This is a genomic window from Micromonospora sp. NPDC053740 (assembly GCF_040677775.1).
In the GTDB taxonomy this organism is placed as follows: Bacteria; Actinomycetota; Actinomycetes; order Mycobacteriales; family Micromonosporaceae; genus Micromonospora; species Micromonospora alfalfae.
This window is the reverse complement of the sequence record NZ_JBFASO010000005.1, coordinates 174,648-287,830: the sequence shown is the minus strand read 5'-3', so window position 1 is coordinate 287,830 and position 113,183 is coordinate 174,648. Positions and strand designations below refer to the sequence as shown.

At 72.5% G+C, this 113,183-nt stretch carries 101 protein-coding genes, 5 tRNA genes and 1 pseudogene (2 of these 107 cut by a window edge); 52 read left to right on the top strand and 55 right to left on the bottom strand.

Features of this window, described 5'->3' with window-relative positions; all coding sequences use genetic code 11:
* From AB0K35_RS16490 to AB0K35_RS16475, 4 genes are all read right to left on the bottom strand, one after another.
* Positions 1-1,940 carry the 5' portion of a 3-hydroxyacyl-CoA dehydrogenase NAD-binding domain-containing protein gene (locus tag AB0K35_RS16490; RefSeq protein WP_363885988.1) on the bottom strand. The gene continues 121 nt to the left of window position 1, outside the view, so the window shows 1,940 of its 2,061 coding nt (coding positions 1-1,940); the start codon lies at positions 1,938-1,940; the stop codon falls past the left edge of the window.
* Positions 1,937-3,133: a thiolase family protein gene (locus tag AB0K35_RS16485; protein WP_357367536.1), complete on the bottom strand. Its 1,197-nt coding sequence runs from the start codon at positions 3,131-3,133 to the stop codon at positions 1,937-1,939. The genes AB0K35_RS16490 and AB0K35_RS16485 overlap by 4 nt, the downstream gene beginning before the upstream one ends.
* Before the next feature lie 287 nt (positions 3,134-3,420).
* On the bottom strand, positions 3,421-4,749 hold the full coding sequence (locus AB0K35_RS16480; protein WP_363885985.1) for a ribonuclease D: 1,329 nt from the start codon (positions 4,747-4,749) through the stop codon (positions 3,421-3,423).
* A gap of 95 nt (positions 4,750-4,844) precedes the next feature.
* Complete coding sequence (locus tag AB0K35_RS16475) at positions 4,845-5,417, bottom strand: DUF3000 domain-containing protein (RefSeq protein WP_357367539.1); 573 nt, start codon at positions 5,415-5,417, stop codon at positions 4,845-4,847.
* A gap of 149 nt (positions 5,418-5,566) precedes the next feature.
* On the opposite strand from AB0K35_RS16475, the gene hemE reads away from it, so the two are divergent.
* From hemE to hemQ, 3 genes are read left to right on the top strand one after another with little or no spacing between them, the layout of a single operon-like run.
* Positions 5,567-6,718, top strand: coding sequence for a uroporphyrinogen decarboxylase (hemE, locus tag AB0K35_RS16470; RefSeq protein WP_363885982.1), 1,152 nt, complete (start codon positions 5,567-5,569; stop codon positions 6,716-6,718).
* Positions 6,719-6,724: 6 nt separating this feature from the next.
* Positions 6,725-8,134, top strand: a complete 1,410-nt coding sequence (gene hemG, locus AB0K35_RS16465; protein WP_363885979.1) for a protoporphyrinogen oxidase — start codon at positions 6,725-6,727, stop codon at positions 8,132-8,134.
* Positions 8,131-8,832, top strand: a complete 702-nt coding sequence (gene hemQ, locus AB0K35_RS16460) for a hydrogen peroxide-dependent heme synthase (protein ID WP_363885976.1) — start codon at positions 8,131-8,133, stop codon at positions 8,830-8,832. Before hemG ends, hemQ begins: the two co-directional genes overlap by 4 nt.
* Before the next feature lie 170 nt (positions 8,833-9,002).
* Here hemQ and AB0K35_RS16455 read toward each other — a convergent pair whose 3' ends face one another.
* The 4 genes from AB0K35_RS16455 to AB0K35_RS16440 form a co-directional block, all read right to left on the bottom strand.
* A complete protein-coding gene (locus tag AB0K35_RS16455; RefSeq protein ID WP_363885974.1) occupies positions 9,003-9,482 on the bottom strand; it encodes a GNAT family N-acetyltransferase in 480 nt (159 codons plus the stop codon).
* Between the two features lie 91 nt (positions 9,483-9,573).
* The gene (locus AB0K35_RS16450; protein ID WP_363885971.1) at positions 9,574-10,674 is read right to left on the bottom strand and encodes a lytic polysaccharide monooxygenase; all 1,101 of its coding nucleotides are present in this window, start codon (positions 10,672-10,674) and stop codon (positions 9,574-9,576) included.
* Between the two features lie 118 nt (positions 10,675-10,792).
* Positions 10,793-11,248: a GNAT family N-acetyltransferase gene (locus AB0K35_RS16445; RefSeq protein ID WP_238671879.1), complete on the bottom strand. Its 456-nt coding sequence runs from the start codon at positions 11,246-11,248 to the stop codon at positions 10,793-10,795.
* Between the two features lie 75 nt (positions 11,249-11,323).
* Positions 11,324-11,584: a Prokaryotic metallothionein gene (locus AB0K35_RS16440; protein WP_091400670.1), complete on the bottom strand. Its 261-nt coding sequence runs from the start codon at positions 11,582-11,584 to the stop codon at positions 11,324-11,326.
* Positions 11,585-11,741: 157 nt separating this feature from the next.
* Here AB0K35_RS16440 and AB0K35_RS16435 point away from each other — a divergent pair, with 157 nt between their 5' ends.
* From AB0K35_RS16435 to AB0K35_RS16425, 3 genes are all read left to right on the top strand, one after another.
* On the top strand, positions 11,742-12,020 hold the full coding sequence (locus AB0K35_RS16435) for an isoamylase early set domain-containing protein (RefSeq protein ID WP_238671880.1): 279 nt from the start codon (positions 11,742-11,744) through the stop codon (positions 12,018-12,020).
* Between the two features lie 106 nt (positions 12,021-12,126).
* A complete protein-coding gene (locus AB0K35_RS16430) occupies positions 12,127-12,867 on the top strand; it encodes a lytic polysaccharide monooxygenase (protein ID WP_238671881.1) in 741 nt (246 codons plus the stop codon).
* Between the two features lie 63 nt (positions 12,868-12,930).
* Positions 12,931-13,554: a DUF305 domain-containing protein gene (locus AB0K35_RS16425; protein ID WP_238671882.1), complete on the top strand. Its 624-nt coding sequence runs from the start codon at positions 12,931-12,933 to the stop codon at positions 13,552-13,554.
* A gap of 29 nt (positions 13,555-13,583) precedes the next feature.
* Here the strand turns inward: AB0K35_RS16425 and msrB are convergent, their stop codons facing one another.
* Positions 13,584-13,988, bottom strand: coding sequence for a peptide-methionine (R)-S-oxide reductase MsrB (msrB, locus tag AB0K35_RS16420; protein WP_030336225.1), 405 nt, complete (start codon positions 13,986-13,988; stop codon positions 13,584-13,586).
* A 47-nt stretch (positions 13,989-14,035) separates the two neighbouring features.
* Between msrB and ligD the strand changes: the two genes are divergently transcribed.
* The 10 genes from ligD (at position 14,036) to AB0K35_RS16370 (ending at position 26,094) form a co-directional block, all read left to right on the top strand.
* The gene (ligD, locus tag AB0K35_RS16415) at positions 14,036-15,073 is read left to right on the top strand and encodes a non-homologous end-joining DNA ligase (RefSeq protein WP_357365210.1); all 1,038 of its coding nucleotides are present in this window, start codon (positions 14,036-14,038) and stop codon (positions 15,071-15,073) included.
* Between the two features lie 292 nt (positions 15,074-15,365).
* Entirely contained in the window at positions 15,366-16,616 is a 1,251-nt protein-coding gene (locus AB0K35_RS16410) for a DUF222 domain-containing protein (RefSeq protein ID WP_363885965.1), read from the top strand.
* Positions 16,617-16,824: 208 nt separating this feature from the next.
* Positions 16,825-17,427, top strand: a complete 603-nt coding sequence (locus AB0K35_RS16405) for a YdeI/OmpD-associated family protein (RefSeq protein WP_357365215.1) — start codon at positions 16,825-16,827, stop codon at positions 17,425-17,427.
* A gap of 98 nt (positions 17,428-17,525) precedes the next feature.
* The gene (locus AB0K35_RS16400; protein WP_238671886.1) at positions 17,526-17,960 is read left to right on the top strand and encodes a DUF2975 domain-containing protein; all 435 of its coding nucleotides are present in this window, start codon (positions 17,526-17,528) and stop codon (positions 17,958-17,960) included.
* A complete protein-coding gene (locus AB0K35_RS16395) occupies positions 17,960-18,175 on the top strand; it encodes a helix-turn-helix transcriptional regulator (RefSeq protein WP_238671887.1) in 216 nt (71 codons plus the stop codon). The genes AB0K35_RS16400 and AB0K35_RS16395 overlap by 1 nt, the downstream gene beginning before the upstream one ends.
* Positions 18,172-18,336 carry a hypothetical protein gene (locus tag AB0K35_RS16390; protein WP_238671888.1) on the top strand — a complete coding sequence of 55 codons (165 nt, stop codon included), beginning with the start codon at positions 18,172-18,174 and terminating at the stop codon, positions 18,334-18,336. The genes AB0K35_RS16395 and AB0K35_RS16390 overlap by 4 nt, the downstream gene beginning before the upstream one ends.
* A 130-nt stretch (positions 18,337-18,466) precedes the next feature.
* A complete protein-coding gene (locus tag AB0K35_RS16385; RefSeq protein ID WP_363885962.1) occupies positions 18,467-21,655 on the top strand; it encodes an ABC transporter permease in 3,189 nt (1,062 codons plus the stop codon).
* Positions 21,652-24,360, top strand: a complete 2,709-nt coding sequence (locus tag AB0K35_RS16380; RefSeq protein ID WP_363885959.1) for an FtsX-like permease family protein — start codon at positions 21,652-21,654, stop codon at positions 24,358-24,360. Before AB0K35_RS16385 ends, AB0K35_RS16380 begins: the two co-directional genes overlap by 4 nt.
* Before the next feature lies 1 nt (position 24,361).
* Complete coding sequence (locus AB0K35_RS16375) at positions 24,362-25,357, top strand: ABC transporter ATP-binding protein (RefSeq protein ID WP_238671891.1); 996 nt, start codon at positions 24,362-24,364, stop codon at positions 25,355-25,357.
* Between the two features lie 11 nt (positions 25,358-25,368).
* Positions 25,369-26,094: an ABC transporter ATP-binding protein gene (locus tag AB0K35_RS16370; RefSeq protein ID WP_357365429.1), complete on the top strand. Its 726-nt coding sequence runs from the start codon at positions 25,369-25,371 to the stop codon at positions 26,092-26,094.
* Positions 26,095-26,296: 202 nt separating this feature from the next.
* Here the strand turns inward: AB0K35_RS16370 and AB0K35_RS16365 are convergent, their stop codons facing one another.
* The 4 genes from AB0K35_RS16365 to AB0K35_RS16350 form a co-directional block, all read right to left on the bottom strand.
* Entirely contained in the window at positions 26,297-26,644 is a 348-nt protein-coding gene (locus AB0K35_RS16365; protein ID WP_363885957.1) for a hypothetical protein, read from the bottom strand.
* Between the two features lie 90 nt (positions 26,645-26,734).
* Positions 26,735-27,187: a GNAT family N-acetyltransferase gene (locus AB0K35_RS16360; RefSeq protein ID WP_238671893.1), complete on the bottom strand. Its 453-nt coding sequence runs from the start codon at positions 27,185-27,187 to the stop codon at positions 26,735-26,737.
* 38 nt (positions 27,188-27,225) lie between these two features.
* A complete protein-coding gene (locus AB0K35_RS16355) occupies positions 27,226-28,797 on the bottom strand; it encodes an alpha/beta hydrolase (RefSeq protein ID WP_363886149.1) in 1,572 nt (523 codons plus the stop codon).
* Positions 28,798-28,855: 58 nt separating this feature from the next.
* On the bottom strand, positions 28,856-29,971 hold the full coding sequence (locus AB0K35_RS16350; protein WP_357365224.1) for an ATP-dependent DNA ligase: 1,116 nt from the start codon (positions 29,969-29,971) through the stop codon (positions 28,856-28,858).
* A 135-nt stretch (positions 29,972-30,106) separates the two neighbouring features.
* On the opposite strand from AB0K35_RS16350, the gene AB0K35_RS16345 reads away from it, so the two are divergent.
* Both AB0K35_RS16345 and AB0K35_RS16340 read left to right on the top strand, forming a co-directional pair.
* Positions 30,107-30,319, top strand: coding sequence for a hypothetical protein (locus AB0K35_RS16345; protein ID WP_030488637.1), 213 nt, complete (start codon positions 30,107-30,109; stop codon positions 30,317-30,319).
* Between the two features lie 155 nt (positions 30,320-30,474).
* Entirely contained in the window at positions 30,475-30,897 is a 423-nt protein-coding gene (locus tag AB0K35_RS16340) for an SRPBCC family protein (RefSeq protein WP_238671895.1), read from the top strand.
* Here AB0K35_RS16340 and AB0K35_RS16335 read toward each other — a convergent pair.
* The gene (locus tag AB0K35_RS16335; protein WP_363885954.1) at positions 30,872-31,366 is read right to left on the bottom strand and encodes a GNAT family N-acetyltransferase; all 495 of its coding nucleotides are present in this window, start codon (positions 31,364-31,366) and stop codon (positions 30,872-30,874) included. The genes AB0K35_RS16340 and AB0K35_RS16335 overlap by 26 nt on opposite strands.
* Before the next feature lie 97 nt (positions 31,367-31,463).
* Here AB0K35_RS16335 and AB0K35_RS16330 point away from each other — a divergent pair, with 97 nt between their 5' ends.
* Positions 31,464-31,967 (top strand): DUF1990 domain-containing protein, encoded by a 504-nt coding sequence (locus AB0K35_RS16330; protein ID WP_363885952.1) that lies wholly within the window; start codon positions 31,464-31,466, stop codon positions 31,965-31,967.
* A 21-nt stretch (positions 31,968-31,988) separates the two neighbouring features.
* Here AB0K35_RS16330 and AB0K35_RS16325 read toward each other — a convergent pair whose 3' ends face one another.
* The 9 genes from AB0K35_RS16325 to AB0K35_RS16285 form a co-directional block, all read right to left on the bottom strand.
* A complete protein-coding gene (locus tag AB0K35_RS16325) occupies positions 31,989-32,909 on the bottom strand; it encodes a DNA-3-methyladenine glycosylase 2 family protein (RefSeq protein ID WP_363885950.1) in 921 nt (306 codons plus the stop codon).
* Positions 32,910-33,048: 139 nt separating this feature from the next.
* Positions 33,049-33,696, bottom strand: a complete 648-nt coding sequence (locus tag AB0K35_RS16320; RefSeq protein ID WP_238671899.1) for a hypothetical protein — start codon at positions 33,694-33,696, stop codon at positions 33,049-33,051.
* 203 nt (positions 33,697-33,899) lie between these two features.
* Positions 33,900-34,682 carry a zf-HC2 domain-containing protein gene (locus AB0K35_RS16315; RefSeq protein ID WP_238671900.1) on the bottom strand — a complete coding sequence of 261 codons (783 nt, stop codon included), beginning with the start codon at positions 34,680-34,682 and terminating at the stop codon, positions 33,900-33,902.
* Entirely contained in the window at positions 34,679-35,371 is a 693-nt protein-coding gene (locus AB0K35_RS16310) for a sigma-70 family RNA polymerase sigma factor (RefSeq protein ID WP_091400696.1), read from the bottom strand. The genes AB0K35_RS16315 and AB0K35_RS16310 overlap by 4 nt, the downstream gene beginning before the upstream one ends.
* A 125-nt stretch (positions 35,372-35,496) precedes the next feature.
* A complete protein-coding gene (locus AB0K35_RS16305; RefSeq protein ID WP_363885948.1) occupies positions 35,497-36,354 on the bottom strand; it encodes a fused MFS/spermidine synthase in 858 nt (285 codons plus the stop codon).
* 18 nt (positions 36,355-36,372) lie between these two features.
* Complete coding sequence (locus AB0K35_RS16300) at positions 36,373-37,332, bottom strand: hypothetical protein (RefSeq protein ID WP_238671902.1); 960 nt, start codon at positions 37,330-37,332, stop codon at positions 36,373-36,375.
* Positions 37,329-39,803, bottom strand: a complete 2,475-nt coding sequence (locus AB0K35_RS16295; RefSeq protein WP_238671903.1) for an SMC family ATPase — start codon at positions 39,801-39,803, stop codon at positions 37,329-37,331. The genes AB0K35_RS16300 and AB0K35_RS16295 overlap by 4 nt, the downstream gene beginning before the upstream one ends.
* Positions 39,803-40,951, bottom strand: a complete 1,149-nt coding sequence (locus tag AB0K35_RS16290; protein WP_238671904.1) for an exonuclease SbcCD subunit D — start codon at positions 40,949-40,951, stop codon at positions 39,803-39,805. The genes AB0K35_RS16295 and AB0K35_RS16290 overlap by 1 nt, the downstream gene beginning before the upstream one ends.
* Before the next feature lie 18 nt (positions 40,952-40,969).
* On the bottom strand, positions 40,970-42,721 hold the full coding sequence (locus AB0K35_RS16285; protein WP_363885945.1) for an ATP-binding protein: 1,752 nt from the start codon (positions 42,719-42,721) through the stop codon (positions 40,970-40,972).
* A 233-nt stretch (positions 42,722-42,954) separates the two neighbouring features.
* On the opposite strand from AB0K35_RS16285, the gene AB0K35_RS16280 reads away from it, so the two are divergent.
* Complete coding sequence (locus tag AB0K35_RS16280; protein WP_238671906.1) at positions 42,955-43,473, top strand: SigE family RNA polymerase sigma factor; 519 nt, start codon at positions 42,955-42,957, stop codon at positions 43,471-43,473.
* The gene (locus AB0K35_RS16275; RefSeq protein WP_363885943.1) at positions 43,466-44,212 is read left to right on the top strand and encodes a hypothetical protein; all 747 of its coding nucleotides are present in this window, start codon (positions 43,466-43,468) and stop codon (positions 44,210-44,212) included. Before AB0K35_RS16280 ends, AB0K35_RS16275 begins: the two co-directional genes overlap by 8 nt.
* Before the next feature lie 32 nt (positions 44,213-44,244).
* Here the strand turns inward: AB0K35_RS16275 and AB0K35_RS16270 are convergent, their stop codons facing one another.
* Positions 44,245-44,991: a pyrimidine reductase family protein gene (locus tag AB0K35_RS16270; RefSeq protein WP_363885941.1), complete on the bottom strand. Its 747-nt coding sequence runs from the start codon at positions 44,989-44,991 to the stop codon at positions 44,245-44,247.
* A 150-nt stretch (positions 44,992-45,141) separates the two neighbouring features.
* On the opposite strand from AB0K35_RS16270, the gene AB0K35_RS16265 reads away from it, so the two are divergent.
* The 6 genes from AB0K35_RS16265 to AB0K35_RS16240 all read left to right on the top strand — a co-directional run bounded on the left by AB0K35_RS16265 (position 45,142) and on the right by AB0K35_RS16240 (position 51,719).
* On the top strand, positions 45,142-45,705 hold the full coding sequence (locus AB0K35_RS16265; RefSeq protein ID WP_357365251.1) for a plasmid pRiA4b ORF-3 family protein: 564 nt from the start codon (positions 45,142-45,144) through the stop codon (positions 45,703-45,705).
* Between the two features lie 243 nt (positions 45,706-45,948).
* The gene (locus AB0K35_RS16260) at positions 45,949-47,238 is read left to right on the top strand and encodes an extracellular solute-binding protein (protein WP_238671910.1); all 1,290 of its coding nucleotides are present in this window, start codon (positions 45,949-45,951) and stop codon (positions 47,236-47,238) included.
* A 109-nt stretch (positions 47,239-47,347) separates the two neighbouring features.
* Entirely contained in the window at positions 47,348-48,319 is a 972-nt protein-coding gene (locus AB0K35_RS16255) for a sugar ABC transporter permease (protein WP_238671911.1), read from the top strand.
* Between the two features lie 10 nt (positions 48,320-48,329).
* Positions 48,330-49,172, top strand: coding sequence for a carbohydrate ABC transporter permease (locus AB0K35_RS16250; protein WP_124853396.1), 843 nt, complete (start codon positions 48,330-48,332; stop codon positions 49,170-49,172).
* A complete protein-coding gene (locus AB0K35_RS16245; RefSeq protein WP_363885938.1) occupies positions 49,169-50,590 on the top strand; it encodes a GH1 family beta-glucosidase in 1,422 nt (473 codons plus the stop codon). The genes AB0K35_RS16250 and AB0K35_RS16245 overlap by 4 nt, the downstream gene beginning before the upstream one ends.
* Before the next feature lie 82 nt (positions 50,591-50,672).
* On the top strand, positions 50,673-51,719 hold the full coding sequence (locus tag AB0K35_RS16240) for a LacI family DNA-binding transcriptional regulator (RefSeq protein WP_238671913.1): 1,047 nt from the start codon (positions 50,673-50,675) through the stop codon (positions 51,717-51,719).
* A 508-nt stretch (positions 51,720-52,227) separates the two neighbouring features.
* Here the strand turns inward: AB0K35_RS16240 and AB0K35_RS16235 are convergent.
* Complete coding sequence (locus tag AB0K35_RS16235; protein ID WP_357365256.1) at positions 52,228-53,439, bottom strand: acyl-CoA dehydrogenase family protein; 1,212 nt, start codon at positions 53,437-53,439, stop codon at positions 52,228-52,230.
* Entirely contained in the window at positions 53,439-54,518 is a 1,080-nt protein-coding gene (locus tag AB0K35_RS16230) for a phosphotransferase family protein (RefSeq protein ID WP_363885935.1), read from the bottom strand. Before AB0K35_RS16230 ends, AB0K35_RS16235 begins: the two co-directional genes overlap by 1 nt.
* A 204-nt stretch (positions 54,519-54,722) precedes the next feature.
* On the opposite strand from AB0K35_RS16230, the gene AB0K35_RS16225 reads away from it, so the two are divergent.
* The 4 genes from AB0K35_RS16225 to AB0K35_RS16210 all read left to right on the top strand — a co-directional run bounded on the left by AB0K35_RS16225 (position 54,723) and on the right by AB0K35_RS16210 (position 59,609).
* Positions 54,723-56,444: a thiamine pyrophosphate-binding protein gene (locus AB0K35_RS16225; protein WP_363885933.1), complete on the top strand. Its 1,722-nt coding sequence runs from the start codon at positions 54,723-54,725 to the stop codon at positions 56,442-56,444.
* 161 nt (positions 56,445-56,605) lie between these two features.
* A complete protein-coding gene (locus AB0K35_RS16220; protein WP_238671917.1) occupies positions 56,606-57,307 on the top strand; it encodes an amino acid-binding protein in 702 nt (233 codons plus the stop codon).
* Between the two features lie 61 nt (positions 57,308-57,368).
* Positions 57,369-58,427: a hypothetical protein gene (locus AB0K35_RS16215; RefSeq protein WP_363885931.1), complete on the top strand. Its 1,059-nt coding sequence runs from the start codon at positions 57,369-57,371 to the stop codon at positions 58,425-58,427.
* A gap of 117 nt (positions 58,428-58,544) precedes the next feature.
* Complete coding sequence (locus AB0K35_RS16210) at positions 58,545-59,609, top strand: GNAT family N-acetyltransferase (RefSeq protein ID WP_238671919.1); 1,065 nt, start codon at positions 58,545-58,547, stop codon at positions 59,607-59,609.
* Positions 59,610-59,626: 17 nt separating this feature from the next.
* On the opposite strand, the gene AB0K35_RS16205 is transcribed toward AB0K35_RS16210, so the two are convergent.
* Positions 59,627-61,192, bottom strand: coding sequence for an aldehyde dehydrogenase family protein (locus tag AB0K35_RS16205; RefSeq protein WP_363885929.1), 1,566 nt, complete (start codon positions 61,190-61,192; stop codon positions 59,627-59,629).
* A gap of 433 nt (positions 61,193-61,625) precedes the next feature.
* On the opposite strand from AB0K35_RS16205, the gene AB0K35_RS16200 reads away from it, so the two are divergent.
* Together AB0K35_RS16200 and AB0K35_RS16195 are read left to right on the top strand one after the other, a co-directional pair.
* Positions 61,626-64,529 carry a glycoside hydrolase family 9 protein gene (locus tag AB0K35_RS16200; protein WP_238671921.1) on the top strand — a complete coding sequence of 968 codons (2,904 nt, stop codon included), beginning with the start codon at positions 61,626-61,628 and terminating at the stop codon, positions 64,527-64,529.
* Between the two features lie 130 nt (positions 64,530-64,659).
* Complete coding sequence (locus AB0K35_RS16195) at positions 64,660-65,187, top strand: DUF488 domain-containing protein (protein WP_238671922.1); 528 nt, start codon at positions 64,660-64,662, stop codon at positions 65,185-65,187.
* A 1-nt stretch (position 65,188) separates the two neighbouring features.
* Here the strand turns inward: AB0K35_RS16195 and AB0K35_RS16190 are convergent, their stop codons facing one another.
* Genes AB0K35_RS16190 through bioB form a run of 3 tightly spaced genes read right to left on the bottom strand, consistent with a single transcriptional unit; the run spans position 65,189 to position 66,892 of the window.
* Positions 65,189-65,695: a GNAT family protein gene (locus AB0K35_RS16190; RefSeq protein WP_238671923.1), complete on the bottom strand. Its 507-nt coding sequence runs from the start codon at positions 65,693-65,695 to the stop codon at positions 65,189-65,191.
* A gap of 4 nt (positions 65,696-65,699) precedes the next feature.
* The gene (locus tag AB0K35_RS16185) at positions 65,700-65,891 is read right to left on the bottom strand and encodes a DUF2321 domain-containing protein (protein ID WP_238671924.1); all 192 of its coding nucleotides are present in this window, start codon (positions 65,889-65,891) and stop codon (positions 65,700-65,702) included.
* 5 nt (positions 65,892-65,896) lie between these two features.
* Entirely contained in the window at positions 65,897-66,892 is a 996-nt protein-coding gene (gene bioB / locus AB0K35_RS16180; protein WP_124819840.1) for a biotin synthase BioB, read from the bottom strand.
* Between the two features lie 204 nt (positions 66,893-67,096).
* Between bioB and AB0K35_RS16175 the strand changes: the two genes are divergently transcribed.
* From AB0K35_RS16175 to AB0K35_RS16160, 4 genes are read left to right on the top strand one after another with little or no spacing between them, the layout of a single operon-like run.
* The gene (locus AB0K35_RS16175; protein ID WP_238671925.1) at positions 67,097-68,233 is read left to right on the top strand and encodes an 8-amino-7-oxononanoate synthase; all 1,137 of its coding nucleotides are present in this window, start codon (positions 67,097-67,099) and stop codon (positions 68,231-68,233) included.
* A gap of 55 nt (positions 68,234-68,288) precedes the next feature.
* Complete coding sequence (gene bioD, locus AB0K35_RS16170; protein ID WP_238671926.1) at positions 68,289-69,014, top strand: dethiobiotin synthase; 726 nt, start codon at positions 68,289-68,291, stop codon at positions 69,012-69,014.
* A 54-nt stretch (positions 69,015-69,068) separates the two neighbouring features.
* Positions 69,069-70,640 carry a histidine kinase gene (locus tag AB0K35_RS16165; protein ID WP_238671927.1) on the top strand — a complete coding sequence of 524 codons (1,572 nt, stop codon included), beginning with the start codon at positions 69,069-69,071 and terminating at the stop codon, positions 70,638-70,640.
* Positions 70,640-71,317 (top strand): response regulator transcription factor, encoded by a 678-nt coding sequence (locus AB0K35_RS16160; RefSeq protein ID WP_308193579.1) that lies wholly within the window; start codon positions 70,640-70,642, stop codon positions 71,315-71,317. The genes AB0K35_RS16165 and AB0K35_RS16160 overlap by 1 nt, the downstream gene beginning before the upstream one ends.
* Positions 71,318-71,353: 36 nt before the next feature.
* On the opposite strand, the gene AB0K35_RS16155 is transcribed toward AB0K35_RS16160, so the two are convergent.
* From AB0K35_RS16155 to AB0K35_RS16135, 5 genes are all read right to left on the bottom strand, one after another.
* Complete coding sequence (locus AB0K35_RS16155; protein WP_238671928.1) at positions 71,354-72,175, bottom strand: ABC transporter permease; 822 nt, start codon at positions 72,173-72,175, stop codon at positions 71,354-71,356.
* Positions 72,172-73,104: an ATP-binding cassette domain-containing protein gene (locus AB0K35_RS16150; RefSeq protein ID WP_363885924.1), complete on the bottom strand. Its 933-nt coding sequence runs from the start codon at positions 73,102-73,104 to the stop codon at positions 72,172-72,174. The genes AB0K35_RS16155 and AB0K35_RS16150 overlap by 4 nt, the downstream gene beginning before the upstream one ends.
* Before the next feature lie 89 nt (positions 73,105-73,193).
* The gene (locus tag AB0K35_RS16145) at positions 73,194-74,042 is read right to left on the bottom strand and encodes a polysaccharide deacetylase family protein (RefSeq protein ID WP_363885922.1); all 849 of its coding nucleotides are present in this window, start codon (positions 74,040-74,042) and stop codon (positions 73,194-73,196) included.
* Between the two features lie 24 nt (positions 74,043-74,066).
* The gene (locus AB0K35_RS16140; protein WP_238671931.1) at positions 74,067-75,257 is read right to left on the bottom strand and encodes a cytochrome P450; all 1,191 of its coding nucleotides are present in this window, start codon (positions 75,255-75,257) and stop codon (positions 74,067-74,069) included.
* 9 nt (positions 75,258-75,266) lie between these two features.
* Positions 75,267-75,935 carry a 50S ribosomal protein L11 methyltransferase gene (locus tag AB0K35_RS16135; RefSeq protein WP_238671932.1) on the bottom strand — a complete coding sequence of 223 codons (669 nt, stop codon included), beginning with the start codon at positions 75,933-75,935 and terminating at the stop codon, positions 75,267-75,269.
* A gap of 150 nt (positions 75,936-76,085) precedes the next feature.
* On the opposite strand from AB0K35_RS16135, the gene AB0K35_RS16130 reads away from it, so the two are divergent.
* Positions 76,086-76,979 (top strand): hypothetical protein, encoded by an 894-nt coding sequence (locus tag AB0K35_RS16130; RefSeq protein WP_363885920.1) that lies wholly within the window; start codon positions 76,086-76,088, stop codon positions 76,977-76,979.
* Between the two features lie 43 nt (positions 76,980-77,022).
* Here the strand turns inward: AB0K35_RS16130 and AB0K35_RS16125 are convergent, their stop codons facing one another.
* The 3 genes from AB0K35_RS16125 to AB0K35_RS16115 all read right to left on the bottom strand — a co-directional run bounded on the left by AB0K35_RS16125 (position 77,023) and on the right by AB0K35_RS16115 (position 81,357).
* On the bottom strand, positions 77,023-79,953 hold the full coding sequence (locus AB0K35_RS16125) for a M36 family metallopeptidase (protein ID WP_363885918.1): 2,931 nt from the start codon (positions 79,951-79,953) through the stop codon (positions 77,023-77,025).
* A 140-nt stretch (positions 79,954-80,093) separates the two neighbouring features.
* Complete coding sequence (locus AB0K35_RS16120; RefSeq protein ID WP_238671935.1) at positions 80,094-80,675, bottom strand: TIGR03086 family metal-binding protein; 582 nt, start codon at positions 80,673-80,675, stop codon at positions 80,094-80,096.
* A gap of 79 nt (positions 80,676-80,754) precedes the next feature.
* Complete coding sequence (locus tag AB0K35_RS16115) at positions 80,755-81,357, bottom strand: TetR/AcrR family transcriptional regulator (protein ID WP_238671936.1); 603 nt, start codon at positions 81,355-81,357, stop codon at positions 80,755-80,757.
* Between the two features lie 387 nt (positions 81,358-81,744).
* Here AB0K35_RS16115 and AB0K35_RS16110 point away from each other — a divergent pair.
* From AB0K35_RS16110 to AB0K35_RS16100, 3 genes are all read left to right on the top strand, one after another.
* Positions 81,745-81,817, top strand: a tRNA-Gly gene (locus tag AB0K35_RS16110).
* A gap of 34 nt (positions 81,818-81,851) precedes the next feature.
* Positions 81,852-81,922, top strand: a tRNA-Cys gene (locus AB0K35_RS16105).
* A 13-nt stretch (positions 81,923-81,935) separates the two neighbouring features.
* Positions 81,936-82,010, top strand: a tRNA-Val gene (locus AB0K35_RS16100).
* A gap of 13 nt (positions 82,011-82,023) precedes the next feature.
* Here the strand turns inward: AB0K35_RS16100 and AB0K35_RS16095 are convergent.
* A pseudogene (locus tag AB0K35_RS16095) lies at positions 82,024-82,543 on the bottom strand (winged helix-turn-helix domain-containing protein).
* A gap of 159 nt (positions 82,544-82,702) precedes the next feature.
* Positions 82,703-83,437: a GNAT family N-acetyltransferase gene (locus AB0K35_RS16090; protein ID WP_363885916.1), complete on the bottom strand. Its 735-nt coding sequence runs from the start codon at positions 83,435-83,437 to the stop codon at positions 82,703-82,705.
* 115 nt (positions 83,438-83,552) lie between these two features.
* Between AB0K35_RS16090 and AB0K35_RS16085 the strand changes: the two genes are divergently transcribed.
* Complete coding sequence (locus AB0K35_RS16085; RefSeq protein WP_238671938.1) at positions 83,553-84,134, top strand: TetR/AcrR family transcriptional regulator; 582 nt, start codon at positions 83,553-83,555, stop codon at positions 84,132-84,134.
* Between the two features lie 48 nt (positions 84,135-84,182).
* A complete protein-coding gene (locus AB0K35_RS16080; RefSeq protein ID WP_238671939.1) occupies positions 84,183-85,139 on the top strand; it encodes an NADP-dependent oxidoreductase in 957 nt (318 codons plus the stop codon).
* Between the two features lie 118 nt (positions 85,140-85,257).
* Here AB0K35_RS16080 and AB0K35_RS16075 read toward each other — a convergent pair whose 3' ends face one another.
* Positions 85,258-85,500, bottom strand: coding sequence for a DUF6458 family protein (locus AB0K35_RS16075; RefSeq protein WP_091400768.1), 243 nt, complete (start codon positions 85,498-85,500; stop codon positions 85,258-85,260).
* A 147-nt stretch (positions 85,501-85,647) separates the two neighbouring features.
* Here AB0K35_RS16075 and AB0K35_RS16070 point away from each other — a divergent pair.
* A tRNA-Gly gene (locus AB0K35_RS16070) sits at positions 85,648-85,720 on the top strand.
* A gap of 48 nt (positions 85,721-85,768) precedes the next feature.
* Positions 85,769-85,843: transfer RNA gene (locus AB0K35_RS16065), tRNA-Val, on the top strand.
* Positions 85,844-85,947: 104 nt separating this feature from the next.
* On the opposite strand, the gene AB0K35_RS16060 is transcribed toward AB0K35_RS16065, so the two are convergent.
* From AB0K35_RS16060 to AB0K35_RS16040, 5 genes are all read right to left on the bottom strand, one after another.
* Complete coding sequence (locus AB0K35_RS16060; protein ID WP_363885914.1) at positions 85,948-86,760, bottom strand: hypothetical protein; 813 nt, start codon at positions 86,758-86,760, stop codon at positions 85,948-85,950.
* 129 nt (positions 86,761-86,889) lie between these two features.
* Positions 86,890-89,649, bottom strand: a complete 2,760-nt coding sequence (locus AB0K35_RS16055) for an FtsX-like permease family protein (RefSeq protein ID WP_363885912.1) — start codon at positions 89,647-89,649, stop codon at positions 86,890-86,892.
* The gene (locus AB0K35_RS16050) at positions 89,646-92,810 is read right to left on the bottom strand and encodes a permease (RefSeq protein WP_363885910.1); all 3,165 of its coding nucleotides are present in this window, start codon (positions 92,808-92,810) and stop codon (positions 89,646-89,648) included. Before AB0K35_RS16050 ends, AB0K35_RS16055 begins: the two co-directional genes overlap by 4 nt.
* 7 nt (positions 92,811-92,817) lie before the next feature.
* On the bottom strand, positions 92,818-93,540 hold the full coding sequence (locus AB0K35_RS16045) for an ABC transporter ATP-binding protein (RefSeq protein WP_238671943.1): 723 nt from the start codon (positions 93,538-93,540) through the stop codon (positions 92,818-92,820).
* Complete coding sequence (locus AB0K35_RS16040; protein WP_363885908.1) at positions 93,537-94,469, bottom strand: ABC transporter ATP-binding protein; 933 nt, start codon at positions 94,467-94,469, stop codon at positions 93,537-93,539. Before AB0K35_RS16040 ends, AB0K35_RS16045 begins: the two co-directional genes overlap by 4 nt.
* 330 nt (positions 94,470-94,799) lie before the next feature.
* On the opposite strand from AB0K35_RS16040, the gene AB0K35_RS16035 reads away from it, so the two are divergent.
* Entirely contained in the window at positions 94,800-95,792 is a 993-nt protein-coding gene (locus tag AB0K35_RS16035; protein WP_363885906.1) for a reductase, read from the top strand.
* A gap of 15 nt (positions 95,793-95,807) precedes the next feature.
* Here the strand turns inward: AB0K35_RS16035 and AB0K35_RS16030 are convergent, their stop codons facing one another.
* Positions 95,808-96,782 (bottom strand): nitroreductase, encoded by a 975-nt coding sequence (locus AB0K35_RS16030; RefSeq protein WP_363885904.1) that lies wholly within the window; start codon positions 96,780-96,782, stop codon positions 95,808-95,810.
* A 194-nt stretch (positions 96,783-96,976) separates the two neighbouring features.
* Between AB0K35_RS16030 and AB0K35_RS16025 the strand changes: the two genes are divergently transcribed.
* On the top strand, positions 96,977-97,615 hold the full coding sequence (locus AB0K35_RS16025; protein WP_238671947.1) for a response regulator transcription factor: 639 nt from the start codon (positions 96,977-96,979) through the stop codon (positions 97,613-97,615).
* A gap of 16 nt (positions 97,616-97,631) precedes the next feature.
* Here the strand turns inward: AB0K35_RS16025 and AB0K35_RS16020 are convergent, their stop codons facing one another.
* A complete protein-coding gene (locus AB0K35_RS16020; protein WP_238671984.1) occupies positions 97,632-99,305 on the bottom strand; it encodes a GAF domain-containing protein in 1,674 nt (557 codons plus the stop codon).
* A gap of 97 nt (positions 99,306-99,402) precedes the next feature.
* Positions 99,403-100,413, bottom strand: coding sequence for a nitroreductase (locus AB0K35_RS16015; RefSeq protein ID WP_363885902.1), 1,011 nt, complete (start codon positions 100,411-100,413; stop codon positions 99,403-99,405).
* Between the two features lie 204 nt (positions 100,414-100,617).
* Between AB0K35_RS16015 and AB0K35_RS16010 the strand changes: the two genes are divergently transcribed.
* Entirely contained in the window at positions 100,618-102,963 is a 2,346-nt protein-coding gene (locus tag AB0K35_RS16010; RefSeq protein WP_308193581.1) for a heavy metal translocating P-type ATPase, read from the top strand.
* A 25-nt stretch (positions 102,964-102,988) separates the two neighbouring features.
* On the opposite strand, the gene AB0K35_RS16005 is transcribed toward AB0K35_RS16010, so the two are convergent.
* The 6 genes from AB0K35_RS16005 to AB0K35_RS15980 form a co-directional block, all read right to left on the bottom strand.
* Positions 102,989-103,837, bottom strand: a complete 849-nt coding sequence (locus tag AB0K35_RS16005) for a universal stress protein (protein WP_363885900.1) — start codon at positions 103,835-103,837, stop codon at positions 102,989-102,991.
* 11 nt (positions 103,838-103,848) lie between these two features.
* Complete coding sequence (locus AB0K35_RS16000) at positions 103,849-106,242, bottom strand: phosphoketolase family protein (RefSeq protein ID WP_363886146.1); 2,394 nt, start codon at positions 106,240-106,242, stop codon at positions 103,849-103,851.
* A gap of 67 nt (positions 106,243-106,309) precedes the next feature.
* Entirely contained in the window at positions 106,310-107,170 is an 861-nt protein-coding gene (locus AB0K35_RS15995; RefSeq protein WP_363885898.1) for a universal stress protein, read from the bottom strand.
* 102 nt (positions 107,171-107,272) lie between these two features.
* Positions 107,273-109,036, bottom strand: a complete 1,764-nt coding sequence (locus AB0K35_RS15990) for an FtsX-like permease family protein (RefSeq protein ID WP_238671951.1) — start codon at positions 109,034-109,036, stop codon at positions 107,273-107,275.
* 1 nt (position 109,037) lies between these two features.
* Positions 109,038-109,760, bottom strand: a complete 723-nt coding sequence (locus AB0K35_RS15985; protein ID WP_238671952.1) for an ABC transporter ATP-binding protein — start codon at positions 109,758-109,760, stop codon at positions 109,038-109,040.
* Positions 109,757-110,296 (bottom strand): PadR family transcriptional regulator, encoded by a 540-nt coding sequence (locus AB0K35_RS15980; RefSeq protein ID WP_238671953.1) that lies wholly within the window; start codon positions 110,294-110,296, stop codon positions 109,757-109,759. Before AB0K35_RS15980 ends, AB0K35_RS15985 begins: the two co-directional genes overlap by 4 nt.
* 143 nt (positions 110,297-110,439) lie before the next feature.
* Between AB0K35_RS15980 and AB0K35_RS15975 the strand changes: the two genes are divergently transcribed.
* The 4 genes from AB0K35_RS15975 to AB0K35_RS15960 form a co-directional block, all read left to right on the top strand.
* Positions 110,440-110,676 (top strand): HTH domain-containing protein, encoded by a 237-nt coding sequence (locus AB0K35_RS15975; RefSeq protein ID WP_007457155.1) that lies wholly within the window; start codon positions 110,440-110,442, stop codon positions 110,674-110,676.
* Entirely contained in the window at positions 110,676-111,254 is a 579-nt protein-coding gene (locus tag AB0K35_RS15970) for a Clp protease N-terminal domain-containing protein (RefSeq protein ID WP_238671987.1), read from the top strand. The genes AB0K35_RS15975 and AB0K35_RS15970 overlap by 1 nt, the downstream gene beginning before the upstream one ends.
* 93 nt (positions 111,255-111,347) lie before the next feature.
* Positions 111,348-112,352 (top strand): diacylglycerol kinase family protein, encoded by a 1,005-nt coding sequence (locus AB0K35_RS15965; RefSeq protein ID WP_238671954.1) that lies wholly within the window; start codon positions 111,348-111,350, stop codon positions 112,350-112,352.
* Positions 112,345-113,183: the 5' portion of a YihY/virulence factor BrkB family protein gene (locus tag AB0K35_RS15960; protein ID WP_363885895.1), read on the top strand. Its footprint extends 163 nt past the window's final position; only the first 839 of its 1,002 coding nucleotides appear in the window; the start codon lies at positions 112,345-112,347; its stop codon lies off the right edge, out of view. The genes AB0K35_RS15965 and AB0K35_RS15960 overlap by 8 nt, the downstream gene beginning before the upstream one ends.

Sequence of the window (113,183 nt, the reverse complement as noted above, 5' to 3'; positions counted from 1 at the left end):
AGGATCATGCACAGGTCGATGTCCTGCGCCTCGGCGACCACGCCCTCGTCCAGCATCAGCCGGATCTCCTGCGCGAGCGCGTCGAGGGCGTTCTGGCGTACCTGCTCGGCGGTCAGCGGCTGGTCACCGACCACGAGCAGCTTGGCGACCTCCTCGTTGACCTGGTCGTCGACCACGATCGGCTGCCCGGAGTCGGCGATCCGCTTGAGGTTCTCGCTGACCCCGAACCGGTCCGGATACGCGGCGTGCAGGGTGCCGCCCACGTGGTACGCAACGGCCGGCCCGACCAACTGGAGCAGGGCCAGCGGGCGCATCGGCAGGCCCAGCGGGTCCAGTGCGCTGTTCGCCACGTCCAGCGGAGTGCCCGCGTCGACGGCGGCGAAGACGGTGCCCAGGAAGCGGGTGAGCAGCCGGTTCACCACGAACGCCGGAGCGTCCTTGACCAGCACGCTCGACTTCTTGAGCTGCTTGCCCACTGCGAACGCGGTCGCCAGGGTGACGTCGTCGGTGCGCTCGCCCCGGACGATCTCCAGCAGCGGCAGCACCGCCACCGGGTTGAAGAAGTGGAAACCGACCACCCGCTCCGGGTGCTCCAACTCGGCGGCCATCTCGGTGATCGACAGCGAGCTGGTGTTGGTGGCGAGCACCGCCTCCGGAGAGACGATCTTCTCCAACTCGGCCCAGACCTGCTTCTTGACGCCCAGGTCCTCGAAGACCGCCTCGATGACGAAGTCCGCGTCCGCGAAGGCGCTCTTGTCGACAGTGCCGCTGACCAGGCCGTACAGCTTGGCGGCGGTGCCCTTGTCCATCCGGCCCTTGGTGACGGCCTTCTCGATCTGGGTGTGCACGTAGCCGACGCCCTTGTCCACCCGGGACTGGTCGAGGTCGGTCATCACCACCGGCACCTGGAGGCGGCGGGCGAACAGCAGCGCCAGCTGGCTGGCCATCAGACCCGCGCCGACGATGCCGACCTTGGTGATCGTGCGAGCCAGGCCCTTGTCCGGTGCGCCGGCCGGGCGCTTGGCCCGCCGCTGCACCAGGTCGAACGCGTACAGGCCGCTGCGCAGCTCCTCGGAGAAGACCAGGTCGGCGAGGGCCTCGTCCTCGGCGGCGGTGCCGGCGGCGAAGTCGCCGTCCTTCGCCGTCTCCAGCAGGTCGAGCGCCTTGTACGCGGCCGGGACCGCGCCGTGCAGCCGCTGGTTCAGCGTCTCCCGGGCGAAGTAGAGCACGCCCGCCCACATGTCCTTGTCGACGGCAGGTCGGGTCACGGTGACCTGACCCCGGACCACGCCGGCAGCCCACTCCAGGGACCGCTCCAGGAAGTCCGCCGGCTCCAGCAGGATGTCCGCGATGCCCAGCTCGGCAGCCTGCTTCGGCTTGAGCATCTTGTTCTGCATCAGCGGGTTCTGGATGATCACCTGGGTCGCCGCGGGGATGCCGATCAGGTTCGGCAGCAACTGGGTGCCGCCCCAGCCGGGCACCAGACCGAGGGAGACCTCGGGCAGCGCGAGGGCTGCCGCGCCGCCGGAGAGCGTCCGGTAGTGGCAGTGCAGCGCCAGCTCCAGGCCACCGCCCATCGCCGCGCCATTGACGAACGCGAAGGTGGGGACGCTGCTGTCCTTGAGCCGGGCGAAGACCCGGTGGCCGAGCCGGCCGATCTCCAGCGCCTGCGCGCGATCGGCGAGCTGCGGCAGGCCGACGATGTCCGCGCCCACGCAGAAGATGTACGGCTTGCCGGTGACCGCGATGAACGCCGGGTCGGCGGCGAGCGCGGCGGTGATCGCCTCGTCCAGGCTGGCCAACCCACCCGGGCCGAAGGTGTTCGGCTTGGTGTGGTCGAAGCCGTTGTCCAGCGTGATCAGGGCGGCGGGCCGGTCCAGCCTCGGCACGTTCACCTGGCGCAGGAGCGCCCGGGTGACGACCTCGTTCGGTGCCTTCACTTGTTGCCACCCTCCCAGTGCGGGTTCTCCCAGATGACAGTGCCGCCCATGCCGATGCCGATGCACATCGCCGTGAGGCCGTACCGGACCTCGGGGTGCTCGGCGAACTGGCGGGCGAGCTGCGTCATCAGCCGCACGCCGGAGGAGGCCAGCGGGTGACCGATGGCGATAGCGCCGCCCCACGGGTTGACCCGCGCGTCGTCGTCGGCGATGCCGAAGTGGTCCAGGAAGGCGAGCACCTGCACGGCGAACGCCTCGTTCAGCTCGAACAGGCCGATGTCGTCGATGCTGAGCCCGGCGAGGCGCAGCGCCTTCTCCGTCGACGGGATCGGGCCGACGCCCATCACCTCCGGCTCGACTCCGACGAAGCCGAACGACACCAGCCGCATGGCGACCGGCAGGCCCAGCTCGCGGGCGGTGGCCTCGTCGGCCAGCAGACTCGCGGTGGCACCGTCGTTCAGGCCGGCCGCGTTGCCCGCGGTGACCTTGCCGTGCGGGCGGAAAGGGGTCTTCAGGGTGCCGAGCTTCTCCAACGAGGTGTCCCGCGGGGCCTCGTCGACAGTTGCCAGGCCCCAGCCGCCCTCCGCGTCGCGGATCGACATCGACACCAGGTCGTCCTGGAGCTTGCCGTTGGCGTACGCCTTGGCGGTCTTCTGCTGCGAGGCGAGCGCGAACGCGTCGGTGCGTGCCTTGGTGATGTGCGGGACCAGGTCGTGCAGGTTCTCCGCGGTGGCGCCCATCACCAGCGCGGACGGGTCGACCAGCTTCTCCGCGATGATGCGCGGGTTGGGGTCGACGCCCTCACCCATCGGGTGGCGGCCCATGTGCTCGACGCCACCGGCGATGGCGATGTCGTACGCGCCCATGGCGATGCCGCTGGCCACCGTGGTGACCGCTGTCATCGCACCCGCGCACATCCGGTCGATGGCGAAGCCGGGGACGGTCTTGGGCAGCCCGGCCAGCAGGGCGGCGGTGCGGCCGATGGTGAGGCCCTGGTCGCCGATCTGGGTGGTGGCCGCGATGGCGACCTCCTCGACCCGCTCCGGGGGCAGCTGCGGGTTGCGACGCAGCAGTTCCCGGATGCAGCGGATCACCAGGTCGTCGGCGCGGGTGTTGGCGTACATGCCACCCGCCTTGCCGAACGGGGTGCGGACGCCGTCGACGAAGACGACGTCGCGAACTTCACGGGGCACTTGAGCCTCCTATTCGACCGTGATTCGGCCTTCGCGCCGGGCGGCACGCCGGACCGGAACAAGGGTCGCCGACACGGGCACGTTTCCCTCGGATGCTACTCGCCAGTAACCAACCCCGTCCCCACCCCCGCCTGTGGCCCACCCCACACCACCCCGATCCGCCAGCCCTCGTCGATCATGAAGTTGTTGTCGGGACACGCCGGTCTGGATGGCAACAACTTCATGATCAACCGCAGTGGGTGGAGGTGGGGTGGGGTGGGGTGGGGTGGAGGTGGGGGTGGGGTGGGTTAGGGGGGTGGGGTTTTTGGGGTCAGGGCTTCGGTCAGGTCGGGGGTGAGGAGGCCGATCTGCCACTCGCGGGCGTTGAGGCCGCGGAGGGTTTCCGCCACCGCCTCCTCGGTGATCTCCTCCGGCGGGGTCCAGGCCAGCCGGCGGACCGAATCCGGAGTGATCAGGTTTTCCGGCGGAAGGTTGTGCTCACCGGCGATGCGGATCACGACCTCCCGGCAGCGGGCCAGTCGACCGGCCGCCACCGGGTCCCGCTCAGCCCATCGGTGCGGCGGGGGCGGGCCCTCCACCGCCGGCGAGACCGGCAGGGAATCCTCCGGCAGCTGCCGGGCGTCGTCGAGCGCGGCGAGCCAGGTGCGGGCCAGCCGACGGACCGACCGACCACCGAAGCCGGGCAGGGTCAGCAGGGTCTTCTCGTCCTTCGGGTCCAGCTCGGCCGCGGCGATGATCGCCGAGTCGGGCAGCACCCGACCGGGAGCGGCGTCCCGTCGGGCCGCGATCTGGTCCCGCGCGTACCACATCGAGCGGACCCGGGCCTGGGCCCGCGCCCCCCGCAGCCGGTGGATGCCCGAGGTGCGCCGCCATGGCTCCGCCCGAACCCGGGGCGGGCGTGCCCCGGTGCGGACCAGCGCGGCGAACTCCTCAGCGGCCCAGGCCGACTTGCCCTGCCGGGTCAACTCGGCGTCCAGAGCGTCGCGCAGGTCGGTGAGCAGCTCCACGTCGAGGGCGGCGTACGTCAACCACGACTCGGGCAGCGGTCGGCTCGACCAGTCGGCCGCCGAGTGGTGCTTCTCCAGTGTGAACCCGAGCAGCTGCTCGGTGAGCGCGGCCAGCCCGACGCGTTCGAACCCGGCCAGCCGAGCCGCCAGCTCGGTGTCGAACAGTCGGCGTGGACGCAACCCCACCTCGGCCAGGCAGGGCAGATCCTGGCTGGCCGCGTGGAGGACCCACTCGGCCTCACCGATCACCGCGTCCAGCGCGCTGAGGTCCGGCAGGGGCAGCGGGTCGATCAGCGCGGTGCCCGCACCGGCCCGGCGTAGCTGCACCAGGTACGCGCGCTGGCTGTAGCGGTAGCCGGAAGCCCGTTCGGCGTCCAGGGCGACAGGGCCGGTGCCCGCCGCGAAGCGGGCCACTACCTCGGCAAGCTCGGCCGGGGCGGCCACCGGATCGGGGGTGCCGTCACGCGGGGCGATCAGCGGAACGGGCCCACCGTCGGCCGGGTCGGCCCCCTCGCCCGCCGGCTGCGGCTGGGCCGACGGCGGGTGCTGGGGTGCGTTTCCCGGAAGTTCTTCGGTGGGCCGACGGCGCAGGGGTGGTTCGTCGGTCACCTGCCAACCCTAGTGCGCGCGGAGATCCGGCGGGTGCAGCCGGTCCGGCGTGTGTCGATCAGGTGTCCGCAAAGTGTCCTCCCGAGGGCCGAACGTCAGGCTGCGCCGGCCGGGCGACGGTCGGAGAGGGCGGTGACGCCGGGTGGGGGGAGACCGGCGGTGGAGGCGAGTAACGCGCACCAGCCGAGCAGGTGTGGGGTCAGGTCGTCGTCGATCGGCGTCCAGGACGCGCGGATCTCGATGTCACCGATGGTCGGCGGGCCGGCGAGATCGCCGAACCGGGTCGACATGGTCTGCGTCACCGTTCCGCCGATCGCCCGATGGCCGGCGTCCTGGGTGTCCAACGCGTCGGTCAGCCACGTCCAGCCGACCCCCGGCAGCAGCGGATCAGCGGCCAGATCGACCTCCAACTCGGCGGTCACGTAGGTGACCAGCCGCAGGGTGCCCTGCCACGCCTCGTGCCCGACCGGGTTGTGCAGCAGGATCAGCCGGCCGGTCGCCACCTCGTCGTCGTCGCGCAGCACTGTCGCGGCGAGCGCGAACGCGTACGGGGCCAGCCGCTGGGGGGCGCCGACCTCCTCCAGGGTGATCTCCGGCCGGGGGGCGGCCGACCGCAGCCCGGCGACCGCTCGGGCGAACGTCTCCGGGAGCGCGATCGGGGGGGCCATGTCGGCAGCCTATGCCGACGCCCGCCCCCCGCTTCGACGGCGCGCCGACGCTCACCGAGGGGCCCTCGCTTCGACGCCGAGGTAAGGAACGGTGCCCTTCCTCTCACCCCCACCCTGTCGGGGGTGGCGGGCGTGGCACGATTGCGGCGATGACCACGGACACCACGGGCACTGTCGCCCGAGACGGAGAATCCCGCCCCGGCGGACCGGCCGACTCGCCCTTCATCCGGGCCTGCCGACGTCGGCCCGTCCCGCACACCCCGGTCTGGTTCATGCGCCAGGCCGGCCGCTCCCTCCCGGAGTACCGGGAAATCCGGGCGAGCGTGCCGATGCTGGAGTCCTGCCGGCGCCCGGAGCTGGTCACCGAGATCACCCTCCAGCCGGTGCGCCGCCACGGCGTGGACGCGGCGATCCTGTTCAGCGACATCGTGGTGCCCGTCGCCGCGGCCGGAGTCGACCTGGACATCGTGCCGGGCACCGGCCCGGTGGTCGCCGAGCCGATCCGCACCGCCGCCGACGTGGAGCGGATCCGCCTGATCACCCGCGACGACGTCTCGTACGTGGACGAGGCAGTCCGGCAGTTGGTGATCGAGCTCGGGGACACCCCACTGATCGGTTTCGCCGGTGCGCCGTTCACCCTGGCCAGCTACCTGGTCGAGGGCGGGCCGTCGCGCACCCACGCGAAGACCAAGGCCCTGATGTACGGCGATCCGGAGCTGTGGCACGCGCTCTGCGCCCGACTGGCCGAGGTGACGCTGGCCTTCCTGCGGGTGCAGATCGAGGCCGGCGTCTCCGCCGTGCAGCTGTTCGACTCGTGGGCCGGCGCGCTCTCCGAGGCCGACTACCGCCATTTCGTGCTGCCGCACTCCACCACCGTGCTGAGCGGGTTGGCCGACGACTGCTCCGGGTCGGGGCGCGGCGACGGAAGCGCCGAGCCGGAGCGGTCGTACGCCGGGGTGCCCCGGATCCACTTCGGGGTGGGCACCGCCGAGCTGCTCGGCGCGATGGGCGAGGCCGGGGCCGACGTGGTCGGGGTCGACTGGCGTACGCCGCTGGACGTGGCCACCGGTCGGATCGGCGCGGACAAGGCGGTACAGGGCAACCTGGACCCGTGCGTGCTGCTCGCGCCGTGGCCGGTCGTCGAGGCCGAGGTGCGCCGCATCCTGGAGCAGGGCCGGGCGGCCCCCGGGCACGTGTTCAACCTCGGCCACGGGGTGCTGCCGGAGACCGACCCGGAGGTGTTGACCCGGGTGGTCGCGCTGGTGCACGAGCTGTCCAGCCGCCGAGCCGACCAGGGCTGACCGGGAATGCGGCGGCCCTGGCGGGTGGCGGTGGTCGGCGGCGGGATCGCCGGTCTGGCCGCCGCGGTCCGCCTGCGCGACAGCGCACCGGCCGGCACCGAGATCACCGTGTACGAGCAGTCCGGTGTGCTGGGCGGGAAGCTACGCACCGGGGAGCTGGCTGGTCAGCCGGTGGAGTTCGGCGCGGAGTCGTTCCTGATGCGCGACCCGACCGGCGCCGAGAGCGCGGCGGTGGCGTTGGCCCGCCGGCTCGGGCTGGCCGAGAAGATCGTGCACCCCACTGTGGGGCAGGCCGCGTTGGTCATCGACGGAGGGCTGCGCCCCATCCCGGGCGGCACCCTGGTGGGCGTACCCGGGGATCTGGATCGGGTGGCCACTGTCGCCCGCCCGGCCGCGGACGCCGACACCGACGGCGGTCGGCCGCTGGTTGGGCCGGACGCTGACGTCTCGGTGGGCGCGCTGGTCCGGTCCCGCTTCGGCGACGAGGTGGTCGAGCGGCTGGTCGACCCGATGCTGGGCGGCGTGTACGCAGGCCGCGCCGACGATCTTTCCCTGGTCACGACGATGCCGGCGCTGGCCCGCACGGCCCGGGTGGAGCACACACTGGTCGGCGCGGTCCGGGCCGCCCAGGCCGCCGCACCGCGTGCGCCCGGCGCCCCGGTCTTCGGGACCCTCGCCGGTGGGCTGAGCACCCTGGTCGAGGCGGCGGTGACGGCCAGCGGCGCGACGGTACGGCGAAACGCCGCAGTGCGCGAGTTGACAGCGACCGACACGGGTTGGCGGCTCACCGTCGGCCCGACCCGTGACCCTGTACTGGTCGACGTGGACGCGGTGGTGCTGGCGGTGCCGGCGCGACCGGCGGCGCGGCTGCTCGCCGGCCCCGCGCCTGCGGTGGCGGCGGGCGTCGGTGCGCTGGACTACGCGAGCGTCGCGCTGGTCACCATGGCGTTGCCGCAGCCGCGCCTGCCCGAGCTGTCCGGTTTCCTGGTGCCGAGCACCGAGGGCCTGCTGATCAAGGCGGCGACCTTCTTCACCACCAAGTGGGGGCACCTGCGCCAGCCGGACGGATTGGCACTGGTGCGCGCCTCGGTGGGCCGCTACGGCGAGGAGGCGCACCTTCAGCGCCCCGACGCGGACCTGGCGGCCACGGTGCACCGCGAGCTGTCGGCGGTGCTCGGCACCCCGCTGCCCGCCCCGGTCGACGGGCACGTGCAGCGGTGGGGCGGTGCGCTGCCGCAGTACACGCCGGGGCACGCCGACCGGCTCGCCGCCGCGCGGGCGGCGCTGCGGGCAGCGCACCCCACAGTGGTCCTGGCCGGCGCCGGTTACGACGGCGTCGGCATCCCGGTCTGCGTCCGCTCCGGCGAGACGGCGGCCGAGGAGATCATCACAGCACTGGGAGGATCGGCGAGATGACCGAGCAGACCAACGCGGCCCGGTTGCGGGAGCTGAACGACAGCATCCGCTACACCATGTGGTCGGTGTTCCGGGCCAGCGCCCCGCTGCCGTCGCTGCGGGACAACGTCACCGGTGAGGTCGAGTCCCTCTTCGAGGAGCTGGCCGGCAAGGACGTGGTGGTCCGGGGCGTGTACGACGTCTCCGGCCTGCGCGCCGACGCGGAGGTGATGATCTGGTGGCACTCCGCGTCCCCCGACGCGCTCCAGGACGCTTACCTGCGGTTGCGCCGCACCACGCTGGGTCGGGCGCTGACCCCGGTGTGGTCGCAGATGGCGCTGCACCGGCCGGCGGAGTTCAACAAGAGTCACATCCCGGCGTTCCTGGCCGGTGAGGAGGCTCGCCCCTACATCTGTGTGTACCCGTTCGTCCGCTCCTACGAGTGGTACCTGCTGCCCGACGCCGAGCGGCGCGAGATGCTGGCCGAGCACGGCAAGTTGGCCCGCGGCTACCCGGACGTGCGGGCCAACACGGTCGCCTCGTTCGCGCTCGGCGACTACGAGTGGATGCTCGCCTTCGAGGCCGACGAACTGCACCGGATCGTCGACCTGATGCGGGACCTGCGCGCCTCCGGCGCCCGCCGGCACGTCCGCGAAGAGGTCCCGTTCTACACCGGCCGCCGCCGTTCGGTAGCCGAGATCGTCAACTGCCTGGTCTGACCCGCCCACCCCGCCCCGCCCCGCCCCTCGCCCGCCCCGCCCCCGCCCCGCCCTCGCCGATCTTGCGGTTTCTGTCCCGGCGAAAAGGGCATAAGCCGCGATCGGGCGACCGAAAGTGCAAGATCGCGGGAGGGTGGGGCGGGGCGGGGCGGGGGTGCGGCGCGGCTGGGTTAGAGGGGACGGAGCATGACCTGTTCGCCGTCGGGCGTCAGGTTGCCCGGCTCGTCGGTCATCCGGAAGCCGGCGCGGCGGTAGAGGGCCTTCGCTCGCGCGTTGTCGAGCCTGACGTTGAGCCTCAGCCGGGTGGCGCCGCGCTCGTGGGCCCACTGCGCCACCTCGTTCACCAGGCGGTCTGCGACACCCGTGCCGCGGGCGTCGGGGTGCACCCACATCGAGATCAGGTCCATCATCAGCGGATCCGGTGTGGGCACACCGCTCGACATCCCGACCGGCCGCCCGTCCAGGACGGCCACCAGGTTGTGTGAGTTGGGGATGCTCAGCCGGTCGCGCCAGCGTTGCTCGCGGTCGCCGTCGCCCTGCCAGTCGGCGAGCCGGGAGCCGAACGCCCCCGGTGCCTCGGTGAGAGCGGCCAGCCGCAGTTCACGCCAGGTGGGCCAGTCGTCGGGGGTGAGCACCCTGATCTCGATCATGCGGGGATGGTGCCCGGACGGACTGGCGGGCACCACCGCATTCCCACCGGCCGGCGCCGCACCCCCGCCCGGGTGCGGCGCCGGACGGGGATCAACTGGTCGTCGTACAGGAGACCAGCGGAACCGGGTTGCTGCCGTTCCACGAGCCGAGGAAACCGAACGTGGTGCTCGCTCCGGCGGCAAGGGTGCCGTTGTGGTTCGCGTTACGTGCGGTGACAAGCGTGCCGTTGGTGCCGACCGTCGCGTTCCACGACGAGGTGACCTGCTGGCCGTTGTTGTAGTTCCAGCTCACCGACCAGCCCCGGGTCGGTGAACCGCCGGCGGTCACCTTCACCTCGGCCTGGAAGCCACCGGACCACTGACCGGTCACCTGGTACGTCGCGGTGCAGGCACCGGCCGGCGGCGGGGTGCTCGGCGGGGGCGTGGTCGGCGGCGGGGTGGTGGGCGGCGGGGTCGTCGGCGGGGGAGTGGTGGGCGGCGGGGTCGTCGATCCGCCGCCGAAGTCGACGTCGCTGCACAGGTAGTACGACTGGTCGAAGTGGCTGGCCTGCCAGACGGTGTAGACGATGTGCCGTCCGGTGCGTCCCGGCGCGCTGACCGGGATCTGGATCGAGACACCACCGGTGTCCTGGTCCCACTGCGAGGCCGGGGTGTTGCCGATCTGGCCCGCCAACTCCAGGTTCCCCCAGCCGAGCGGTTGGGTGGCGGAGTTGAAGCCCTGCTTGGTCACGTACACCCGGATGTAGTCGGCGCCGTGACTGGCCTGGTCGAAGAAGCGCAGCCGGAAGTTGTTCGACACCGCTGTGGTCTTCCAGGCGCCGACGGTGTCCAGTGCGTTGTAACGAGGGCTCTGGGTGCGTCCGCCGCTGCACAGTTGGCCGTCGGGGACGGCGGCCTGGTGGTTGCCCCCGACACCCTCGCGGAACAGGCCGTTCCAGTTCCACATGGCGGCCGGGTCGGCCTGCCAGGCCTGCCAGCACATCGGGTCCTCGGTGGCCATCCGAGGGTTCTGGAAGTCACCGCCCCAGCGTTGCCAGCAGCTGTAGTTGCGCGAGGCCGGGTCGACGACCGAACCATGCGCGGAGGCGGGCTTGGCCAGGATGGTGGTCAGTGCGGTCGCCGACAGGAGCGTGGCGGTCGCCGCGACGGCGAACAGCCAGAGCGCACGTCGTGATCGGGTGAGAGTGAACATGGAGCCCCCGGGGGGATGAGGTCGGACGTCGACACCCGGATCGTCGGGAGTTGCCCACTCCCGTGCCTGATCGCTGGCTCCCGCGATGGCGCTACCCGGCACCATGCCAGTTCGATCGTCAGCCGTCAATGGCCTCGCGTCGCATCGGCGTGTGCGGGATGCCGTCCTCGACGTACTCGGGGCCGCTGACCGCGAAGCCGTGCCGGGAGTAGAACGCGACCAGGTGCGACTGGGCCTCCAGCACGCACTGCCGGTTGCCCACCACCTCCAGCGCCGCCGTCATCAGTCGGCCGGCGTGTCCGCCGCCGCGCGCCGCCGGGGCGACCACGACCCGGCCGATCCGGGCGACACCGTCCGGGTCGGCCAGAATCCGCAGGTACGCCAGCGGCGCGCCGCCGTCGGTGAGCCAGATGTGCCGGGTGCCCGGCTCGACGTCCCGCCCGTCCAGCTCCGGGTACGGGCAGTTCTGCTCCACCACGAACACGTCGATGCGCAGTTTGAGCAGGTCGTGGAGGGTGCGGGCGGTCAGGTCGGCGAAGGAGGCCGTCCGGAGTTCGGTGGTCTGCTGGGGCACCCACCGATGGTAGGTCGGGCGTGTTCGCCTGGGTCCGCCCGGTCGGGTGCGAGGTAGGTGGCCGGGCGGGCGCGGTCAGGCCGGGCGGGCGCCGACGGCGTCGCGGATCTCGGCGCCCACCGCGCCCTCGACGGCGCGGGCGCAGTGCGCGCAGCAGAAGAAGCGGCCGTTGACCTCGACGCCGTGCCCGACGATCTTGACCTGGCAGTGCTCGCAGATCGGTGCCATGCGCTGGATCGCGCACTCGAACGAGTCGAAGGTGTGCACGTCGCCGCTGACCGTGTGCACCTCGAACGCCATCCAGTAGTCGTTGCCGCAGACCTCACAGGTTGCCACCGAAAACCTCCGTTAAGTGGACAAGTGCCTACAGAATCCCCCAGGCGGCTCCGCCCTGAGGGCGGAACGTCGATGCCTGGCCACTGCGGCGGCGTGTCGGCGTCGGCGTGTTGCCCGTTGTGCCAGGTGAACCGCCGTAACCCCCGGGAGGATCACCGTGATCAAGCGCAACAGGCTCTTCGGCAACCAGACCCGGGTCACCTTCTGTCTGCCCCGCGATGTCCCGCCCGGCCCGGTGAGCGTCGTCGGCTCCTTCAACGGCTGGCAGCCTGGTCGACACGAGCTGGTGGCCCGCCGCGACGGCACCAGGACGGTGACGGTGAAGCTGCCGCCGGGGGAGCACCGATTCCGTTACCTCGGCACCGGCGGCGTCTGGTTGGACGACGAGTCGGCCGACCAGGTCGACGACCGGGGCAGCCTGCTCCGGCTCGGTTAGAAAAACTGCCGCCATCGATGTATTTATCGATGAGAGTCTTTACTGTTAACAATGTTTAAATTACTTTGAGGGGCACCTCACCGCACCTGGAGAAGGAGCTGCCCCGATGCGTCGAAGAATCACCATCCCGCTGGTGGCGGCGGGCGCCGTCGCCGCCACCCTCACCGTCGCCGCCCCCGCGCAGGCGCACGGCTACGTCTCCGCCCCACCGAGCAGGCAGGCGCTCTGCGCGCAGGGCCGGGTGCCCGACTGCGGGCAGATCAAGTACGAGCCGCAGAGCGTCGAAGGGCCCAAGGGCCTGCGCAGCTGCAATGCCGGAATCGCCCAGTTCGCCGTCCTCAACGACGACAGTCGGGGCTGGCCGGCCACCTCGGTGGGCAGCTCACTGACCTTCACCTGGGTGAACACCGCCCGGCACGCCACCAGCAACTGGGAGTACTGGATCGGCAACACCCGGGTCGGCGTGGTGAACGGCAACGGCCAGCAGCCGGGCGCCACTGTGTCGCACAACGTCAATCTCGGCGGCTTCTCCGGCCGGCAGAAGATCCTCGCGGTGTGGAACATCTCCGACACGGCGAACGCCTTCTACTCCTGCATTGACGTGCAGATCGGCGGCGGAGGGTCGAACCCGACACCCACCCCCACCACCTCACCCACCCCACGGCCCACCCCGACCGCGACTCCGACCACTCCGCCAGCGCCGGGCGGCAGTTGGACGACGGGCCGGGCCTACCAGGTCGGCGACCAGGTCACCTACGGCGGAGCGACGTACCGCTGCCGGCAGGCGCACACCGCGATCCCGGGCTGGGAGCCGCCGAACGTACCGGCGCTCTGGCTCCAGGTCTGACCGCACGGGTGCGGCCCCTGGTCGCACCCGTGTCGCCGCTCTCGCGTGAACGGAGCAACCGGCATGCCCCGCCGTACCCCGCTGGTGTCCCTCGTCGCGGCTCTGCTGCTCACCGGAGCCTGCGCCGGACCGCCCACGTCGAGCCCGCCGGCCCTGCCGCAGCCGGCCCCCGCCTCCCCGGCCGGATCGACCGCGGCCGGGGACGCGGGCGTCGGGTCCGCGAGTGCCGGGCCCTCGATCGAGGCGGACGCGATGAGCGGGATCGACGTGGTGTTCCTGAGCACCATGGTCGGGCACAGCGAACGCACCCTCCAGATCGTCCGGCTGGCACGGGACCGGGTGCGCGACGACGCGCTGCGCACCCTGGCCGCCGCCGTCGAGGCGACCGAGGCCGACGAACTGGCCGCCATGCGCGGCTGGTTGCCCACGACCGGGCCGGGCGCCAGCGCGGCAGCACACCACCACGACGGACACGGCGACGACGCCGCGCTCGACCGGCTGCGGACCGCGCCGGACGCCGACGTCGACCGCGTGCTGCGCGACGTGCTCGCCGACCACCAGCGATCGGCCGCCGACCTGGCCCGATCCCACGTCGGCGTCGGCCGCAACGAGCAGGTCCGCGACCTGGCCCGGCGGATCGAGCAGTCCCGGACCGCCGAGGTCAAGCTGCTCAGGGGTACGCAGTGAGCGCAGTCACGCCCTGACCGGCGCTTTGGTCAGCGGGGTTCCAGCTTGATGGAGACCGAGTTGACGCAGTGCCGGGTGTCCTTCGGGGTGAAGCCCTCGCCGTGGAAGACGTGCCCGAGGTGACTGTCGCAGCGGGCGCAGCGGATCTCCGTACGGGCCATGCCGAGGCTGCGGTCCTCGATCTCCTTGACCCGGCCCGGGATGGCGTCGTCGAAGCTCGGCCAGCCGCAGTGCGAGTCGAACTTCGTGTCGCTGGAGAACAGCTCCAACCCGCAGGCGCGACAGTGGTAGACCCCCTGGGTCTTCGTGTCCACGTACTCGCCCGTCCACGGGCGTTCGGTGCCGGCCTCCCGTAGAACGTGGAACTCCTCGGGGGTCAGTCGGACCCGCCACTCTTCGTCGGTACGGGGCAGCTCGTTGTCGTCAAGACTCACCACCCAACGGTACGTCGAACGTCGGGGGCGTGGCATATGGTCGCGAGATGGCGGGCACCAAGGCAGCGGTCACCGAGGTCGAGGTGGCCGGGCACAGCGTACGGCTGAGCAGTCCGGATCGGGTGATCTTCCCGCAGCGGGGGTTCACCAAGGCGGACGTCTTCCACTACTACCTCGCGGTCGGCGACGGGATCATGCGTGCCCTGCGGGACCGGCCGACCACCCTCCAACGCTTCCCTGAGGGCGTCGAAGGCGAGGCGTTCTTCCAGAAGCGGGTGCCCACCCGGGGGGTGCCACAGTGGGTGACGACCGCGCAGATCACCTTCCCGAGCGGGCGGACCGCGGCGGAGCTCTGCCCGGCCGATCTGGCGCACGTGGCCTGGGCGGCGCAGATGGGCACCATCGTCTTCCACCCGTGGCCCGTGCGGGCCGCCGACGTCGACCGCCCCGACGAGCTGCGAATCGACCTGGACCCGCAACCCGGCACCGACTTCGCCGACGCCGCGCGGGCCGCCGGCGAGGTCCGCGCGCTCCTCGACGAGCTGGGCGCGACCGGCTGGCCGAAGACCTCCGGCGGCCGGGGCGTGCACGTCTACCTGCGCATCCAACCCCGCTGGACGTTCACCGAGGTGCGCCGGGCCACCATCGCGCTGGCCCGGGAGGTGGAGCGCCGCAACCCCGACCTGGTCACCACCGCCTGGTGGAAGGAGGAGCGCGGCACCCGGGTCTTCGTCGACTTCAACCAGATGGCGCGCGACCGCACCATCGCCTGCGCGTACTCGCTGCGGGCCAACGCGCGGGCCACCGTCTCGACCCCGGTCACCTGGGACGAGCTACCCGACGTCGACCCGGACGACTTCGACCTGCGCACCGTGCCAGCCCGGCTCGCCGAACGAGGTGATCCGCACGCCGGCATCGACGACGCGCCGTGGGACATCACCCCGCTGCTGGAGTGGGCCGAGCGGGACGCCGCGGCCGGCCAGGGCGACCTGCCGTACCCGCCGGACCACCCGAAGATGCCCGGCGAACCCAAGCGCGTGCAGCCGAGCCGTGCCAAGCGCACCCCGGACGACGACAGCGCCTGACCCCCTGCTGTCATGGCCTCGGCTGAGCCGTCGACGCCAGAAACCTGTCGAACAGCGCCCGTGGGTCGGGTGCTGGGTCGGGGTTGAGCTTGAGCAGGTCGGCCGTGATCGCCAATCAGCGGAACTTCCCGGAGCCGGTCGCCGTGCTGGCGATGGGAAAGCTCTGGCGGAGGTCGGACGTAATGGCGTGGATTCGGGAGCGCCGGCCGGGGCTGGCTGAGGGTTGACGAAGCCCTTTAACGGGTGGTCCGGCGCGACCGGAATTGTCGTACACCTGTTCTAGGCTTTGCTCGTGATCGATGAGTTGGTGCGGGCGGAGAGTGCGGTGGCGGCCTGCGTCGACGCCCCGGCCTGGGCCCTCTCCGAGCGCGATCTGATCGCGGCGCTCGACACCACCCACCGGCTACAGCAACGGCTGGCGGCAGCGCAGTTGGCGGTGGTCCGTGAACTGGACGGTCGAGGCACCGCGTTCGCGCAGGGCGCCTCCTCGACGACGGTGTGGTTGCGTCACCGCCTGCGACTCGACGTCTCCGCCGCCCGTCGGCTGGTCGGTCTCGCCGCCTCGCTCGACGTGGCCCCGCCCGGCGTACGCGACGCCCTGGCGAGCGGGGCGGTCAGCGTGGAGCAGGCCCGGGTCGTCGCCGACACGGCCGCCACTGTGACGGCGTCGGCGGGCGTCGAGGTGGCCGACAAGGCAGTCGGTGTGCTGGTCGGGTGGGCGGCGCAATTCGACCCCACCCTGCTGCGCCGGATGGGCACCCGGATCCTCGATCACGTCGCTCCCGACCTCGCCGACGCCGCCGCTGCGGCGGCCCTGGCCGCCGAGGCCGCCCGGGCCTCCCGCGATCGGCACGTCACCATCTCCGAGCAGACCGGCGGGCGGTTACGGCTCAGCGGCACCCTCGACGCGGAGGCCGCGGCACTCTTGCGTGCCGTCATCGACCCGCTGAGCGCACCCGCCGGGCCGGACGACACCCGTTGTGCCGGCCAGCGCCGCCACGACGCTCTCGCCGACGTGTGCCGGCTGGCGCTGCGTACCGGTGAACTGCCCGAGAACGGTGGCGACCCGGCCCAGATCGTCGTCACCACCGACCACGACGGGCTGGCGCGGCAGTTGGGTGCCGGTGCCCTCGACATCGGCCTGCGGCTCACCCCGGACGCGGTTCGCCGGCTTGCCTGCGACGCCGCCATCCTGCCCGCAGTGCTCGGCGGCGCCGGCCAGGTGCTCGACGTGGGCCGGCAACGCCGCCTGATCACCGGGCCGTTGCGGCGGGCGCTGGTGTTGCGCGACGGCGGCTGCGCCTTCCCCGGCTGCGACCGGCCGCCGCGATGGTGCGCCGCCCACCACATCCGGCACTGGGCCGACGGCGGCCCGACCAGCCTCGACAACGCGGTGCTGCTCTGCGGCCACCACCACCGGCACGTCCACCAGGCCGACTGGGTGGTCCGGCTCGGCGACGACGACCATCCGGAGTTCGTGCCGCCGGCCTGGCTCGACCCCGAGCAGGTTCCGCGCCGCAACCACTACCACCGACGAGCGTAGGGCGCGTTTCGCCGCCGCCGCCGCAGCCGCCGCAGCCGCAGCCGTCAGTCAGTCGATCAGTCGATCAGGTGGATCTTGTCGTGCCAGTCTCTGCCGCATGGCGGTGCGACCAGACGAGTTCTACGACCGCGCGGTCGCTGCCGCCGACGGCGTTGATCGAGTCCCACGGCGGTCACCGGCTGTCGGACCCGGCGGATAGCTTGCGTGCATGACGAGCGCCGAGCTGGATGAGTTGGTCGTCGCGGACGCCGACGCCCTACGCGCGTGGTTGTCGGCAAACCACGCCACGTCGCCCGGCGTGTGGCTCGCCCTGACCAGGAAGGGCGGCACCGTCACCACGGTGACCTGGCAACAGGCGGTCGACGAGGCCCTGTGCGTCGGCTGGATCGACGGGCAGGCCCGGAAGCGGGATGAGGAGTCCTCCTGGATCCGGTTCACCCCACGCCGGTCCCGCAGTTCGTGGTCCCAACGCAACGTCGCCAACGTGGCTCGGCTGGAGGAGCAGGGGCGCATGCTCCCGGCGGGCCGCGCCGCTGTGGATGCCGCGAAGGCGGACGGGCGGTGGGCGGCCGCCTACGCCCCGCCGTCGGAGGCGGAGGTGCCGGCCGATCTGCTCGCCGCCATCGCCGCCGAGCCCGCCGCCCAGGCCATGCTCGACGTGCTCACCAAGGCCAACCGGTTCGCTCTCATCCATCGCCTCAACGCCGTCAAGCGGGCGGAGACCCGCGAGCGCAAGATCGGCGAATTCGTCGCCATGCTGGCCCGGCACGAGACGTTCTATCCCCAGAAGGCGAAGCCGACGTCGTCGTGAGAGGCCTGAAGCAGTCGATTGACTTTCGATAGGTAACGAGCGAAACTCGATGCATGGTTACAGAGCATCGAGCGGTTGCCGCTCTCAGAGTTTTCCTCGTGGTGCTGTTCGGGGTCCTGGTCCTGTTTCAGACCTTCTCCCTGCCCGGGCAGTTCGCCCACATGGCCCAGGAATCGCCGCAGGACGCCTACCTCAGGTGGCCGGCAACGGTCGTGGCGGTGTTCTGGGTGCTGTGCGTCCAGATCGTCATCGTCGCGACCTGGAAGTTGCTCAGCCTGGTCAAGAGCGACCGCATCTTCACCGAAGCGTCCCTGAAGTGGGTGGACGCGATCGTCTGGGCCATCGCCGCCGCGTGGTTGGTGCTCGTGGGTGTCTTCCTCTACGTGGGGTTCAACGCCGACGACCCGGGGCTGCCGCTGCTGCTGTTCCTGCTCACCGTGGGTGTCAGCGTGCTGGGGCTTCTCATGGTGGTGATGCGGGCGCTGTTGCGGCAGGCCACCACCCTGCGGACCGACATGGAAGCGGTGATCTGATGCCCATCGTCGTCCGCATCGACGTGGAGTTGGCCAAGCGCAAGATGAGCGTCGGCGAGTTCGCCGAGCGCGTCGGGCTCACCCCCGCCAACGTGGCGGTGCTGAAGAACGGCCGCGCCAAGGCGGTCCGCTTCAGCACCCTCGAAGCGATGTGCCGAGTGCTCGACTGCCAACCCGGAGACCTGCTGGAGTGGGTCGAGGAGGAAACCGGATGAAGTACGTCCTGACCGTCGCCGCCGTTCTCGTGGTCGCCCTCGGCGTCGCCGGAATCGTGCACGGCGAGGCCGACGACTCGCCGGGTCTCCAACTCCTCGGCGTCGTGCTCGTACTCGGCGCGGTGGTGTTCGGCATCCGCAACATCCGAGGCGGCAGTTAGCCGCTCAGGCGCGCTGGCCGGCCTGAGCTGACCCCTCCCGCAATAACGATCATGTAACGGGCGCGAACCTTTCCCGGTAGGTGGCCTGTCTTGATGGTCGTCGGCCCGCCAGGGCCAGGGGAGGCGTCGGATGAAGCTGGTGTGGAGGCGGGCCCGCGAGGCGCGAGGGTTGCTGGTCGCAGCGGTGATCGCTGCCCTCGTCGCCGTCGCGTTGGTCACTGGGCTGTCCGACTACAACCGTCGGGCGGTGGACGCCGGGCAGCGGGCACTGGTCGGAGCCTCGCCCGCCGAGGAGCGCGGCCTTCTGGTCACCGGCTCGGGCGGGCGGGACGCGGCCGAGTTCGCCGCCCGGGACAAGGCGGTCCGGGCCGAGTTCGCCACCGGGCTCGGCGGCGTCCCGGTCAGTGTCACCGCCGCCCGTTACGGCACCGGCCGGGAACTGACCGGCGACCTCGGGCAGATCCCGCGTACGGCCGACGAACCGGTCTTCGCGAACCTGGCCACCCTCGCCGACCTCGCCAGCCACGCGGAGCTGACCAGCGGAGCCTGGCCCAGCCCCGGAGCGAACCCCGTCGAGGTGAGCCTGCCCGAGCGGGTCGCCGGCGCCCTCGGCCTGACCGTCGGCGAACGCGTCCCGGTGCGTGACCGGGCCACCGAACGACGCGGGGAACTGGTGCTCGCCGGCACCTGGCGGCCCCGCGACCCGGCGGACGCGTACTGGCTGCTGGCCCCCGGCGTGGGGGCGGGCAGCGTCGGTTCCGGCACCTCGTACGGGCCGTTCACGCTCGACCCGGCCGACTTCGCGGCCACCTTCCCGGGCTCAGTGTCGGCGTCCTGGCTGGCGCAACCGGACCTCGGTGGCGTCGACACCGCCGACCTGCCCGCCGTTCGGAAGGCCCTCACCGAGGCGGTCTCGGCCGTGCCCGAGGCCGCCCAACTGGGCAGCTCCGGGCAGACGGTGACCAAGATGCCGCAGTTGCTGGACCGGATCGGCCGCGCCGACCTGGTGGGTCGCTCGTCGCTGGCCACCCCGCTGCTGCTCATCCTGGTGCTCGCTGGTTACGCGCTGGTGCTGGTCGCCGCGCTGCTGCACGAGGACCGCCGCCCACAGACCGCGCTGCTGCGCGCCCGCGGGGCCGCCCGTCGGCAGTTGGCCGGCCTGGCCGCCCGTGAGGCGACCCTGGTGGTCGCCCCCGCCGCCGTGCTCGGTCCGCTGATCGCCGGTGAGGCGTTGCGGTACATCCGACCCGGCGGGTCGGGTGACGTCTACACCGCCGGCGGCAACACCACACTGGTCTGGGCGGCGGCAGCGGCCACCGCGGCCGGCTGCCTCGTCGCCATGGTCCTTCCGACGCTGCGTGGCGCCGGTACCTACGTCGCCGACATGGCGGCCCGATCCCGGCCGAACCGGTCCGCGAGCGTCCAACGCGCCAGCGTCGACCTGGTGCTCGTGGCGCTCGCCGTGCTCGCCTGGGTGCAGCTGCGCCGGTACGCCTCCCCGCTGGCCGGCTCGGGTGGACAGCTCGGGCTCGACCCGCTGCTGGTCGCAGCCCCGACGCTCGGCGTGCTGGCCGGTGCCGTACTGGCGTTGCGGGTGCTCCCGCCGCTCACCCGGTTCGCGGAGCGGTTCGTCGACCGACGTCCCTGGACCGCCACCATGTTCGGCATGTGGCAGGCCGGCCGGCGTCCCCACGCCGGCCCGGTGCTGCTGCTCGCCCTCGCCGTCGGCGGCAGCACACTGGCCTGGTCGCTGATCAGCACCGGCGAGCGGTCCCAGGTCGAGCAGGCCGGCCACACGGTCGGCGCGGACCTGCGGGTGACCGAACGGACCGGGGGCGCCCCACCGACCCGGGCCGCTGAACTCGCCGCGCTACCAGGCGTGGACCGGGTGCTGCCGGCGTGGCGCGACGAGATCCGGGTCGGGCGGGAGAACCTGCCGGCGACGGTGATCGGTGTCGACCCGGCCAGCGCCCCGGGCGTCGTCCGGCTCGCCGACCGGCTCGGGGACGGGTCGGCGTCGGAGCAGTACCAGCGCATGATCGATGAGCGCGGGGCCCCCGCCGGTGTCGAACTGCCAGCCGGGGCGCGGGCGATCACCGGCACGGTCCGTACCCCGGTGAGCAGCGCCGCGCGGTCGCTGAAGGTCGCGGTGACGCTGCTGGTCACCAGCTCCGACGGGCTCGCCCTGCGGCTGCCGGCGGCGAACGCCGACGGTGACGGCCGGGCCACCCGGTTCTCCGTACAACTGCCCGACGTGGACGGGGCGCGGCTGCGGCTGGCCGGGTTCGAAGCCGACGGCGGGCTGGCGGCCGGCAACGCCTACCGACTCCAGGTGGACGGGTTGGCGGTGGTCAACGCCGACGGCACCACCCGACCCGCCGAGCTGAGCGGCGACTGGGTGCTGGCGGCCCCCGGCGTGGCGTCCACGCCGGTGCAGACCGCCGGGGCCGGTTTCGCAGCGGTCCACGCCGTTGAGGTGATTCCCGGCGGGCAGTTCGCGTACCAACCGCCCACCCGGTTCTCCGTCGTGGCGGGCGGGGTGAGCAAGCCCGCGCCGGTGCTGATGACCCCCCAGGTACGCGAGGCACTGAGCCTGAACGTCGGCGACACCGTCGACCTCACGCTCTCCGGGGTGACGGTGCCGGTGCACCTGGTCGGCGAGTTGAGCGCCGTGCCGACGACCACCACCGCGGCCGGTGTGCTGCTGGACCTGCCGGCCGCTGTCGACGCGATGATCCGGAGCAGCGGCGCGGTGCGACAGGTACCCGAATGGTGGGTCGGCGCCGCCGACGCGAACGCCGCCGCCCAAGCGGTCAGCGCACTCCCGGGCGTCACGGTGCTCAACCGGGAGGCGGCCATCGAGGCGGCCGCCGACGACCCGTACTGGCGCGGCTCGCGTACCGGGATGCTCGCCGCCGCGCTCGGCGCGGTGCTGCTCGCCCTCGTCGGCCTGATGGTGGACGTGTGGGCCACCGCCCGGCGTCGGCTCGGCGAGTTCGCGGTCCTGCACACCCTCGGCGCCACGCCCCGGCTGATGGCCCGGGCGCTGCTCGCCGAACAGACGTTCCTCGCCGGCATCGGCGTCGGCGTCGGGCTGTTACTCGGCACCGCGGTCGGCGCGACGATGGCCCCACTGGTCATCCTCACCCCGGCCGCCGGCCGGCCGATCCCCCCGGCGGCGTTCGTGCTGCCCTGGGTGCCGATCGGCCTGACCGCTGCCGGTCTGCTGCTGGCGGCCCTCGCCTTCAGCGCGTTCATCGCCACCGGCATCCGTCAGCGGGTGGCGGCGGTGCAGCTGCGAATCGGGGGAGAACGATGAGCGTCGGGGCGGCCGTCCGGCGGGTCCGGGCGTACGGGGGTCAGTTCCTGCTGCTGGCGGTGCTGACACTGGTGGTCACGCTGCTGATCAGTGGAGTGCCCCGGCTGGTCAACCGGCTCGCCGAACAGGGGCTGCGAGCGCAGCTCAACAGCGAGCCGGCCGCACGCCGGGACCTCTCGTACACCACCAGCATTGAGCCCGCGACCTCGCGGCGGACGGCGATGGGCGACGCCGCCGAACGGTTCGACGCCCTGGCCGCCGAGATGCCGCCGCCGGTGCGTTCGGCAGTGACCGAGCGGTGGTACAGCGTCGAGACCGCCGCGGCCCGCGTGGTCGGACCGGACCTGGCGGCCCGCAACCTGCTGGTCGACATGAGCCTGCGGGCCATGCCCGACATTCAGGGCGCGAGCACCCTGGTCGAGGGGGCGTGGCCGAGCGAGACGTACGTTCCCGACCGGCCGATCGAGGTGGCGCTCGACGTCGACGTGGCCCGCAAGCTCAACCTGCGCGCCGGCAGCCAACTGCGCATCGGCAACACCGACGACAAGGGCAGACTCATCAGCGGTGCCCCGCTGGCGGTGACCGGGCTGTTCCGCCCGGTCGATCGCGCCAACGGCATCTGGGACGGGCTCCCGCAGCTGCTGCGGATCATCGAACCGCAGGGTGATGGCCAGCCGTTCGTCATCGTCGGCGTCGTCGCGCAGTCGCCCCTCAACAAGCGTGCCGCCGAGGGCTGGCCGATCCAGTCCAACTGGCGGTACCGACTGGGCGTCGACCGGATCGACGCCCGCGAGCTGGACCAGATAATCGACGGCCTTCAGGTGATGCAGCGCAACCGGCCGGCGGGGATCACCCTGACCCAGGGCGCCGACGTTCCGTTGCGCGCGTTCGCCGCCCAGATCGACGCCGTCCGGACCCTGCTCGCGGTGATCGCGGCCGGCGTCCTGGCCACCCTGGCGGGGCTCATAGTGCTCGCGGCCAGTCTCGCCACCAGGCGGCGTCGCTCGGAGTTCGCGCTGCTGCGTGCCCGTGGGGGCGGGGCCACCGCCGGCGCCCGGCGCAGCCTCGCCGAGTCGGTGCTGGTGGTGCCGATCGCCGCCGTGCTGGGCTGGTGGCTGGGCACGCTGTTCCCCGGTGCCCCGGATCCCACCACGCCGTACGTCATCGGCGTGGCAGTTCTCGTCACGCTGGCACTGCCGTTGGCGACGCTGGCCGTACCGGCCGGGGGAGCGGGGCGCCGGGACCTGATCCGGGTGCGCCCGTCGGCCCGTCGGCTCACCGTCGAGGTCTCCCTGTTGCTCCTGGCCGGGCTCGCGGCGGTGCTGCTGCGTCGGCGGGGCCTGACCCTCGGCGAGGTGGACCCGCTACTCGTGTCGGTGCCGGTGCTCCTCGCGGTCGCGGCGGCGGTGCTGGCGCTGCGCGCGTACCCGTGGCCGTTGTTGCTGGTCAGCCGGCTGGCCGCGCGTACCCGGGGCAGCGTGGCGTTCCTCGGCACGGCCCGCGCCGGCCGCGCGGCGGTCGCCGCCCCGCTGGTGGTGGTGGTGCTGGCGATCGGCACCGCGGCGTTCTGCGCGGTAGTGGCCGCCGGCGTCGACGCGAGCAGGGAACGGGCCGCCGCGCAGATCGTGCCCGCCGACGCGGTGATCCGTGGCGAACGCTTCGCACCCGACACCATCGACGAACTGGGCCGCCTGCCCGGGGTCCGGGCCGTCACCCGGGTGCTGTTCGAGGACGACGAGCGGTTCGCCTCCGACGAGGCCGGCACCGACGCCTTCATCGAGCAGACGGACGTGCTGCTTGTCGACGGCTCGGGGTTGGACACCGTCGCCCGCCAGTCCCAGGTGGACGTGTCGGTTCCGGCCGCGCTGCGCACCGCCGGACCCGGCCCGGGTCCGCTGCCGGCGATCGTCTCACCGGCGGTCGCCGCCGACCTGGCGAAGGCCGGTCTGGACGACTCCGCCTTCATCGTGGTGCAGGGCCAGCGGTACGAGTTCCGGGTGGCCGGCACCGCTGACGGGTTCCCGATGTTGGCGGCGAACACCAGCCGGTTCGTGATCCTGCCCTGGCAGGCCCTGCCGACGCGTACCACCACACCCGTGCCGACCAGCCTGCTGATCGCCGGGGACTCGCTGGACGCCGAGGCGCTGCGCGTCGCCGGCGACCAGGGGCAGGAGCGCTACCAGCGGGGCGGCACGGTCACCGGTCGGGAACGGCTGATCGGCGTCACCGTCGACACCAGGGCGGACGTCCGCCGGGACCTTGGCCAGGGCGGGGCGAACGGAGTGCTGGCCTTAGGGTTCGTGGCCGGCGCCGCTGGCGGCACGGTGCTCGGGCTGTTGGCCATCGCGTTCACGGTGTTGGCCGGCGCGCGTGCCCGGGGCCAGGTGCTGTCCCGGCTGCGTACCCTCGGCCTGTCCCGCCGGCAGTGGCGCGGGCTGCTGCTGGTCGAGTTGACCCCGCTGGTAGCGGTGTCGGTGCTGACCGGCGCGCTCGTCGGCGCGGTGCTGCCCCTGCTACTCAACCCGGTGCTCGGCCTGTCCGCGTTCACCAGTGGTGTGCCGGTTCGGGTGGCCTTCGAGCCCAGCCTGGTCGCCGCGGTGCTCGCGCTCGGGGCCGTCGCCCTCGGCTTCGCGGTCGCCGTCGAGGCCCTGAACAACCGCCGGTTGCGCCTCGGAGAGGTGCTTCGGCTCGGAGAGGAGAGCTGAGATGACCGCTACCGCCCAGACTCCACTGGTGCCTGACCTGGCCGCCCTGCAACAGCGGGCCGCACAACGCGCCGCCGAGCGGGCCGGCGGGCAGGACCGCCTACGCGGGCACATCGTCTGCGACGGCCTGGTGCGCATCTTCAAGACCGAGGGGGTGGAGGTGGTCGCCCTGCAGGGGCTCGACCTGGTCATCGACCGGGGTGAGCTGGTGGCGATCGTCGGTGCCTCCGGTTCGGGCAAGTCGACACTGCTCAACATCCTCTCCGGCCTGGACACCCCGACCGCCGGTATCGCCCGGGTGGCCGACTACGACCTGCTCTCGCTCTCCGCGAAGCGGCGGCTGAGCTACCGCCGGCAGTTGGTCGGGTTCGTCTGGCAGCAGACCGGCCGCAACCTGCTGCCGTACCTCAACGCGCTGGAGAACGTCGAGCTGCCGATGCAGTTGGCGGGCAAGCGCAGCGCCAAGGCCCGCCGGGCGCGGGCCCGGGAACTGCTCGACCTGGTCGGCGTGGGCTACTGCGCCGACCGGCGGCCGGGCCAGCTCAGCGGCGGCGAGCAGCAGCGGGTCGCGGTGGCGGTGGCGGTGGCCAACGACCCGGAGGTCCTCTTCGCCGACGAGCCGACCGGTGAGCTGGACGAGGCGACCGGCGCGGACGTCTTCGCGGCGCTGCGCACCATCAACGCGGAACTGGGCGTCACCATCGTGGTCGTCACCCACGACCACGCCGTGGCCACGCAGGTCCGCCGGACCGTCGCGATCCGCGACGGCCGGACCGCCTCCGAGGTACGCCGGACCGCGCGGATCGACGCGGACGGCAACACCGAGCTGGTCAGCGAGGAGTACGCGGTGCTGGACCGCAACGGTCGGATGCAGCTACCCGCCGCGTTCGTCGACGCGCTCTCGCTGAAGGAGCGGGTCCGACTCGACCTGGAGCCGGACCACGTGCAGGTACGGCCCGGCAACCGGGCCTCGGACGATCGGGGGGCGCGGGCATGAGCCGGCAGGACATGGTGGTGACCGGAGCGGCAGGTTTCGGCGGTGCGCCAGCGGCGCACCCCGACGAGGTGGTCCGGGTCAGTGGGGTCAGCCGGACCTTCGGTCGTGGTGAGCACGCCGTGCACGCGGTGCGGGACGTGTCGTTCACCGCCAACCGGGGCGAGTTGGTCGCCATCCGAGGTCGGTCCGGGGCCGGCAAGACCACGCTGCTGAACCTGATCGGCGGGCTGGACCGGCCGGACAGCGGCCAGGTGGTGGTGGCCGGGCACGAGGTCACCTCGGCCGGGGAGGCGGAGTTGCTGCGGCTGCGCCGGGGCACCGTCGGGTTCGTGTTCCAGACCTTCGGGCTGGTGCCGATCCTCTCCGCCGCCGAGAACGTGGGCGTGCCGTTGCGGCTGGCGCAGGTGCCGGCCGCGGAGCGGGAGGAGCGCGTCGCTGTGCTGCTGGAACTGGTCGGCCTGGGCGGGCACGCCGCGCAGCGCCCGTACGAACTCTCCGGTGGCCAGCAGCAGCGGGTCGCGGTGGCGCGTGCGTTGGCCAACGAGCCGGACCTGCTCATCGCCGACGAGCCCACCGGTCAGCTCGACTCGGAGACCGGCCGGTCCATCATGGACCTGCTGCGCGCGGTGGTGCACGCCCGCGGCATGACGGCGCTGGTGGCCACCCACGACCCGGCCCTCATCGATCTCGCCGACCGGGTGCTCGTCCTGCGCGACGGCCGCCTGGTCGACGGCTGACCGCCATCGAACTGCTGCCCGACGCTGTCCCACGCCCGCCGTGCGGCAGTTGGGCGGCGGGTGGCTGGGCGGCGGATGGTGGTCGGCGGGTGGTGGTCCGCGCTCGCTGTGGAGCTGATGTCGTCAACGAATCGCCGGACGGTGACTCGTCTACGACATCAGCTCCACAGCCTACGTATGGCGGTAGGGCGAGGGAGTTCCCCTACTGCGTCTGATCGGGCCGGTCATGTGTGGGCCGGTCGATCCTGGGTTGGTCGGTGCGCTTCTGGCCGTCGGGAAGAGACCCGGCGAGCGGGATCAGCAGGCAGCCCAGCAGGGCGAGGAGAAGACCGGCACCCGGCCCCGTCGAGATCAACTCGTGTTCGACGTAGGGGTCCACGGCCTCGAAATACCAGTACGCCCCGGTGAGGCTGCCGCAGGCGAGCACGTTGGAGATGAGCATTCCCAGGCTGGCCTGCCGCCAGACCCAGCGGGCCGGGCCGGTGTTGGCGAGCGACAGCACCGCGAACACGGCGGCGGTCACCGCGAACGGCAGCGCCCAGCCGAGCACTCTCGAACCCGGAGTGGTTTCCGTCCGGTCCAGGTAGACACCGCGCCAGGCGGGCAGCCAGAACGCGACGATGACCAGGAGGACGGCGGGTCAGAGCGCGAGTTTCATGCCCTCGTGGCTGGCCACGAAGCCGAGGCCCAGGTAGAAGCGGTGCGCGTCCGCGCGGGTTTTGTCGGTGGTGAGCTGCACCAGTGCGCAGCCACGCTCACGGGCCTGGTCGACGGCCCAGGTCATCAGCTGTCGGCCCAGCCCCTGACCACGCCGGTCGGAGCGGACCCGCACCGACTCGATCAGGGACCGTTCGCTGCCGTGCCGACCCAGACCCGGGATGTAGGTGATCTGCAGGCAGCCGACCGTCTCGCCATTCTGCTCGGCCACGATGAGCTGGTTGCGCGGATCGGCGCTGATGTCCGCGAACGCCTTCTCGTACGCCTCGTCGACCTCGGTGAAGTCGCGGGCCTTCCCCAGGACGTCGTCGGCGAGAAGGGCGATGACGGCGGGCAGGTCGGCCCGGACCGCCTCCCGGTAGGTCACGTCGCTCATGCTGGTGATCCTGGCACAGCGAAACCCAACCCAACCAGTCAGCGGGCCGGGCAGCGCTGCCCTTCCGGTGGCACCGTCAGGTCGATCAGGTAGGCGTCGACAGCGTTGGTGATGCAGGAGGTCTGCGGATACGCGGTGTGGCCCTCGCCCTCCCAGGTGAGCACCCGGCCGACGCCCAGCATCGAGGCGAGCCGTGGGGTCTGCTCGTACGGCGTCGCCGGGTCGCCGGTGGTGCCGACCACCACGATCGGCGGCGCGCCGTTCGCCTTGCCCGTCGGGTACGGGTCGCGCCCGCCCGGCCACTCCACGCAGCTCAGCATGCCGACCGCCAACGCCGGCCCGAACAGTGGGTATTTCCCGCGCCACTCGGACTGCAACCGGCGGATCTGCTCCCGGCTCGGCTTCTCCGTCTCGTCGGCGCAGTTGATGGCCAGGTTGGCGTCGAACAGGTTCGAGTAGTGCCCGTCGTTCTCCCGGCCGGCGTACGCGTCGGCGAGCCGGAACACGTCCTTCGGGTCGCCCTCGGCGAGCTTGTCGATCGCCTGGGCCAGCTCCTGCCAGCCGGATTCGGTGTAGAGCGAGGAGATGACGGCGTAGAAGACCCAGCCGCTGGTGGCCTCCCGCCCGTCGGCGCCGCGTACCGGGGAGACCTTGGCCTTGTCGATGGCCGAGGTGACAGCGGCGCGGGCGTCCGGTGCGATCGGGCAGCGGCCGGCGTTCGCCGCGCACCAGCGGGTGAAGTTGGTGAAGGCCCGTTCGAAGCCGCGGGCCTGGCTCTCCGAGCCCTCGACCAGTCGCTGCTGCGGGTCGACAGCGCCGTCGAGCACCAGCGCCCGCACCCGCTGCGGGTAGAGCTGGGCGTACGTGGCACCGAGCAGGGTGCCGTACGAGTAGCCCAGGTAGGTGAGCTTGTCGTCGCCCACTGCGGCGCGTACCGCGTCCATGTCGCGGGCGGCCTGCTCGGTGCCGTACAGCGGCAACTGGTCGCCGTAGCGGTCGCCGCAGCCGCGCCCGATCCGCTGGCTCAGGCCGACGAAGCCGTCGAATGCCGACTGGCTCGCCGGATCCGGATCGAAACCGAAGCTGGCGTCCAGGTCGGCGTCGGAGATGCACTTCACCGGGCTGGACCGGGCGACCCCGCGCGGGTCGAAGCCGACGATGTCGAAGCGCTCGGTGATCGAGGCGGGCAGCCCGCCGAACTGGGGGCCGAAGGAGAGGTAGACGGCGGTGTCGACACCGGAACCACCCGGACCACCCGGGTTGATCACCAACGAGCCCACCCGGTCGCGCTGCTTGGTGGAGCGGGCGCGCAGCAGGGCGATCTCGAAGGTCTGCCCGGCGCCTGGGCCGGCGCTCGCCCCGCCGCCGGTGCCCCAGTCACGGGGCACCGCGATCCGGGTGCACTCGTAGCGCATGTTCGGTGCGCTCCGCCCGACCAGTTCGTCGGGCACCTCCGGGCAGGGCCGCCAGTTCGGTGCGCTGCCGGTCGGGGTGGCCGCGCCCTCCACCTCGGTGCGCGGCGCGAACGCCGGCAGCGTGCAACCCGCGGTGAGCAGCGCGGCGACGACGAAGGCGGCCAGAGTGCGACGGGCCCGGCGGCGGGACGCCATCCGAGGCTGGTCGGCGGTGCGGGTCACGTGGTCCTCCGGAATCGGGTCGACGGCCAGGCTACGCCGAGCCGGTGGCGGCTCGGTCCACGGTGGCCGTCGGGTCGCCGCGCAGCACCTGATCCACGTCGAAGCGGATCGGCCGGTCGAGTTGGTCGTAGCGGCAGGACCGGGGGTCGCGGTCCGGGCGCCACCGGACGAACTGCGCGGTGTGCCGGAACCGTTCACCCTCCATGGCGTCGTAGCCCACCTCGACCACCAGCTCGGGGCGCACCGGCTCCCACTCCAGGTTCTTCGTGCCGGTCCACCGGCTGACCCCACCCGGGATGCGTTGGCCACGCTCGTGGTCGCCGTGCACCCAGGGGTGCACACCGCCGGTGTCCCGATAGGGCGCCAGCTCGTCGAGCAACTCGGCGCGGCGGGCCATGCTGAACGACGCGCTCACGCCCACGTGGTGCAGCACCCCGGCGTCGTCGTACAGGCCGAGCAGCAGCGAGCCCACCACCGGGCCGGACTTGTGCCAGCGGAAGCCGGCCACCACAGCGTCAGCGGTGCGGGCGTGCTTGACCTTGAACATCAGTCGCTTGCCCGGCTCGTACGGCAGATCGGCCGGCTTGACGATCAGACCGTCCAGCCCGGCGCCCTCGAAGACGTCGAACCAGCGCCGCGCCGTGTCCGGGTCGGTGGTGACCTGGGTGACGTGCACCGGCGGGCGTACCCCGGCCAGCGCTTCGACCAGCCGCTCCCGGCGGCGCGGGTAGGGCTGGTCGAGCAGTGCCTCGTCACCGATCGCCAGCAGGTCGAACGCGACAAAGTCGGCCGGGGTGGTCTCGGCCAGCATCTTCACCCGGGACGCGGCCGGGTGGACCCGCTGGGCCAGCAGCTCGAAGTCGAGCCGGGGCTGGCCGCTCGGCCCGTCGCGCCGAATCACGATCAGCTCCCCGTCGACAGCGCACCGCTCCGGAAGCTGCCGGCGGGCCTGCTCGACCACCTCGGGGAAGTAGCGGGTCATCGACTTGCCGCCCCGGCTGGCCAACTCGACCTCGTCGCCGTCGCGGAACACGATGCACCGGAACCCGTCCCACTTGGGCTCGTAGGTCACCCCGGGCGTGGTGGGCAGCTTGGGAACGCTCTTGGCCAGCATCGGCTCGACCGGCGGGTTGATCGGCAGGTCCACGCCGACCAGTCAATCAGACGGTGCCGACAGTCGTGAGGCAGATCACCGTGGACGACGGGGCGGCGTGTCCGCCTACGCGTCGCTCGTCCCCACCGGGCGAATCGAATAACCCCAGCTCAGAGCTACTTTCGCGAGGTGTCCGAGTGGGTCTGTGACTGCTGCGGGCGGTGGCGGGTGAGCGTCGAGCTGATCCGGGGCCGCTACCGCTTCCGGCTGACCCGCCGCTACCCGCAACGGTTCGGCGGCGGCCGGAACGTGCTCGGCGAGGTCGGTTCGGTGCCCGAGTTGGAGGAGCTGTTGCGTCGGCGTACCCCGCTCACACTGGCCGACCTGCACGAGGCCGCCTGACCCGGGCGGCGGCGTGTGGCCGGGAACCTTCGGGTGCCGGGCCCAGGTGCCTCCACTGAGGAGGGACGGCGCTTGAAGGTCGGTGTCACACTGCTCCCGGCGGCCTCGTCTGCACCCGTGGTGGTGCCGAGCGGCGTCGCCGGGGAGGGGACGCCATGCGGTTCGAGGCCGATACCGAAGTCGCCGCGAAAGCCGAGCAGATCTGGGCGGTGCTGGTCGACGTGCCCCGCTGGCCCGAATGGACGGGCTCGGTGACCCGGGCCGAGCGGGGGGAGTCGGGTCCGCTGACCGTCGGCGCGACAGCACGACTGACCCAGCCGAAGCTGCGGCCGGCGCTCTGGCAGGTCACCGAGCTGACCGAGGAGCGGGAGTTCGTCTGGGTCTCCGCCGCGCCGGGTGTGCGGACCACTGGGGAGCACCGGCTGCTGCCGCTGCCCGACGGTCGTACCCGCGTCGAGCTGGTCATCGACCAGTCCGGCCCGCTGGCCGGCCTGATCGGCTGGCTCTACGGCGGGCTGTTCCGCCGCTACGTGCGGATGGAGGCCGACGGGCTCAGGCGTCGCTGCGAGCGGAGCTGACGGCCGGCTTCTCCAGCACTGCCAACGAGATGCCGTTCGGGTCCGGGCGGTGCGCCACGATCCGGTAGCCGTGCCGCTGGTACAACCGCAGGTTGCGCCCGCTGTCCGCCCCGGTGAACAGGGTGAAGCGGGCCGCCCGGCCGGCGCAGACCCGCTCGATGGCGGTGAGCAGTTGCGCCCCGACACCCCGCCCCTGCTGGTCCGGAGCGACCGACAGACGGCCGACGTGCGCGGTGTCCCCGTCCAGGTGGGCCCGCACCGAGCCGACCAGCCGGTGACCCAACCGGGCGGCGAGCACGGTGCTCGGACCGGTCAGCACCGTCACGACCTCGTCCAACGTCTCGGTCAGCGGAGGCAGGAACGGATCGTTGTAGTGCTGCGCCTCGCTCAGGTACGCGGCACGCTGCACCGTGAGGATCTCGCCGGCGTCCACGACACCGGCCGGAACGATGCTCGCCTCGGCGTTCATCCGGGCAGCACACCACAGCGGCCGTTGTCATCGACGGGCGGCCCGACCGCGCCGGCCGTACCCTGACCCGTGTCCGGTCGAGGTCGAGGGGGCAACGGTGGCCGAGCTGACGTACCCGGAGGTGGGGTCGACCCGGCACGGGCCGCTGCCCGGCGGGTACCACCACCTGCGCCACCGGTATCCGTTGCCCGGCGGCTCCTTCGAGACCGCCGCCGACGCGGTGCTGAGCTGGCGGCTGCACCGCGCCGCTGGCGTCCGGATTCGCACCGACGCGCCGCGAGCCACCACCGGTGTGCTGGTGACCTCCGGCCTCGGCGTCGGTCCGGCCCGCCTCTGGGGGCCCTGCCAGGTGGTCTGGAGCGAGGACTCGCCCACGCTCGCCGGTTTCGGCTACGGCACCCTGCCCGGGCACCCGGAGCGGGGCGAGGAGGCGTTCGAGGTCGTCCGCGACGACACCGGCGCGGTCTGGTTCGAGGTCCGTGCGTTCAGCCTGCCGGACCGCTGGTTCACCCGCGCCGGAGGCCCGGCGGTACGGGCCGTGCAGCACGCGTACGCCTGGTGGCTCGGCCGTACCCTGCGTCGGCTCTGCGCGGGTCGCTGAAACACCTGGCGCTGGAGCGACTCAGAACCTGGCGAACGAGCGGATCGGGGCGCGCGGGCCGTACTTCGGCGCCCGGATGCCGGCCGCCTCCAGCAGCAGACAGACCCGGCCCCGGTGACCTCGGAACGGCTCCAGCAGGGCCATCATCCGGGCATCGTCGCCCCTCGGTTCGCCAGCGAGCGCCCAGGCCACCGTGTTCGGGATGTGGTAGTCGCCGACGCTGACCGCGTCCGGGTCGCCGTACGCGATCCGGACCACCTCGGCGGCCGTCCACGGCCCGATGCCGGGGATCGCGGTCAGCCGGCGGGTGGCGTCGGTGGCGTCGGTGCTGCGCTCCAGACGGTCGGCGAGCGCGGCGGCGCGACGGAGCGTGTCGGCGCGCCGCTGCTCCACCCCGAACGGGTGGAACACCCAGTACGGGGCCGCGGCCACGGTGGCTGCCGCGGGCGGCAGGAGCAGCGGCTGCAACGGGCCGGGAGCCGGCTCCCGGAAGTGCCGCACCATCGCCGCGTACGCCCGGTAGGCCTCCTTGCCGGTGACCTTCTGCTCGAAGACCGCGCGTAGCAGTCGGGGGAACACCTCCCCGGTCGCGGGCATCCGCAGGCCCCGGTGCTCCCGGGCCAGCCGGGCGACCAACGGGTGCGCCGCTGCCAGCTCGGTGAAGCCGGTCAGGTCGTCGCGCAGCCCCGCGATCGCGTCGGCGCGGGCGAGGACGTGCTCGGCGCCCGGCCCGTACCCCTCCGCGAGCAACTCGCCGCCAGCCGGTCGCAGCGCGAGCGTGGCCGGACCGTCCGGGGTGCGGGTGGCCCACCAGAAGGTGCCGGCCGCCACCCGGGCGCACGGATCGTACGGGCTGAAGGTGAGCGCGCGGACCGAGGCGGTCAGCCGGTAGCCGACCGGTGGGCGCAGCACCCTGGTCGCGGCGGGTTCGGTCTCGGTCACCCCGCTACTCTGCCAGGTCACGGTGGGGGTTGACGACCGCCGTACCGGTCCGGCCCGGGAACCCGCCCCGGACACGACGGTGGCCGGCCGCGCCCTCCCCGGCGACGACCGACCACCGTGCCCTCGTGGGCGACCAGGCTCAGTACGAGTAGCCCGCGCCCCCGGCGTCGTTCGAGCCGCTGTCCGCCGGCGGTGCGACCGCCTTGGGCGTGCCCTTGGGCAGGCAGCTCAGGTTCTTCTTGCCGTCCGGCTGGACCACGAACCAGGTGCCACCGACAGCCTGGCCCTTCCACTGGCCGGGCTTCTTGTCACCGATATAGCGGTAGACCGGCCAGCCGCCGACGGTGAGCTGCCGGGTGCCGTCCTGCCGGGTCACGCTGCTGACCTTGTCGTCCGAGACGCCGGTGAGTTCCGGGTTGCCGTCGGTCAGTGCCGGGGGCCACACCTCGGCGCACTTGTCGACGCAGTTCGACGACGGCGGGTCGGCGGTGTCCTTGTCGAAGCGGTACAGGATCCAGCCGTCCTGGTCGGTGACCACCTTGCCCATCCGGGCGACACTCTTACCGACCAACTTCTCGGTCAGGTCGACGTCCGCGGGCGGGGCGTCGGCGGCGGGCGCCTCCGCGGAAGCCGAGGCCTCAGGTTCAACCGTCGCGGTGGGCTCGGCCGCGGCGACGGCGACCGGCTCGGCCGCGCTCGAGTTCGCCCCGTCGTAACCCGCGGGAGCGCAGGCCGTTAGTGCGACCATCGCGCTCGCGACGATGACGGTCCGCTTCATCTGTGCCACGTGCCCTCCTCATTCTTGACAGTTCACCCATAGGTACGGCGGGCAGGCTGTCAAGGTTGAAGTAGTAACAGTGGTCAATTTCACGTAATCCGATTGAACCGTTTCCCGCCGCCATGCGTACGCCCCCGCGAGGGACCCTTCACGCAACGACAGATCGGCGCCGGTCATTGTGGCAATGACCGGCGCCGATGCGGTAGGCGCGCTTACATGGGTACGGTGACCAGCGGACTCGCCACGCCGTTGGCATCCACCGACTGCACCTGGAGCTGCTTGATGTCAGGCGGCAGAGCCGACGTCGTGGCGCTCAGTTCGAGACCCTGCGGCCGGGTGTTGGTGCCATACCCGCCCTCCGGCACCGACCAGGTGGAGATGACCTCGGTGGTGGCGTTCTTGCGTACCACCACCAGTCGGCAGATGCGTGGGCCGGGCAGCTTCCGCAGGCTGAAATTGATCCGGGTGCCGTAGTCCTTCGTCACCAGGAACATCGTGGTCTGCACACCGGTGGTCGGGTCGGTCGCCTCGACCTGATCGCCCTCCACCTCGGTGCCGCCCACACCCGGGCCGCTCGGCGCGGCCGTCGGCACGCTCGTCGTCGGGTCGTTCGGCGCGCTCGGCGTCGACTCGGCGAGCACCCCCGGCGGTTGCTCGTTCCCGGTCACGCTGACGAAGCCGTACCCGGTCAGACCGCCGAAGACCACGATCGCGGCGGCCGTAGCGAGCATGTGACGAAACCGGGTACGCCGCCGGTCGGCCCGGACGGCGCCGAGCGTCCGGTCCAGCAGAGCCGGGTCGGTCGCCGTCTGCTCCAGCGCCATCATCGTCTCGCCGTCGATGTCGGAGAGCAGCCCGACCACCGGCACCATCGTCTCCAACTCGGCCGCGCACGCCCAGCAGGTGGCGAGATGCTCCTCGAACCGCTCAGTGTCCTGCTCATCGAGCACACCGAGCGCGTACGCCGCGACGTCCATATGGTCCGGCCGGCTCATTCTGTCACCCCCCGCTCCTGCAGAGCCGTGCGCAGCGCGCGCAGCGCGTAGTAGACCCTCGACTTGGCGGTGCCGAGCGGCAGACCCAACTCCTCGGCGGCCTCCGGCACCGTCCGCCCCCGGAAGTACGTCGAGATCAGGATCTCCCGGTGCGACTGACTGAGCGTACGCAGCGCGTCCGCCACAGTCATGGTCCGCAGCACCCGGTCGGTGCTGTCCGCCTCGGCGAACGCGGTGAGGTCCCGGTCGTACGTCTCCGGCGGCCGGGCCTCCTGGCTGCGGTGCTCGTCGATGGCGATGCGGCGGGCCACAGTGACCAACCACGGCCGAAGCGAACCCTGCCCCTGGGTGCCCAGGCGGTGCGCGTTGCGCCAGGCCCGCAGCAGCGTCTCCTGGACGATGTCCTCCGCGCGCTGCCGGTCCCCCCCGGTCAGGCGCATGACGAACATCAGCAACGGGCCGGCATGCTCGGCGTAGAGCTGACGGATCAACTGGTCGGAGTGGCTGGCCTCGGTTGTCGTCGCCTGATGGCGTCCGGGCGCCGGTCGCGGCGTCACCGGACCATTCTGGCGAGGCGTCGCCCGCGCGTCGACCCCCCGGGCAGACGAGGTTGACCGTGACGAGGGTCGCGCCGACAACCAGTCAGCGCGTACCGCGTCGCCATGCCAACCGGCCGCCACCGCGTGCATGCAGACCTCCGGGATGTCCGTGACCAACGCCGGCCCACGAGGTGGGCCGCCCGGTGGTACGCAGCGCCGGCCCCAGCGGATCAACAAACGACGGAAAAACTTCCCCACCGATATGGAGTGGACGGTCAGCGGCGCACCGAGAACAGCCCCGGCGGTGGCGGATCGGAGCCGGTCGCGTCGGCGTCCCGCACCACCTGCGCGCCACCGACGAAGCGGTCCAGGTCGTCGCCGGCCACCACCCGACCGGGGAACCAGTCACCGGCGGCGCGTCTGGTCAGCTCCGGCACCGGCGGTGCGGACCGCCCGGCGACCAGCACCAGATTGCCGTACCGGCGCCCCCGCAGCACCGCCGCGTCCCCGACCAGACAGGCCTGCGGCAGCACCGAACGGACCGTGGCGACCTGCCCACGGGCGTGCCGCAGCGGCGGGCCGTCGGCCAGGTTCGCCAGATACCAACCCGCGGGGCGCAGCACCCGGGCCACCTCCGCCGCGTACTCCACCGACGTGAGATGAGCCGGGGTACGGGCACCGGCGAACACGTCGGCGACCACCACGTCGTAGCTGGCGTCGCGGGTGGAGGTCAACACCGCCCGCGCGTCCTCCACCCGCACCCGCAGCCGGGTGTCCGACGGCCACGGCAACGCCCGACGGACCAGCTCCACCAACGCACCGTCCACCTCGGACACCCGCTGGGTAGACCCGGGACGGGTTGCGGAGACGTACCGGGGAAGGGTCAGGGCCCCACCGCCCAGATGCAGCACCCGCAGCGGCGCACCGGCAGGTGCGATCAGATCCACTGCCGCGGCCAACCGCCGCACGTACTCGAACTCCAGGTGGGTGGGATCGGTCAGGTCGACGTGCGACTGCGGCGCGCCGTCGAGCAGCAGCGTCCACGAGCCGGCACGATCCGGATCCGGCACCAACTCCGCCAGCCCGGTGTCCACCTGCTCGACCACCCGGTCACCAGCCCGTTTACGCCCCACCGGAACCAGTCTCCGCGCTCATCGGGCGGCCCGGGCCGCGGCGGTCAACGCGCGGTGCAGCAGCCGGGAATCGCCGAGCAGGGCCCGCAGTCGACGCTCCAGACCGGCGATCGGGATCAGGTTCTGCGGGGCCCGCGGATCCTTGTACGGGGTGGAAGCGAAGCGCGGCAGGGTCGCCAGCGACAGGTCGGCCAGCTCGATCGCCGCCTCGACGGGCAGGTCGGCGGAGCACTCCACCCGGACGATGCCCGCCCACGGCGCGCCGATCGCCACCGGCAGCCGCAAATACCACGACCAACCGCCCCAGGCGGTGCCGAGCCGGAACACCGGGGAGCGCTCACCCGACGCCATGCCCGTCACCACCGCGGTCAGCCGGGCATCCAGGTACTGACTGTGCTGCGTCTTGATGTAGCCCAGGGTGCGCGGCAACTGCCGGCGACTACGCAACGGGCCGTCCACCACCAACAGGTCACCGTCGACCCGGGCGGCGTCGGACACCGCCACCTCCAACGCGGTCAGCGGGCCCTGCACGGCCGCCGGCAGCTTCGCCAGCTCACCGGTGCCACCCACCCTGTGCACCGGGTAACGGATCGCACCCGCCACCACGTCCTGCGCCGAGGGGCTCGCGGTGAACAGGCCCCGACCAACCCGGGTGCCCGCCAACTGCGCCGCACCCCGACCCAGGTCACACCGGACCACCCCGGCCGCATACGAGGCGGCCAACCCGGGGAACGACACGCCGTCGGTCTCCGCCGTCCAGATGCTCGCGTCGATGCGGCGAACCCCGTCGACGAGCAACACCACGTCGGGCGCCCGCACCCCGGGGCGTACCCCGATCGCCCGCCAGTCCACGGCGGGCAGCTCCACGTCCGCGTCGACCTGGGCGCTGCTCGGCGCGGCCGGCCCGGCGGCGGACGCCTCGAACGACGCCCCGTACGCCGGATCCCACGAATCGACGAAGAACGCGGCGTCACTCACCGGCCCGTCCGCTCCACGCGCGCTGACCGGGCATCCTTGCGCACCTCGAAGCGGACCGGGATCCGCTCGGCCAACGCCGGCACGTGGGTGACCACCCCGACCATCCGATCGCCCCGGGCCGCCAGGTTCTCCAGGGTCGCCGCCACCGTGTCCAGGGTGGCGGCGTCGAGCGTGCCGAAACCCTCGTCCAGGACTATCGACTCCAGGCTGGCCGCAGTGGTGGACATCCCGGCCAACTGCTCGGAGAGCGCCAACGCCAGCGCCAGCGACGCCTGGAACGTCTCACCCCCGGAGAGGGTGCGCACGCCGCGACGCAGCCCCGCGTCATGGTGGTCCACCACCACGAACTCACCCTTGTCGTGCACCAGCTCGTACTGCCCGGAGGACAGCTCGCGCAGGATCCCCGACGCGCCGTCGACCAGCAGGTCCAACGCCTCCGCCAGCAACCACCGCTCGAAGTTGTTGGCCCGCAGGTGCCCGGCGAGCGCGCGCGCCACCTGCGCCTCCCGCTCGTGCCCCGCCCGCTGCTCGCGCAACGTCCCGGCCTGCTCGCGACGCTCGTGCAGCCGCCGTCGGTCGGCGTCGGCCCGCTCCACCGCCACCGTCGCCGCGTGCACCGGGTCGTCCCCGACCGGCACGTCGGCGGCGGCGAAGATGCCAGCGATCTCCCGCTGCACCCCGTCGGCCACCGACTCGGCCTCCGCCACGGCGGCGGCCCGACCGGCCCGCTCGACGCGGCGGCGGTCCGCCTCGGTGGTCGCCCACTCGGTCAGCGTCGCCCACGCGGCAGCCACGTCGTCCCGATCGGTCGCCGGTGGGCCGAACCGGGCCAACCCGTCACGGGCGGTGTCAAAGGCCCGCCACGCCGAGCGCAGCCGCTCCTCGGCGGCGTCCACAGCGGCCCGAGCCTGCCGAGCGGTCTCGCGACCGGCCCGAACCGCGGTCGCCGCCTCCTCCAGCGCACGCCGCAACCGGGCGTGCTCGGCCAACTCCCGGCGCAGCACGGCCGGCTCAGCCGCGCCGGAGAGCTGCCCGTCCAGCTCGGCCAACCGGGCCTCCGTCTGCTCCTGCCGGGCTCGCGCCTGCACCAGCAGCCGCTCCAGCTCCCGCGCCGCCGTGTCCCGCTCCTGCACCGTCGCCTGCGCGGCCTTGGTAGCGGCCCGCGCGGCCTTGCCCGCCGCCGTCGCGGCCGCCACCGCCGAATCGGCCGGCACCGCCGGCACCTCGGCCACCGGCTGCTCGCACACCGGGCACGCCGCGCCGGCATGCAGGTGGACCCGCAGGCTCACCGCCAGGTCGGTGGCCTTCGCCTCCTCGTGCGCCCGGAAGGCCGCCTCCAGCTCGGCGTCGGCCCGCTCGGCGACCACCCGTGCGGCGGCCAGCGCCGCCACCGAGGCGGCGTGCTCGTCATTCGCCGCGCGCACCGTCGCCCGGACCGTTTCCGCCTCGCCGGACAGCCGATCCCGATCGTCGTACGCCCGCAGTTGCAGTCGCAGCGCGCTCTCGTCACCGGCGGCGGCCAGCTCGCCGCGCAGCTTGTCCTCCCGCTCCTCGGCCAGCGACACCCCGGTCGCCGCCGCCTCGGCGTCGGCCCGTGCCGCGGCGACCGCGCGAGCGACGGCGGCCACCCCGGCCGGCGCGCGCACCCCGGCCAGCACTGTCAACTCGTCGTCCAGTGCGGTCAGCGCCGCCGCGGCCTCCCCGGCGGTGACCCGGGCCGCCGCCAGCTCCGGCACCGCCTCGGCCACCGCGGCCGCCAGCTCGGCCATCCGCTCCACCCGGGCGTCGGCCTCGGCCAACGCCTCGTCGTCCACGCCGGTCAACCCGGCGAGCACCTGGTCGACCGCCTCCAGCCGGGCCTCCGCCTGCGCGGCGCGCGCCGTCGCCTTCTTCTGCACGTCCTCGTAGACGCCCAGGCCCAGCAGGTTGACCAGGATCTGTTGCCGGGTCGCCGGCTTGGCGTGCAGGAAGTCGGCGAACTGCCCCTGCGGCAGCACCACACAGCTGGTGAACTGCTCGTACGGCAGCCCGACCGCCTCCAGCACCGCCTGCTCCATCTCGGCAGGGGTGCCGGCCACCACCTCACCGAGGTCGTCCGGGCTCAACCCGGTGTCGAGTTTGGTCACGTCGAAGCCGGCCGGCATCAGCTGCAACCCGGCGTTCGCGGTCTTCACGTTGCCCCGGCCGTCCCGGCGGACCACCCGGGTCGCCACGTACCGGGCGCCGCCGGACTCGAAGACCAGGCGGACCCGCGCCTCGGTCGCCGACGGCGCGAGCGCGTTCGCCAACCCTCGGGCACCACCCCAGCGGGGCACCATGCCGTAGAGGGCGAAGCAGATCGCGTCCAGCACTGTCGACTTGCCCGAACCGGTCGGGCCGATCAGCGCGAAGAAGTCGGCGTCGGTGAAGTCGACTGTGGTCTCGTCTCGGAAGACAGTGAACCCGGCCATGTCCAACCGCATCGGACGCATCAGTGCTCGACCTCCTCGAAAAGCTCGTCGAAGAGCTCCCGGACACCCTCGTCGGCGTGGCCCCGGCTGTCCAGGTAGTCGGCGAACAACTCCCGGGGCGAACGCCCCGACCGCTGGGCGATGCGCGCCCCGCTGCCCGGCGCGGCCAACAGCTCCGGGTCGATCCGGATCTCCAGAGCCCGGGGGAGCAGCTCCTGGACCTCCTCGCGCAGGCCGGCGCGGGGCTGCTCCCGCACGTACACCCGCAGCCACGCGTCCGGCGCCTCGATCTCGGCGAGCTGGGCCAGGGTGCCCCGCACCGTCCGCAGCGCGCTCGCCGCCGTCACCGGCACCTCCCGCACCCGGGCTGCGGTGCTGGCCGTCACCTCGACAATCGTCACCGAGGGGATGTTCTCCTGCTCACCGAAGTCCACAGCGAGCGGACTGCCGCTGTACCGCACCGGGCAGGGGCCCGCGACCCGCTGCGCCCGGTGCAGGTGACCCAGCGCCACGTAGTGCGCGGTGGCCGGAAAGACGGTGGCCGGAACGGCGTAGCCCAACACCGTGTGCGCGTCGCGCTCGCCACCACCGGCGGCCGCGCCGGTCACCGTCAGATGCGCGGTGACCAGGTGCACCCGGTCCGGTTCGGTGAATCCCTCGGTCAGTCGCCCCAGCACCCGGCCCAGGTGGTCGGCGTACGTCTGATTGGTCTCCGCGGCGGTCAGCTCGTACATCTCCAACGCGCGCACCGCGTACCGCTGGGACAGGAACGGCAACGCGGCCAGCCGCCACCGCTCGCCACCTGCTGTGGTGCCGTCGATGACGTGCTCGTCCGGGTTTTCCCGCACCCCGCCGCGCAGCGTGATGCCGGCGGCATCGGCCCAGGGGCGTAGCGCGTCCAGCGCCGGGCCGTTGTCGTGGTTGCCGCCGATCGCCACGACGTCCGCGCCGGTCCGCCGCAACGCCGTCAACGCCCTGGTGACCAGGCGGGTCGCCTCCGAGCTGGGCGCCGCGGTGTCGTAGAGGTCACCTGCGACGATCACCAGATCCGGCTGTTCGGCACGGGCGATCTCGATCACCCCGGCCAGCACGGCCTTGTGCTCGTCGGCCCGGGACTGCCCCTTGAGCACCTTTCCCACGTGCCAGTCGGAGGTGTGCAGGATCTTCATGGCTGTGCCGGCCCCTAGCTAGAACGGGATGTCGTCGTCGGTGCCGCCGCCGGAGCCCACCACGGCGAACGGGTCGGCGGACTGGGTGATCGAGCGCAGCGTCTCCGATGGTGCCCGGCCCGCCTCGGAGACCCGGGTGGCCCAGGCCGGGAACGGGAACTCCAGGCAGAGCGGCACCGGGATGTCCGGCTGGTTGACGAACATGGTCCCCGGCTTGGCCAGCAACGCCCGCTGGCGCTGCGCGGGCGGCAGGAAGCCGTACTCCGGGCGGGACGCCTCCGCCGGGTCGAGCCGGCCGACCACCCGGATCGCCGAGTTGGTGACGATCCGCCGCTCCACCTCACTCGCCGTCTGCTGCGCGCCGATCAGGATCACCCCGAGCGAGCGGCCCCGCTCGGCGATGTCCAGCAGGACCTCCTTGATCGGCGAGGAGCCCTCCCGGGGGGCGTACTTGTTGAGCTCGTCGAGGACGACGAAGAGCAGCGGCTTGGCGGTGCCGGACTTCTCCTTGCGCTCGAACTCGCTCTTGAGCGTCACACCGACCACGAACCGCTGCGCGCGGTCGGGAAGGTTGTGCAGGTCGACCACAGTGACCTGGGCCGACTCGCTCGTGTTGATCGAGTGGGGGCGGCGGGTGGCGAGGTCGCCGCGGATCAGCCGGGCCAGGTCCTTCTTACTGCCGATCAACCGCCGGGCGAACGCGTTGACGGTGCCCAGCCCGACCGCGCTACCCGCCCAGTCGGAGCGGGTCTCGTCGTCGTTGAGCTGATCGACGATGTGGTCGACCAGATCGCCGTAGGAGCCGAGCCGGACCCCGTCGATGCTCACCCCGCCGTCGGCGGGCTGGGCGTAGCGGGCCAGGTGCGCGGCCACCGAGTGGACCACCATCGTGTACTGCTGGCGCTCGTCGTCGGCGTCGGCGAACACGTACGGCAGCAGGCGGTCGGAGCAGAACTCGGCGAGGGTCCAGTAGAACGAGTCCACCCCGGTGAGCCGGCTGCTCACATCCGGCGTGCCGGCCGCGTCACCGACCCGGGGCGGGGCGTACACCCGCACGTCGGGGAACGCGCCGGCGCTCAACCCGAGCTTCGCGTACGCCGCGCGGGTCGGCTCGTCGAGGCGGGTGTTGGGGTGGTCGAGGAAGAGCAGGTCCTCACCCTTGACGTTGAAGATCAGCGCCTTGGCGTTCACCGCGTCGCCACCCAGCACGCCGGAGCGGAAGACCGAGTAGAGCAGGAAGGTGGCGAAGCTGGTCTTGGTGGCCACCCCGGAGATGCCGGAGATGGAGACGTGCGCGCCCCGGCTGCCGTCGAGGAAGTCGGCATTGAGGTAGACCGGGACCCCGTCGCGACCCATGCCCATCGGGATGCGCCGCTCCATCCGGTCGAAGTGCAGTGCGCGGGCCCGGGCGTCCCCCTCGGCCCGGTGCACCACGGCGCCCGGGGTCGGCGGCACGTACAGCTCCGGATCGACCCGGGTGGTGGTGACCTCGGCCGCCTCCTGCACCTGCGCGGGCAGCGTGCCGTCGGCGATGGCGAACACGTCGGACTCGAACTGGGCGCCCTCGTGCCGAGCGCGGACCTGGGTGACCACCCCGGCGATCGTCACCGGCTCCCGGTCCGGCAGCTCCCGTCGGGTGACCACCACGTCGTCGAGCTGGAGGTAGCTGCCGGGCGCGACTGCCGTCCAGAACTGCAACGGGGTGGCATCGGCGGTGCCCAGCACCCGCCCGACGACTTCGCCCGGGCTGTCGAGCTCGGCGTCGGTCATCGGGTCGCTCGGGTCGCTCGGGCATCACTGTCGGCGCGCATGCAGTGCATCCTGCCCGAGGAGTACGACAGGTCGCCACGCGACGCGGCGGACGACACCATGCGCCGTCACACTCATGACGCTCGGTGCTCGACCGAGCGCACCAGGTGGGCGGGAGTCGTGTACGTGTACCCGCGCGAGGTCCGGACTCAACTCGCGGGGCGCCGGTCGCGTTACCTGGGCATGGAGCACGCATGAATGACGACTTCGGCGCTTTCGTCGCGACGAGCGGCCCGCGACTGCTCCGCTTCGCCGTACTGATCACCGGGCAGCGGGCGGACGCCGAGGACCTGCTGCAGGAGGTGCTGGAGCAGGCGTACCCGCGCTGGCACGTGGTCCGGCAACGGCAGCCGGAGGCTTACCTGCGTCGCGCGATGACCAACCGGCTGGTCAGCCGGTGGCGCTCGCCGTGGAACCGACGTCGGGTCGCCGGTCTTCCGGACGCGACGCCGCAGCAGGATGAGATGACCCGTGTCGACGACCGGGAGCTGCTGCTGGAGGCACTGCGGGAGCTTCCACCGCGGATGCGGGCGGTGGTGGTGGTCCGGTACTGGCTTGGTTTCTCCGAGGCGGAGGCAGCCGCCGAACTGGACTGTTCGGTGGGCTCGGTGAAGAGCCAGGCTTCCCGTGGTCTGCACCGTCTGCGGGCCCGACTGGAAGCCGCCGGTGTCACTCCACTCGATCTCGACCTCGCGGAGGAGAACCATGCGTGACCACGAGGTGGCCGGCCTGCTCGACCATGCTGTCGCAACCGTGGAACTGCCGCCCGACTTCGCCCGCCGGGTCATCACCGGTGGCCGGGCGCGGCGTCGCCGACGTCTGCTGCTGTCGGGCGGCACGGCCGCGGTGGCGGTCGCCGTGGGGGTGCTGCTGGGTTCGCAGCTGGGGCCGGTCGGTCGCGGTGACGGCGAGGCCGGCGGCATCGGGCCGAGCGCGGTTGTCGACGTCCCGGCCGGGATCGTCGATCCTGACGGTCGACCCGTGACGCAGGCGCAGGTGGTCGCCGTCGGCCGTGTCGGGACGGAGACGCTCGTGCTTGTCGGACGGGAGCCACACGGCGCGGAGCGGGCCGCCGGGGGTCGGGCGGCGGAGGTCTGGACCGCCCCGGACGGGGGAGATCCGCGGCGGCTGAGCGACTACCTCTCGTACGACCTGGCCTGCGTCGACGGTGACGCGGCCTGTGCGGCGGTCCGAGCCACCGGCAGCGGGCTGGGTGTGGCCGTGGCGCGGCGCTCCGGTGGTCGGCTCTACGTGCTGGTCCAGGCGCCGCCGGGTCGTACCGTCGAGGTCGTCGCCGCAGGCGTGTCACACCCGGTCGGCCCGGCGCCGCGCGGCGCGGTGGCGGAGGTGGTCGCCGCCGAGCCGTACGACGAGGTGCAGGTCTGGGCGAGCACTGCGGACGGCCAGCGCTACCGGATCCCGTGGGCTCCGGGGGCGGTGCTCACGGACTGATCTCATCCGCGCCTCGCTGCGCGCCAACCGACCTACTGGCGGGCGTGGCGGAGCAGGAGGACGCCGTCCTCGGCGGCGAGCACGTGCCGCAACGGCAGATGCCGGGGCGGCGCGGTGTCGCCGGCGGTGATCCGGCCGGGGCCGGGCCCGGCCAGCAGCGGCGAGACGGTCAGGCACAGCTCGTCCACCAGGTCGGCGGCGGTCAGCGCGCCGAGCAGGTGCGGGCCGCCCTCGCAGAGCAGTTGGGTCAGCCCGCGTCCGTGCAGCTCGGCGAGGCCGGCGGCCAGGTCGACACGCCCGGTGCCGCAGCGCAGCACGTCGGCGACGTCGGTGAGCCCGGGCGGTGGGTCGGTGTCGGCGTGGGTGAGCACGATCGGGCGGGTCGGCGCGTCGGCGAAGGCGGCCTGCGCCGGGTCGAGGTCGAGGGAGCCGGAGACGACCACCAGTGTCGGGTACTCGGCGAGCCCGTTGGCCCGACGCCAGGCGCGGCGGGTCTCGTTCAGGCGGACCGCCCGGTACCCCTCGTGGCGGAACGTGCCGGCGGCCACCACCAGGGCGTCGCAGGTCATCCGCAGCAGGCCGAACACCCGTTTGTCAGGCTCGCCGGAGAGCCCCGCGGAGTAGCCGTCCACGCTGACCGCGCCGTCCAGGCTGGTCACGAAGTTCACCCGCAGCCGGGGTTGGTCGGCGCGACCGTAGAGGGCGGTCAGTTCGGTGTCGTCGAGGGGCTGCGTCGACGGCTCGGGCCAGAGCCGTCGGATCGGAATTCCGACGGTCATTCGCCGGCCGGACCGGTGACCGGAGGGGTGGGTTCGGCGGTACGGTGCTGGCAGTCGCACCAGTTCCGGCCCGGGCAGTCGTCGTGTCGCCGGGCCCGGCACGCTCGGCAGATCATGCTCGCAGCCTAAGCCGCGGGAGGACAGGACAGCATGTCGCGTCAGATCTTCCAGCTGAAGATGTCCCTCGGCGGGACCCGGCCGCCGGTGTGGCGCCGTGTGCTCGTGCCGGCCGGCTACACGCTGGACCGGCTGCACCGGGTGGTGCAGCACGCGATGGGTTGGCGGGACTGCCACCTGCACTCGTTCGAGATCGACGCGGTGCAGTACGGCGAGCCGGACCCGGACGGGGAGTTGGCGTCGCACGACGAGCTGGACGTGCGGCTCGACGCGGTGCTCGGCAAGGGCAGCCGGTTCTCCTACACGTACGACTTCGGTGACTGGTGGGAGCACGACCTGGTCGTGGAGGACGCGTTGACAGCCGACCCCGACGAGCGGTACCCGGTCTGCCTGGCCGGCGAGCGGGCCTGCCCGCCGGAGGGTGTCGGCGGGCCGTTGGGCTACCAGGCGCTCCTGGAAGCCCTGGACGACCAGAGTCCCACTGCCGACCTCGTCAGCTCCCGCCACGCGGTGCTGCGCGACTGGGCGGGTCCGGCCTTCGACCCGTCCGGCTTCGACCCGGAACGGGCGACCACCCTCCTGCGCCGCTTCTGCTGAACCGCTCCAGCTTCTGCTGAGACCCGCTTTGGGTGGTGCCGCTGGGGTGGCTGTTGCGGGAGTGATCAGCGGTAACGATCTGGGAACGCTCCCATCGCCCTATTGACACTCCCGTTACCCGCCGGCAATCTCATGGGAGCGCTCCCGGAGGTGGCATGGGTCACTCACGCATCCCCGGCCTGGCGCGATGAGACACCCCCCACCACACACATCAGCCTCACCACCGGAAAGAGGGGTCAGCGCATGAGTGTCACCACGCGGCGTACCCGCCTGGCGGTCGCTGCCCTGGCTGCGGTCACCGCAATCAGCGGTCTCGCGGCCTGCGGCAAGGACGACGACAAGCCGGCGGCCGGCGAGAAGCCGGCCAAGCTGGTCGTCGACACGTTCGGCGAGATGGGCTACGACGAGCTCGTCAAGCAGTACGAGAAGGACACCGGCATCAAGGTCGAGCTGCGCAAGACCGCACAGCTCGGTGAGTACCGGCCGAAGCTGGTCCGCTACCTGGCCACCGGCAAGGGCGCGGCGGACGTCACCGCGCTGGAAGAGGGCATCCTCAACGAGTTCAAGCCCAACGCGCGCAACTGGGCCGACCTCAGCCCGCTGGTCCCCGACCACTCGAAGGAATACCTGCCCTGGAAGTGGGAGCTGGGCAAGGCGCCGGACGGTCGGCTGATCGGCCTGCCGACCGACGTCGGCAGCCTCGCCGTCTGCTACCGCAAGGACCTGTTCCAGGCTGCCGGTCTGCCCGCCGAGCGCGACCAGGTGTCGGCGCTCTGGCCGGACTGGAAGGGCTTCCACGACGCCGGCCTGAAGTACAAGCAGGGCAGCGGCGGCAAGGCGTTCATCGACTCGATCACCGCCGTCTCCAACGGCGTGCTCTTCCAGGGCAACGGTGACCTGTTCTACGACAAGGAAGACAACGTCATCGCGGACACCAGCCCCGCGGTGAAGAACGCCTGGGACACCGCCACCTCGATGGCGGACATCTCCGCCAAGGCGTCCACCTGGTCGCCGGAGTGGTCGGGTGGCTTCAAGCAGGGCACCTTCGCGGCTACCTTCTGCCCGTCCTGGATGCTCGGCATCGTGTCGGACAACTCCGGTCCGGCCAACAAGGGCAAGTGGGACGTCGCGTCCGTGCCTGGTGGCGGCGGTAACTGGGGCGGCTCGTGGCTCGCCGTTCCGGCGCAGAGCAAGTACCCGAAGGAGGCGGCGAAGCTCGCCGAGTACCTGACCAACGCCAAGAGCCAGGTGGAGGCCTTCAAGCTCAAGGGCCCGCTGCCCACCAACCTGGAGGCGCTGAAGAACGAGGCGTTCCTCAGCTACACCAACGAGTACTTCAGCAACGCGCCGACCGGCAAGATCTTCGGGGAGAGCGTCGCCAAGATCCAGCCGATCCACCTGGGCCCGAAGCACCAGGCGGTGAAGGAGAACGCGCTCGAGCCGGCCCTGCGGGCGTTCGAGAACGGGCAGGCCGACAAGGCCAAGGCCTGGGAGCAGTTCACGAAGGACGCAAAGACTCAGGGTGCCTTCTGAGTGATTCCCTGCCGGTGGCGTTCGGGGCTTCCCGGACGCCACCGGCCGGTCCCCTCCGCGTAGCGCCCTGCGCGAGGGCCCCCGGGCCTCGCCGGAAAAGGAAATTCGCATGAGCCTGTCGGCCACGACGGCACGGCCGTCGCCAGCAGCACCGCCTTCTCCCGACGTCTCTCGCCGACGTCGACGGGGAAGGTTACTCAACCGCCTCGATGTCAAGTACTCGCCGTACCTCTACATCGCCCCGTTCTTCGTGCTCTTCGGTGTATTCGGGCTGTATCCGATGCTGCGCACCGCCTGGATGTCGCTGCACGACTGGGACATGATCGGCGAGCACACGTTCATCGGCTTCGACAACTACACCCGGCTGGTGTCCGACGAGTACTTCTGGAACGCGCTGGTCAACACGTTCGGCATCTTCGCCCTGTCGACCATCCCCCAGTTGTTGCTCGCCCTCTTCCTGGCGAACCTGCTCAACCGGTCCCTACTGCGCGCCAAGACGTTCTTCCGGATGGCCATCTTCATGCCGAACGTGGTGTCGGTGGCCGCTGTCGCGATCGTCTTCGGAATGTTGTTCCAGCGGGAGTTCGGCCTGTTCAACTGGCTGCTCAGCTTCGTCGGTGTCGACCCTGTCGACTGGGACGGGCACCGGTGGAGTTCCTGGACGGCCATCTCCTCCATGGTCAACTGGCGGTGGACCGGGTACAACACCCTGATCCTGCTCGCCGGCATGCAGGCGATTCCGAAGGACCTCTACGAGGCTGCGGAGATCGACGGCGCCGGTCCGTGGCGGCAGTTCTGGCAGATCACCCTGCCCATGCTCAAGCCCACCTTCATCTTCGTGGTCATCCTGTCCACGATCGGCGGCATGCAGCTCTTCACCGAGCCCCTGCTGTTCGGCAACGGCAACATCATCGGCGGCAACCAGCGGGAGTTCCAGACGCTGGCCATGTACATGTACGAGATGGGCATCGTGAACCTGAACACCGCCGGCTACGGAGCTGCGGTCGCCTGGGCGATCTTCATGATCATCATCGTGGTGTCGCTGTTCAACTTCCTACTCGTCCGCCGCTCGGCGAAGTGAGGAGAGATCGATGATCTCGGCTTCCCAGCGCCTGTGGCGCACCAGCCCGTTGACCTACCTGGCGCTCGTCCTGGCGGCGCTGCTGTCGATCTACCCGTTCTACTACATGCTGGTGATCGGCACCCGCAGCCTGGACAACATCAACGACGTGCCGCCGCCGCTGACCCCCGGTGGCGCGTTCGGTGACAACTTCGGGCGGGTGCTCGACAACGACGCCGCCAACTTCCTCACCGGCATGATGAACTCGATCATCGTCTCCTCGGTGGTCACCGTCTCGGTGGTGCTCACCGGTTCGCTGGCCGGGTTCGCCTTCGCCAAGCTGAAGTTCCGCGGCAGCAACGCCCTCCTGCTGGCGATCATCGTCACCATGATGATCCCGACCCAGATGGGGCTCATCCCGCTCTGGGGCATGATGCAGGACCTGGGGTGGTACGACACCCTCTACGCGGTCACCGTGCCGTTCCTCGTCACCGCCTTCGGCGTGTTCATGATGCGGCAGTACGCCAGCCAGGCGATCTCCGACGAGCTGATCGAGGCCGGCCGCGTCGACGGCGCGAGCACGTTCCGGATCTACTGGAGCATCGTGCTGCCCGCGCTGCGCCCGGCCGCCGGCGTCCTCGGTCTGCTGACCTTCATGGAGACCTGGAACTCGTTCCTCTGGCCGTACGCCATCCTCACCCCGGAGAACCCGACCCTCCAGGTCTCGCTCTCCTTCCTCTCGTACGCCTACTACACCGACTACTCCCAGGTGTTCGCCGCCACGGCGATCGGCACCATCCCCCTGGTAATCGTCTTTCTCGTGTTTGGCCGCCAGATCATCGGCGGGATCATGGAAGGTGCCGTCAAGTCGTGAGCAACCCCGCCAGCCCACCCGCCGTCGACGTCCTCGACGAGCGTCCCGGGCTGACCTTTCCACCCGGATTCCTCTGGGGGGCCGCGACGGCGGCGTACCAGATCGAGGGAGCGGCGGCCGTGGACGGCCGTGCCCCGTCGATCTGGGACACCTTCAGCCACACCGAGGGTCGTGTCGTCTCCGGGCACACCGGGGACGTGGCGTGCGACCACTACCACCGCCTCGGCGACGACGTCGCGCTGATGGCCGAGCTGGGCCTGAAGTCGTACCGTTTCTCGGTCTCCTGGTCCCGGGTGCAGCCCACCGGCACCGGTGCGGCCAACCCTGCCGGCCTGGACTTCTACCGGCGACTGGTGGACGAGCTGTTGGCCAACGGCATCGAGCCGTGGCTCACCCTCTACCACTGGGACCTGCCGCAGCCGTTGGAAGACGCCGGCGGTTGGCCGGCGCGGGACACCGCGGCCCGCTTCGCCGACTACACCACACTGATGGCCGACGCGCTCGGTGACCGGGTGCGCTACTGGACCACCCTGAACGAGCCGTGGTGCTCAGCGTTCCTCGGCTACGGCTCCGGCGTGCACGCCCCCGGCCGCACCAACGGAGCGGACGCGGTGCGTGCCGGACACCACCTGATGCTCGGTCACGGCCTGGCCGTGCAGGCAATGCGGGCCGCCCGGCCGGCCGCCGAGGTGGGCGTGACAGTCAACCTCTACCCGGTCGACCCGGCCACTGACAGTCCCGCCGACGCCGACGCCGCCCGGCGTATCGACGGCTTGGCCAACCGGTTCTTCCTGGATCCGCTGTTGCGCGGGTCGTACCCGGAGGACCTGGTGGCCGACCTCAGCACTGTGACCGACTTCGAGCACGTGCGCGACGGTGACCTGGCGACCATCTCCACGCCACTGGACCTGGTCGGGGTCAACTACTACAGCAGGCACGTGGTCGCCGCGCCGGTCCAGGGCGAGGCGGCCGACCCGGCCCCCTCGTGCTGGCCGGGCAGCGAGGACGTCCGGTTCGTCACCCGTGGCGTTCCGGTCACCGACATGGGCTGGGAGATCGACGCCCCGGGTCTCACCGAGACGCTGCGCCGGGTGCACGGTTACACCGACCTGCCCCTGTACGTCACCGAAAACGGCTCCGCGTTCGTCGACTCGGTGGTCGACGGGCAGGTCGACGACGTCGATCGGCTGGCCTACTTCGACGCCCACCTGCGCGCCGCCCACGAGGCGATCGACGCCGGAGTGCCTCTGCGGGGATACTTTGCCTGGTCGCTGATGGATAATTTCGAATGGGCCTGGGGTTACACCAAGCGGTTCGGCATGATCCACGTCGACTATGACAGCCAGGTTCGCACCCCCAAGTCCAGCGCCAAGTGGTACGCCTCGGTGATCCGGCGCAACGGTCTGGCCGCACAATAGGCTCGGGCCAGCCATCAGGACGGCCCCGGCGTCCACCTCTCGCAGGTGGCGCCGGGTCCGCCCGCCGTCGGAGGAGCAGACGATGACAACGCAGCGCACCCGGTCGCTCGGGCGCCCGACCCTCGATGCGGTCGCGGCGCGTGCCGGCGTCGGTCGGGGCACGGTCTCCCGCGTGGTCAACGGCTCGCCCCAGGTCAGCCCGGAGGCCCGGGCCGCGGTCCAACAGGCCATCGCCGAGCTGGGGTACGTGCCGAACCGGGCCGCCCGTGCGCTCGTCACCCAGCGGACCGACTCCGTCGCGCTGGTGGTGTCCGAATCCGGCGAGCGGGTCTTCACCGAGCCGTTCTTCGCCGCGATCGTGCGGGGGATCAGCTCCGGGCTGCTGGAGACGCCGATGCAGCTCTGGCTGGCCATGGCCCAGTCTCCGGTGGAACGGGAGCGGGTCGAGCACCACCTCACCAACCAGCACGTCGACGGCGTACTGCTGTTGTCGTTGCACGACTCCGACCCGCTGCCGACGCTGCTGGAGGAGCGCGGCCTGCCCGCCGTGCTCGGCGGTCGGCCCGCCCGGATGCTGCAACCCGGCGCCCAACCGGCCTGGTTTGTCGACGTGGACAACGTTGGCGGGGCCCGGCAGGCGGTGGAGTACCTGGCGCGCCAGGGGCGGCGACGCATCGCCACCATCGCCGGAACGCAGGACATGGGCGTCGGCCTGGCCCGGTTGACCGGCTACACCGAGGCGGTCAAGGCCACCGGGGCCGGCGTCAACCCCGACCTGATCGCGTACGGCGACTTCAGTGAGGGCAGCGGCGCGGCCGCCATGCGTCGCCTGCTGGACGCCTGCCCGGACCTCGACGCGGTCTTCGTCGCCTCCGACCTCATGGCGTTCGGTGCGCTGCGTACCCTGCGCGAGGCCGGTCGCCGCGTGCCGCAGGACGTCGCAGTGATCGGCTTCGACGACGCGACGATCGCCCTACGGGCGGAGCCGCCGTTGACCACTGTCTTCCAGCCGGTGGAGGAGATGGGCCGGCAGATGGCCCGCCTGCTGGTGGCCCGGATCCGTGGCGAGGAGCTACCCGCCTCCCACATCCTGCTGGACACCCAACTGGTCCACCGAGCCTCCGCCTGACCCACACCCACCCCGCGTCACCTCGCGCCCGCGCCCGCGTCACCCGCGCCCGCGTCACCTCGCGTCCGCGTCCGCGTCACCTCGCGCCCGCGCCCGCGTCACCTCGCGCCCGCGCCCGCGTCACCTCGCGCCCGCGTCACCTCGCGCCCGCGCCCGCGTCACCTCGCGCCCGCGTCACCTCGCGCCCGCGTCACCTCGCGCCCGCGTCACCTCGCGCCCGCGCCCGCGCCCGCGCCCGCGCATAGCGCAAGATCGCGCTCGATCCTGGATGTAGTGGTCATCGTGCCTGAGGAGGCCACTACATCCAGGAAGTTGCGCGATCTTGTGCGGCCTGCGGCCTGCGGCCTGGGGCGTGCGGCCTGGGGCGTGCGGCCTGGGGCGTGCGGCGTGCGGCCTGCGGCATGGGGGCGTGCGGCGTGCGGCGTGTGGCTGCGGCGTGTGGCGTGCGGGGTGGGCGCGGCGTGCGGGGTGGGCGCGGGCGGCGGGGAAGTGCGGCGGCCAGGCGGGGTTACTGGGCCCAGCGGCGGAGTTCGCGCTTGGCCAGGGAGTTGCGGTGCACCTCGTCGGGACCGTCGGCCAGGCGCAGGGTGCGGGTTTGTGCCCAGAGGGCGGCCAGTGGGGTGTCCTGGCTGACACCGGCGCCGCCGTAGGCCTGGATGGCCTTGTCGATCACCCACTCCGCCATCGCCGGCGTGCCGATCTTGATGGCCTGGATCTCGGTGTGCGCGCCCTTGTTGCCGACGGTGTCCATCAGCCAGGCCGTCTTGAGTACCAGCAGCCGGGCCTGCTCGATGCGGACCCGGGACTCGGCGATCCACTCCCGGACAACGCCCTGCTCGGCCAGCGGTCGGCCGAACGCGATCCGCCCGAGCGCCCGCTTGCAGAGCAGCTCCAATGCCCGCTCGGCCATTCCGATCAATCGCATGCAGTGGTGGATCCGGCCCGGCCCCAGCCGGGCCTGGGCGATGGCGAAGCCGGTGCCCTCGGCGCCGATCAGATTCTCCGCGGGCACCCGGACGTCTGTGAAGTCGATCTCGGCGTGCCCGCCGTGCGAACCGTCGGTGTAGCCGAAGACGGTCATGCCCCGGCGCACGTTCACCCCGGGGGTGTCCCGGGGGACCAGCACCATGCTCTGCTGGCGGTGCCGGTCGGCGGTGGGGTCGGTCTTGCCCATCACGATGAAGATCTCGCAGCGAGGATCCATGGCCCCGGACGACCACCACTTCCGTCCGTTGATCACGTACTCGTCGCCGTCGCGGGTGATCCGGGTGGCGATGTTCGTGGCGTCGGAGGACGCGACATCCGGCTCGGTCATGCAGAACGCCGAGCGGATCTCACCCTCCAGCAGCGGCATCAGCCAGCGCTTCTGCTGCGCCTCCGAACCGAACTCGGCCAGCAGCTCCATGTTGCCGGTGTCCGGTGCCGCGCAGTTGACCGCCTCCGGCGCGAGGTGCGGGCTGCGCCCGGTCAGCTCGGCCAGGGGGGCGTACTGGAGGTTGGTCAGGCCGGCGCCGTAACGCGGGTCGGGCAGGAAGAGGTTCCACAGGCCGCGCTTGCGGGCTTCCGCCTTCAGCTCGGCCAACACCGGGGTACGCGACCACGGGTCCCCGGTGGCCACCTGCTCGGCGTGCACGGCCTCGGCCGGATAGACGTGCTCGGTCAGGAACCGGGTCAGCTCGGCGCGCAGCTCCTCGGTCCGGCTGTCGTATGAGAAGTCCATCACCGCTCCCTGGCGGCGGTCAGCCCGTGCGCGACCAGCGGTGCCACCATCTCGCCGATCCGGTCGAAGCCCTCGCCGAGCGTCTGCCCGAGCGTGTGGCGGTAGTGGATGCCCTCGCAGATGACAGCGAGCTTGAAACAGCCCAGAGCCACGTGCCAGTGCAGCGGCCCGACGTCGGCATCGCTGCGGCCGGCGTACCTGTCGATCAGCTCGCTGCCGGTGGGGAAGCCGGCGCGCGGGCCGAGCCCGTCGGCGACGGGGTTGCCGGCGGCGGTGTCGCTGCCGCCGAGCACGTCCCAGTAGGTGAGCAGCAGCCCCAGGTCGGCGAGGGGGTCGCCGAGGGTGGCCATCTCCCAGTCGAGCACCGCGTGCACGGCGACCGGGTCGGCCGAGGCGAGGAGGTTGTCCAGCCGGTAGTCGCCGTGCACGATCCGGCCGGCGTTCGCGCCCTCCGGGGCGGTCGCGGCGAGCAGGTCACGCAGTTCGTCGATGCCGGGCAGTGGGCGGCTGCGGGAGCGGTCGAGCTGCCCGGCCCAGCGGCGGACCTGCCGGGCGAGGTAGCCCTCGGGACGGCCGAAGTCAGCCAACCCGACGCTGGACGGGTCGACGCTGTGCAACGCGGCGAGCGTGTCCATCATCGCCATTGCCAGGGCCCGGCGGCGCTCGTCGCCCAGCGGGTCGGTCTGCGCGCGGGTGCGGAACACCTCGCCGGGCATCCGCTCCATCAGGTAGAAGGGCGCGCCGATCACCTCGGGGTCGGTGCAGAGCAGCAGCGCGCCCGGGACCGGCACCTCGGTCGGCGCCAGCGCCGAGATGACCCGGAACTCGCGCGCCATGTCGTGAGCGGTCGCCAGCACGTGCCCCAGCGGGGGACGGCGCAGCACCACCTCGCGGTCGCCGAGGCGCAGCAGGTAGGTGAGGTTGGACTTGCCGCCCGCTATCAGCTGGGCACGCAGCGCCCCGACGGCCAGCTCGGGTCGGTGCGTTGCCAGATGGTCGGCGAGTCGGTCCAGGTCCAGCCCTGCTGGGGAGGTCGGGACGGCCGCCGGCCGTGACGCATCGACGGCCGGATCACTCATCCGACTAGTTGATGGCAGCCCGTTCACGTTGTCAAGGTCAGATTCGTCGGATGCGTCGTCGGGAGGGCTTCGGTCGCTCGGACGTGGCGCCGCCGCCGGTTGAGCCGGCATGACGGACAATCTCCACCTTTCCGACAACTGCCTGGATATCGTCTTGAGGGCGGATCGCGGCGGCGGTCTTCGGAGCGACGGGGGTCAATCGTGGTGAAGGCGAGCAAGGGTACGACAACGGTCGGCGAGCTGTTGCTCAGCCGGCTCCACGACCTCGGAGTGCGCCATGTCTTCGGGTTGCCGGGGGACTACAACATGGATTTCCTCGATCAGATCGAGGCGTTCGACGGGATCGAGTGGGTCGGTAGCTGCAACGAGCTCAACGCCGGCTACAGCGCCGACGGGTACGCCCGCCTCGCGGGTGTGGCCGCGATCCTCACCACGTTCGGTCCCGGCGAGCTGTCGGCGGTCAACGCGCTGGCCGGGGCCATGGCGGAGTCGGTACCCATCGTCTCGATCGTCGGCGGTCCGACCGAAGAGATCATGCGGCAGCACACCTCCATGCACCACTCGCTCGCCGACGGCGACTTCGACCACTGGATACGGGTGGCGCGCGAGGTGACAGTCGCCCAGACCTCGCTGACCCCGCAGAACGCTGCGGGGGAGGTCGACCGGGTACTCACCGAGTGCTGGTCGCAGCAGCGCCCGGTATACATCCGGATACCCGGCGACGTGGCCCACGCCGAGGTCGCCGACCCCGGGAAACGGTTCACCAGGCCCGAGCCGGTGGTGGCGCCCGGGCAGCTCGACGCCTTCGCCGCGGCCGCCCGGCGACTGCTCGCCGGTGCCGAGCGGCCGGCCATGCTGGTGGGAAACCTGCCGATCCGCTTCACCCTCGGCGCGGCCGTCACCGCAATGGCCGCCGACCGAAACTGGCCGGTCGCCGCGCAGTCGCTGGGACGCGGACTGCTCGACGAGTCCGACCCCCACTACGTGGGCATCTACAACGGCGGCGACAGCCCCGATGAGGTTGCGGAGGTGGTGGAGGGCGCGGACGCCCTGGTCTGCGTGGGCACCACGTTCTTCGACTGGGACGGCCTGTTCACCGCCGACCTGAAGGTGGACCGGGTGATCAGCCTGCACCGGGACGCCGCCGTCGTCGCCGGCACCCGCTTCGCCCCGGTCGCGTTGCCGGCGGCGCTGCGGTGCCTGCACGAGATCGCCCCGAACCGTACGACGGAATGGTCACGCGCGCCGCTGCTGGCGGGCGACCCGCCCGTACTCGACCCGTCGAACAACGAACCGATCCGGCAGGCACGGCTCTGGCCGGCGATCCAGAGCATGCTGCGTGAGGGAGACATCTTCGTCCCGGAAACCGGCACCCCGTCCTTCGGTGCGGCGACGATGCGGCTGCCCGCCGGGGTCACCGTTGTGGAACCGCCCATCTGGGGCTCGATCGGCTACGCCACACCGGCCGCCTTCGGCGCCGCGGTGGCGGCACCGGATCGACGGACGGTGCTGATCACCGGCGACGGATCACTGCAACTGACAGTGCAGGAGATCAGCCGGATGCTCGCCACGAACCAACGCCCGATCATCGTCGTCGTCAACAATGGCGGCTACACCGTCGAACGGGCAGTCGACGGACGGCACCAGCCGTACAACGACATCGACAACTGGCGGTACACGGAACTCCCCGCAGTGTTCGCCCGGGACAGGACCTTCACCGCCCACGTCGCCCGGACCGAAGGCGAGCTGGCCGCCATCCTGGCCGGCATCGACGGACCACCGGCCCAGCTGACCCTCATCGAGGTGGAGACCGACCGGCTGGACCTGCCCGCCGGAATGCCCCAGTGGGGTCGGGAGACGTCCGCGGCGGACTACCACGCACAGCTGGCCTCCACACCGGTCCTGCCCCTGGGCGGGCTGCCCTGAGCGTCGGCGTCCGCTTCCTCACCTGCCGAAACCGCTCGGTCACCGACCGGTAAGTTTCCGCTCGGGACATGCCCCTGCAACAGGGACGAAATGGTCAACGACCAGGCTGGGGTCAGCCTGCCGGCCGCTCCTTCGCCGGCCCGCCGAGCGGAGGGACAGACATGTTGCTGCGAGTTCGGGTCACCCTGCCGGACCGTCCGGGCACCCTGGGTCAGGTTGCCCGTACCTTGGGCGTCTCCGGGGCGGACATCGTCCAGGTGGTGGTCCTCGAACGGCTCGGCGGGCGCGCGGTGGACGACTTCACTGTCGTCTGGCCGGGCGCGGCGCGGGTGGAGCGGCTGCTGGCCGGCCTCGCGGCGATACCGGGGGTGCGGGTGGACGGTGTGTGGCGGGCGATCGGCGCGCCCACCACCACAGGCCAGGACGCGGAGCTGTTGGCCCAGGTCGCGGCCAACCCGGCGGACGGGTTGGCCACCCTTGTCGACGCGGTGCCGGGGCTACTGGCCGCCGACTGGGCCGTGGGCGCCGTGGTGCCTGTCGACTGGGCCTCGCGGAGCGGGGGCGGCGGGGCGACGGTGGGGCACGCGAGCTGGCGTGCTCCCGTACCCCCGCGGTTGCCGGAGGTGACCCCGCTGCGCGGGCGGTCGATGACCACGCCCGACGGCACCCACCACGCGATCGCGCCGTTCGGCCGGGCGGGCCTGGTGCTGGTGGTGGCCCGCGAGCGTAGCGAGACCCTCTCCGCCGCGGCGTTCCACAGCACCGAGGTGGATCGGCTCACCCAGCTCGTCCGGGCCTGCGCGGTGATCCTCGGCGACCGACTGGACCTGGTCGGCGCACCACCGGTCAGCGCCAACCCCTGAGGCGCCACCCGTCGACCGGGCAGCCCGCGGAGGCCGGATTTGTTGATCTAGTCTCCTCGGGATGAACAAGTCCACTGATGAATATCGCGCGGAGACCGCCGCGGGCGGCCGGGCCCGGTCCGGTGCGCCGCAGGGCTACGAGGGGGACGCCAAGCTGCCGCACCCGCCGGCTGCCGCGCCGGTGCCCGGGCGGCGGCCGGGGATCCAGATGGCACCCACCTACGCGGACTTCGGCAGCGAGCCGCCCCGCCTCGGCAACGTCGAGATCACCGGCGTGCACCGGTCCTCGGCGGCGGACGACCACCTTTCGATTAACGTCGGCGGGTCGGTCGAGTTCGAGTTCGACGTACCCGACCCGGCCGTGGTCCGGGAGGCATGCGTCACCCTGATGGCGCTCGCGTCGATGCTGGCCGGGGGTCCCGGGTACGCCCCGCTCACCGTTGTCCTCAACGGCCGGCCGCTGGCAGACGAGTTCCGCATCCCGAACGGTGGTGGGCTTCCGCAACGGCTGGTCTTCGCGGTCCCGGCCGTGGAATTGGTCGCCGGCCGGAACACGATGCGGATCGCGAGCGGTGTCGACGCCCGGAGCATGCTGTGGCTCTACCGGGTCACTGTCGACCCGATGTACGCGCATGACCAGGCGGGCCTGGCCCTCGTCCGGCAGGCGATCGCGGAGCCGGTGCTGCGGTACACGAGTGCCGTCGGCGAGGTCACCATCTTCGTCGATCGGGGCGAGCAGTCCGTCCTCGACCAGGTGGCGTGGGCCGACACGTCCGGTGCCGAGTACGCGATCACGTTCGAGAAGCAACAGCAGGCCTTCTACGGCTGGCGGCGGCAGCCGGGTGGAGAGCCGACGGAGTTCCGCGGCCGGCTGACCGAGCGCGGCACCGTCGCCAAGGAGGCGCGGCGCTTCCACACCCAGGAGGGCTGGGCCGGCGGCTGGCACCGCTCGGGTGACCTGCTCCTCGCCGTGGGGGTACGCGACCACCCGCTCAGCAGGCTGGCCTGGCGGGACCTGCGCGGCAACAACGGCACGATCGCCTTGGGCGGCGGTGGGTTCCTGGGCACCTACCAGCGGGTCGGCGAGGGCCCCATCGGCTACCGCGGCCGTTTCGCGTAGCGGCGGATCCGGTGACCCGCCCGGCGGGGTCACGCTCCCGAGCGCAACCCGTCACCGCCGGGCAATCGGGCGGCAACAGCGGGGGACGAGGGTGGTACCCGGGGAAGGGAGCCAACCATGACGTTGTGGCGGATCCGAGCGACGGTGGACGACCGGCCGGGTTACCTGTCGGTGCTCACCGCGAGTCTCGCGCTGCGCGGGGTCAACATCCTCACCGTGCAGGTGCAGCCCACCGAGCAGGGCGCGGTGGACGATTTCCTGGTCGACGCGCCGGACGCGCTCGACGAGGCCGAGCTGATCGCCGCGGTCGAGCGTGGTCGGGGCCGGGACTGCTGGGTGGCGCGCAGCGAGGCGCGTGGTCTGGCCGACCAGCCCACCCGGGTGCTCGGGCTGGCCAACCGGCTGGTGCGTGACCCGGACGCGACGGGTGAGGCGTTGCGGACCCTGCTCGCCGCCGACGTCGTGAGCTGGCGACCCGCGTCGGTCGGCGGCGAACGAGGGATCACCGGGGCCGGCATGCTGTTGGCCGACCCGGCGGGCGGTTCGTTCGCGCTGCGCCGGGCCGCACCCGACTTCACCCCGGCGGAGTACGCGCGGGCGCAGGCCCTGGTCGAGCTGGCCGCCACCGTGGCGCGCCGGGCCGCCGAACAGGTCACAATGGTGCTGCCCGACGGCGCGGAGGTGGCCGTCCGGCCGGCCAGCGCCCACGATCTGCCCGGCGTGCTGGAGCTGCACGAGGCGTGCTCACCGCGTAGCCGGCAGCGGCGTTACCTGGGCGGGGCAGCGCTGCCGCAGCCGGCCCGCCTGCGTCGACTGCTGGAGCCGAGCCGAGGGCTGACGCTGATCGCTGGCACCACCGGCTCCGACGGTACGGCCGAGTCGGTGGTCGCCATGGCGAACCTGCTCGGCGAGGGCGACGAGGCCGAGGTGGCGCTGCTGGTGCGGGACGACTGGCAGCGGCGTGGGCTCGGCTCGGCGTTGCTGCGCCGGGTGGTCCAGCACGCCGACCGGTCCGGGTACGCGGCGCTGGTGCTGCACGTGCAGGCCACCAACGACCCGATGCTGCGTACGCTGCACCGGCTGGGTCGGCCCGCCGTGACGGAGCGCGACGGTGGGCTGCTCACCCTCACCGTCCCGCTCGCCGTCGCCTCCTCGGCGGAGCGCACTGGCGCGTTTGCCTAGGGCCCTGGTTGCGGTGCTCAGGTGGTGGGGTAGCTGGTGTAGTCGGGGAAGTTGCCGTAGAGCCGGCTGTCTCCGCCGACGGTGACGGCCTGCACCAGCAGGTCGCCGCCGACGAACGCGCCCTTCCAGGAGGCGCCCCGGCCGCCGAACGGTTCGTCCCGGTCACCGCGTGAGCGCGGTTTGTTGATGCCCACCTTGAACGCCTGAAGGTCGACGGCGAGCTTGCCGGCCTCGTCGGTGTCGTCGCAGGCCAGCGAGGCCACCAGCGCGCCGTTGGAGGCGTTCATGGCGGCCAGCAGCTCGTCGGTGGTGTCCACCACGACGATCGTGTCGACGGGACCGAACGGCTCGGCGTGCATCAGTCGGGACCGTCCGGGCGGGGCGAGCAGCACCGACGGCGCCACGTACGCCGAGGTGTCCTGCCCGGAGAGGAACGGCGCGCCGGTGAGCTTGCCGCGGTGCAGCGGGATCGCGCCGCCGCGGACCGCCTCGTCGACGGTGCGGCGTAGCTCGTCGGCCTTGGCGGCGCTGATCAGCGGCCCGAAGTCCAGCTCGGGCAGCGGGTCACCGGCGGCCCAGTCGTCGCCGACGGCGAGCGGGTGACCGAAGCGGACCGAGCGGACGACCGGCAGGTACATGTCGAGGAACTCGTCGACCAGGTCTCGCTGCACCACGAAGCGGGGGTACGCGGTGCAGCGTTGCTTGCCGTACTCGAAACCCTTCCTGAGGTGAGTGGCGAGCAGGTCCCACTGGGTGAAGTTCCAGATGCCCCAGGCGTTGAGACCCTCCTGTTCGATGAAGTGCCGCTTGTCGCTGTCGAGCAGCGCGGCGGCCACCTTGCCGCCGTTGGACCGGCCGCCGACGAAAGCCACAGCACCGATCTCGGGTGCCCGGACCAGCACCTCGGACAGTTCCCCGCCGCTGCCGGAGACGAGCGTGGCGGGCAGCCCGGCCCGGCGCATCAGCGCGTGCGCGACGGTCAGGCACACCGCGCCGCCCTGGGACGGGGTCTTGGCGATGACCGCGTTGCCGGCCAGGAGCTGGACCAGTTCGGCGTGCACCAGCACGCTCATCGGGTAGTTCCAGGACGCGATGTTGCTGACCGGGCCGGGCAGCGGTTCGCGGCCGTCGGCGAGCATCCGGTCGATCTCGTCGGCGTACCAGCGGACGCCGTCGAGCGCCCGGTCCACGTCGGCGCAGGCCAGCCGCCACGGCTTGCCGATCTCCCAGACCAGCAGCAGGGCGAGCAGGTCGCGGTGGGCGGTGAGCGAGTCCAGGGCTTCGGCGACCCGGGCCTTGCGGTCGGCCAGCGGGGTCCGGGCCCAGGCCCGGTGCGCGGCGGCGGCGTGGGTCACCGCGGCACGTGCGGTGGTCGCGTCGACCCGGGGCAGGTTGATGAGGACTGTGTTGTCCACCGGGGTGCGGACCGGGGCGGGTTGGCCGACCGCGCGCCATTCGCCCTCGATCAGGTTGTGCAGTGTGGTGACGCCGTCGACCTCGGCGCCGAACGCCTCCGGGGCGGCGGCCACCGCGCGGGCCAGGATGTCGGTCCAGGTGGTGCCGTCGGCGAGTCGTAGTGCCATCGCTTCTCCTCAGGGTTGACCAGGGAGCGGCGGCGTCGACGGCACCGCTGGTGAGCGGTACTGTCTCGCGCTTGGTAGTGGGTCAGCAACAGTACGTTTGTCTGGCTGGCCGACGAAGCGCTCGAACGGCGCGAAAACCGTCGCGGAAGCTACCGTCGTGAGCTGCGCAAACTCGATTCACAGATCGAAGACTGTCGATGGTGTGAGATGGTCCGCAATGGTTACTCGCGAGTACGGAAGCGGTGCCGCGCACGTAGGTCCTGGTTGCCAGGCTTCCCAACCAGCGAGCCGCCCATTACATTGTCGGTTATCCATGGGAGCGCTTCCATGGCCCATGGTCACACCGCCACCCCGCTGTCGCCGGTGGCCGTGCCGCCCGTACGCCGTCCCGCGTCGGTGCGACCGCCGGCGGCGCCTCCGACAGGAGTCCGCCATGCGCCACCTGACCCGGCCGTTCAGCGGCCAGCCCGGCCGGTCGCCGGCCGCCGACCAGCCCTGGCCGCGGCGGCTGCTGACCCTCGGCGTCGCGCTGCTCACCGGCGCGTCCCTCGCGGTGACCGCCCCACCGTCCGAGCCCGCCTCCGCCGCGCCCGCCGCGACCTACAACTACGCCGAGGCGTTGCAGAAGTCGCTGCTCTTCTACGAGGCGCAGCAGTCCGGTCGACTGCCAGACTGGAACCGGGTCTCCTGGCGCGGAGACAGCGCGCTCACCGACGGCGCCAGCGCGGGCGTGGACCTCACCGGCGGTTGGTACGACGCCGGCGACCACGTCAAGTTCGGTTTCCCGATGGCGTTCAGCGCCACAATGCTCGCCTGGGGCGCTGTCGAGTACCGCAGCGGCTACACCGCCTCCGGGCAACTGCCGCACCTGCTCAACAACCTGCGCTTCGTCAACGACTACTTCATCAAGGCGCACCCGTCGGCAAACGTCCTCTACGGACAGGTGGGCAAGGGCGACGACGACCACAAGTGGTGGGGTCCGGCCGAGGTGCTGCCGATGGCGCGGCCCGCGTACAAGATCGATGCCAGCTGTGGCGGCGCGGACCTGGCGGGGGAGACGGCGGCCGCGATGGCCGCCTCCTCGATGGTGTTCCGGCCCACCGACGCGGCCTACGCGGACAAGCTGCTCGGGCACGCCCGGCAGCTCTACACCTTCGCCGACACGGTGCGGAAGGCCTACCACGAGTGCATCACCGACGCCACCAGCTTCTACCGCTCGTGGAGCGGCTGGCAGGACGAGCTGGTCTGGGCCGCGATCTGGCTGCACCGCGCCACCGGCGAGGCCAGCTACCTGACCAAGGCCGAGAGTGAGTACGACAAGCTCGGCACCGAGAACCAGTCCACCACCCGCTCCTACAAGTGGACCATCGCCTGGGACAACAAGCAGTTCGGCGCGTACGTGCTGCTGGCCAACCTGACCGGCAAGCAGAAGTACGTCGACGACGCCAACCGGTGGCTGGACTACTGGACCGTCGGGGTGAACGGGCAGCGGGTGCCGTACTCGCCGGGCGGGATGGCGGTGCTCGACTCCTGGGGCGCGCTGCGCTACGCCGCGAACACCTCCTTCGCCGCGCTGGTCTACAGCGACAAGACCACCGACACCACCCGCAAGGCCCGCTATCACGACTTCGCCGTCCGGCAGATCAACTACGCGCTCGGCGACAACCCGCGCAACTCCAGCTACGTCATCGGGTTCGGCGCCAACTCGCCGAAGAACCCGCACCACCGCACCGCGCACGGTTCCTGGTGGGACAGCCAGACCGTGCCGGTGGAGACCCGGCACACCCTCTACGGCGCGCTGGTCGGCGGCCCGTCCTCGGCCAACGACGCGTACAGCGACAGCCGCTCGGACTACGTGATGAACGAGGTGGCCACCGACTACAACGCCGGCTTCACGTCCGCGCTGGTCCGGCTGACCTCCGAGTACGGCGGCACGCCGCTGGCGAACTTCCCGGTCGCCGAGACGCCGGACATCGACGAGCTGACAGTGGAGACCACTGTGACGCAGGCCGAACCTCGGGCCACCGGGCTCAAGGTGATGGTCTACAACAAGTCCGCGTTCCCGGCCCGCGCGCTGACCGACGGCCGGTTCCGGTACTACTTCCGGCCCGACGGCACCGGCCCGGTGCAGGTCACCGCCGGCTACACCCAGGGCTGCCCGTCCCCGACCACAGCCAAGCAGTACAGCGGTGACATCTGGTACGTCGAGGTGAACTGCGCCGGGTACACCATCGCCCCGGCGGGTCAGTCACAGCACCGGATGGAGGTCCAGTTCAAGGTCGGCGTGCCGGAGGGCGGCACCTGGGACCCGACAAACGACCCGTCGTACCAGGCCACCGCCGGGCCCAACCGGAAGGTGCCGCTCTACTCCGGCGCCACCCGGGTGTGGGGCGAGGAGCCGGGCCCGGTCGTACCGGACACCACCGCGCCGACCGTCCCCGGTACCCCGGTGGCGTCCAACCTCGGCCCCCGCACCGTCACCCTGACCTGGGCGCCGTCCACTGACAGCGGCGGCAGCGGCCTCGCCGGGTACGACGTCCGCGAGGTCCAGGTCAACAGCGACACGGTCCTGGTCCGGCCGGTCACCGGCACGACGTTGACCATCACGACGCTGCTGCCAGCGACGTCGTACGAGTTCACCGTCGTGGCCCGCGACGGGGCCGGCAACACGTCGGCCGCCTCACCGAAGCTCACGGTGACCACGCCGCCGGCCGGCACCGCCGACACCACAGCGCCGAGCACCCCCGGCACGCCGGTCGCCTCGGCCGTCACCGCCACCGGGCTCACACTGGCCTGGACCCCGTCGACCGACAACGTGGGCGTCACCGGCTACCGGGTCTATCGCGAGGCCGGCGCCACCGACGTGCTTGTCGGCTCGCCGACCGGCACCACCCAGGCGGTGTCCGGGCTGACCGCCTCGACGGCGTACCAGTTCTACGTGGTGGCAGTGGACGCGGCGGGCAACACCTCCGCGGCGTCCACGCCGGTCGCGGTGACCACCGCGGCGCCGCCGGTCGGTGGCACCTGCACTGTGGGGTACGCCACCACCGACTGGGGCGGCGGCTTCACCGCCAACGTGTCGATCACCAACACCGGCACCACAGCGATCAACGGTTGGACGGTGCGGTTCAGCTTCCCCGGTGGGCAGAGCGTCAGCCAGGGCTGGTCGGCGACGATCAGCCAGAGCGGCGCGGCGGTCACCGCCACGAACCTGTCCTACAACGGCACGATCGCGGCGGGCGCGTCGGTGAGCTTCGGCTTCAACGGCACGTACAGCGGCGCCAACCCGAAACCGACGGCCTTCACCGTCAACAACACACCCTGCACCATCGCCTGACCGGCACCGCGACGAGATCTTGGACAGTTACCGTTCCGCGCGGACGGTAACTGTCCAAGATCTGCACTGCCCGGCCCTCGCGGGCGGACTCGGGGGGATAGGTCGGCGGGATTTCGGGCAAGCCACGATCGTGCGGGAGTTGCTGACCGTCGGACACGGCGCTGCCGATCGGGGCCGGCTGGGAGAGTTGCTGACCGGGGCCGGGATCGCCCAGGTGGTGGACGTGCGGCGATACCCGGCCAGCCGCACCAACCCGGACGTCCGCCGCGAGGAGCTCGAACGGTGGCTGCCCGAGTGGGGCGTCGACTACCGCTGGGAGCCGCGACTGGGCGGACGACGGCACGTCCCCGCCGGGAAACCCGAGCCGGACACCTGGTGGACGGTCGCGGCGTTCCGGGCGTACGCCGCCCACACGCGGACGGCCGAGTTCGACGACGCGCTCGCCGAGGTGCTCGCCGGGGCGGATCGTCGGACCACCGCGGTCATGTGCAGCGAGAGCGTGTGGTGGCGCTGCCACCGCCGGCTGATCGCCGACGTCGCGACGCTGGGCAGCGGAGTCCCAGTGGCGCACCTGATGCCGGACGGCCGCCTCAGCCCGCACCGGCCGGCCGAGGGCGCCCGCCGACTGCCCGACGGCCACCTGCTGTGGGACGGCTGAGTCACTCCACCAGGTCGTCGGCGAGCAGATCCATCAACAGGCCGTCGTGCCAGCGGCCGTCCGCGCCGCGCTCATAGCGGCGCAGCACCCCCACCGGGCGAAAACCAACCTTCGCGTACGCCCGGATGGCGGCGCTGTTCGCCGCGGCCGGGTCGATGGTGAAGCGGTGGTGGCCGTACTCGTCGATCAAATGTCGGGCCAGGGTGCGGATGGCGTCGCCGCCGAGGCCGGCGCCACGCTCCGCCGGGTCGAGGAAGACGTCCAGGCTGGCGTGCCGGTAGTCAGGGTCCGCCTCGGCGTACCACTGGATCGCGCCGATCACCCGGCCGTCGTGCTCGATCGCGTACACGTGCAGGTCGTCGTCGGCGAGGTCGGCGCGCACGGAGTCGGCCAGGTCGTCGCCGCCCCGCCACCACCGGCGTACCTCCGGGTCGGCCCGGATCGCGGCGAGGGCCGGCACGTCCGCGACCGTCGCCGGTCGTAGTGTCACCACCCGCCCCCGCAGCACCGGCTCAGCCCCGGATCTCGCCGTGCTCGACGCAGACCGCCGACCAGCCCACCGGCAGCACCTGCACCTTCATCCGGCGACGGCAGCGGTGGCAGAACCGGGGTGGCTCCAACTGGCGGGCCGACGCGCAGGCGGGGTGGGCGGTGGCCGTCGCCGACTCACCGCACCTGTCGCACCACGCTTGCGTAGTCGTCATTGTCGTCACAGCGTGGCGGAGAGCGCCTTGACCGGCATCTTCAACTCGTCCAGCAGCTCCAGGTCGGCTGTTGCCGGTCGACCCAGCGTGGTCAGGTAGTTGCCGACGATCACCGCGTTGATGCCGCCGAGCAGACCGTCACGGGTGCCGAGGTCGCCGAGGGTGATCTCGCGACCACCGGCGTACCGCAGGATGGTGCGCGGCATGGCCAGCCGGAACGCGGCGATGGCCCGCAGCGCGTCCTTGCCCTCCACGACCGGGCGGTCACCGAGCGGGGTGCCGGGGCGCGGGTTGAGGAAGTTGAGCGGCACCTCGTGCGGGTTCAACTCGGCGAGCTGCGCGGCGAACTCGGCCCGCTGCTCGACGGTCTCACCGAGGCCGAGGATGCCACCGCAGCACACCTCCATGCCGGAGTCGCGCACCATCCGCAGGGTCTCCCAGCGCTCCTCCCACGAGTGCGTGGTGACCACGTTGGGGAAGTACGACTTGCAGGTTTCCAGATTGTGGTTGTAGCGGTGCACGCCCATGTCGACCAGGTCGTCGACCTGCTCCTTGGTGAGCATGCCCAGCGACGCGGCGACCTGGATGTCGACGGCCGCCTTGATGGCGGCGACGCCCTCGCGCATCTGCTTCATCAGCCGGGCGTCCGGACCGCGGACCGCAGCGACGATGCAGAACTCGGTCGCCCCGGTCGCGGCGGTCTGCTTCGCCGCCTCGACCAGCGACGGGATGTCCAGCCAGACCGAGCGCACCGGCGAGGTGAACAGGCCCGACTGCGAGCAGAAGTGGCAGTCTTCCGGGCAGCCGCCGGTCTTGAGCGAGACGATTCCCTCGACCTCGACCTCCGGGCCGCACCAGCGCATCCGCACGTCGTGAGCGAGCTGGAGGGCGGCGGGCAGGTGCTCGTCGGGCAGGTTCAGCACGGCGAGGATGCCGGCCTGATCGAGGCCGACACCGTCACCCAGGACCTGGGTCCGGGCCTGGTCGAGGATCTCTGGCATGGCTCGTACCCTACTAGGCCTGTGCCAAAGCCCCGGGCCGGCCAGGGGCTTCGAAACAGGCCCTGGACCACCCGATCAGCCCGAATGCCCTGGCAGCTCGTGGACAGCTCGCACCGAGTGGAATCGTCGGGCCGGTGGCGGCGGGTGGTAATTTCGCCCGGCGGGTGTCGGGCTGACCGGCACGCACAGCGGGGGAGGGTGACGGTGGCGGACTGGCTGGCGGCGCTCGACCGCCGCGCGGAGCTGCGGGCGAAGGCCGGGCTCACCAGGCGACTGCATCCGCGTCCGGCCGACGATCAGATGACCGATCTGGCCGGCAACGACTACCTCGGCCTGGCCACCCACCCGGACGTCATCGTCGCGGCCACGGCGGCCCTGTCGGCGTACGGGCTGGGGGCTACCGGGTCGCGACTGGTCCGGGGCTCCACCGACGCGCACCGGGCGCTGGAGGAGGACCTGGCCCGCTGGCTGGGCACCGACGGCGCTCTGGTCTTCTCCTCCGGCTACCTGGCCAACCTCGGCGCGCTGCGGGCGCTCGTCCAACCTCGGACGCTGCTCGTCTCCGACGCGCACAACCACGCGTCGCTGATCGACGGCTGCCGCATCTCCGGTGCGGAGACGGTGGTCACCCCGCACGCCGATGTCGATGCGGTAGCCGCCGCGCTCGCTGCCGCTCCCGGCCGCCCGGCGGTGGTGGTGACGGAGTCGGTCTTCTCGGTCGACGGTGATCTCGCCCCGCTGGCTCGGCTGCACGCCGTGGCCCGCCGTCACGGCGCGCTGCTGCTGGTCGACGATGCGCACGCGCTGGGACTGACCGGCCCGGCCGGCGCGGGCGCGGTGGCGGCCACCGGGCTGGCCGGCGAGCCGGACGTGGTGGTCACCGCCACCCTGTCCAAGGCGCTCGGTGGCGCGGGTGGCGTTGTCGCCGGCCCGGCCGAGTTCGTCAGGCATCTGGTCGAGACCGGGCGCACGTTCATCTTCGACACGGCACTGCCGCCGGCGGTCGCCGCCGGTGTGCACGCCGCGCTGCGGCTCGCCCAGGCCGGCGACGACCTGCGCGCCGAACTCTCCGACCGGGTGGGACTGGCTGTGGGTCGACTGCGGTCGGCCGGGCTGACCGTCTCCGCCCCGGACGCGGCGGTGATCTCGGTGACGGCCCCGGGGCCGGAGGCGGCGACCGCGTGGGCGGCGGACTGCCGGGACCGGGGCGTCGCGGTGGGCTGTTTCCGGCCACCATCCACCCCGGACAGCCGCTCCCGCCTGCGCCTGACGGTGAGCGCGGGGGTGCCCCGGAGGGCGTTCGAGCGGGCGCTGGACGTCATCGTGGACACCGCGCCGTGAGCGCGCGGAGCGAGCCGGCTCGGCGAGCCCCGCAGTCGCGAACCCAGGGGGCGTCATGACCGGGTGGGCGGGGTCGGTGCTGGTTACCGGAACGGACACCGAGGTCGGCAAGACGGTGGTGACAGCGGCGATCGCGGCCGCCGCGCAGGCCGCCGGGCTGCGGGTGGCGGTGGTCAAACCGGGTCAGACCGGTACGGCCGGCGGTGAGCCCGGCGACGTGGACGCGGTGAACCGGCTGGCTGCGCCGCTGACCGGTCGGACCCTTGCCAGCTACCCGGATCCGCTCGCCCCGTTGGCCGCAGCGCGGGTGGCCGACCTGCCGCCGCTGGAGTTGTACACGGCGGTGGACGCCGTCCGCGCGGAGGCCGACAAGCACGACCTCGTGCTGATCGAGGGCGCGGGCGGGTTGCTGGTTCCGATGGGGCTGCGGCCGTCGGGGGAGCCGTGGACGATGGCCGACCTGGCGGTGTCGCTCGGCGCGCCCGCTGTGGTGGTCGCCCGCGCCGGGTTGGGCACGCTCAACCACACCGCGTTGACCCTGGAGGCACTGGACCGTAGGGCGGTGCCGGCCGGTGTGGTGATCGGCGCCTGGCCGGCCCGGCCGGAGTTGGTGCACTGGACGAACCTCACCGATCTGGTGCCGAACCTTCTCGGCGCGCTGCCCGACGGCGCGGGCGCGATGGACCCGGGTGTGTTCCGGCGGTCCGCGCCGGGTTGGCTCACCCCGGCCCTGCACGGTGTGCTCGACGACTGGCGGGTCTGGGCCGAGGAGAGCGGCTGAACACCTGACTTTCGTCGGTGTCCGCGCAGGTCGGGCGTCGGTAGCCTGACCGCCGTGCGGATCCTCGACTTCCCGTCGCCGGGCTGGCTGCACCGGCGGCGTCGCCTGCTGCTGGACGTGCTGCTCTGGGCGGTGGTGGCCGCCCCGATCGGCTACGCCGACGCCAACCCGCCCTATTCGCGGTACACGGTGCCGCTTCTGGTCGGCAAGCTGCTGGTGCTCGGCGCGGCGGTGGTGGCGGGTCGACGTCAGCCGTTGGTCGCCCCGGTGCTGGCGGTGCTCGGGTCGTTGGTCGATGGCAACTTTATGTTCGCGATTCCGGTCTTCAGCTATCTCGCCGGGCGGCGTAGCGCCACCGCGGGTCCGGCGATCATGGTCTTCGTGCTGATCGTGGCCGGTGGCACGGCGCTCAACCTGGGGCTGCTCGGCGCCGGCGCGGCCACCTGGTTCCTGCTCGCCTCGGTGCTGCTCTTCGCCGCCGTGTTCCCCTGGTTGGTCGGCCGGTACCGCCGCCAGCAGCAGGAGTTGACCGACGCGGGTCGCCGGCACGTCGACGCGCTGACCCGCGAGCAGCGGGGCACCGCCGAGCGGACCCGATTGCGCGAGCGGGCTCGGATCGCCGGGGAGATGCACGACTCGCTCGGTCACGACCTCAGCCTGATCGCGTTGCGCGCCGCCGCCCTGGAGGTCGCCGCCGACCTGGACGACCGCCATCGGGCCGCGGCAGGGGAGTTGCGGGCCAGCGTCTCCGCCGCCACCGAGCGACTCCACGAGATCATCGGGGTGCTCCGCGAGGAGGCTGGCGCGTCGCTGCGTCCGAGCGGGGAGACCGTGGCCGACCTGGTCGACGGCGCCCGGGAGGCCGGGATGGCGGTACGGCTGGACACTGCCCCGGTGGTCGCGGACCTACCGCCGATGACCGGGCACGCGGCGCACCGGATCGTCCGGGAGGCGCTGACCAACGCGGCCCGGTACGCGCCGGGCGCCCCGGTCGACGTGCGCCTCACCCGCGACGGTGACCGGGTCGAGGTGACAGTCGTCAACGACGCGCCGCCGGCCGGGCCGCTGCCCGCCCCACCGTCGCAGGGCAGTGGGCTGCTCGCCCTCGCCGAGCGGGTCCGCCTCGCCGGCGGGACGCTCGACGCCGGCCACCGGGCCGACGGCGGGTTCGCGGTACGGGCGGTGTTGCCGGCCACCGCGGCACCGCCGGAGCCGATCGGGTCGGCGGCCGAGGCCGGGCTCGCGTCCTGGTCCGACGAGCGACAGGGTCCGGCGGAGCGGCCGGTGGACGCCGAGCGGCGGCTGCACGACGCCCGGCGGCGGGTCCGACGCAGCCTGCTGGTGGCGCTCGTCGCCCCGGTCGGTTTCGCAGTGGTGCTCTCGTTCGTCTACTACCCGGTGGCGACCGCCGGGACGGTGCTGGACCGGGCCACCTTCGACCAGTTGCGTGTCGGCGCGGCCCGGTCGGAGCTGGTCGGGCTGCCCCGGCGGCAGTTGGAACGCACAGCGGCGGTCGACCTGGCCGGCTGCGAGTACTACACCGACGGTAACTTTCCCCTCGCCGCGCCGACCTGGCGGCTCTGTTTCACCGACGGCCGGCTGGTCAGCAAGGAGTGGATCGCCTAGTGGACACCGACACGACGGGGACACCGCCGATCCGGGTGGTACTGGCCGACGACGAGGCGATGATCCGGGCCGGCGTCCGGGCCATCCTCGCCAGCGACCCGGGCATCGAGGTGGTCGCCGAGGCCGGCGACGGGCACGCGGCGGTGGAGTTGGTCCGGGCCCACCGACCCCGGGTCGCGCTGCTGGACATCCGGATGCCGCGGCTGGACGGGTTGGCCGCCGCCGCCGAGATCCGCCGGATCGTGCCGGACACCGCGACCATCATGCTGACAACGTTCGGCGAGGACGACCACGTGGCCCGGGCGCTCGGGCACGGTGCCAGCGGGTTCCTGCTCAAGGCCGGCGACCCGCGTGAGCTGATCGCCGGTGTGCACGCGGTCGCCGACGGTGGGGCGTACCTGTCGCCGAGGGTGGCCCGTCGGGTGATCGAGCTGGGGGCCGACCGGTTGGCCCGTCGACCCGCCGCCCGGGACCGTGCGGCCGGGCTGACCGAGCGGGAACGGGAGGTGCTGGCCCTGGTCGGGGCGGGCCTCTCCAATGCCGAGATCGCCCGCCGGCTGCACCTCGTGGAGGGCACCGTGAAGAGTTACCTGACCAGCATCTTCACCCGGCTGGACGTCCGCAACCGGGTGCAGGCGGCGATCCTGGCGTACGAGGCGGGATTGGTCGACGGCTGAGCGGGGGCCGGGTGGCCCCCGCTCAACCTGCACCTACTACGCGTCGCGGCGGCGCAGGGCGACTCGGCCCAGCAGTAGCGCGGCGGCGGCCCACCCGGCGAGCAGGAGCAGCCCGCCCAATGGCGGGTACGGCTCGGTGTCGCCGGCCAGGAAGTGCCCGCCGGCCACACCGGGGAACACGTCGGCGATCCGGTTCAGCACCTCGATGTCCGGCTCCTGTAGGGACAGCGGCACGATCATCAGGGTGGCGAGGAGCACGACGATGGTGAGCACCGCGCTGCGGAGCGCGGCACCGAGGCCCAGCGCGAGCACGCCGATCAGCGCCAGGTAGGTCGCCACCGCCACGATGTCGCCGATCGTGTCGATGACCGGAGCGCTGCCCCACTCGCCGAGCACCGGCCGGGCGACCAGGACACCGACGACGCCGAGCGGCAGCCCGAGCGCGAAGGTCACCGCCCCGGTGACGGCGGCCTTGGCCAGCAGCACCCGACCGCGCGACGGGGTGCACTGCAACGTCGTGCGGATGGTGCCACTGGTGAACTCGGCGGTGATCGCCAGCAGGCCCAACGCCAGCACCACGTACTGGGTCAGCTCGACCGAGTCGATCAGCACGCTGCCGACGGTGACGACGCCGGCGTCGTCGGCCGGGTCGTCGTTGGTGTTGCCGTTGGCGACGTAGATGGCCAGTTGGCCGGCGCTCGCCGCCATCACCACCAGGCCGGCCAGCGCCGTCCACCAGGTGCTCCGGACCGAGGCGAGCTTGGTCCACTCGGCGGCCACCGCACCCCGGAAGGCGGCCGCCGCACCGGCGGCCGGCGCGATGGCGGGGCGGGTGCCCGTGTCGGTCTGCGTGCTCATCGGTGCCCACCTTCGATCGGGCCGCCCGCGTACTCGACGCTGTCGGCGGTCAGCTCCATGAACGCCTGCTCCAGCGACGCGGCGTGTGCGCTCAGCTCGTGCAGTCGTACCCCCAGTTCGTGGGCCAGGTCGCCGACCTGGTCGGCGGTGGCGCCGACGACGGTCAGCTCGTTCCGGTCCGCCGCCTCCACTGTCGCGCCGGCGGCGGTGAGGCGCGCGGCGAGCGCGGCCAGTCCGTCCGGGTGTGGGCTGCGGACCCGGACCGCGACGGTGCTGCGGGCGATCACCTCGCCGATCGGCTCGTCGGCGAGCAGTCGCCCCCGGCCGATCACCACGAGCTGGTCGGCGGTGAGCTGCATCTCGCTCATCAGGTGGCTGGACACGAAGATCGTCCGCCCCTCGTCGGCCAGTGAGCGCATCAGCTGCCGCACCCAGCGCACCCCGTCCGGGTCGAGTCCGTTCACCGGCTCGTCGAACATCAGCACCGGTGGGTCGCCGAGCAGCGCGCCGGCGATGCCGAGCCGTTGGCCCATGCCGAGCGAGAGCGTCCGCCCCGGCTTGGCGGCGGCCCGCCCGTCCAGCCCGACGGTGTCCAACACCTCGTCGACCCGGCGGGTCGGGATGCCGTTGCTGTGCGCCATGGCCCGCAGGTGCGCCCGGCCGGACCGGGCCGGGTGGATGGCGCGGGCGTCGAGCAGCGCGCCCACCTCGTGCAGCGGCCGGCGCAACTCCCGGTACGCGCGCCCGCCCACCAGGGCCTGCCCGGCGGTCGGACGGTCCAGCCCGAGGATCATCCGCATGGTGGTGGACTTGCCGGCGCCGTTGGGGCCGAGAAAGCCGGTGACCCGGCCGGGCGCGATGTCGACTGTCAACGCGTCGACCGCGACGGTCGACCCGAACCGTTTCGTCAACCCACGTAATGTGATCATGCGCTGACGCTAGGCGAGCGAGCTGCCGCGCCGCCGCGCCCGAACGGCACCACCCACCCCTGACTTTCGTCAGGTCGGTGGCGGGCTGATCACCGTACGTACTGCTCCAGCAGCGCCGGGGTGAGCCCGGCCCGGTGGATCGCCTTCAACGCCGCGAGCAGGTCGTCCATCAGCGCCGGTCGGAAGTGCATCAGCAGCACGTCGCCGGGTTGGACCACCTTCTCCGGTGTCTGGTAGCGCACCTTCCCCTCGTGGACGGTCTCGGTCCAGTGGAAGACCGCCTTCGCGCCGCAGTCGTGCGCGGCCTTCAGCGTGGTGCTGTCATGCTCGCCGAACGGTGGCCGGAACAGGGTGGGCCGCTTGCCGAACAGCCCTTCCAGCTTGTCGGCGGCGCCGCAGATCTCCTGCTTCTGATAGTCGTACGACCGGCCGGCCAGCGAGTTGTGCCTGATGGTGTGGTTCTCCACGACCCCACCCACCGCCTCGATCTGCCGAAAGTAGTCGGTGTGCTCCGTCGCCGCCGGAGAGTTGAGGAACATCGTCACCGGGATGCGCGCCTCCCAGATGAAGTCGATCACCCCAGGCGGGCGGGCCAGCCCACCGTCGTCGATGGTGATGAAGGCGACCTTCTGGTCGGTCGGCAGGCGGTGCCAGAACGCGGCCGAACCGGTGGTGGGCAGCTCCACCGGTTGCGGCTGCGGCGCCTCGGGAAACGTCGGCACCTGGGACACGTACCAGGCCAGGCTCTTGAACGCGGGTTTCGCGGTCGGGGACGGCGAGACCGAGGGGGTCGGCACCGGCGCGGACGGAGTCGGCTGGAGCGCTGCGGCCTGCCGCGCGTGCGCCGAGTGGCTGGGACCGACTGTGCAGGCAGTCAACGCCAGCACTGCCAGAAGCGTTACGACGGCAGGGATCCGACGGGTGGGGATGGCTGACACGCCCGGAAACATACCGAGCGGATGTCAGGATCCGGTCAGCCCGGTGGCCTCGGGGAGGCGGCGCACCACGAACGCGTCCGGCATCCGGAAGGTGAGATTGTCCGGGCACCAGGGCGGACGGAGCACCGCCACCCCGTCCAGCAGCGGCGCGGCCTCGGCCACCACCACTGCCGCCTCCATCCGGGCCAACACGTCGCCGACGCAACGGTGCGCGCCCGCCCCGAACGCCAGGTGTCGGCGTGATCCACGCTGGCCCGGACGGAACTCGTCGGGCGACTCCACCACCGCCGGATCCCGACCGGCGCGGCCCAGCCACAGCACGAGGCTGCTGCCCGCCGGCACCTGCGTGCCGCCCAGCGTGCTCTCCGTCGTCGCCACCCGCCGCCAGGTGACGATCGGTGGTTCGAGCCGCAACCCCTCCTCGACCACGTCGGCCACCGCGACCTCGCCGCTGCGCAGGCCGGCCCGGACGACGGGCTCGTTGGCCAACCGGTGCAGTAGCAGTGTGAGGAACTGCGAGGTGGTCTCCTGCCCGGCCACCAACAGGAAGAAGAGCGCGCCGACCACCACGTCCGGCGGGTGCCCGGCCGCGCGTAGCTCCCCGGCCAGACCGCCCCCGACGGCCGCGAAGTCACGCAGTACGCGGTGGAACCGGCCTACCTCGGTGGCGAGCGCCACCTGCCGGTCGGAGTCCAGTGGTGCCCAGAACAGCTCCAGCGCGGCGCGGGCGAACTCCTTGACCGCGCCGACCGGCGCGTCCGGCAGCTCGACCAGCCGGGCCAGCACCAGCAGCGGCAGGTCGGCGGCGAGGTCCGCGTACAGGTCGACCGGCTCGCCGGCGTCGAGCGCGGCGTCGATCCGGGCGACCCGCTCCCGGACCAGCGAGGTGAGCCACTGCCGCTGCGCGGCCACCCGGGCGGGGTGCAACGCCTCCGCGACTATCGCCCGGATCTGCGGATGGCTGACGCCCGAGTTGTTCGCCAGGGTCGGCGGCAGCCGGAACCGGTGCCCGGCGAGCACCCGCAGCGCGGTCACCGGCATCGGCGTCACCGCGTCCAGCGCGTTGTCCGGCCGGTAGGTGACCGGGTCGGCGAGGACCTGGCGGACCAGCGCGTGCCGGGTCACGACCAGGTGGGTGCCGCCGACGTGGTCCGGCACCCGGGCCACGTCCGGCCATGCGGGGTCGGCCACCTGCGCCCAGCTGCGGAACAGCACCCGGACACGCTAGCCGGAGGCCCCCGGCAGCCCGGCCCGCAGCCGCCAGACGGTGGTGCGCTTCACCCGCACACTCTCCAGCGCCTCCGGCACCGGCACGTCGTATTCGGCCACCTCGTCGAAGCGGTCCCGGGGCAGGAACGCCCGGCCGGGGTCACCGACCAGCGCCGGCGCGCCCGCCCGGGCGGCGCGCAGCAGGAACCGCAGGACGCGGCGGGCCATCGCCTCGCTGTAGAAGACGTCTCCGGCGAGCACCACCTCGGCATCCCCGGCGTCGCCGTCGAGGATGTCGCCGAACTCGGCGTCGACGCGTACCCCGTTGGCCTCGGCGTTGAGCGCGACCGCCGCCACCGCCAACTCGTCCACCTCGACGGCCCGCACGGACGCCGCGCCGGCGCGGGCGGCGGCGATGGCCACCAGGCCGGAGCCGGAGGCGAGGTCGAGCACCCGCCGGCCGGCGACCAGCTCCGGGCGGTCGGTCACGTAGCGGGCGAGGGCCTGCCCGCCGGCCCAGGCGAACGCCCAGAACGGCGGCGGCCGGTCGGTGGAGAACTCGCCCTCGGTCAGCTCCCACAGGCCGATCGGCTCGTCAGCCTGGTGCAGCCGCACCTCGGGAACGAAGGCGACCGGGGCCAACCGGGCGTGCAGCCGGACGAACGTGCTGGAGAGCTCGGACACGGCGTGATTCTCCCAGCGGCCCGACTCCCGGCGTGTCGCGGGGGAGTGGTGACCGGTTCACCACGGTCGGTGAAAACCCACCCCGTCCTTGCCGTCCGGTGCGAACACACCCGTCTGGTCGGTGCGGTCCCCCGCTTCTAGCGTTGCGGGGTGGAGGCGACCGAACGGAGGACGGCGGTGGTGACGGTGTGGCGGTATGCGCTGAGGGCAGGGGTGGTGCTGGCCTGTCTGAGTGGGGTGGAGCTGGCGGTGGCCGCCCCGGCACAGGCGGCCTTCACCACCGAGATGAGCGGCCTGCCGGGACGGTTCACCGCCGGTGAGCAGGTGCGGACGATCTCCGCTGTGGTCTCCCAGACGGACCGGCGCGCCAGGTGCGCGAAGGTGCGCTGGTCGATGGTGCTCAGCGTGCAGGGGGGCCTCCGGCTCGACCAGGTGAAGATGGACCGGGTGGAGGAGACCGGCGACTTTCCGCTGGAGATCCGCACCGAGGGTGACGTGGCCCGGTTGACCGACCGGCAGCTCGACCCGGGCACGCTCTGCCCGGGCCGCACCGTCACGGCCCGCTACCGGGTGGCCTTCGACGAGGACGTCACCCAGGGGCGGGTCACCCTCGCGGCCGAGGCGTACGACGCCAACCTGCGCCTGCTGGCCCGGCAGACCGCCACCCGCTCGGTGGTGGGGGTGGGCGGCGACCCGACCAGCAAGCCGAAGCCGACGAAGAGCCCGCCGGAGCCCACCGAATCCGCGAGCGAGCCGACCGACGACGAGAGTGCGACAACGGAGGAGCCGGCCGCCGACTACCCGGCCGACGCCGTACCACCGTCGGCCGACCGCCCGGTGTCGCAGTCCAGCGCGTTCGGCGTGGTGCAGGTCGCCTTCCTGCTCGGCGGGCTGCTGCTCTTCCTCGGGGTGGGGCTGCTGCTGCGGCTGCGGCACCTGACCCGGGCCACGGCCGGGGACGCCGACGAGGGCGACGACCCCCCGGTGGACCGACGTTGGGAACGCCCGGCCGTCGCGGATCCCTGGCGTCGAGCGCACCGCTGATCGAGGGCAGTGGGGCCGGCGGACATCCGCCGGCCCCACTGCGTCACTTCGAGAACGCCTGGAACTCGGCGATCCTGACCTGGCTCCGGGCCGGGCTGGCGGTCGCGCAGTCCGTGGTGGTGGCCGGGTCGTCGTCCTGCTCGCCCGCGTAGTGCGGGCCGCCGGTGCACTGGCTCGCCAGCACCTCGAGGCGCAGGTGGGTGGCGAGGGTGGTGGGTACCGCGAACGTCCGGAGGTTGATGTCGCGGCTGTACGCCCGGTACGCCCAGCCGGGGAACGCGTCCCCGGCGCTGGTGTAGATGCGCTGCCAACGCGTCGGATCGGCGCAGTCGGTGGTCGTCGCGTTGCAGGCGGACACCGCGAACGAACGCAGCGCGGTGAGCGCGTTCTGCGCGCCGGTGTCGGCGTCGCCGGTGATCGCCGGGCGCAGCATCGCGCTGACGTTCACCCGCTTGACCGTCTGCGGGGCGTCGCCCGGCAGCGCCACTGTGAGCTGCCGGCCGGCGACCCCGTCCACCGACGCCCAGTTCGTCGCCTCGGTGTCGTCGACGACCTGGTCCAGGTTGACCCCGTCACCGCTGATGGTGGCGCCGGACGCGGCGGAGGCGAGGTTGCGGCTCATCCGCAGGTCGACGTACCCGTCCTGGCCGGCCCTGGCCACCACGCTGAGCCGCTGGTGCCCGAACCCGGGGGCCACGGCGAGCAGGTCGTACGTGCCGGCCACCATCTCCACGGTGTCCGGGATCGGCGTCGCCGGGTCGGTGTCGGCCACCGGCACGGCCCGCGCCTCGTACGCCCCCACGTACACCCGGATCGGCGCGTCGGCGCTGTCTCCCCGTGGGCGCAGGGTGAGCGTCGCGTTGCCGCCGCGCGGCGAGGCGAAACTCGGCGTCGGGTCGGTGTCGCCGGCACCGTTGGTGGCCGCGTCCCGGCCCATCCCGGAGCGGGCGAACTCGGCCCAGATCAGGTCCTGGTTCGCGCCGCCGAAGCGGAGCAGGTCGGCGGTGAGCATGTTGTCCCGCATGTCGAGCATGCTGACCTGGCTGGCGGCCTGCAACAGGAACGAGTCGAAGACGAGCTGCGACCACCGCCGGTTACCCGGGCACTTGTCTGCCGCGACAGTGCCCAGTGCGCAGTCGAGCTGCCGTTGCGGGGTGCCGAGGCCGTACCGCTTCACCAGGGCGGAGCGGACCCGGAAGTTGGTGGCGCCCCAGATCTCCCCGTCGGCGTGCACGGCCGGGCCGGCCGTGTTGTAGCCGATGTCGGAGTAGTTGAGCGGGCTGCGGCTCAGGTCGTAGTTGCGGATGCCGCTGACCAGGTTGCCGGTGACGTAGCCGCCGGTGATGAAGGGCGTCTCGCCGGGCGCGCGCAGCCCGTGCTGGAAGAGGTACTCGGCGGCGAGCAGGTCGCCCCAGGACTCACCCATCGACCCGCCCTGGTGGCCGCTGATCCCGCTGTCCGGGCCGGCGATCATCCGGTTGGTGATCGCGTGGGTGTACTCGTGACCGATCACCGTCATGTCGTAGTCGCCGTCCACGCACGGCGGGTACGGCCCGCCGGCCTGCGGCTGCCAGAGGTACATGTTGGTGGTCGGCGGCAACCCGTCGCGCGGGGTGCCCTGGTTGGCGTTGTTTCGGTTGCCTGACAACGCGCCCTGCTGGGCACGCCCCTGCTCGGCGTCACCGCCCAGGCCGGACGGGGTGAGGTTGACCGCCTGGAGGTTCCACGCCGACTCGGTGAAGCCCAGCTGGTACGACCAGTCGTGCATCCGGTTGTGCATGGCGAAGAGGTTGGCGATCGACGCGTCCGCGTCGTTGCGCTGTGCGGAGGTGAACACCCCCGGGTTGCACCGGGCCTGGTGCCACTGGTCGGTGAAGGGGTACTCGTAGCGGCGTTCGGGGCTGGTGGGGGCCGGCACGACCGGGGTGTTCGCACCCCAGGACAACACGGTGTTGGCCGAGTTGCCGCGCGAGGTGAAGGTTGGTGTGCCGGTGGCCGCGTCGACGTCCCACTGTTGGCCGGTGGCCGGGTCGCGGAAGGCCGCCTGGCAGCCGGGGGCCGGGTCGCCGCACCAGCGCACCCGGGGGTCCTGCCCGGGGCCGAGGTCGCGGGGCGGGGTGGCCGGGAAGACCGCCCAGCTCGGGTTGTCGGAGTCGAAATCGACGAGGTCCTCGCGGACCAGCACCTGCCCGGTGCTGCCGTCCACGTAGCTGGTGAACGCGGCAGGGTGCTCGGTGTCCGCGCCGATCATGGTCACCTCGTAGGCGGCCCGTGGCCCGTCCAGCGGGGTGGGCACCGCCACCGACCGGATGGTGTGGCTGGCCACCGCGTCGGCGGTCAGTTTGGCGTCGGCGAGCGCGGCGGCGTACGCCTGCTCGGCGGTGCGGGTGGCCGGCGCTGGCGTGCCGGTGTTGCGGGCCAGCGAGGAGCTGACCGAGAGCACCGCGCCGTCGGTGACCGCGAGGGTGACGAGGCCGTCCGGCCCGGCGGGGAGGTCGCCGAAGCGTTGCCGGAGGGTGACCACTGTGCCGCTGCCCATCGGTCGGACCAGCACCCGTTCCATGCTGGCCACCGTGGCGGCGTCCATGCCGAACAGGTCGTGGTTGGCGGTCAGGTAGGCGCGGGCGGCAGCCTCCGGGTCGGCGGGCAGCCCGCTGGCCAGCGGGCTGCGGCCGGGGCCGAGCGCCTGCGGGGTGCCGAGCCGGTTCCACCGGACGTCGGGGTCGACGGCGCGGGCGAGGCCGCGTTGGCGGGCGTCGGGTGCCGCCGTACCGGTGCGGTTGTCGGCATCGGCGGGCGTGTGTCCCTCGGCGAACGGCCCGGACCGGCGCTCGGCGGACGTCGCGCCGCCGGTGGGGGCCGCGGTGCTCGCGCCGGTGGGGAGCAGCGCGGCGACCGTCGCCGTCGTCGCCAGGATGGCGATGAGCCGGCGTCGACGCCGGCTCATCGGGGGTGACCACTCCGGTTGTGGCACGGGACCTCCTCGTGGGAGCGGGATGGCCGGCGTGTCGCCGGCCACAGATGCGCGGTGACGCATGCGCATCTGTGGATATCAGTCTCCCGAGGTCACGGCAAGGTCCCGAGCCGCTGTCGCACCAACAGATCGAGATCTGGTCAGGCGCCCGGCGCCCAGTCGGGGTCGCGGCCGAACGCGGCCAGCAGGTGGTCCTGCTCGTCGGCGTCGTCGGGCACCTGTACGCCGGTGTGGACCAGATTGTTGCGCCGGTAGGCGTCGATCTGGCCGGCGAACCAGTGGGCGGCGGCGTGCACCGCGTCCGGGTCGAGCCGTGGCTGTGCGCCGATCGCCACCGCCACGTCCCAGCCGTGCACGAGGTGCTCGGCGAGGAGTTGCTGGAGGTACTCGGTGGCCGGGGTGTCGCCGCTGGAGAGGTGCACTGTGCGATCGATGGTGCCGGGGTGGGTGGCGGCGACCTCGGCCTGCGCGGCGGCCTCCCGGGCCGTCGCGATCGGGTCGGCGCCGAGTTGGTCACCGTCGAGCCGGTCGCCGACCTCGTCGATGGTCCGGCCGGCGAGCAGCGGAACGCTCCACCGGTCCTCGCTCACCACGTGGTTGACGAGCGTGCGGACGTCCCAGTCCGAGCAGGGTGTCGGGTCGGACCACTGGCCGGGCTCGATCTGATCCACCCGGTCGATGAACTCGGCCAGGCTTCGGCGGTACGCCTCCAGGAGGTCCATGCTGCCGATTGTTCCGGTCGACGGGGCGGGCTGTGTCCGTTTTGCCCGGCCCGGTGCGGGGGATCGGTGCTGGCCCCGCTCAGTCCAGGTCGGTCGGGTCCAGGCCGAGCTCTCGGGAGGTGACCAGCCGGACCCACTCGCCGAACTGGCGGCGGGAGATCACCCGGTCGTGCACGGCGAGTTGGACGGCGAGGCCGTCCATCACCGCGCTGATCCGCCAGGCGGCCCCGTCGGCGTCGGCGCACTGGAAGGTGCCGTCGGCCACCCCGGCGGTGATCACCGCGGCCAGGTCCTGTCGCCAGCGCAGGTCGAGCCGCCGGGAGACCTTCTCCAGTTCGGGGGTACGCAGCGACTCGGACCAGCCGTCGATCCACATGGACCAGGAGGTCGCCCGCCCGGCCGGGGTGTAGAGCTTGAGGATCCGGCGGAGCTTGGTCAGCGGTGCGGCCGAGGAGCGGGTCACGGCGTCCAGGCGGGCCAGATCCTGCTCGACCGCGTACGCGAAGGCCTGCGCGAGCAGCCGCTCCTTGGTGGCGAAGTGGTAGAACACCAACGCCTGACTCACGCCCGCGGCATTCGCCACGTCCGCCGTCCGGGTGTTGGCCAGACCGCGCTCCACGATCACGTCGCAGGCGGTGCGCAGCAGGGCATCCAGGCGGATCTCGGCCGCACGTCTCGTCACGACCGTTACCGTAGCCCATCCGACTGAACACGAACAGTTACCACCGCGCGCCGATCCGCGCGGTGACAGTCGGAAGCCGGACACTTCTTCCGGGTGTCGTCGATCGTTCCATGGAGGGCGTTCGTCGAGGTCCGCTGCGCGCTGTCGGGGCGTGCGGACGTCGATGGTCGGGCCTGCGACGCGATGATGACGATCATTGCGTAGTGATGTCGGAGGGTGATGGGCGATGCGCGAATCAGGCACCAGATCAGCCACCTAGGAAGCCTACCGATTGTGGCTCCGGTCCAGCCCCGGCCACCCCTGACGCGCCGAGGCGACCCCGAGTTGGCAGTCAAACACCTACTCGGCTAAAGTTCTCATCCGTCACCCGGGAACGTCCGGGGGCGTGCGGACGTAGCGCAGCTGGTAGCGCATCACCTTGCCAAGGTGAGGGTCGCGGGTTCGAATCCCGTCGTCCGCTCGGAGCTGCCGCCACGCATGACGGGGGCAACCTCGGTGGGGTGGCCGAGAGGCGAGGCAACGGCCTGCAAAGCCGTGTACGCGGGTTCAAATCCCGTCCCCACCTCGGCAACAAGCACGGGCGATTGGCGCAGTGGGAGCGCGCTTCCTTGACACGGAAGAGGTCACTGGTTCAAACCCAGTATCGCCCACCACGAGAACGGCTCGTCACCGGAAGACCCGGTGGCGAGCCGTTTCGCTTGTGGCGCCACTGTCGTCAGTCGACGCTGAGCCGGTAGCCGATGCCCCGCACCGTGTGCACGCGCAGGGTGTCGTCGACGGCGTCCAGCTTGCGACGTAACCGCTTCACGGCCGAGTGCAGGATCGACGTGTCGCCGAGGAACGCGCAGCCCCAGACCGATTCGAAGAGCCGCTGGTACGTCCAGACTCCGACCGGTGCGGTGGCGAGTTGGGTGAGCAGGTTGCGCTCCAGCCGGGTCAGGGCCAGAGGTTCGCCGCGCCACGTCACCCGATGGTCGAGCGGGTCGATGGTGAGCTCACCGAGGTTGATCTGGCCGGCCACGCCAACGGCTGGAGCGGGGGCGGACGCGGTGGTGGCGGTGGGCGGCCGCGTCGGCCCGCTGATGACCGGCCCGCCGATCATCGCCTGCAATTCCGCGAGGTCGGTGCAGATCACCAGGGTGCCGAGTCCGTCCAGGCGCCGCACCATCCGCTCGCGCACCGACACGTCGGCGGTCACGCAGAACACGAGGGACACATCGTCGATCACTGTCGTACCTCCCCAGGCGCCAGTAAAAGACAACGCTGTCTGAACCCCGTAGTCAATGGTTTCCGCCGGGGCGGCCACCCGTGATCCACTGCGGCTCGCCGGGACGCGCGCCCGCTCTCAGAAGGTCAACAGGCGGAACTCGCCCACCGGCCGGAAGCCGAGGCCGCGGTAGACCGACTCACCGACGGCCGACGAGGTGAGGGCGGCGGTGCGGGCACCCCGCTCGGCGGCCAGATCCAGCGCCGCCCTGGTCATTGCCGCGCCGACGCCCCTGCGGCGCTGCTCGGGCTGGGTGCCGACGAAGTAGAGGGTGACCAGACCGCGGCTGATCCAGGCGACGGCCGTCGCGACCACCCGGCCGTCATCAAGGCGGCCGGCCAGCCGGAGCACAGTGCCGTCGCCGCTGAACGCCTTCTCCCGTTCGATCGTCGCCGCCACACCGTCCGCCGGGATTCCGGACACCCGGGCATACGCCGGCACGAACGTGGCGAGGTCGGTGGTCTCGGCGATCCGCACACCGGCCGGAATCGGCACCTCGGCCACCGCCCCGATCCCCACGGTCATGATCGGCATGCGGGCGACCTGCACCGCTCCGAGGGCGACCAGACCGTCGGCGGTGCCGGCGTCGCTGTCCGGGCCAACCCACCAGACCCGGGGTACGCCGTGCAGGCGCTCGCGGGCCTCGGCGAGCGCGTCCTGCGCTGTGCGCCCGACCACCCGCAGCACGCCGTTGAGGGGTGCGTGCGGCACGTTACTGCGGTAGGTCGGGAGGTCCGGCCCCCCGGCGACACCGATGTTCCAACCGAGCAGATACGCCCGGTGCGCGGCCAGCACCGCGTCGAGAGGCTTCATGATCTGGATCGTAACGCGGGGGTCGCACGCTCTCGGCCAGCGGAAACGGCTCGGATCGGCCGCTGTGACCGGCGGTACTTTGTCGATCGTTCCAGATAGCGGGTAGCGTTCAGCCATGGCCCGCACCCGTGAGTTCGACCTCGACGCCGCTGTCGACGCTGCCATGGACGTGTTCCGGAGAAAGGGCTACGAGGGCACCTCCATGCGGGACCTCTCCGAGGCGACCGGCCTGGGCAGCGGCTCGATCTACGCGGCGTTCGGCAGCAAGGACGGCCTCTACCTGGCGGTGCTCGACCTGTACCGGCAGCGCTACGCCACACCGATGGTCGATCTGCTGCGCTCGGGCAACGATCCGCGGGCGGTCATCCGTGAGGTGTTCATCGGCGCCGTGGACGACATCACCGGCGACGGCCGGTACCTCTCCTGCCTGATCGTCGGGGCGTCGATGGAACGGGCGCACCAGGATGTGCGGGTCGCCGAGCGGCTTCGCTCGACCACCCAGTCCCTGGAGTTGGCGCTCTACGACCTGCTCGCCGAGGCGCAGTTGCGGGGTCAGATCACCACCGACCGCAGCGCCACCGACCTGGCCGGCTTCCTGGTCACCAGCCTTCAGGGCCTGCGGGTGATGGGTGCCATCAACCCGGATCGGGCGGCGCTGACGCGTTACGCAGAGGTCGCGCTCACCTGCCTGAACTGAACACCGGACACGGTCGGCGGCCGGGGCGCCCGAAATGAGGAGTCGAGCATGAGAGCGGTCGGACTGCTGCGCTACGGCGGGCCCGAGGTGCTGCGGGTGGTCGAGCTTCCGACGCCGCACGCCGGCCCGGGCGAGGTTCGCATCCGCGTACGCGCCGCGGCGGTCAACCCCGCGGACACCCTGATCCGGGCCGGTATGACGCCGGTGCGACTGCGCGGCAGCGATCCGCTGCTGCCCGGCCAGGACATCGCCGGCACCATCGATGAGGTGGGCTCCGACACCAGTGGCGCGCTCGCCCCGGGTGACCCGGTGATGGCCATGATCAACCCGACCCGGGCGGCCGGCGGCGGGTACGCCGAGTGGGTGGTGCTCCCGGAGGCCTGGGTGGTGCCCGCTCCGGCGGGCGTGTCACCCGCCGAGGCGGCCACTCTGCCGTTGAACGGGTTGACGGCACTGCACGCCCTGGACCAGTTGCGGCTGCCACCCGGCAGCACCCTCGCGGTGACCGGCGCGGCCGGTGCCGTCGGCGGGTACGCGGTCCAGCTCGCCAAGGCCGCCGGTCACCGGGTGTTGGCCGACGCGTCGCCGAGTGACACCGAACTGGTCGCCGCGCTCGGGGCCGACGTGACGGTCACCCGAGGTCCAGATGTCGCCGACCGTTTCCAGGAGCATGCCCCGGACGGGGTGGACGCCGCTGTCGACGCCGCGTTGCTCGGCGGCGCGTTGCTGCCCGCGGTACGCGACGGGGGCGTCGTGGCGCTGCTGCGCGGCGGGCCCGATCCGGTGCTTCGGGCGCAGGCCGACCAGCGCAGGATCGACATGGTGTCCGCGTACGTGCACGAGTACGACGGGCGCCCCGACAAGCTCGACCTGCTTCGGCGACTCGCCGAGGAGGGGGCGCTGACCCTGCGGGTCGCCGGCCGGTTCCCGCCGCAGGAGGCGGCCCGCGCGCATCAGCTCCTGGAAGCGGGAGGGGTGCGCGGCCGGTTGGTCATCGAGTTCTGATCCCGGCGTCCGCTGCGGCGCGGGGTCGCCGGTGCGACGGGCCGGCCACCTTCGCCGAAGGTGGCCGGCCCGCAATCACTGTGGTCTGGCGGCTCCGCCAGCGGTGGAGCTGGCTGGTTCACAGCGGCGGTGCGATGTCCCGCCGCTCCTCGACCTGGCGATACTCCACCGGCTGCTCGGTGGTGGTGACGACCTGGCGGCGGCGACCCCAGATCAGCGTGGTCATGATCAGGCCGAGCACGCCGGCGCCCATCAGGATCCAACCGACCACGTCGAGGTTGATGCCGCCGACGCTCGCGTCCAGTGCGAAGGTGAGGATCGCGCCGAGCGCGATCAGGAAGATGCTGGTGCCGATACCCACGACAGCCTCCTTAAGGGGGTGTGGTGCGCTGTCGAGCCCTTCAGTACCCCGGCCGGGACCAGCGCAACCGTGACCGGCCAGGGTGCCGTGCCAAGCGATCTTGGCATCGGGTAGAGTTCACCTGTCGCCGGCGCTTGCCGGGGACGTGCGGACGTAGCGCAGCTGGTAGCGCATCACCTTGCCAAGGTGAGGGTCGCGGGTTCGAATCCCGTCGTCCGCTCGCGATCCGCCCCATTGGGGCTTGGCTGCCGGGTTCGGCGGCCGCCACGGGCGATTGGCGCAGTGGGAGCGCGCTTCCCTGACACGGAAGAGGTCACTGGTTCAAACCCAGTATCGCCCACCAGCTCAGCGGCCACATCCGATCGATGGATGTGGCCTCTTGCTATTGCTGGGTGACCAACCCACCTCAGGCGAGCGAGCTCGCTGAGGTGGGCCCAGAAACGGGGCTCAACTCCAGCTAAGCCCGGCGAGTTGTTGCTTGAACTGTTTCAGGGTGAAGCCGTGGCTGTCGGGCGGTACAAGCGACAGGGAGTAGGTGACCTGCCCGAGCTCCCACCAGACCGTCCAAGAGCCTGGTGCGCCGTAGGTAGTGATGATGCCTTGCTGTGAGCGGATTGGGACCGTGGCGACAGTGGCGGGCCGGTGCACCCTGGTTGTGGGCTGCGCGTCGAGGAGCAGCGTTGTGCCGCCAGGGTCGCGAAAGCTCTGAAACCAGCGTTCGTCGGGCCGCAGGTGTCCTCCGGAAGGATCCCACCGCTTGTCTGCAAGGACGTCCGGCACATCCCGCTGAAAGTAGGTCGGATGCGGCCGGGTGGTGGTGGCGTCGCGCAGAACTCTGTCACCGAGGGGTTTCTGCAGCGACACGAAAGCGGGCGCAGCGTCACCGGTGGTGGCGCAGGCTTCTTCCTCTGCTCGCACAGTGCTCGTGGTCACCGAAATGACCACCTGGGTTTCGTCCTGATGGGTGATCGTCGCCTCGGGGGAACGCGTGGGCTCTCCGCAGTTTGCACTGTCTATGCCGGTGGCCACGGTGATCGAGGTGTCGTCGCGAGCGACGACCGCTGCGACCCATGGCAGCACGACGGATCCATCCGGCGTCGAGGCTCGATTCTCATGCTGTGGTGCCGCCGACGCGGACGGTGTCGCCTCTTGTGGAGGTTCCGCTACGGCGTCTCGGCGACCTGTTCCGCAGGCACCACATAGCGTCGCGACGAGCACTGCTGCGGTGATGCGGACAACCTTGCGCGAGCTGATGATCACCACCGCAGCCTGCCATAAAAGTGGAAGCCCACCGCTGCCCCTCACTGCACCGAGCCGGTGACCACCGACGAGCCAGCCGCTCGGGCGAATGCTCCGGGATCTGTGGGCAGCCCTCGGTTTTGTAGTCGGTCACTCGCCGGCGCGGAGTACCTCGCTCAGCCGGTCGCGTCGCCGCAGCGCCGACTCCACAGGTACGACAGCGGCGGCCGTCGCCAGCAGCGCCACGCTCACCAGGCCCAGCAGCCACCACGGCAGGACCGCCGTCGGATCGGCGGCCTGACCGGTGAGCAGCCACAGGTCGAGCGGGCCGAGCGTCAGGCGCGCGAGCAGGGCCCCGAGTAGCGGGCCGCACACCGCGGTGACGACCACCGGCGGCAGCAGCTCTCCGGCGGCGACCCAGCGGGCGTCGCGTGGCCGCAGGCCCAGGGTCCGCAGTCGGGTCAGGGTCTGCCACCGCTGCGAGGCGCCGGCGGCGGCGGCGAGCATGAGGCCGAGCAACCCCAGCGCCAGCAGCACCGCGGCGGCCGTCCACGCCAGCCGTACCAGCCCTGCCGTCAGCGGAGCCACCCGCTGCGCCCGCAGGACGTCCGCCCGCAGCACGACGTCGGAGGGGACTCCGGTGTTCGACACGGCCCGGCCCGCGCCGGGGCCGGTCACCCAGACGGTGTTCGGAACGGCGGGCAGCCCGGCGTCGGCGAGGGCCGCGGCGTCCACGATGACGACGTCGGTGGCGCCGCCGACCGAGGGAGCGGCACCGACGGCGGCGAGCCGGATCGCCGGGGCCCCGTCCCGGGGTAGCTGCAGCCGCGTGCCGGTCCGCAGATCGCCGTCACTCGAACGGACCAGCGCTGGGACCTCCCCGGGGCCAGGACCGGGTGCCCTGAGCCGGGCCAACGCCGGCGCGTCGGGCAGCGGAGTGGTGGCCAGCAGGCGCTGGAACGCCGCAGTGTCCACGACGACCAGGCGTGGGGTGAGCAGCGTCGATTCGCTGAAGACGCGTGCCGAGTTGGTCACCTGCGCGACGACGACCTGCCCCACCCCCGGTGCGGCGGCGATGCGCTCGGCGAGTGCGGGCGTGGCGGCCTCGGCGTCGGCGCCGACGTCGAGGCGGGCGTCGGCGCCGACGGTGCTCCACGCGCCGTCGGTCAGGCCCCGGGTGACGGTGGCGCCGAGGATGAGCGCGAACGACGCGAGCGCCGTGGTGCTGACCAGAACCAGCAGCGGCAGCGCACGCCCGGCCGTTGTGGCCGCCTGGGCGGCACTGAACACGGCCAGCGGGCGGCGCGAGCGCAGGGCCTCTCGGAGCGCGAACCGCGCCCCGAGGGGCAGTAGCCGGAGCAGGACGAGCGCGCCGACGAGCGCGCCCAGAGCGAGGGCGCTGATCGGCAGGATGAGGTCGCCGGTCAGCTCACCGCTGTCACCGTCGGAGTCGACGGGCAGGAGCCCGCGCTGGTGCAGTGTGACGAAGGCGGCCACCGCGGCGATCAGGACAGCCGCCTCCACTGCGGTGCGGCGCAACTGACCGGTGGCCCGGATCCAGCGCCGAGCGGCCCGGTTGGCGGGTTGGCGTCGGTCACGGCTGGAGCGGGCGGCGGCGAGGGTGCCGAACGCCGGGCCGGCGAGGGCCCCGGCCAGGACCACGGGAACCGCCCAGGTCCAGGAGACGCCCGGAGCGGCCGCGCGCGCGAGCGCGAGCCCGACGGCGGCGGCCGACACCGACACCACAGTGGACTCGATGATCAGTTCCGCGCCGAGGTCGGGTAGCGCCGCCCCACGCTGCCGAGCGACACTCAGCACCGGGGTACGGCGGCGGGCCAGCAGGTTGGCGGCGAGCAGCAGGACCAGCACCGTGGCGGTCAGGACCCCGGCGAGCAGGACGGCGGCCTGTGTGGAAGCGGCGCTGTTCCGGGCACGGGCGTCGCGCAGGGCGGTGTCGAGCTGCGATTCCCACTTCAGGGACTGGTCGCGGTCGCTCGATGAGCCCGAGGTCGCCTTGAGCTTGACCACCTGGGCGGCGAGCGCCGCTGCGGCGTCCCAGGTGAGCGCGTCGGGAACGGGTGCGAAGTGGACGGTGCGTCGCAGTTGGTCCTCGTCGACGGCGAGCCGGGCGTCCGGTAACGACTCGCGCGACAGCAGGCCGGCGAACCGGGTGGTCCCCGGGCCGTCGGCGCCCGGCACGGGGCGCAGGAGCGCCGCGGCGAGCCGCCAGGCAGGGTCGGCGCTGTCAGTGGGCCGGTAGATCCCGCTGATCCGGACGTCCTTGTCGCGACTCTGGCCGTCCTTCACCGGGATTCGATCGCCGGGGCCGAGGTCGAGTGCGGCGGCGTCCGCCTCGGAGAGGCCGACCTGCACCGGCCAGGGCGGTCCGCCGTAGGGGACCTCGACGTACTCGTCGGAGACGGTGGGACCGGGCGGGCTGCCGGCGATCCAGGTCACGTCCGGGCCGTCGAGGTCACCGGCCAGGTAGGTGAACTGGAAGGTACGCGGCGCGTTGCCGTCGGTGATGGTGAGGATCGGGCCGTTGACAGCGGTGACTGGCGGGAGCAGCGCGGCGTCCAGGTCGGGCCCGAGGGCCGATGTCGCCCGGTCGCGGAAGTCGCCGAGGTCATCGGCGAGGTGGGGCATGCGGACCCGCCCGCCGGTCGGTCCGTCGTCGCGTTCCCAGTTGGCGTGGACGAGGACGTTCGAGTCCTGGCCGGCGCGGCGGACCGTGTCCCGCACGGCGTCGTCGGCGGCGGCGCGGAGCAGCGCCGGCGCTGCTCCGGCGAGCAGCGCGACGGCCGCGATGACGGCGGCGGTGAGCAGCAGCGGTCCGACGTCGGCACGGCCACGGCCGCGGATACTGGGCCAGTGCGGTGTCGGCCACCGACGGGTCAGCCACCGCTTCACGGCGCCACCCGCAGGTGCGTGGCGTCGGCCCGACGGACCTGGACGGTGACCACGACGGCGACCGCCAGCATGCATCCGGCCAGCAGTACGGCGAGCAGTGCGGCCTCGGCTGGCCACGGCCAGTGTGCCTGGGTGGCCGGGACGGGCGCGGCGCCGGTTTCGGAGCGCACGAGCAGGGGAGCGACGACGCGGGTGGCGAGCGCGCCGACGGCCGCGCCCGCCGCGAGCACCGGCAGCAGGACCCCGGCGTGCTGGCCGAGCAGCACGGCCCGGATGCCGCGTCGGGACATCCCCAGGCCGCGCAGCCGCGTCACCTCGACGGCGCGGGCCTGGAGATCACAGGTGACGTGCAGGACGACGCCGGCCAGCAGCAGCAGGGCTGCGGCCGGGACGATGAGGCGCAGCGCGGCCGGCAGCCCGGCGAGCAACGGGCCGCCGATGAGGCGGGCGGTCTCCGCCTCGCGGGTCGCGACGGCGCCCAGGTGCAGGGCGGTGGCCCGCTCGGCGGCACCGGGGCCGGCCGGGTGGCCGACCCACCAGGCGTCGACCGGGAACGTCAGGTCGCCGGTGACGGCACGTGCGCGGGACAGCGTGTCCAGGTCGGCCAGGACGGCGACGGCGCCGGGGGCGGACGGGACGGCCGGCACGACCTCGGTGACGACGACCGGGACGGGCGTGATGCCGACAGTGACGCTGAGCTGGCTGCCGCTCTCGACACCGACCTCGCTGGCGAAGCGGGCGGACACGGCGACGGGCACCGGGCCGGGGTCCGGGAAGGCGGTGGCGACGAGGGTCCGGGCGGCGTCCTCGACGCCGCCGAGGTCGACGGTCGCGGCCATCCGCAACGTGGTTCCCGTCGGGGTGGCGGACACCATGACGGTCGGGTCCCTCAGCCTGCTCGGGATCGGCGGCGCGGAGGTGGCTGTCCAATCCGATCCGTCGGTGGGATCCTCCGCCGGCCCGGCGGGGGGCACTGTGAGTGTGACGGCTACGGCGACAGGTCCGCCGCCCGCGTCGGCGGTGACCGGCAGGGCGACAGCGACGAGACGCAGCCCGTCAGCCGTCGCGCAGGCGGGCAGCCGAAACTCCCTGCCGTCGAGCGGTACGGCGGGACCGGTGCAGGCCGTGCGTAGGCCGGTGGCGTCCTGCAGCATCAGCCGGGGCGTCACGACGGGCGGGGTGTCACCGGCGGCGGTCCCGCTCAGTACGAGCGGGGCGCCAGCCGGAACGGCGAGGCCGTTGACCCGGGTGGGTGGTGCCAGCGTGGCACCCACGTCAGCCCATCCGCGGTCGTTGTCCAGCCGCCCCCGCAGCAGCGCGTCGGCGCGGGTGGTGTCGACGGCGACCAGGCGCGGCGCGTCGCCGGCGCTGCCGAGCCACTGACCGACGGCGGTGCCACGGTCGAGGGCCGGACTCACCGCACCCGCGGTGGCCGCGCTGAGGATCGCGCCGTCGCCGGCCACCGGCGCCGTGCTGAGGGTGAGTGCCAGGTCGGTGCCGACGGCGAGCGCGGCCTGGTCGCGCTGCGACTGGTGCCACGTGTCGTCGAAGGCGAGGCCGAAGGTCCCGGCCGCGCAGGCCAGCCCGACGAGCAGCCCGGCGGCGACCGCCTGTGGCCGGCGGGCGGCCTCGGCGACCGCCAGCGGAAACGCCAGCCCGCGGGCGCGGTACGCCAACCGGTCGGCGCCGCGCAGGGCCGGTAGTACCACCCGGAGTGCCAGGGCGGCACCCGCGGTGAGCAGCAGCGCCGGCGCGAGCATCCGGACCGCGTCGGCGCGTGGGCTGGCGTCGGTGGGCTGCGCGTACAGCTGCCACCATCCGGCGGCGGCGAAGACCGCGAGCATCAGGTCGGCACCGGATCGGGCCAGCAGTTCGCGGCGGGTGCGCTGGTCGCTGGCTGCCGGGACGGGCCGGATCGCCAGGACGATGAGGACAGCGGCGAGCACCAGCGCACCGCCGACCACAGCGAGGACCTGGGCGCCGACGACGGCCGGCCGGACGGTCAGGCCGGCGCCGTCCAGCGGCGGCAGGTGGGTCAGGCCGGCGTGCAGGGCCGACGAGGCCGGTATCGCGAGCGCGGCGGCGACGGCGGCGACGAACCCGGCCTCGACCGTCGCGGTGGCGGCGAGTTGGCGACGGCTGGTGCCCAGGGCCGACCGCAGGGCGGTCTCGTCGGCGCGTATGCCAGTGGTCAGCCGGCCGGCGAGGACGAGTGCCGTCGCGGCCAGGACACCGCCGAGGACGGCGATGGCGAGCACAGCGGCGGCGGTGACGTGCCGTTGGTCGTCGGCGGACCGCAGGGTCGCCGGCAGTTCGGAGGCGACACGGGCGAGTTGAACGCGGTCGCCGAGGGTGCCGGCCAGCCGGCGGTCGACACCGTCGACGGCCTCAACCACTGTCTCCAGGTCGTGGCGGTTGCTGTGGGACAGGTCCGGATGGGCGGTGACCTCCATCCGGTCGACGGTGGCACCGGTGGTGACCAGGTCGGCCAGGTCGACGAGGAACGGGCCGTAGGCGTTGACCGGCTGCATGAAGCGGCCGTCCCGGTAGCCGGCGGCGGAGCCGGCCGTGGCCAGCGGGTCGCGGTCCCAGCCACGCGCCGGCAGCGGGCGTACGACACCGACGACGAGCACGTCGATGGGTGGGACGGGCGCGTGAGCCAGTTCGGCGCCGAGGCGCACCCGGCGACCGGGGGTGAGGCCGAGCAGTTGTGCCGTGGACTCCAGCAGCACCGCGTCGCCGGGGTGCTGTGGCCACCGTCCGGTGACCAGCTCGCTGCGGGCCGGCAGGTCGTCCAGCCCCGACAGGTACGCCTGGGCCGGGACTGTGGTGCCGGTGGCGAGCCCGGGCGGCAGCGCCCGCAGCACCGTCGACGCCCGCGCGGTTGTTGTCACCGGGAACGGTGCGAGGGTGGAGGCCACCACCGTGCGGGTGTCGGCGGCGACGGACGGCGTGTCCCGGCCCTCGACGGTGCCGGTGTAGACGGTCACGTCGACGGCGGACGGGGCGGCGCGGGCCACGGCGACCTCCAGCGCGCGCTCGGCGGTGCGGGTGACCAACAGGGTGCAGGTACCCAGCACTGTCGCGCCGATCGTGACGACCCCGAGGAGGGCCGCCAGCAACGGCCACTGCGCGCGGGCGCGCCGGCTGACCAGCCTCATCGTCGCGTCACCGGGCGTCCGGCGCGGGCGCGTACGGTTGCCCGGCAGCCTGTTCGTCGAGGTGTCCGTCGTGGATGCGGATCACCCGGTCGGCCAGGGCCATCATCACCGCGTCGTGCGTCGACACCAGTACGGTGACGCCCTCGGATTCCACTATGCCGCGCAGCAGGGCCATCACCGACAGGCCGGTCTCGGCGTCCAGTTGCCCGGTGGGCTCGTCGGCGAGCAGAAGCTGGGGCGAGGCGGCCAGCGCGCGGGCGATCGCCACCCGCTGCTGCTGGCCGCCGGACAACTCGGCCGGGCGCTGCCGGGCGTGGTCGGCCAGACCGATCAGCTCCAGCAGCAACTCGACCCGCCGCTCGCGCTCGGTCGGGGCGACGCGGGCCATCCGCAGCGGGGCGGCGACGTTCTCCGCAGCCGACAGCACCGGGATCAACCCGAAGCTCTGGAAGACGTACGACACCTTCTCGCGTCGCAGCCGGGACAGGCCGTCCTCGTCGAGGGCGGTGACGTCGGTGCCGTCGACGTGCACGGTGCCGGCGTCCGGGCGGTCCAGGCCGCCGATGACGTTGAGCAGGGTGGTCTTGCCCGAGCCGGACCGGCCGACGAGCGCCACCATCGATCCGGCGGCCACGTCGAACGACACGCCGTTCAGCGCGTGCACGACTGTCGGCCCGGTGCGGAAGCGCCGGTGTACGCCGCGCACGCTCAGCATCGGCTCGCTGCTCATTCGCCGCTTCCCGAGTCGGGGTGGATCGTGATGTGGTCGGGTTCCAGGGCCAGCCGGACCCGCCGGGTCAGCGCCAGCGCCTGGCGGAACTCGCGGGGCACCTGGACCCGCCCGGCCCGGTCCATCACCGCGTACTCCTCGGCGATCATGTGCGTGTCGCCCTCCGCGTCGGTGGTGCTGCGGCGCAGCACCTCGCTGCTGGTACGCCCATCCCGGATCGCGATGGTCCGTTCGACCTGGCCGCTGACCTCCGGATCGTGGGTCACCACCACCACCGTCACGCCGTAGCGCCGGTTGACGTCCCGCAGCACGCCGAAGACCTCGGCGGACGTGGCGGCGTCCAGCTCGCCGGTCGGCTCGTCGGCGAGCAGGACCTGCGGCTGGTTGGCCAGCGCCACAGCGATCGCGACCCGCATCTGCTGCCCGCCGGAGAGTTGCCCGGGGCGGCGGTCGGCGCAGTCGGCGACACCGAGGCTGTCCAGCAGTTCGGCGGCGCGCTCCCGGCGTTCCTGCTTCGCGGTACGGGCAGCCGTCATCGGCAGGTCCACCATCTCCCGCGCGGTCAGGTAGGGGATCAGGTTGCTCGCGGTCTGCTGCCGTACGAACCCGACGGTGTGCCGCCGGTAGGCCACCCGGTCCGCGCGGGACATCGTCAGCAGATTCCACCTGTCGACCCGGACCCGCCCGGCGGTGGGGGCGTCGATGCCGGCCAGGATGGAGAGCAGTGTCGACTTGCCCGACCCGGAGGCACCGACGACGGCGACCAGCTCACCGCTTTCCACGGCCAGGTCCAGGCCCTGAAGTGCCTGCACCTCGATCGAACCGGTCTGGTAGATCCGCACCAGGTTCTCGCAGACGATGAGCGCGTCCCGGCCGAACTCGGGTGCCCGCGCGGATGGCTGCGGCAGGGACAGCGGTGTGCCGGACATGCCCTTCTCCGTTCGGGTCGTGCCGACGTCGCGCCAGCCTCGGGTAGCGTCGGGCCTGTCGATCGGGCACGTGTTGTCACCTGATCGGCACGCGTGGTCACCAAATGTGTCAAGCGCCTCGATTGCCCGTGCTGACGCAGATTGAAGCAGTTTCGCAATCGGCGGCGTCGTTGACCATGCCCCGGGCGGCTTTCCTGCATTCTGGACGGGCGTCGCTGGCGAGCGTGAACGCAAGCACCCTCCTGCCCACCGTCCGGTTCTGCCACGGGCAGATCCGCTGCCGGTGAACACCGGCGCCCTCCGCCGGTCGGTGCCGGCACAGTGGAGCGCATGAGACTGCTGGTGCTGGGCGGTACGGGCTTCGTGGGCGGGGCCACTGTCACCGAGGCGGTGCGCCGCGGCTGGTCGGTGACGGTGTTCAACCGAGGGCTGCACGGCAGCGTGCCGCCCGGCGTACACCGGTTGCGGGGTGACCGCACCACGCCGGAGGGCCTGGGCGCGCTGGCCGGCGGTGAGTGGGACGTCGCGGTGGACACCTGGGACGGCGCGCCGCGGGCCGCCGGGGACGCCGCCCGCGCCCTGGTCGACGCGGTCGGTCACTACGTGTACGTGTCCAGCGGCTCGGTCTACACCGACCATGCCGTGGCGGGGTTGCAGGAGGACTCCCCGGTGGTGGCCGCCGACGCGGGTTCCGTCGACGGCGACTACCCGCAGCTCAAGGCAGGTGCCGAGCGCGCCCTGCGGGAGGTCTTCGGTCAGCGTGCGTTGGTCGCCCGGGCCGGCCTGATCCTGGGTCCGGGCGAGGACATCGGCCGGCTGCCCTGGTGGCTACGGCGCATCGAGCGGGGTGGGGACGTGCTCGCCCCCGCGCCGGCCGACCTGCCCGTGCAGTACGTCGACGTCCGCGACCTGGCGGGGTGGATGCTGGACGCGGGCGCCCGGAAGGTGGGCGGCACGTTCAACGCGGTCGGTCCTCCGGCACAGACCACGATGGGCGAGCTGCTCCACGCGTGCGTGGCCGCCGTCGGCGCGGACGCCAGGCTGCGCTGGACCGATCCGGCGTCGATCCTCGCCGCCGGGGTGCAGCCGTGGAGCGACCTGCCGATCTGGCTGCCGCGCGGGCACCCGTACCGGGGGTTGCTGGAGCAGGACGTGACCCGGGCCCTCGCGGCCGGGTTGACCTGCCGGCCGGTGGCCGAGACAGTCGGCGACACCTGGCGCTGGCTGCGGGAGGTTGGTGCGGTTCCGCCGCGCGCCGGGCGGCAGCGACGCAGCTCGATCGGGCTGGACCCGGCAGTGGAGGCCGCCGTGCTCGCCGCCTGACAGTGCCCCGGCGGGTCAGGCGGGCACCACCGGCAGGTCCAGCACCTCGTCGACGCCACGTCGGGGGGTCGGTCGACCCGGCTGACCGTACCCGATCCGCAGCACCATCTGCGGCGTGCCGAACCGGCCCAGGGACAGCCGCAGTTGCTCCCGCGCCGTGGGTACCTCGATCGGCTGGGAGAGCATCGACACGCTGAGTCCGGCGTCGGTGGCGGTGAGCAGCAGGCGTTGCAGGGCCTGCCCGGCGATCACCTGGTCCACTGCGGTGTTGCCCGCCGAGCCCAGCACCCCCACCAGGGGTTCCGGTTCGAAGTCCCGCCCGGGGGCGCGGTCGCGCCCACCGTAGCCGCGCGCCGGGAGGACGTCCTGCGGTTCGCCCCGCGGACCTCCGGCCGAGGCGGGCACGCCGTCCGGGGTGGACCCCCGGCGCAGCCACCGTTCCCGTTCGGCCCGGTACGCGGGGTCGCGCTCCAGCACCCGGTGCGCGCTGCGCGCGATCTCCCCGAACGCGGAGACCGCGCTCACCCCGATCAACAGCTCCAACCAGCACTGCTCGGCACGGGCGGCCTCGCCGAGGCGCCACCGGGCGTCGGCCGGCACCGGGTCCGGCCAGAACGGCAGGCGGTTGCTGAACCGGCGTGGGATGGCCGCGTACAGGCTCTGCTCGGCGGGGGCGGGCCGGCGTGGAAGGTCCGGCACCAGCCGGGCCAGCAGGTCCGGCTCGGCCGGGTCGGGGCGCAGCCGCACCCGGGCCGGGACACCGGCCACGGCCAGGGCGATCCGCAGGTTGAACAACGCGGCCCCGCAGGCGATCCGCAGACCCCACCCGCTCGGGTCGGTCGCCGGCAGCCGGCGGGTGGGGTCGGCCAGCACCTCGATGCCGCCGTCGCGCAGCCGGAGCCGCCACGGCTGGGTGTTGTGCAACGACGGTGCCCGGACCGCGTCCACGGCGGCGGTCCGCAACTGGGCTGCGGTGTAGCCGATGTCCATGTCGGTGCTCCTCTCCCGCTGGGCCGGCGGCGGGTGGTGCCGCGCTGGCTGGCATACCTTCACGGTCCATCGTTGCGTCGTCGCCGAGCAGGGCCGGACGTCCCGACCGGTCGGGTCCGAGCGCCCGCTCGCCGCGTGCCGATCGGGACCTTCGGCCCGTGCGGTGGGCCAGGGTCAGCGGGTAGAAACGAGAGATGATCCGTGTGTTCCTCCTCGACGACCATGAGGTCGTCCGCCGTGGCCTGGCCGACCTGTTGCAGAGCAGCGGCGACATCGAGGTGGTCGGCGAGTCCGGCTCGGCGCAGGAGGCGGCCCGCCGCATCCCGGCGTTGCGGCCCGACGTGGCGATCCTCGACGCACGGCTGCCCGACGGCAACGGCATCGACGTGTGCCGTGACGTCCGCGCCGTCGACTCGTCCATCAAGGGACTGATCCTCACCTCCTACGAGGACGACGAGGCGCTGTTCGCAGCGATCATGGCGGGTGCCGCCGGGTACGTGCTCAAGCAGATCCGCGGCACCGACCTGGTCGACGCGGTGCGCCGCGTCGCGGCCGGGCAGTCGCTGCTCGACCCGGCGATCACCGCCCGGGTGCTGGAGCGCGTCCGCAACGGCGTCGAGCAGCCGCGCGAGCTGAGGTCACTCACCGAGCAGGAACGGCGGATCCTGGAGTACGTGGCCGAGGGGCTGACCAACCGGGAGATCGCCGGGCGGATGTTCCTGGCCGAGAAGACGGTGAAGAACTACGTCTCCAGCGTGCTGGCCAAACTCGGCCTGGAGCGCCGCACGCAGGCCGCCGTTCTGGCCACGCGTCTGCTCGGCAAGACGCCCTGACCCAGGGTCGCGGGGGTCAGTCGCGCAGCGGCACGGCCCAGCGCACCTCGGTGCCCTGCGGCTCGGCCGGGGCGATCGTGAAGGTGCCGTCGAGGCGGCTGGCGCGTTCGCGCAGGTTGACAAGGCCACCCCGGGCGGCGGCCGGGTCGCAGCCCACCCCGTTGTCGGTGACTGCCACGGTGACCTGGCCGGCGTCGACGCGTACGACGACGTCGACGCGGGTGCACCGCGCGTGGCGGACCACGTTCGACAGCGCCTCGCGCAGCACGGCGGTGAGGTCCGGGCGGACGGCGTCCGGCACAGCGCTGTCCACCGGCCCGGTCAGGTCCAGGTGCGGCTTGAAGCCCAGCGCTTCGGCGGCCACCTCGATCTCCGCACGGATCTCGGTGCGCAGCTCCGAAGTCATCGGCGTACGCAGCTCGAAGATCGTCCGGCGGATGTCCCGGATGGTGGCGTCCAGGTCGTCGACGGCCGCGTTGATCCGCTTGGCCAGCTCGGGGCGGGCCATCGGTGCGGCGCTCTGGAGTTGCAGACCGGTGGCGAAGAGCCGTTGGATCACCACGTCGTGCAGGTCGCGGGCAATCCGCTCGCGGTCCTCAAGGACCACCAGCAGTTCCCGTTCCTCCTGGCCGCGCGCCCGTTCCATCGCCAGCGCGGCCTGCCCGGCGAAGCTGCCCAGCAGCGTCAGATCCTCCTCGCTGGCGCCACCGCCGCGCTCCGGCCGGTGCGCCACGATCAGCACACCGTGCAGGGTCTCCGCGGTGGCGAGTGGTGAGATCATCGCCTGGCCGGTGTGCAGCAGCGCCGGCCACGGCGCGGCGTGCGCCAGGTCGTCCACCTGGTCGTGCCGGCCCTGGGCGACCGCCGCGCCGAAGCTGGTGTCGACGGCGGGAAGGACCGCGCCGACGAGCGCGAGGGCCTGCCCGTCGTTGCCGTCGACAACCTCCACGGAGAACTGCTCGGTGTCGCTGTCGTAGAGCAGCACCAGCGCCAGCTCGGCCTCGGCGACCTCGCGGGCGCGGCGGGCGACCAACGCCAACGCGTCGGTACGGCGTACCTCGCCCAGCAGCACCGTGGTGATCTCGGCGGTGGCGGCGAGCCAGCGTTCCCGCCGGTGCGCCAGGGCGTACAGGCGGGCGTTCTCGATGGCCACACCGGCGGCGGCGGCGAGCGCGACGACGATCTCCTCGTCGTCCTCTGTGAACTCCGCGCCGCCCTGCTTCTCCGCCAGGTAGAGGTTGCCGAAGATCTGGTCGCGGATGAGGACCGGCACGCCCAGGAAGCTGTGCATGGGCGGGTGGTTGGCCGGGAACCCGAAGGAGCGGGGGTGCTGGGTGATGTCGGGCATCCGCAGCGGCCGGGGATCGTCGATGAGCAGGCCGAGCACGCCGCGCCCGTGCGGCAGGTCGCCGATCTGCTCATGCTGCTCGGGCGTGACGCCGTGGACGATGAAGTCGTGCAGCAGCCGGTCCGGGCCGACCACGCCGAGCGCGCCGTACCGGGCGCCGACCAACTCGCAGGCCGCCTGCACGATGCGTTGCAGTGTGGTGCGCAGATCCAGGTTGGTGCCGATGCCGACCACCGCGTCGAGCAGGGCCCGCAGGCGCTCCCGGCTGGTCACCACCTCGCCGACCCGGACCAGCATCTCCTGCAACAGCTCGTCGAGACGGACCCGGGACAGCGGGCTCAGCCCGAGCGACGGTGTCGGGGACGGTTCCTGACGGGGCGACGGCGCGCTGCTGGTCACCGGGGGATGGTAGCGCCGGTGCCGCTCGTCGCCAGACCCGTCAACTGACGGCGGAGGTGTCGACCACCTGCGCGGTGGTCAACCGCGGCGTGTGCGGCGGGCCGGAGTGTGCCGGGTCCGCGATGCCCAACCGCAGCACGAGGTACGGGAAGCCGATCCCGGAGAGCAGCTGCCGCAGGGTCTGCCGGGTGCCCGGCACCTCCACCACCGCGCTGAGCGGCACCACCGACACGCCGAGTCGGGTGGCGGTCAGCCAACCGGCGGAGAGCGCCTCGCCGGCACGCAACCAGTTGTCCCGTTCGTCCTCGTCGCCGTGCAGCATCGCGTACACCGCCATCCGGTCGTGGCCCGGACCCACCGGCAGGCTGCCGGGACGCCCGAAGTCCCGACCCGGCACTGTCGTCTGCGCGGGCTGCTCGGGCAGCACCTCGGCCGGCAGGCCGGTGCCCGAACCAGCCCGGCTGGTCCAGTACGCCAGCTCGCTACGTACCTCCGGGTCCTCGGCCTCGACCCGGTCGGCGTGCCCGGCGGTGGCGGCCAGCTCCAGCACCTGGTCACGGTCGAGGATCTGCAACCGGCAGCCTTCCGCGCTGACCGCCCGGGTGATCTCCTCGATCGCCGTGGGCGGAACCGGCTCGTCGCTGACCGGCCGCCGATCGGTGTGCCGCACCTGCATGCACTGCACCATGCGCATGGCGTCCGGGTCGGCCCCGGTGTGGCTGAGGTCGGTCAGCCGGGCCAGCAGCTCGTTGTCGTCCGGGTCGGGCAGCCGCTCCACCACGGCACGCCAGCCCTCGGCGGCCAGCGCCAGTCGGGCGTGGTGCAGAGCGATGCCGCAACTGATCGCGAGCAGCCGCCCCTCGGGGTCGCTGGCGGCGAGCTGCCGGTCGGCGACCGAGCGCAGTTCCAACGCGTCGGGCAGCACCCGCCAACGCCACGGCTGGGTGTTGTGCACCGAGGGAGCGTGGCCTGCGGTGGCGGCGGCCTCCGCCAGCGCGGTGGTCAGCTGACTTTCCTGACTCATGGTCACGACCTTTCCGTCTCTGCTCATCGTGCCGTATGGCGCGTCACCGCGCCCGGGGTTGCCGCCTCATCCTGTGGCCTTCGGCGGTGCCCCCGCAGGGCCACAGGTCCCGACCTCGCCGGGCCGTTACGCCCGCCGAGCGAGGTTCGAAGCACCGCCACGACGTACGTCCACCGGACGAAACATCCGGGGGAGGGCCGCTCGGAGCCCTCCGGCTGCGACGATGCGCAGGTGGGGGCCGAGCCGACCAGGTGCGTACCGGAGCAGCCGGTCCGCGGCCGTGTTCGGCGGTGGTGGGCCTGGACTCCACTCGTCGGACTCGGCATCGGGGTGCTGGCCGGCGCGGCGTTACGTATCGCCGGCCGGCCGGGCGCGGCCAACCTGATCTGGGCGGCCGTCACGGTGGCCGCGCTGCTGCCGGCTGCGTGGTCGATGCTGCGCGCGTTGTGGCACCGGCGCTTCGGGGTGGACGTGATCGCCGTGCTGGCCCTGGCCGGTGCGCTCGGCGTCGGGGAGTACCTGGCCGGGGCGGTCATCGCCGTGATGCTGGCGACCGGGCGGTCGTTGGAGTCGTATGCGCAGCGCCGGGCCACCCGCGACCTGCGGGCGTTGCTGGCGCGCGCTCCGCGTACCGCCCGTCGGCGTGGGCCCGGCGGCGCGATCGAGGTCGTGCCGCTGGACCAGGTGGCGGTGGCGGACCGGTTGCTGGTGGGCCCGGGGGACGTGGTGCCGGTCGACGGAACCGTCGACGAGGCCGCCACGCTGGACGAGTCGGTGGTGACCGGGGAGTCGCGGTTGGTCCAGCGGGCGGCCGGGGAGGTGGTGGCCAGCGGTGTGGTCAACGCCGGCGCGGGGTTCGGCATGCGCGCGACGAAGAACGCGGCGCAGAGCACGTACGCCGGGATCGTCCGGCTGGCCCAGGAGGCGACCGCCCGCCAGGCCCCGATGGTGCGGCTGGCCGACCGGTACGCCGCCGCGTTCGTGCCGTTCACGCTGGTCCTGGCCGGGCTGGGTTGGCTGCTCTCCGGCGACGTGGTGCGGGCGGTGGCGGTGCTGGTGGTGGCCACCCCCTGTCCGCTGTTGCTGGCCACGCCGATCGCGATCGTGTCCGGCCTGTCCCGGGTGGCCAGGCGCGGGGTGCTGGTCCGCGACGGTGGCGCGCTGGAACTGCTCGGCCGGGCGCGGACGCTGTTGGTGGACAAGACCGGCACTCTGACCGCCGGCCGTCCGCGCGCCGCCGAGACCGTCGTCGCCCCAGGTGGTGATCGTGACGAGGTGTTGCGCCTCGCGGCCTCGGTCGAACAGTTGTCGCCGCACGTGCTGGCCACTGCGCTGGTTCGGCAGGCCCGCGATCGTGGGCTGACACTGACCGAGCCGACTGGCGTCACCGAGGAGCCGGGACGGGGAGTCAGCGGCCGGGTCGACGGGCGCCTGGTCCGGGTTGGTCAGTTCACCGGGGAGCTGCCCGAGTGGGCGGACCGGGCGCGGGCCCGCACCGAGCTGGCCGGTTGGTCAGCGGTGTGGGTCAGCGACGAGGGCGGACCGCTCGGCGCGATCCTGCTGGAGGATCCGGTGCGCCCCGACGCCCGCCGGACCGTGCGTCGGTTGCGTGCGGCGGGGCTGCGGCGGATCGTGCTGGTCACGGGCGACCAACCGACCACCGCCGCGCAGGTCGCGGCGATGGTCGGGGTGGACGACGTGCTGGCCCGCTGCACGCCGCAGGAGAAGGTGGCCCGGGTCCGGGCGGAGGCCGACCGGGCGGTCACCGTGATGGTCGGCGACGGGGTCAACGACGCTCCTGCGCTTGCCGAGGCGCACGTGGGCGTGGCGATGGGTGCGACAGGCGCGAACGCCTCGGCGGACGTGGCGGACGCGGTGCTCACCGTGGACCGGCTGGACCGGCTCGCCGACGTGGTGGAGATCGCCCGGTACGCCCGGCGGATCGCCGTGCAGAGCGCCACCGTTGGGATGGGGTTGGCCGTGCTGGCGATGCTCGTGGCGGCGGCCGGTCGGCTGCCCCCGGTCGCTGGCGCGTTCCTCCAGGAGGGCATCGACGTGCTGGTGATCCTCAACGCGCTGCGGGCACTGCGGGGAGGGCTGCGCCGGCGGGACGTCCCGGCGCGTACCCGGGAGTTGCTCGCCCATTACGCGGCGGAACACCAGGCGGTCCGCGACGTACGGGCCGGGTTGCGGGACAGCGCCGACCTGGTCGCCACCGACCCGGCCTCGCCGAGGTGCGTGCCGGCGGTACGCGAGACGCACCGCCGGCTGACCGAGCGGGTGCTGCCGCACGAGGCTGCCGAGGAGCGACAGCTCTACCCCGCGCTGGCCTCCCCGCTGGGCAGCGGGGAGGCGACTTCGACGATGAGCCGGGCGCACGTGGAGATTCGCCGCCAGGTGGATCTGCTCGGCGCCCAACTCGCCCAGATCGCCGACGGCCGGCTGCGTCCCGATCAGGTTCCCGACCTGCTGGCCACCCTCTACGGGTTGGACGCGCTGCTGCGCCTGCACCTGGCCCAGGAAGAGGAGGAGTTCTTCTCCCTCGACCCGTCGGACCCGACGCCTGCGCGGCGGTGAACCGCCACCCGGGCGCCCGCCGCGGTCAGCGTTCGCGAACCACGGCGACCGGGCAGTTGGCGTGTTGGATGAGCTGTTGACTGACCGAGCCGAGCAGCATGCCGGCCAGCCCGCCCCGGCCTCGGCTGCCGACCACGATCAGCCGCGCGTCCCGACTCGCCTCGATCAGCATCGCCGCCGGGCTCGTCGGCACCAGGTCGACGGTCACCGCCAGCTCGGGGAACGTCCGCCGCCACGGCTCCAGCGCCTGTTCCACGGCGGCCCGTTCGTCGGGCACCCCGGCCGCCCCGCCGGGGCCCGGGGTCCAGGCGTGCAGGACGCGCAGCGGCGTCCGCCGTTGCGCCGCCCGTTCGACCGCGAAGCCGAGCGCCACCAGCGAGGGTTCCGAACCGTCCACACCGACCGCCACCGGGCCGGCCGGCGCGGCGACCGAGGGCCCGTCGCGGACCACCACGACCGGGCAGTGGGCGTGCGCGGCCACCGAGACCGCCGTCGACCCGGCGAGCAGGCCGCCGAAGCCGCCGTGACCCCGGCTGCCCAGCACCAGCATCCCGGCCTCCGCCGAGCATTCCTGCAACACCAGCGCGGGCGGCCCGTCGTACACCTCGCCGGTGATCCGCAGCCCGGGGTTTGCCGCGGTGGCGTCCGCCGCGGCCCTGCGGACCAGGTCCTCGACCTGGCGGCGGGCGGTGTCGTCCGGCCACACGCCGGGGGCCACGCCCGGGCCGACCCAACTGGCCACTGTCAGCCACTCGAAGACGTACGCCAGCCGCACCGGCTGGCCGCTGTGCCGCGCCTCCTCCACGGCCCAGTTCAGGGCCACCGAGGCGTCGGTGGAGCCGTCGTAGCCGACCAGGATCTCCGCGTCGCGCACGTCGTCCTCCTTCAGGGGGTGGTCGGGTCGGTTTCGCGGACCCAGCGCCATTCGGCGACCTGGGGGTCGTCCTCGCCGTACTGGCGGGTGTAGTCGCGGGCCGCCTGTCGGGCGTCGACCATCCGTTGGCGCAGGTGCGCGGCGCTGGCGGCCAGCCCGGGCACCCGGTCGATGACGTCGATGACCAGGTGGAAGCGGTCCAGGTCGTTGAGCATCACCATGTCGAACGGGGTGGTGGTGGTGCCCTCCTCCTTGTAACCGCGCACGTGCAGGTTCTCGTGGTTGGTGCGGCGGTAGGTGAGACGGTGGATCAGCCACGGATAACCGTGGTACGCGAAGATGATCGGCCGGTCCTCGGTGAAGATGGTGTCGAACTCGTTGTCGGTCAGGCCGTGTGGGTGCTCGGTGTCCGGCTGGAGTCGCATCAGGTCGACCACGTTGACCAGGCGCACCTTCAACGTCGGCAGGTTCTGACGCAGCAGCTCGACGGCGGCCAACGTCTCCAGGGTGGGCACGTCTCCGCAGCAGGCGAGCACCACGTCCGGCTCGGTGCCGCCGTCGTTGCTGGCCCACTCCCAGATGCCCAGGCCACGCCGGGTGTGCTGGATCGCCTCGGTCATCGTCAGCCAGTTCGGGGCGGCCTGCTTACCGGCCACCACCACGTTGATGTAGTGCCGGCTGCGCAGGCAGTGGTCCATGGTGGCGAGCAGCGTGTTGGCGTCCGGCGGCAGATAGACCCGCACCACCTCGGCCTTCTTGTTGACCACGTGGTCGATGAAGCCCGGGTCCTGGTGGGAGAAGCCGTTGTGGTCCTGCCGCCAGACATGGCTGGAGAGCAGGTAGTTCAGCGAGGCGATCGGCTGTCGCCAGGGGATGGCCCGGGTCACCTTCAGCCACTTGGCGTGCTGGTTGAGCATCGAGTCGACGATGTGGATGAACGCCTCGTAGCTGGTGAACACGCCGTGCCGGCCGGTCAGCAGGTAGCCCTCCAGCCAGCCCTGGCACAGGTGCTCGGAGAGCACCTCCATGACCCGCCCGTCGGGGGAGAGGTGGTCGTCGCCGGGCACCGTGGCGGCCACCCAGGCCCGGTCGGTCACCTCGAACGCCGCACCCAGCCGGTTGGACGCGACCTCGTCCGGGCCGAACAGCCGGAACGTCTCCGGGTTGGCGCTGATGACGTCGCGGATCCAGGGGCCGAGCACCCCCGTCGCGCCGGCGACCGGCGTACCCGGTTCGGGTACCTCCACGCCGTAGTCGCGGAAGTCCGGCAGGGTCAGGTCGCGCAGCACCACACCGCCGTTGGTGACCGGGTTGGCGCTCATCCGCCGGTCACCGCGCGGCGGCAGCGTCAGCAGCTCCGCCACCGGCGCGCCTGTCGCGTCGAACAGCTCCTCCGGCCGGTAGCTGCGCAGCCAGTGCTCCAGCTCGGCCCGGTGTGCCGGGTTGTCGCGGACGCCCGACAGCGGCACCTGGTGGGCGCGGTAGGTGCCCTCCACCTGGGTGCCGTCGACCTCACGCGGGCCGGTCCAGCCCTTCGGCGTCCGCAGAATGATCATCGGCCAGCGGGGACGTTCGACGACGCTTCCGGAGCGGGCCCGCCGCTGGATCTCGGCGATCTCGCTCAGCACACGGTCCAGCGTCGCGGCGAGGGTCCGGTGCACCCGGGCGGGCTCGTCACCGGCCACCACGTACGGCTGGTAGCCGGATCCGCGCATGAGGTCGAGCAGGTCGGCCTCGGGGATCCGGGACAGCACTGTCGGGTTGGCGATCTTGTAGCCGTTGAGGTGCAGGATGGGCAGCACCGCGCCGTCGCGCGCCGGGTTGAGGAACACGTCGGAGAGCCAACTGCCGGCCAGCGGCCCGGTCTCCGCCTCGCCGTCGCCGATCACGCAGGCCACCAGCAGGTCCGGATGGTCGAACGCGGCGCCGTAGGCGTGGCTCAACGCGTACCCGAGCTCGCCGCCCTCGTGGATCGAACCCGGCACGTCCGCAGCGACATGGCTGGGGATGCCGCCCGGGAAGGAGAACTGGCGGAAGAGCCGGGACATCCCGGCCTCGTCGCGGGCCACGTCGTGGTAGCGCTCCGACCAGGTGCCCTCCAGCCAGGTGTTGGCCACGATGGCCGGACCGCCGTGGCCGGGGCCGGTGACCAGCATGGCGTTGAGGTCGCGCGCCACGATCACCCGGTTGAGGTGGGCGTAGATCAGGTTGAGGCCGGGGCTGGTGCCCCAGTGTCCGAGCAGCCGGGGTTTGATGTCGTCGGGGGCCAGCGGCTCGCGTAGCAGCGGATTGTCCAGCAGGTAGATCTGCCCGACGGTGAGGTAGTTCGCGGCGCGCCAGTAGGCGTCCAGCCGGCGCAGCTCGTCGTCGGTGAGGGTGGGGTGCACGTCGAGAGCGGTCTCCATCATGCTGCCTCTCGCGGGTAGGAGTGGGGCGTCCGGCGTCCAGCCTGGCCGCTGCGGACGCCCCGGGTCAGGGCCGTTGGTCCCGCGCCGGTCGGGCCTCGGACCCGGTCAACGGCGCCTCGGCCAGGCCGCGGACGACGACCACCGGGGCCGGGGAGTGGTAGAGCAGGGACTGGGCGACAGCGCCCAGCATGGCCCGGCCCGGTTCGTCGCCGCGGGCGGCGACCAGCGCCACCTGCGCGTTGCGGGAGCTGTCGATCAGCACCTCGGCGGGGTCGCCGCGTACCACGCGACACTCGGTCGGCACTGTGTTGTCGCGGCCGGTGTGCCGGGCCAGTGCCTCGGTGAGCTGCTCGGCTACCGCGTCGGTGTCCTCGTCGTACTCGACCACCCGCAGCGCCAGCAGTCGGGCGCCCCGGCGCGCCGCGCACTGCACGGCCCACTGGAGGGCGAGGTGTGAGCTGGGGGAGCCGTCGACGCCCACCAGCACCGGGCCCTGCGGCGGCGGCTCACGTCGGACCACCAGCAGGGGGCAGCCGGCGCGTGCGGCCAACTGCACGGCAGTCGTCTCGGCGGGAACGCACTGGCCGCTGCCCGCCATGCCGCTGTCGCCGACGGCCAGCAGGAAGGTGCCCTCCGAGCGGCGGATGAGGGTGGGCAGCACGGAGCTCTCGACGATCTCCCCGCGTACGGTCAGCCCCGGCTCGGTCTGATGGGCGAGCTGGGCGGCGCGGGTGATCAGTTTTTCGGCCTGGTCGCGGGGTGCGGCGACGGTGTCCGCGGCGAAGGCCGCGCTCCAGTCGAAGGTGTGCAGCAGGTGTAGCGGCCGGCCGTGTCCGGCGGCCTCCTGCGCGGCCTCTTCGACCACCGGGAGGTCGAGTTCCGAGCCGAGGCCGACCAGCACCGCTGCGTCGGCGGGTGCGGCCATCCGATATCACCTCCCGGGCGTCGCGCCCGGCACGACCAAGCTGTCCCTGACCGAGGGTAGTCGGATGGGCACGGCGGCGGGCGGGATCGGATGGCTCGGCGGTCAGGTCGGTGCGGACCGGAGTGTGTCCACGACCGGGCGCCGGGTGGCAATCATCGCGGGGATGGCGGTGAGCGCGGCGATGGCGAGCAGGACTCCGAGCGCGGTGGCGAGCAGCGAGGAATGGGGTGGGTACTGGACCTCCCCGGTGCTGACGAACGTAACAAGCCCGACGCCGGCCGGGATCCCCACGGCGACGCCGGGTATGGCGGGAAGCAGTTGCGCTGCCGCCAGGCCCAGGCCGGCCTGCGCGGGGGTCGCACCGAGCGTCCGCGCGACGGCCAGTGGCTGCCGGGCGTCGAGGACTGCGCTCCAGGCGCTCACGACGGCGTTGATGAGCGCAAGGACGCACAGCACGACGGTGAGCACGAGCGTGGCCTGCTCGCCCCGTTCCACCCGGGGATTGGCGAATTCGGTGTAGCCGAGGTCGAAGTGCACCGCCTGGGTGTTGACCATGAGAATGCCGACGAGCGTGGTCGTGGTGATCAGGGTGTTCACGGTGACCAGCCGGGCGCGGCGCGGTCGGCGCGCGTTGATGCGCACCCCGATCAGTAGGGCGGTGGGCAGCCGCCGCGACAACCAGATGCGCCACCGCCGGCGCCGCGGTGGCGTTGCGGCGTCGGCCAGCGAGTGAACGGTGCTGGTGGTGGCGGCGCGCAACACCGGCACCAGAGTCGCCGCCACAGCGATCGCGAGGGCAAGGACCGTGACGGTGACTACCATGCGCGGCGCGGGTGGCTGGGCGTTGACGGAACCGATGAGTCCGGCGCTGGGGCGGATCAGCGCGGGTGCGGCGAGCCAGCCCGCGACCAGGCCCGTCGCGGCGGCGGCAAGCCCGATCGCGAGGTACTCGGCGAGGTGGACGGCGGCGATCATGGCCGGTCCGGCGCCGACGGCTTTGAGTAGTCCCACCCGGCGGCGCTGGCCGATGATCCGGCCCGCGACGATGCCGGCGACGCCGGCCAGCGCAAGGCCGTTGAGTAGCCAGCTGCCGACGAGCAGGGCGATCTGCGCGTCGCTGTACAGCCGACCGTTGAGCTGGCTGATCGCCTGCCAGGTGGTCAGTTGGTCGCCGATGGGGTACGTGCTGCTGGCCGCCGGGTCGGCGAGTTTGAGGTTGAGGGTGTACGACAGTGGCTGGCTGCCCGCGAGCGTGGCGATGTCGCTGCGGTCGACCCAGACCAGGCCGCCGCGCTCGACCAGGATGCCGCCGGGGTAGTGCCACCCGGCGTAGGGGTACGTCGCTCTCGCGGCGGTGACCGCGGTCCCGATCAGGCGCAGCGGATGGCCGCCGATGTTGACAGTGTCGCCGGTGCGGATACCGAGGGCGTCGGCGAAGGCGCGCTCGACGACCACGCCGCCGGGGCGCACCCAGGTGCCGTCGGTCACGGCGGGTCGGTCGATCGATGCGGGTGTGGTGTCCCGGCCCGCTACGACGGTGTGCGCGGACCTGCCGCGGGCCGTCATCGTCAGGTAGGCGATCGGGAAGGGGCCGCTGTGGTCGGTGACGCCGGCCTTGGTGGTCAGCGATGCGAGCTCGTCCAATGCGGCCTGGCCGGTGGCCCGGGGTGTGACGATCACGTCTGGGCCGGCGGTGGCCCTCCGGGTCTGCTGGTACGGCCGGTCGGCGATTTCGTTGAGGGTGAGGCCGATTGTCAGTGTCGCGGTGGCGGCGGTGATCGCGGTCAGGAGCAGGATGGTTTCGGTTCGGCGGCGGCGCAGGTCCCGCATCAGCAGTCGGCAGACGAGCAGGAGGCGGCCGGCCATGTCAGCGCCGCCCGTCGTAGAGGGTGCCGGTGGCGGCGCTGGCAACGTCGTCGACGAACGCGCCGTCACGCATGGCGATCACCCGGTCGGCGACCGCGGCGATGCGGGGGTCATGGGTGACCACCACGAGGGTCTGTCCTGCGGTGCGCAGCTCCTCGAACAGCCGCAGCACGTCCAGGGTGGCGGCGCTGTCCAGGTTGCCGGTGGGTTCGTCGGCCAGCACGACCAGCGGCTCGTTGCTCAGTGCGCGGGCGATGGCGACCCGCTGGCGCTGCCCACCGGACAGCGCCGAGGGCAGGTGCCGGGCGCGGTCGGCAAGCCCCACCCGGTCCAGCAGGTACATCGCCCGCTTGCGGGCCCGCCCCGGTGACTGACCGGCCAGCAGCGCGGCCAGCTCCACATTCTCCACCGCGGTGAGTTCGTCCATGAGGTGGAACGACTGGAAGACGAACCCGAGGCTGTCACGCCGCAGCCGGGCCAGGGCCCGTTCGCTCATCGTGTCGATCCGGCGGTCGGCCAGCCACACCTCTCCGTCGGTCGGGCGCTGCAGCCCGCCGAGCAGGTACAGCAGGGTGGACTTGCCGCAGCCGCTGGGCCCCATCACCGCCAGCGACTGTCCGGCCGGCACGTTCAGGTCGACCTCGTCGACCGCTCGGACCAGCGCGCGCTCGCCGCCGTACAACATGCTCAGCCCACGCGCCTGCAACACCGTCGACCCGGTCACGCCCCCGCCTTCCGCCCGGTTGGATCATGTTGGGCCCACAGGCGTTCACACGCCTCCAGCCATTCCAGGTCGGCCCGCAGCCGCAGTACGACACCCTCCAGCAGCAGCCCGGCGACCGGATCCATCGACCGGTCCAACGCGGCCCGTTGGGCGTCGCGCAGCCGGCGCAGCACCTCACGCCGTTGCGCGTCGACAAGGGTCACCGGATCGGCCAGCCGGGCGGTAGCGGCAGCCACCAACTTGAGGTGAAACTCCGCGAGGTCCGGCTTCGGCCAGTTCACTTCTGCCAGCCAGGTGGCGACCCGCTGCTGCCCCTCCGGGGTCAGCACGTACACCCGGCGTTCGGGCCGATCCGGCAGGCCCTCGGCCCGCTGCGAGGTCACCAGCCCTGCCTTGCCCAGGCGGGTCAGCGTCACGTAGATCTGCCCGGCGTTCATCGCCTCGCCCAGCGGGCCGAGCGCGGCACGCAGCCGGCTGCGCAGCTCGTATCCGTGCGCCGGCTCCTTGGCCAGCATGGCCAGCACCACGTCCTGCACCGAGCACGTCCTTCATCTAGATCGTTAATAGATAACGGCTAGCTATAGCACTGTCAAGTCGGGTGTGGGTGCGGCGGGCGGAATCGGGCAAGCGTTCGTCAACCAGCGTTGACACAGGCGCACTGTCAACGTATGTTGACGGCATGAGTCAGGCGACAGAACTCGCGGCGGCAGCCGGCAGCACCGACCCCCGGGTCGGGCTGCGCGCCGTCCGCGCGCTACGCCGGCTACTCGAGCGGCTTGAGGTGGTCCAGGTCGACAACGCCCGACGACAGGGCTGGTCCTGGCAGGAGATCGCCGACGCGCTCGAGGTCAGCCGGCAGGCAGTGCACAAGAAGCATGCCGGGCGACCGGCGGTCAACTCATCCTGGGAGGCGTGATGTTCGAACGATTCACCGACCGGGCGCGCGACGTGGTGCGACGGGCGCTGGAGGAGGCGCGGGTCGAGGGCCAGCGCCCGGTCGGCACCGAGCACCTGCTGCTCGCCCTGCTCGCCGACGACGCCGGGCTGGCCAGCCGGGTGCTCGCCGACGCCGGAGTACGCGCCGACGACCTGCGCGAACGCATCCACCGGCACACCGCCAGCGGCGGCGCCGGCCTCGGCGACGCGGACGCGGCGGCGCTGCGGGAGATCGGCATCGACCTGGCCGCGATCGTGGCCCGCATCGAGGAGTCCTTCGGCCCGGACGCGCTACGTGAGGCGGTGCCGGCGCCGCGCCGCCGCTGGGGACGTAAGCGGTACCTCGGCGGCCCGTTCTCGGCCCGCTCCAAGAAGGTGCTCGAGCTGTCCCTGCGGGAAGCCCTGCGCCTGCGTCACAAGCACATCGGCACCGAACACATCCTGCTCGGGGTGCTCCGGGAGGGGCACGGGCTGGGGGCTTTGGTGCTCACCGAGTCCGGGGTCGACCTCGACGATCTGCGCCGGCGGGTGGAGCTGGCACTGCGGGCGGCGGCCTGACGGGTGGGGCCGGGTTGAAACCTGTCTGTGGCACTTCCGACGCGCGCCGCTCGCCGGGTCGCTGAAGCCGTCCGGGTGCTGCACACTGGCGCCGTGGATGCTGGACAGGACAGGCGGCCCTCGGGCGGCGACGGCGGGTTGCGCTCCGCCGTGGTGGTCAACCCGGTCAAGGTCGACGATCTCGACGAGTTGCGCCGCACCGTCGACGACGCCCTGACCGCGGCCGGCTGGCCCGCGCCGCAGTGGTACGAGACGACGGTCGACGACCCCGGTCGCGGCCAGACCGAGCAGGCCGTCAAGGACGGCGTCGACCTGGTCTTCGCCTGCGGGGGCGACGGCACCGTGATGTCCTGCGTCAGCGGGTTGGTCGGCACCGACGTGGCCCTCGCCGTGCTGCCGCAGGGCACCGGCAACCTGCTCGCCGCCAACCTGGGCCTCTCCACCGACCTGGCCGCCGGGCTGGAGATCGCAGTCGAACGCGGCCGACGGCTGCTCGACGTCGGCGCTGTCGAGGACCGATACTTCACAGTGATGGCCGGCATGGGCTTCGACGCCCAGATGCTCGAAGCCACGAACGAGACCACGAAGGCCCGCATCGGCTGGCCGGCGTACGTGGTGGGTGCCGCCCGGCACCTACGGGACCGGCCGATGCGGGTGCAGATCCGCATCGACGACCGCCCGCCGGTGCGCCGCCGGGCCCGCTCGGTCCTGATCGCCAACGTCGGTCGCCTGCAGGGCGGCGTGACCCTGCTGACCGAGGCCGAGCCGGACGACGGCTGGCTCGACGTCGCCGTGCTCACCCCGCGCAACCTGCGGCACTGGCTCGCGCTCGGCTGGGCGGTGATCCGCCGCAGCGGCCAGGTGCCGCAGCTGGAGGTGTTCCGGGGCCGACGGGTGGTGGTCACCAGCAACCGGGCGCAACCTCGGGAGTTGGACGGCGACCTGATCTCCCCGGGTCGCCAACTGCGGGCGGAGGTCCGACCGCAGGCGCTCTGGCTCTGCGTCCCCCAGCCCGAGGGTGCCCCCGACCTGGCCGTCGACGCGCAAGGTGCCGGGGAGCGGGGCGAGCAGCTGATCGAGGAAGCCCGCCGTGAGTAGTACCCGGATCGTGCCGGAGACCCGGCTGATGGCCGACGAGGAGCTGTCCGCCGACGACGCCTGGCACACACTGCGCGGGCAGGGCGGCTGGCACCTGCTGCGGGACGCGTTCATCAGGTTCCGCTACGGCGACGGGTTCAGCCACTCCCGGGCCTTCGCGCTGCAACTCTGCCTCGCCGTGGTGCCGTTCCTGATCGCCCTCACCGGCCTGATCAGCGAGCTGGGCGTCGAGGAGGGCGGCCAGGTGGTCGCCGACACCGTGCTGGCGCTCACCCCCGGGCAGAGCGCGCAGATGGTCGGCGAGTTGCTCGGCGAGGGCGAACGCGTCGAGGACGCCGGGGAGTTGGCGCTCACCCTCGGTCTGCTCACCGGCCTGTTCGCGCTCACCACCACGATGGCCCAGATCGAACGGGGCGCCAACCGCATCTACGGCGTCGAGCGGGACCGCCCGGCACTGCGCAAATACCTGCGGGCCGCCGTGCTGGCCGTCACCGCCGGCCTGCCCGCCCTCGCCGGCTTCCTGATCCTGGTCGGCGGCGGTGCGATGGGCGACTCGGTCCGCGAACACTACGAGTGGGGCGAACTCGCCAACGGCATCTGGGACGTGATCCGCTTCCCGCTGAGCCTCGGACTGACCATCGTCGCCGTCGCCGTGCTGTTCCGACACGCTCCGCGCCGCAACCAGCCCGGCCTGTCCTGGCTGTTCTTCGGCGCCGGCATCGCCACGGCGCTGTGGTGGCTGGCCAGCCTGCTGCTCGCCGCGTACGTGCGGTTCAGTGACGGTTTCGGGCAGACCTACGGTGCCCTGACCGGCATGATGGCGCTGCTGCT

What these genes read in the sequence shown, in the direction of transcription:
- AB0K35_RS16425 (WP_238671882.1), top strand. Translation starts at nt 12,931, where the DNA reads ATGCCCCGCCGTACCCCGCTGGTGTCCCTCGTCGCGGCTCTGCTGCTC.
- AB0K35_RS16240 (WP_238671913.1), top strand. Translation starts at nt 50,673, where the DNA reads ATGACAACGCAGCGCACCCGGTCGCTCGGGCGCCCGACCCTCGATGCG.
- AB0K35_RS16050 (WP_363885910.1), bottom strand. Translation starts at nt 92,810, where the DNA reads ATGAGGCTGGTCAGCCGGCGCGCCCGCGCGCAGTGGCCGTTGCTGGCG.
- AB0K35_RS16040 (WP_363885908.1), bottom strand. Translation starts at nt 94,469, where the DNA reads ATGTCCGGCACACCGCTGTCCCTGCCGCAGCCATCCGCGCGGGCACCC.
- AB0K35_RS16390 (WP_238671888.1), top strand. Translation starts at nt 18,172, where the DNA reads ATGAAGTACGTCCTGACCGTCGCCGCCGTTCTCGTGGTCGCCCTCGGC.
- AB0K35_RS16265 (WP_357365251.1), top strand. Translation starts at nt 45,142, where the DNA reads ATGTCGCGTCAGATCTTCCAGCTGAAGATGTCCCTCGGCGGGACCCGG.
- AB0K35_RS16045 (WP_238671943.1), bottom strand. Translation starts at nt 93,540, where the DNA reads ATGAGCAGCGAGCCGATGCTGAGCGTGCGCGGCGTACACCGGCGCTTC.
- AB0K35_RS16450 (WP_363885971.1), bottom strand. Translation starts at nt 10,674, where the DNA reads ATGTTCACTCTCACCCGATCACGACGTGCGCTCTGGCTGTTCGCCGTC.
- AB0K35_RS16310 (WP_091400696.1), bottom strand. Translation starts at nt 35,371, where the DNA reads ATGCACGCGGTGGCGGCCGGTTGGCATGGCGACGCGGTACGCGCTGAC.
- AB0K35_RS15995 (WP_363885898.1), bottom strand. Translation starts at nt 107,170, where the DNA reads ATGGCCGCACCCGCCGACGCAGCGGTGCTGGTCGGCCTCGGCTCGGAA.
- AB0K35_RS16230 (WP_363885935.1), bottom strand. Translation starts at nt 54,518, where the DNA reads ATGAGTGATCCGGCCGTCGATGCGTCACGGCCGGCGGCCGTCCCGACC.
- AB0K35_RS16355 (WP_363886149.1), bottom strand. Translation starts at nt 28,797, where the DNA reads ATGGCGTCCCGCCGCCGGGCCCGTCGCACTCTGGCCGCCTTCGTCGTC.
- bioB (WP_124819840.1), bottom strand. Translation starts at nt 66,892, where the DNA reads ATGCCAGAGATCCTCGACCAGGCCCGGACCCAGGTCCTGGGTGACGGT.
- AB0K35_RS16120 (WP_238671935.1), bottom strand. Translation starts at nt 80,675, where the DNA reads ATGGACCTCCTGGAGGCGTACCGCCGAAGCCTGGCCGAGTTCATCGAC.
- AB0K35_RS16295 (WP_238671903.1), bottom strand. Translation starts at nt 39,803, where the DNA reads ATGCGTCCGATGCGGTTGGACATGGCCGGGTTCACTGTCTTCCGAGAC.
- AB0K35_RS16200 (WP_238671921.1), top strand. Translation starts at nt 61,626, where the DNA reads ATGCGCCACCTGACCCGGCCGTTCAGCGGCCAGCCCGGCCGGTCGCCG.
- AB0K35_RS16220 (WP_238671917.1), top strand. Translation starts at nt 56,606, where the DNA reads ATGTTGCTGCGAGTTCGGGTCACCCTGCCGGACCGTCCGGGCACCCTG.
- AB0K35_RS15990 (WP_238671951.1), bottom strand. Translation starts at nt 109,036, where the DNA reads ATGGCCGGCCGCCTCCTGCTCGTCTGCCGACTGCTGATGCGGGACCTG.
- AB0K35_RS16185 (WP_238671924.1), bottom strand. Translation starts at nt 65,891, where the DNA reads ATGACGACTACGCAAGCGTGGTGCGACAGGTGCGGTGAGTCGGCGACG.
- AB0K35_RS16285 (WP_363885945.1), bottom strand. Translation starts at nt 42,721, where the DNA reads ATGACCGACGCCGAGCTCGACAGCCCGGGCGAAGTCGTCGGGCGGGTG.
- AB0K35_RS16235 (WP_357365256.1), bottom strand. Translation starts at nt 53,439, where the DNA reads ATGGACTTCTCATACGACAGCCGGACCGAGGAGCTGCGCGCCGAGCTG.
- AB0K35_RS16360 (WP_238671893.1), bottom strand. Translation starts at nt 27,187, where the DNA reads ATGAGCGACGTGACCTACCGGGAGGCGGTCCGGGCCGACCTGCCCGCC.
- AB0K35_RS16385 (WP_363885962.1), top strand. Translation starts at nt 18,467, where the DNA reads ATGAAGCTGGTGTGGAGGCGGGCCCGCGAGGCGCGAGGGTTGCTGGTC.
- AB0K35_RS16000 (WP_363886146.1), bottom strand. Translation starts at nt 106,242, where the DNA reads ATGGAGACCGCTCTCGACGTGCACCCCACCCTCACCGACGACGAGCTG.
- AB0K35_RS16280 (WP_238671906.1), top strand. Translation starts at nt 42,955, where the DNA reads ATGAATGACGACTTCGGCGCTTTCGTCGCGACGAGCGGCCCGCGACTG.
- AB0K35_RS16015 (WP_363885902.1), bottom strand. Translation starts at nt 100,413, where the DNA reads ATGAGCAGAGACGGAAAGGTCGTGACCATGAGTCAGGAAAGTCAGCTG.
- AB0K35_RS16080 (WP_238671939.1), top strand. Translation starts at nt 84,183, where the DNA reads ATGAGAGCGGTCGGACTGCTGCGCTACGGCGGGCCCGAGGTGCTGCGG.
- AB0K35_RS16205 (WP_363885929.1), bottom strand. Translation starts at nt 61,192, where the DNA reads ATGGCACTACGACTCGCCGACGGCACCACCTGGACCGACATCCTGGCC.
- AB0K35_RS16375 (WP_238671891.1), top strand. Translation starts at nt 24,362, where the DNA reads ATGACCGCTACCGCCCAGACTCCACTGGTGCCTGACCTGGCCGCCCTG.
- AB0K35_RS16315 (WP_238671900.1), bottom strand. Translation starts at nt 34,682, where the DNA reads ATGAGCCGGCCGGACCATATGGACGTCGCGGCGTACGCGCTCGGTGTG.
- AB0K35_RS16335 (WP_363885954.1), bottom strand. Translation starts at nt 31,366, where the DNA reads ATGAACGCCGAGGCGAGCATCGTTCCGGCCGGTGTCGTGGACGCCGGC.
- hemG (WP_363885979.1), top strand. Translation starts at nt 6,725, where the DNA reads ATGCGGCGGCCCTGGCGGGTGGCGGTGGTCGGCGGCGGGATCGCCGGT.
- AB0K35_RS16405 (WP_357365215.1), top strand. Translation starts at nt 16,825, where the DNA reads ATGACGAGCGCCGAGCTGGATGAGTTGGTCGTCGCGGACGCCGACGCC.
- AB0K35_RS15970 (WP_238671987.1), top strand. Translation starts at nt 110,676, where the DNA reads ATGTTCGAACGATTCACCGACCGGGCGCGCGACGTGGTGCGACGGGCG.
- AB0K35_RS16150 (WP_363885924.1), bottom strand. Translation starts at nt 73,104, where the DNA reads ATGATCACATTACGTGGGTTGACGAAACGGTTCGGGTCGACCGTCGCG.
- AB0K35_RS16340 (WP_238671895.1), top strand. Translation starts at nt 30,475, where the DNA reads ATGCGGTTCGAGGCCGATACCGAAGTCGCCGCGAAAGCCGAGCAGATC.
- AB0K35_RS16455 (WP_363885974.1), bottom strand. Translation starts at nt 9,482, where the DNA reads ATGATCGAGATCAGGGTGCTCACCCCCGACGACTGGCCCACCTGGCGT.
- AB0K35_RS16475 (WP_357367539.1), bottom strand. Translation starts at nt 5,417, where the DNA reads ATGGCCCCCCCGATCGCGCTCCCGGAGACGTTCGCCCGAGCGGTCGCC.
- AB0K35_RS16215 (WP_363885931.1), top strand. Translation starts at nt 57,369, where the DNA reads ATGAACAAGTCCACTGATGAATATCGCGCGGAGACCGCCGCGGGCGGC.
- AB0K35_RS16260 (WP_238671910.1), top strand. Translation starts at nt 45,949, where the DNA reads ATGAGTGTCACCACGCGGCGTACCCGCCTGGCGGTCGCTGCCCTGGCT.
- AB0K35_RS16250 (WP_124853396.1), top strand. Translation starts at nt 48,330, where the DNA reads ATGATCTCGGCTTCCCAGCGCCTGTGGCGCACCAGCCCGTTGACCTAC.
- AB0K35_RS16395 (WP_238671887.1), top strand. Translation starts at nt 17,960, where the DNA reads ATGCCCATCGTCGTCCGCATCGACGTGGAGTTGGCCAAGCGCAAGATG.
- ligD (WP_357365210.1), top strand. Translation starts at nt 14,036, where the DNA reads ATGGCGGGCACCAAGGCAGCGGTCACCGAGGTCGAGGTGGCCGGGCAC.
- AB0K35_RS16035 (WP_363885906.1), top strand. Translation starts at nt 94,800, where the DNA reads ATGAGACTGCTGGTGCTGGGCGGTACGGGCTTCGTGGGCGGGGCCACT.
- AB0K35_RS16025 (WP_238671947.1), top strand. Translation starts at nt 96,977, where the DNA reads ATGATCCGTGTGTTCCTCCTCGACGACCATGAGGTCGTCCGCCGTGGC.
- AB0K35_RS16210 (WP_238671919.1), top strand. Translation starts at nt 58,545, where the DNA reads ATGACGTTGTGGCGGATCCGAGCGACGGTGGACGACCGGCCGGGTTAC.
- AB0K35_RS16155 (WP_238671928.1), bottom strand. Translation starts at nt 72,175, where the DNA reads ATGAGCACGCAGACCGACACGGGCACCCGCCCCGCCATCGCGCCGGCC.
- AB0K35_RS16275 (WP_363885943.1), top strand. Translation starts at nt 43,466, where the DNA reads ATGCGTGACCACGAGGTGGCCGGCCTGCTCGACCATGCTGTCGCAACC.
- AB0K35_RS16270 (WP_363885941.1), bottom strand. Translation starts at nt 44,991, where the DNA reads ATGACCGTCGGAATTCCGATCCGACGGCTCTGGCCCGAGCCGTCGACG.
- hemQ (WP_363885976.1), top strand. Translation starts at nt 8,131, where the DNA reads ATGACCGAGCAGACCAACGCGGCCCGGTTGCGGGAGCTGAACGACAGC.
- AB0K35_RS16030 (WP_363885904.1), bottom strand. Translation starts at nt 96,782, where the DNA reads ATGGACATCGGCTACACCGCAGCCCAGTTGCGGACCGCCGCCGTGGAC.
- AB0K35_RS16290 (WP_238671904.1), bottom strand. Translation starts at nt 40,951, where the DNA reads ATGAAGATCCTGCACACCTCCGACTGGCACGTGGGAAAGGTGCTCAAG.
- bioD (WP_238671926.1), top strand. Translation starts at nt 68,289, where the DNA reads ATGACCGGGTGGGCGGGGTCGGTGCTGGTTACCGGAACGGACACCGAG.
- AB0K35_RS15975 (WP_007457155.1), top strand. Translation starts at nt 110,440, where the DNA reads ATGAGTCAGGCGACAGAACTCGCGGCGGCAGCCGGCAGCACCGACCCC.
- hemE (WP_363885982.1), top strand. Translation starts at nt 5,567, where the DNA reads ATGACCACGGACACCACGGGCACTGTCGCCCGAGACGGAGAATCCCGC.
- AB0K35_RS16255 (WP_238671911.1), top strand. Translation starts at nt 47,348, where the DNA reads ATGAGCCTGTCGGCCACGACGGCACGGCCGTCGCCAGCAGCACCGCCT.
- AB0K35_RS16380 (WP_363885959.1), top strand. Translation starts at nt 21,652, where the DNA reads ATGAGCGTCGGGGCGGCCGTCCGGCGGGTCCGGGCGTACGGGGGTCAG.
- AB0K35_RS16090 (WP_363885916.1), bottom strand. Translation starts at nt 83,437, where the DNA reads ATGAAGCCTCTCGACGCGGTGCTGGCCGCGCACCGGGCGTATCTGCTC.
- AB0K35_RS16085 (WP_238671938.1), top strand. Translation starts at nt 83,553, where the DNA reads ATGGCCCGCACCCGTGAGTTCGACCTCGACGCCGCTGTCGACGCTGCC.
- AB0K35_RS16370 (WP_357365429.1), top strand. Translation starts at nt 25,369, where the DNA reads ATGGTGGTGACCGGAGCGGCAGGTTTCGGCGGTGCGCCAGCGGCGCAC.
- AB0K35_RS16430 (WP_238671881.1), top strand. Translation starts at nt 12,127, where the DNA reads ATGCGTCGAAGAATCACCATCCCGCTGGTGGCGGCGGGCGCCGTCGCC.